Source organism: Pseudomonas sp. I2 (genome assembly GCF_040984075.1).
Lineage (GTDB): Bacteria > Pseudomonadota > Gammaproteobacteria > Pseudomonadales > Pseudomonadaceae > Aquipseudomonas > Aquipseudomonas guariconensis_B.
Map to the genome: position 1 here is coordinate 56,799 of NZ_JBCGFQ010000003.1, position 111,993 is coordinate 168,791.

At 65.7% G+C, this 111,993-nt stretch carries 106 protein-coding genes (2 of these 106 running past the window's edge); 47 read left to right on the forward strand and 59 right to left on the reverse strand.

Annotated elements, in window-relative coordinates:
• The 4 genes from ilvA to ptsP all read left to right on the forward strand — a co-directional run.
• On the forward strand, positions 1–683 hold the final stretch of the coding sequence (gene ilvA, locus WCE05_RS02380) for a threonine ammonia-lyase, biosynthetic (RefSeq protein ID WP_225787603.1). Its footprint begins 832 nt before the window's first position; the window shows 683 of its 1,515 coding nt (coding positions 833–1,515); the start codon falls outside the window, past its left edge; it ends in the stop codon at positions 681–683.
• Between the two features lie 38 nt (positions 684–721).
• The gene (locus WCE05_RS02385) at positions 722–1,147 is read left to right on the forward strand and encodes a DUF2269 domain-containing protein (RefSeq protein WP_253079844.1); all 426 of its coding nucleotides are present in this window, start codon (positions 722–724) and stop codon (positions 1,145–1,147) included.
• 202 nt (positions 1,148–1,349) lie between these two features.
• Positions 1,350–1,829, forward strand: a complete 480-nt coding sequence (locus WCE05_RS02390; protein ID WP_225787601.1) for an RNA pyrophosphohydrolase — start codon at positions 1,350–1,352, stop codon at positions 1,827–1,829.
• Between the two features lie 22 nt (positions 1,830–1,851).
• On the forward strand, positions 1,852–4,131 hold the full coding sequence (gene ptsP / locus WCE05_RS02395) for a phosphoenolpyruvate--protein phosphotransferase (RefSeq protein ID WP_225787600.1): 2,280 nt from the start codon (positions 1,852–1,854) through the stop codon (positions 4,129–4,131).
• A 103-nt stretch (positions 4,132–4,234) separates the two neighbouring features.
• Here ptsP and WCE05_RS02400 read toward each other — a convergent pair whose 3' ends face one another.
• Positions 4,235–4,981 (reverse strand): NRDE family protein, encoded by a 747-nt coding sequence (locus WCE05_RS02400; RefSeq protein ID WP_368815386.1) that lies wholly within the window; start codon positions 4,979–4,981, stop codon positions 4,235–4,237.
• 132 nt (positions 4,982–5,113) lie between these two features.
• On the opposite strand from WCE05_RS02400, the gene WCE05_RS02405 reads away from it, so the two are divergent.
• Genes WCE05_RS02405 through WCE05_RS02415 form a run of 3 tightly spaced genes read left to right on the forward strand, consistent with a single transcriptional unit; the run spans position 5,114 to position 7,756 of the window.
• Positions 5,114–5,896: a sulfite exporter TauE/SafE family protein gene (locus WCE05_RS02405; RefSeq protein ID WP_225787598.1), complete on the forward strand. Its 783-nt coding sequence runs from the start codon at positions 5,114–5,116 to the stop codon at positions 5,894–5,896.
• Positions 5,897–5,925: 29 nt separating this feature from the next.
• Positions 5,926–6,735 carry a prolipoprotein diacylglyceryl transferase gene (lgt, locus tag WCE05_RS02410; protein WP_225787597.1) on the forward strand — a complete coding sequence of 270 codons (810 nt, stop codon included), beginning with the start codon at positions 5,926–5,928 and terminating at the stop codon, positions 6,733–6,735.
• A 49-nt stretch (positions 6,736–6,784) separates the two neighbouring features.
• Positions 6,785–7,756, forward strand: coding sequence for a thymidylate synthase (locus WCE05_RS02415; protein ID WP_225787596.1), 972 nt, complete (start codon positions 6,785–6,787; stop codon positions 7,754–7,756).
• A gap of 92 nt (positions 7,757–7,848) precedes the next feature.
• Here WCE05_RS02415 and cadR read toward each other — a convergent pair whose 3' ends face one another.
• On the reverse strand, positions 7,849–8,292 hold the full coding sequence (gene cadR, locus WCE05_RS02420) for a Cd(II)/Pb(II)-responsive transcriptional regulator (RefSeq protein ID WP_225787595.1): 444 nt from the start codon (positions 8,290–8,292) through the stop codon (positions 7,849–7,851).
• An 81-nt stretch (positions 8,293–8,373) separates the two neighbouring features.
• Between cadR and WCE05_RS02425 the strand changes: the two genes are divergently transcribed.
• From WCE05_RS02425 to WCE05_RS02445, 5 genes are all read left to right on the forward strand, one after another.
• Positions 8,374–10,614, forward strand: a complete 2,241-nt coding sequence (locus WCE05_RS02425) for a heavy metal translocating P-type ATPase (protein WP_225787594.1) — start codon at positions 8,374–8,376, stop codon at positions 10,612–10,614.
• A 108-nt stretch (positions 10,615–10,722) separates the two neighbouring features.
• The gene (locus tag WCE05_RS02430; RefSeq protein ID WP_368815387.1) at positions 10,723–11,592 is read left to right on the forward strand and encodes a LysR family transcriptional regulator; all 870 of its coding nucleotides are present in this window, start codon (positions 10,723–10,725) and stop codon (positions 11,590–11,592) included.
• Positions 11,593–11,763: 171 nt separating this feature from the next.
• Entirely contained in the window at positions 11,764–12,828 is a 1,065-nt protein-coding gene (locus WCE05_RS02435) for a putative 2-aminoethylphosphonate ABC transporter ATP-binding protein (RefSeq protein WP_253079846.1), read from the forward strand.
• 1 nt (position 12,829) lies between these two features.
• Positions 12,830–14,554, forward strand: coding sequence for a putative 2-aminoethylphosphonate ABC transporter permease subunit (locus WCE05_RS02440; protein ID WP_225787591.1), 1,725 nt, complete (start codon positions 12,830–12,832; stop codon positions 14,552–14,554).
• 30 nt (positions 14,555–14,584) lie between these two features.
• Positions 14,585–15,610, forward strand: coding sequence for a putative 2-aminoethylphosphonate ABC transporter substrate-binding protein (locus WCE05_RS02445; RefSeq protein WP_225787590.1), 1,026 nt, complete (start codon positions 14,585–14,587; stop codon positions 15,608–15,610).
• A 71-nt stretch (positions 15,611–15,681) separates the two neighbouring features.
• Here the strand turns inward: WCE05_RS02445 and WCE05_RS02450 are convergent, their stop codons facing one another.
• Together WCE05_RS02450 and WCE05_RS02455 are read right to left on the reverse strand one after the other, a co-directional pair.
• Complete coding sequence (locus tag WCE05_RS02450; RefSeq protein ID WP_225787589.1) at positions 15,682–17,046, reverse strand: GTPase/DUF3482 domain-containing protein; 1,365 nt, start codon at positions 17,044–17,046, stop codon at positions 15,682–15,684.
• Positions 17,039–18,430 (reverse strand): DUF2868 domain-containing protein, encoded by a 1,392-nt coding sequence (locus tag WCE05_RS02455; RefSeq protein ID WP_225787588.1) that lies wholly within the window; start codon positions 18,428–18,430, stop codon positions 17,039–17,041. The genes WCE05_RS02450 and WCE05_RS02455 overlap by 8 nt, the downstream gene beginning before the upstream one ends.
• Positions 18,431–18,483: 53 nt before the next feature.
• Between WCE05_RS02455 and WCE05_RS02460 the strand changes: the two genes are divergently transcribed.
• Positions 18,484–19,002 (forward strand): dihydrofolate reductase, encoded by a 519-nt coding sequence (locus tag WCE05_RS02460; RefSeq protein WP_225787587.1) that lies wholly within the window; start codon positions 18,484–18,486, stop codon positions 19,000–19,002.
• Positions 19,003–19,034: 32 nt separating this feature from the next.
• On the opposite strand, the gene WCE05_RS02465 is transcribed toward WCE05_RS02460, so the two are convergent.
• The gene (locus tag WCE05_RS02465) at positions 19,035–20,426 is read right to left on the reverse strand and encodes an L-cystine transporter (protein WP_253100295.1); all 1,392 of its coding nucleotides are present in this window, start codon (positions 20,424–20,426) and stop codon (positions 19,035–19,037) included.
• 244 nt (positions 20,427–20,670) lie between these two features.
• Between WCE05_RS02465 and WCE05_RS02470 the strand changes: the two genes are divergently transcribed.
• Positions 20,671–21,723, forward strand: coding sequence for a haloacid dehalogenase-like hydrolase (locus WCE05_RS02470; protein WP_225787585.1), 1,053 nt, complete (start codon positions 20,671–20,673; stop codon positions 21,721–21,723).
• 224 nt (positions 21,724–21,947) lie between these two features.
• Here the strand turns inward: WCE05_RS02470 and ilvD are convergent, their stop codons facing one another.
• Positions 21,948–23,789: a dihydroxy-acid dehydratase gene (gene ilvD, locus WCE05_RS02475; RefSeq protein ID WP_225787581.1), complete on the reverse strand. Its 1,842-nt coding sequence runs from the start codon at positions 23,787–23,789 to the stop codon at positions 21,948–21,950.
• Positions 23,790–24,298: 509 nt separating this feature from the next.
• On the opposite strand from ilvD, the gene mgtE reads away from it, so the two are divergent.
• A complete protein-coding gene (mgtE, locus tag WCE05_RS02480) occupies positions 24,299–25,354 on the forward strand; it encodes a magnesium transporter (RefSeq protein WP_368815388.1) in 1,056 nt (351 codons plus the stop codon).
• Positions 25,355–25,390: 36 nt separating this feature from the next.
• Here mgtE and WCE05_RS02485 read toward each other — a convergent pair whose 3' ends face one another.
• Together WCE05_RS02485 and WCE05_RS02490 are read right to left on the reverse strand one after the other, a co-directional pair.
• Entirely contained in the window at positions 25,391–26,587 is a 1,197-nt protein-coding gene (locus tag WCE05_RS02485) for a class I SAM-dependent rRNA methyltransferase (RefSeq protein WP_225787579.1), read from the reverse strand.
• Between the two features lie 152 nt (positions 26,588–26,739).
• Positions 26,740–27,279 carry a type 1 glutamine amidotransferase domain-containing protein gene (locus WCE05_RS02490; RefSeq protein ID WP_368815389.1) on the reverse strand — a complete coding sequence of 180 codons (540 nt, stop codon included), beginning with the start codon at positions 27,277–27,279 and terminating at the stop codon, positions 26,740–26,742.
• Between the two features lie 192 nt (positions 27,280–27,471).
• On the opposite strand from WCE05_RS02490, the gene WCE05_RS02495 reads away from it, so the two are divergent.
• Both WCE05_RS02495 and mutM read left to right on the forward strand, forming a co-directional pair.
• Positions 27,472–28,290, forward strand: coding sequence for an HDOD domain-containing protein (locus WCE05_RS02495; protein WP_225787716.1), 819 nt, complete (start codon positions 27,472–27,474; stop codon positions 28,288–28,290).
• 3 nt (positions 28,291–28,293) lie between these two features.
• Positions 28,294–29,106 (forward strand): bifunctional DNA-formamidopyrimidine glycosylase/DNA-(apurinic or apyrimidinic site) lyase, encoded by an 813-nt coding sequence (mutM, locus tag WCE05_RS02500; protein WP_225787577.1) that lies wholly within the window; start codon positions 28,294–28,296, stop codon positions 29,104–29,106.
• Between the two features lie 15 nt (positions 29,107–29,121).
• Here the strand turns inward: mutM and ggt are convergent, their stop codons facing one another.
• The 6 genes from ggt to WCE05_RS02530 form a co-directional block, all read right to left on the reverse strand.
• Positions 29,122–30,804, reverse strand: a complete 1,683-nt coding sequence (gene ggt / locus WCE05_RS02505) for a gamma-glutamyltransferase (protein ID WP_368815390.1) — start codon at positions 30,802–30,804, stop codon at positions 29,122–29,124.
• Positions 30,804–31,055 carry a YfhL family 4Fe-4S dicluster ferredoxin gene (locus tag WCE05_RS02510; RefSeq protein WP_225787575.1) on the reverse strand — a complete coding sequence of 84 codons (252 nt, stop codon included), beginning with the start codon at positions 31,053–31,055 and terminating at the stop codon, positions 30,804–30,806. Before WCE05_RS02510 ends, ggt begins: the two co-directional genes overlap by 1 nt.
• 109 nt (positions 31,056–31,164) lie before the next feature.
• A complete protein-coding gene (coaD, locus tag WCE05_RS02515; RefSeq protein WP_225787574.1) occupies positions 31,165–31,644 on the reverse strand; it encodes a pantetheine-phosphate adenylyltransferase in 480 nt (159 codons plus the stop codon).
• A gap of 111 nt (positions 31,645–31,755) precedes the next feature.
• Positions 31,756–33,354 (reverse strand): GMC family oxidoreductase N-terminal domain-containing protein, encoded by a 1,599-nt coding sequence (locus tag WCE05_RS02520; RefSeq protein ID WP_368815391.1) that lies wholly within the window; start codon positions 33,352–33,354, stop codon positions 31,756–31,758.
• Between the two features lie 19 nt (positions 33,355–33,373).
• Positions 33,374–33,859 (reverse strand): twin-arginine translocation pathway signal protein, encoded by a 486-nt coding sequence (locus WCE05_RS02525; protein ID WP_225787572.1) that lies wholly within the window; start codon positions 33,857–33,859, stop codon positions 33,374–33,376.
• 14 nt (positions 33,860–33,873) lie between these two features.
• Complete coding sequence (locus WCE05_RS02530; RefSeq protein WP_368815392.1) at positions 33,874–35,304, reverse strand: coniferyl aldehyde dehydrogenase; 1,431 nt, start codon at positions 35,302–35,304, stop codon at positions 33,874–33,876.
• Between the two features lie 155 nt (positions 35,305–35,459).
• Between WCE05_RS02530 and WCE05_RS02535 the strand changes: the two genes are divergently transcribed.
• Positions 35,460–36,125 carry a TetR/AcrR family transcriptional regulator gene (locus tag WCE05_RS02535; RefSeq protein WP_225787570.1) on the forward strand — a complete coding sequence of 222 codons (666 nt, stop codon included), beginning with the start codon at positions 35,460–35,462 and terminating at the stop codon, positions 36,123–36,125.
• 37 nt (positions 36,126–36,162) lie between these two features.
• Positions 36,163–37,017, forward strand: a complete 855-nt coding sequence (locus WCE05_RS02540) for a sulfurtransferase (protein WP_253090976.1) — start codon at positions 36,163–36,165, stop codon at positions 37,015–37,017.
• Between the two features lie 68 nt (positions 37,018–37,085).
• On the opposite strand, the gene WCE05_RS02545 is transcribed toward WCE05_RS02540, so the two are convergent.
• The 4 genes from WCE05_RS02545 to WCE05_RS02560 form a co-directional block, all read right to left on the reverse strand.
• Positions 37,086–38,078 carry a hydrolase gene (locus tag WCE05_RS02545; RefSeq protein ID WP_253100287.1) on the reverse strand — a complete coding sequence of 331 codons (993 nt, stop codon included), beginning with the start codon at positions 38,076–38,078 and terminating at the stop codon, positions 37,086–37,088.
• A gap of 92 nt (positions 38,079–38,170) precedes the next feature.
• A complete protein-coding gene (gene rsmD, locus WCE05_RS02550) occupies positions 38,171–38,773 on the reverse strand; it encodes a 16S rRNA (guanine(966)-N(2))-methyltransferase RsmD (RefSeq protein ID WP_225787567.1) in 603 nt (200 codons plus the stop codon).
• On the reverse strand, positions 38,773–40,269 hold the full coding sequence (locus tag WCE05_RS02555) for a pitrilysin family protein (RefSeq protein WP_225787566.1): 1,497 nt from the start codon (positions 40,267–40,269) through the stop codon (positions 38,773–38,775). The genes rsmD and WCE05_RS02555 overlap by 1 nt, the downstream gene beginning before the upstream one ends.
• Entirely contained in the window at positions 40,262–41,617 is a 1,356-nt protein-coding gene (locus WCE05_RS02560) for a pitrilysin family protein (protein ID WP_225787565.1), read from the reverse strand. Before WCE05_RS02560 ends, WCE05_RS02555 begins: the two co-directional genes overlap by 8 nt.
• A 232-nt stretch (positions 41,618–41,849) precedes the next feature.
• Here WCE05_RS02560 and ftsY point away from each other — a divergent pair, with 232 nt between their 5' ends.
• The 4 genes from ftsY to rpoH all read left to right on the forward strand — a co-directional run bounded on the left by ftsY (position 41,850) and on the right by rpoH (position 46,063).
• Positions 41,850–43,406: a signal recognition particle-docking protein FtsY gene (gene ftsY / locus WCE05_RS02565; protein WP_368815393.1), complete on the forward strand. Its 1,557-nt coding sequence runs from the start codon at positions 41,850–41,852 to the stop codon at positions 43,404–43,406.
• On the forward strand, positions 43,403–44,074 hold the full coding sequence (gene ftsE / locus WCE05_RS02570) for a cell division ATP-binding protein FtsE (protein ID WP_225787563.1): 672 nt from the start codon (positions 43,403–43,405) through the stop codon (positions 44,072–44,074). Before ftsY ends, ftsE begins: the two co-directional genes overlap by 4 nt.
• The gene (ftsX, locus tag WCE05_RS02575; protein ID WP_225787562.1) at positions 44,071–45,096 is read left to right on the forward strand and encodes a permease-like cell division protein FtsX; all 1,026 of its coding nucleotides are present in this window, start codon (positions 44,071–44,073) and stop codon (positions 45,094–45,096) included. Before ftsE ends, ftsX begins: the two co-directional genes overlap by 4 nt.
• 112 nt (positions 45,097–45,208) lie before the next feature.
• A complete protein-coding gene (gene rpoH / locus WCE05_RS02580; protein ID WP_225787561.1) occupies positions 45,209–46,063 on the forward strand; it encodes an RNA polymerase sigma factor RpoH in 855 nt (284 codons plus the stop codon).
• A gap of 213 nt (positions 46,064–46,276) precedes the next feature.
• Here the strand turns inward: rpoH and mtgA are convergent, their stop codons facing one another.
• Positions 46,277–46,987 (reverse strand): monofunctional biosynthetic peptidoglycan transglycosylase, encoded by a 711-nt coding sequence (mtgA, locus tag WCE05_RS02585; RefSeq protein ID WP_368815394.1) that lies wholly within the window; start codon positions 46,985–46,987, stop codon positions 46,277–46,279.
• Between the two features lie 66 nt (positions 46,988–47,053).
• On the opposite strand from mtgA, the gene WCE05_RS02590 reads away from it, so the two are divergent.
• The 4 genes from WCE05_RS02590 (at position 47,054) to trmB (ending at position 49,307) form a co-directional block, all read left to right on the forward strand.
• Complete coding sequence (locus tag WCE05_RS02590) at positions 47,054–47,425, forward strand: DUF423 domain-containing protein (protein WP_368815395.1); 372 nt, start codon at positions 47,054–47,056, stop codon at positions 47,423–47,425.
• Positions 47,426–47,528: 103 nt separating this feature from the next.
• Complete coding sequence (gene thiS / locus WCE05_RS02595; RefSeq protein WP_225787558.1) at positions 47,529–47,729, forward strand: sulfur carrier protein ThiS; 201 nt, start codon at positions 47,529–47,531, stop codon at positions 47,727–47,729.
• Positions 47,730–47,780: 51 nt separating this feature from the next.
• Positions 47,781–48,575 (forward strand): thiazole synthase, encoded by a 795-nt coding sequence (locus WCE05_RS02600; RefSeq protein WP_253100168.1) that lies wholly within the window; start codon positions 47,781–47,783, stop codon positions 48,573–48,575.
• A gap of 9 nt (positions 48,576–48,584) precedes the next feature.
• On the forward strand, positions 48,585–49,307 hold the full coding sequence (gene trmB, locus WCE05_RS02605; RefSeq protein WP_225787556.1) for a tRNA (guanosine(46)-N7)-methyltransferase TrmB: 723 nt from the start codon (positions 48,585–48,587) through the stop codon (positions 49,305–49,307).
• 607 nt (positions 49,308–49,914) lie between these two features.
• On the opposite strand, the gene WCE05_RS02610 is transcribed toward trmB, so the two are convergent.
• The 9 genes from WCE05_RS02610 to WCE05_RS02650 all read right to left on the reverse strand — a co-directional run bounded on the left by WCE05_RS02610 (position 49,915) and on the right by WCE05_RS02650 (position 56,548).
• On the reverse strand, positions 49,915–50,241 hold the full coding sequence (locus WCE05_RS02610) for a DUF3392 domain-containing protein (RefSeq protein WP_003257821.1): 327 nt from the start codon (positions 50,239–50,241) through the stop codon (positions 49,915–49,917).
• Between the two features lie 9 nt (positions 50,242–50,250).
• Entirely contained in the window at positions 50,251–51,465 is a 1,215-nt protein-coding gene (hemW, locus tag WCE05_RS02615) for a radical SAM family heme chaperone HemW (RefSeq protein WP_253100165.1), read from the reverse strand.
• On the reverse strand, positions 51,462–52,058 hold the full coding sequence (gene rdgB / locus WCE05_RS02620) for an RdgB/HAM1 family non-canonical purine NTP pyrophosphatase (protein WP_225787554.1): 597 nt from the start codon (positions 52,056–52,058) through the stop codon (positions 51,462–51,464). The genes hemW and rdgB overlap by 4 nt, the downstream gene beginning before the upstream one ends.
• On the reverse strand, positions 52,055–52,489 hold the full coding sequence (locus WCE05_RS02625) for a DUF4426 domain-containing protein (protein WP_225787553.1): 435 nt from the start codon (positions 52,487–52,489) through the stop codon (positions 52,055–52,057). The genes rdgB and WCE05_RS02625 overlap by 4 nt, the downstream gene beginning before the upstream one ends.
• Before the next feature lie 56 nt (positions 52,490–52,545).
• Positions 52,546–53,166 (reverse strand): methionine biosynthesis protein MetW, encoded by a 621-nt coding sequence (gene metW / locus WCE05_RS02630; protein WP_225787552.1) that lies wholly within the window; start codon positions 53,164–53,166, stop codon positions 52,546–52,548.
• Between the two features lie 7 nt (positions 53,167–53,173).
• Complete coding sequence (locus WCE05_RS02635) at positions 53,174–54,313, reverse strand: homoserine O-acetyltransferase (protein ID WP_225787551.1); 1,140 nt, start codon at positions 54,311–54,313, stop codon at positions 53,174–53,176.
• Positions 54,314–54,403: 90 nt separating this feature from the next.
• A complete protein-coding gene (locus WCE05_RS02640; RefSeq protein ID WP_225787550.1) occupies positions 54,404–54,994 on the reverse strand; it encodes a YggT family protein in 591 nt (196 codons plus the stop codon).
• Positions 54,995–55,004: 10 nt separating this feature from the next.
• Positions 55,005–55,823, reverse strand: coding sequence for a pyrroline-5-carboxylate reductase (gene proC, locus WCE05_RS02645; RefSeq protein WP_368815396.1), 819 nt, complete (start codon positions 55,821–55,823; stop codon positions 55,005–55,007).
• A 38-nt stretch (positions 55,824–55,861) separates the two neighbouring features.
• A complete protein-coding gene (locus WCE05_RS02650; protein WP_225787548.1) occupies positions 55,862–56,548 on the reverse strand; it encodes a YggS family pyridoxal phosphate-dependent enzyme in 687 nt (228 codons plus the stop codon).
• 65 nt (positions 56,549–56,613) lie between these two features.
• Between WCE05_RS02650 and WCE05_RS02655 the strand changes: the two genes are divergently transcribed.
• The gene (locus WCE05_RS02655) at positions 56,614–57,603 is read left to right on the forward strand and encodes a type IV pilus twitching motility protein PilT (protein ID WP_368815397.1); all 990 of its coding nucleotides are present in this window, start codon (positions 56,614–56,616) and stop codon (positions 57,601–57,603) included.
• A 112-nt stretch (positions 57,604–57,715) separates the two neighbouring features.
• Here the strand turns inward: WCE05_RS02655 and WCE05_RS02660 are convergent, their stop codons facing one another.
• The gene (locus WCE05_RS02660; protein ID WP_225787546.1) at positions 57,716–58,357 is read right to left on the reverse strand and encodes a C40 family peptidase; all 642 of its coding nucleotides are present in this window, start codon (positions 58,355–58,357) and stop codon (positions 57,716–57,718) included.
• A 169-nt stretch (positions 58,358–58,526) separates the two neighbouring features.
• On the opposite strand from WCE05_RS02660, the gene WCE05_RS02665 reads away from it, so the two are divergent.
• Positions 58,527–58,946 (forward strand): TM2 domain-containing protein, encoded by a 420-nt coding sequence (locus WCE05_RS02665; RefSeq protein WP_225787545.1) that lies wholly within the window; start codon positions 58,527–58,529, stop codon positions 58,944–58,946.
• 112 nt (positions 58,947–59,058) lie between these two features.
• Here the strand turns inward: WCE05_RS02665 and WCE05_RS02670 are convergent, their stop codons facing one another.
• The 3 genes from WCE05_RS02670 to WCE05_RS02680 all read right to left on the reverse strand — a co-directional run bounded on the left by WCE05_RS02670 (position 59,059) and on the right by WCE05_RS02680 (position 63,836).
• Positions 59,059–59,760, reverse strand: a complete 702-nt coding sequence (locus WCE05_RS02670) for an SPOR domain-containing protein (protein ID WP_225787544.1) — start codon at positions 59,758–59,760, stop codon at positions 59,059–59,061.
• Between the two features lies 1 nt (position 59,761).
• Positions 59,762–61,498: an arginine--tRNA ligase gene (gene argS / locus WCE05_RS02675; protein ID WP_253079860.1), complete on the reverse strand. Its 1,737-nt coding sequence runs from the start codon at positions 61,496–61,498 to the stop codon at positions 59,762–59,764.
• A gap of 118 nt (positions 61,499–61,616) precedes the next feature.
• On the reverse strand, positions 61,617–63,836 hold the full coding sequence (locus WCE05_RS02680) for a primosomal protein N' (RefSeq protein ID WP_368815398.1): 2,220 nt from the start codon (positions 63,834–63,836) through the stop codon (positions 61,617–61,619).
• Between the two features lie 169 nt (positions 63,837–64,005).
• Here WCE05_RS02680 and rpmE point away from each other — a divergent pair, with 169 nt between their 5' ends.
• The 3 genes from rpmE (at position 64,006) to WCE05_RS02695 (ending at position 66,491) form a co-directional block, all read left to right on the forward strand.
• Positions 64,006–64,221: a 50S ribosomal protein L31 gene (gene rpmE, locus WCE05_RS02685; protein WP_225787541.1), complete on the forward strand. Its 216-nt coding sequence runs from the start codon at positions 64,006–64,008 to the stop codon at positions 64,219–64,221.
• Between the two features lie 2 nt (positions 64,222–64,223).
• Entirely contained in the window at positions 64,224–65,045 is an 822-nt protein-coding gene (locus tag WCE05_RS02690) for a thermonuclease family protein (RefSeq protein WP_225787540.1), read from the forward strand.
• Positions 65,046–65,222: 177 nt separating this feature from the next.
• Entirely contained in the window at positions 65,223–66,491 is a 1,269-nt protein-coding gene (locus tag WCE05_RS02695) for a malic enzyme-like NAD(P)-binding protein (RefSeq protein WP_225787539.1), read from the forward strand.
• A 135-nt stretch (positions 66,492–66,626) separates the two neighbouring features.
• Here the strand turns inward: WCE05_RS02695 and WCE05_RS02700 are convergent, their stop codons facing one another.
• Entirely contained in the window at positions 66,627–69,080 is a 2,454-nt protein-coding gene (locus WCE05_RS02700; RefSeq protein WP_368815399.1) for a penicillin-binding protein 1A, read from the reverse strand.
• Between the two features lie 162 nt (positions 69,081–69,242).
• Between WCE05_RS02700 and pilM the strand changes: the two genes are divergently transcribed.
• The 11 genes from pilM to WCE05_RS02755 all read left to right on the forward strand — a co-directional run bounded on the left by pilM (position 69,243) and on the right by WCE05_RS02755 (position 84,284).
• On the forward strand, positions 69,243–70,166 hold the full coding sequence (gene pilM / locus WCE05_RS02705; protein WP_368815400.1) for a type IV pilus biogenesis protein PilM: 924 nt from the start codon (positions 69,243–69,245) through the stop codon (positions 70,164–70,166).
• A complete protein-coding gene (locus tag WCE05_RS02710; protein WP_225787536.1) occupies positions 70,166–70,702 on the forward strand; it encodes a PilN domain-containing protein in 537 nt (178 codons plus the stop codon). Before pilM ends, WCE05_RS02710 begins: the two co-directional genes overlap by 1 nt.
• The gene (locus WCE05_RS02715; RefSeq protein ID WP_225787535.1) at positions 70,699–71,715 is read left to right on the forward strand and encodes a pilus assembly protein PilP; all 1,017 of its coding nucleotides are present in this window, start codon (positions 70,699–70,701) and stop codon (positions 71,713–71,715) included. Before WCE05_RS02710 ends, WCE05_RS02715 begins: the two co-directional genes overlap by 4 nt.
• A complete protein-coding gene (locus WCE05_RS02720; protein ID WP_225787534.1) occupies positions 71,633–72,907 on the forward strand; it encodes a type IV pilus secretin PilQ in 1,275 nt (424 codons plus the stop codon). Before WCE05_RS02715 ends, WCE05_RS02720 begins: the two co-directional genes overlap by 83 nt.
• Before the next feature lie 4 nt (positions 72,908–72,911).
• Positions 72,912–73,430: a shikimate kinase AroK gene (aroK, locus tag WCE05_RS02725; RefSeq protein ID WP_225787533.1), complete on the forward strand. Its 519-nt coding sequence runs from the start codon at positions 72,912–72,914 to the stop codon at positions 73,428–73,430.
• 97 nt (positions 73,431–73,527) lie between these two features.
• On the forward strand, positions 73,528–74,625 hold the full coding sequence (gene aroB, locus WCE05_RS02730) for a 3-dehydroquinate synthase (protein ID WP_225787532.1): 1,098 nt from the start codon (positions 73,528–73,530) through the stop codon (positions 74,623–74,625).
• Positions 74,626–74,640: 15 nt separating this feature from the next.
• Positions 74,641–76,233 carry an SPOR domain-containing protein gene (locus tag WCE05_RS02735; RefSeq protein WP_368815401.1) on the forward strand — a complete coding sequence of 531 codons (1,593 nt, stop codon included), beginning with the start codon at positions 74,641–74,643 and terminating at the stop codon, positions 76,231–76,233.
• A gap of 373 nt (positions 76,234–76,606) precedes the next feature.
• A complete protein-coding gene (gene gltB, locus WCE05_RS02740; RefSeq protein WP_225787530.1) occupies positions 76,607–81,052 on the forward strand; it encodes a glutamate synthase large subunit in 4,446 nt (1,481 codons plus the stop codon).
• 123 nt (positions 81,053–81,175) lie between these two features.
• Entirely contained in the window at positions 81,176–82,594 is a 1,419-nt protein-coding gene (locus tag WCE05_RS02745; RefSeq protein WP_225787529.1) for an FAD-dependent oxidoreductase, read from the forward strand.
• 173 nt (positions 82,595–82,767) lie between these two features.
• Positions 82,768–83,832 carry a uroporphyrinogen decarboxylase gene (hemE, locus tag WCE05_RS02750; protein ID WP_225787528.1) on the forward strand — a complete coding sequence of 355 codons (1,065 nt, stop codon included), beginning with the start codon at positions 82,768–82,770 and terminating at the stop codon, positions 83,830–83,832.
• A 104-nt stretch (positions 83,833–83,936) separates the two neighbouring features.
• On the forward strand, positions 83,937–84,284 hold the full coding sequence (locus tag WCE05_RS02755) for a YgiW/YdeI family stress tolerance OB fold protein (protein WP_225787527.1): 348 nt from the start codon (positions 83,937–83,939) through the stop codon (positions 84,282–84,284).
• 141 nt (positions 84,285–84,425) lie between these two features.
• Here the strand turns inward: WCE05_RS02755 and WCE05_RS02760 are convergent, their stop codons facing one another.
• Positions 84,426–85,676: an MFS transporter gene (locus WCE05_RS02760; protein ID WP_368815402.1), complete on the reverse strand. Its 1,251-nt coding sequence runs from the start codon at positions 85,674–85,676 to the stop codon at positions 84,426–84,428.
• Between the two features lie 124 nt (positions 85,677–85,800).
• Here WCE05_RS02760 and WCE05_RS02765 point away from each other — a divergent pair, with 124 nt between their 5' ends.
• Positions 85,801–86,694 (forward strand): LysR family transcriptional regulator, encoded by an 894-nt coding sequence (locus tag WCE05_RS02765; protein WP_225787525.1) that lies wholly within the window; start codon positions 85,801–85,803, stop codon positions 86,692–86,694.
• A gap of 31 nt (positions 86,695–86,725) precedes the next feature.
• On the opposite strand, the gene WCE05_RS02770 is transcribed toward WCE05_RS02765, so the two are convergent.
• From WCE05_RS02770 to WCE05_RS02870, 21 genes are all read right to left on the reverse strand, one after another.
• Entirely contained in the window at positions 86,726–87,172 is a 447-nt protein-coding gene (locus tag WCE05_RS02770) for an excinuclease (RefSeq protein WP_368815403.1), read from the reverse strand.
• Between the two features lie 15 nt (positions 87,173–87,187).
• Positions 87,188–87,622 (reverse strand): hypothetical protein, encoded by a 435-nt coding sequence (locus tag WCE05_RS02775; RefSeq protein ID WP_225787523.1) that lies wholly within the window; start codon positions 87,620–87,622, stop codon positions 87,188–87,190.
• Between the two features lie 26 nt (positions 87,623–87,648).
• The gene (locus WCE05_RS02780) at positions 87,649–88,875 is read right to left on the reverse strand and encodes a beta-ketoacyl-ACP synthase (protein ID WP_368815404.1); all 1,227 of its coding nucleotides are present in this window, start codon (positions 88,873–88,875) and stop codon (positions 87,649–87,651) included.
• On the reverse strand, positions 88,875–89,603 hold the full coding sequence (gene fabG, locus WCE05_RS02785) for a 3-oxoacyl-ACP reductase FabG (RefSeq protein WP_225787521.1): 729 nt from the start codon (positions 89,601–89,603) through the stop codon (positions 88,875–88,877). The genes WCE05_RS02780 and fabG overlap by 1 nt, the downstream gene beginning before the upstream one ends.
• Positions 89,596–90,066 (reverse strand): hotdog family protein, encoded by a 471-nt coding sequence (locus WCE05_RS02790; RefSeq protein ID WP_225787520.1) that lies wholly within the window; start codon positions 90,064–90,066, stop codon positions 89,596–89,598. Before WCE05_RS02790 ends, fabG begins: the two co-directional genes overlap by 8 nt.
• Positions 90,063–91,256: a beta-ketoacyl-[acyl-carrier-protein] synthase family protein gene (locus tag WCE05_RS02795; RefSeq protein ID WP_225787519.1), complete on the reverse strand. Its 1,194-nt coding sequence runs from the start codon at positions 91,254–91,256 to the stop codon at positions 90,063–90,065. Before WCE05_RS02795 ends, WCE05_RS02790 begins: the two co-directional genes overlap by 4 nt.
• Complete coding sequence (locus WCE05_RS02800) at positions 91,253–91,738, reverse strand: hypothetical protein (RefSeq protein WP_253090987.1); 486 nt, start codon at positions 91,736–91,738, stop codon at positions 91,253–91,255. Before WCE05_RS02800 ends, WCE05_RS02795 begins: the two co-directional genes overlap by 4 nt.
• The gene (locus WCE05_RS02805) at positions 91,735–92,466 is read right to left on the reverse strand and encodes a class I SAM-dependent methyltransferase (RefSeq protein ID WP_253090988.1); all 732 of its coding nucleotides are present in this window, start codon (positions 92,464–92,466) and stop codon (positions 91,735–91,737) included. Before WCE05_RS02805 ends, WCE05_RS02800 begins: the two co-directional genes overlap by 4 nt.
• On the reverse strand, positions 92,463–93,710 hold the full coding sequence (locus WCE05_RS02810) for an NAD(P)/FAD-dependent oxidoreductase (protein WP_368815405.1): 1,248 nt from the start codon (positions 93,708–93,710) through the stop codon (positions 92,463–92,465). The genes WCE05_RS02805 and WCE05_RS02810 overlap by 4 nt, the downstream gene beginning before the upstream one ends.
• Before the next feature lie 120 nt (positions 93,711–93,830).
• The gene (locus tag WCE05_RS02815; RefSeq protein ID WP_368815427.1) at positions 93,831–96,152 is read right to left on the reverse strand and encodes an MMPL family transporter; all 2,322 of its coding nucleotides are present in this window, start codon (positions 96,150–96,152) and stop codon (positions 93,831–93,833) included.
• On the reverse strand, positions 96,142–96,744 hold the full coding sequence (locus WCE05_RS02820) for an outer membrane lipoprotein carrier protein LolA (RefSeq protein WP_368815406.1): 603 nt from the start codon (positions 96,742–96,744) through the stop codon (positions 96,142–96,144). The genes WCE05_RS02815 and WCE05_RS02820 overlap by 11 nt, the downstream gene beginning before the upstream one ends.
• Positions 96,741–97,166, reverse strand: a complete 426-nt coding sequence (locus WCE05_RS02825) for a thioesterase family protein (RefSeq protein WP_225787514.1) — start codon at positions 97,164–97,166, stop codon at positions 96,741–96,743. The genes WCE05_RS02820 and WCE05_RS02825 overlap by 4 nt, the downstream gene beginning before the upstream one ends.
• Positions 97,159–98,703 (reverse strand): histidine ammonia-lyase, encoded by a 1,545-nt coding sequence (gene hutH, locus WCE05_RS02830; protein WP_368815407.1) that lies wholly within the window; start codon positions 98,701–98,703, stop codon positions 97,159–97,161. Before hutH ends, WCE05_RS02825 begins: the two co-directional genes overlap by 8 nt.
• Entirely contained in the window at positions 98,684–99,622 is a 939-nt protein-coding gene (locus WCE05_RS02835; protein ID WP_225787512.1) for a glycosyl transferase, read from the reverse strand. The genes hutH and WCE05_RS02835 overlap by 20 nt, the downstream gene beginning before the upstream one ends.
• Positions 99,619–100,353, reverse strand: a complete 735-nt coding sequence (locus WCE05_RS02840) for a glycosyltransferase family 2 protein (protein WP_225787511.1) — start codon at positions 100,351–100,353, stop codon at positions 99,619–99,621. Before WCE05_RS02840 ends, WCE05_RS02835 begins: the two co-directional genes overlap by 4 nt.
• Entirely contained in the window at positions 100,346–102,025 is a 1,680-nt protein-coding gene (locus tag WCE05_RS02845; RefSeq protein ID WP_253100159.1) for an AMP-binding protein, read from the reverse strand. The genes WCE05_RS02840 and WCE05_RS02845 overlap by 8 nt, the downstream gene beginning before the upstream one ends.
• A complete protein-coding gene (locus WCE05_RS02850) occupies positions 102,022–102,567 on the reverse strand; it encodes a hypothetical protein (RefSeq protein ID WP_368815408.1) in 546 nt (181 codons plus the stop codon). Before WCE05_RS02850 ends, WCE05_RS02845 begins: the two co-directional genes overlap by 4 nt.
• A complete protein-coding gene (locus tag WCE05_RS02855) occupies positions 102,564–102,818 on the reverse strand; it encodes an acyl carrier protein (RefSeq protein WP_225787508.1) in 255 nt (84 codons plus the stop codon). The genes WCE05_RS02850 and WCE05_RS02855 overlap by 4 nt, the downstream gene beginning before the upstream one ends.
• A 9-nt stretch (positions 102,819–102,827) precedes the next feature.
• Complete coding sequence (locus tag WCE05_RS02860) at positions 102,828–103,100, reverse strand: phosphopantetheine-binding protein (RefSeq protein ID WP_225787507.1); 273 nt, start codon at positions 103,098–103,100, stop codon at positions 102,828–102,830.
• Positions 103,069–103,887, reverse strand: a complete 819-nt coding sequence (locus tag WCE05_RS02865) for a lysophospholipid acyltransferase family protein (protein ID WP_368815409.1) — start codon at positions 103,885–103,887, stop codon at positions 103,069–103,071. The genes WCE05_RS02860 and WCE05_RS02865 overlap by 32 nt, the downstream gene beginning before the upstream one ends.
• Positions 103,863–104,579, reverse strand: a complete 717-nt coding sequence (locus tag WCE05_RS02870) for a beta-ketoacyl synthase chain length factor (protein WP_368815410.1) — start codon at positions 104,577–104,579, stop codon at positions 103,863–103,865. The genes WCE05_RS02865 and WCE05_RS02870 overlap by 25 nt, the downstream gene beginning before the upstream one ends.
• A gap of 316 nt (positions 104,580–104,895) precedes the next feature.
• On the opposite strand from WCE05_RS02870, the gene WCE05_RS02875 reads away from it, so the two are divergent.
• The 3 genes from WCE05_RS02875 to WCE05_RS02885 all read left to right on the forward strand — a co-directional run bounded on the left by WCE05_RS02875 (position 104,896) and on the right by WCE05_RS02885 (position 106,390).
• Complete coding sequence (locus tag WCE05_RS02875; RefSeq protein WP_225787504.1) at positions 104,896–105,669, forward strand: ParA family protein; 774 nt, start codon at positions 104,896–104,898, stop codon at positions 105,667–105,669.
• A gap of 66 nt (positions 105,670–105,735) precedes the next feature.
• Positions 105,736–106,044, forward strand: a complete 309-nt coding sequence (locus tag WCE05_RS02880; RefSeq protein ID WP_368815411.1) for a type II toxin-antitoxin system HigB family toxin — start codon at positions 105,736–105,738, stop codon at positions 106,042–106,044.
• Positions 106,034–106,390 (forward strand): type II toxin-antitoxin system HigA family antitoxin, encoded by a 357-nt coding sequence (locus WCE05_RS02885; protein ID WP_368815412.1) that lies wholly within the window; start codon positions 106,034–106,036, stop codon positions 106,388–106,390. Before WCE05_RS02880 ends, WCE05_RS02885 begins: the two co-directional genes overlap by 11 nt.
• A 42-nt stretch (positions 106,391–106,432) precedes the next feature.
• On the opposite strand, the gene trxC is transcribed toward WCE05_RS02885, so the two are convergent.
• The 4 genes from trxC to WCE05_RS02905 form a co-directional block, all read right to left on the reverse strand.
• A complete protein-coding gene (gene trxC / locus WCE05_RS02890) occupies positions 106,433–106,867 on the reverse strand; it encodes a thioredoxin TrxC (RefSeq protein WP_368815413.1) in 435 nt (144 codons plus the stop codon).
• Positions 106,868–106,950: 83 nt separating this feature from the next.
• Entirely contained in the window at positions 106,951–108,411 is a 1,461-nt protein-coding gene (gene selO / locus WCE05_RS02895; protein ID WP_368815414.1) for a protein adenylyltransferase SelO, read from the reverse strand.
• A gap of 78 nt (positions 108,412–108,489) precedes the next feature.
• Positions 108,490–111,798 (reverse strand): mechanosensitive channel MscK, encoded by a 3,309-nt coding sequence (mscK, locus tag WCE05_RS02900; protein ID WP_253079868.1) that lies wholly within the window; start codon positions 111,796–111,798, stop codon positions 108,490–108,492.
• A gap of 35 nt (positions 111,799–111,833) precedes the next feature.
• Positions 111,834–111,993, reverse strand: the 3' portion of a protein-coding gene (locus WCE05_RS02905) for a potassium/proton antiporter (RefSeq protein ID WP_225787500.1). Its footprint extends 1,583 nt past the window's final position; the window shows 160 of its 1,743 coding nt (coding positions 1,584–1,743); its start codon lies beyond the right edge, outside the window — the gene reads right to left on this strand; it ends in the stop codon at positions 111,834–111,836.

Genomic DNA, 111,993 nt, shown 5'->3' on the forward strand with positions numbered 1-111,993 from the left:
CCGGCGCCTTGGGCGTGGCCGGCATCAAGCGCTACGTCGAGCTCCACGGCGTGACGGGGCAGACCCTGGTGGCCATCGACTCGGGGGCCAACGTCAACTTCGACCGCCTGCGCCACGTGGCCGAGCGCGCCGAGCTGGGCGAAAAGCGCGAAGCGATCATCGCCGTGACCATCCCCGAGCGCCCGGGCAGCTTCAAGGCCTTCTGCGAGGCCATCGGCAAGCGCCAGATCACCGAGTTCAACTACCGCTACCACGCCGACAAGGAGGCGCATATCTTCGTCGGCGTGCAGACCCACCCGGAAACCGACCCGCGGGCGGCGCTGGTGCAGCACCTGATCGATCAGGGTTTCCCCGTCACCGACCTGACCGACAACGAACTGGCCAAGCTGCACATCCGCCATATGGTCGGCGGCCACTCCGCCAGCGTCAGCGACGAAATCGTGCTGCGCTTCGAGTTCCCCGAGCGGCCGGGTGCGCTGTTCAACTTCCTCAACAAGCTGGGCGGGCGCTGGAACATCTCCATGTTCCACTACCGCAACCACGGCGCGGCCGATGGCCGTGTGGTCGCGGGCCTGCAGGTGCCGGACGACGAACGCCACCTGGTACCGGCGGCCCTGGCCAAGATCGGCTATCCATACTGGGACGAGACCGACAACCCGGCTTATACGCTGTTCCTGGGTTGAGTAGCTAAGCTTGGCGTAACGCTCAAGGACGTGAAGACATGGAATACCTGACCACGCTCAAGACCCTGCATATTCTCAGCACCGTGCTGCTGCTCCTCGGTGGCCTGGGGCTGGCCGTCTGGACCTGGCGTGCGCGCCGGCGCGGCGATGTCGAGGCCTATGGCAAGTTGCTGCGCCGGCCGTTGTTGTTCGTCTGGTTGGTGATGGGGGTGTGCCTGGTGAGCATGCCGTTCACCGGCTGGTGGCTGGTGCACCTGATCGGCTGGCCCCTGGGGCAGACCTGGGTGTTGGCGTCCAGCGTCATCTACACCCTCGGAGCCTTCAGCGCCTGGTGGTTGTTGGTGCGGCTGAACCGGCTGCGCAAGGCTGAGCCTACCGGGTTGCGCTTCACCTTGGCGCTGGCGGTGTTCAGCGGGGTGTGCTTCCTCTCCATCGCCGGGCTGATGGGCGCCAAGCCGGTCTAGATCCTTGGGGCTGCCAGGCCGCCCCAAGGCCATGCTTGATGATCCGATGCCCCAGACACATTCCGGCCACCTGTTCGGCATCCCGGGGATGCCCGTGCAACACCGACCTTCCACCTCGCCGCACATAAGCTCGGCGGGCGCGTTGCTGCGCTCGTGAGCTTTGTGGAACAATGCGTTGACATGCGTTTGCGAGGTTGCTGCCGTGATCGACCCGGATGGTTTTCGCCCCAATGTCGGGATCATTCTCACGAATGATGCCGGGCAGGTGCTATGGGCTCGGCGGATCAACCAGGATGCCTGGCAATTTCCCCAGGGTGGCATCAACCCTGACGAGACGCCGGAAGACGCCCTGTACCGCGAGCTGAACGAAGAAGTTGGCCTGGAACGCGAGGATGTGGAAATACTTGCCTGCACCCGTGGCTGGTTGCGTTATCGTTTACCCCAGCGCCTGGTGCGCACCCACAGCCAGCCGCTGTGCATCGGCCAGAAACAGAAGTGGTTCCTGCTGCGCCTGGTGACCAACGAGCAGCGGGTGCGCATGGACCTGACCGGCAAACCGGAGTTCGACGGCTGGCGCTGGGTCAGCTATTGGTATCCGCTGGGCCAGGTGGTGACCTTCAAGCGCGAGGTGTACCGGCGCGCCCTGAAAGAGCTAGCCCCGCGCCTGCTGACGCGCGACTGAAGACGGAGTCCGACCCCGAGCCATGCTCAATACGCTGCGCAAGATCGTCCAGGAAGTGAACTCCGCCAAAGATCTCAAGACGGCGCTGGGGATCATTGTCTTGCGCGTCAAGGAAGCCATGGGCAGCCAGGTCTGCTCGGTGTACCTGCTCGACCCGGACACCAACCGTTTCGTGCTGATGGCCACCGAGGGCCTGAACAAGCGCTCCATCGGCAAGGTCAGCATGGCCCCCAACGAGGGCCTGGTCGGCCTGGTCGGGACCCGGGAAGAGCCGTTGAACCTGGAGAATGCCGCCGCCCACCCCCGTTACCGCTACTTCGCCGAGACCGGCGAGGAGCGCTTCGCCTCCTTCCTGGGTGCGCCGATCATCCACCACCGCCGTGTGGTCGGGGTGCTGGTCATCCAGCAAAAGGAGCGCCGCCAGTTCGACGAGGGCGAGGAAGCCTTCCTGGTCACCATGAGCGCCCAGCTCGCTGGCGTCATCGCCCATGCCGAGGCCACAGGCTCGATCCGTGGCCTCGGTCGCCAGGGCAAGGGCATCCAGGAGGCGCGCTTCGTCGGCGTGCCGGGCTCGCCGGGCGCGGCCGTCGGGCGGGCCCTGGTCATGCTGCCGCCGGCCGACCTGGAGGTGGTCCCGGACAAGACCGTCGATGACATCGACACCGAACTCAAGCTGTTCAACAACGCCCTCGAGGGTGTGCGTGCCGACATGCGCAAGCTGTCGGCCAAGCTCGCCACCCAGTTGCGCCCGGAAGAACGGGCGCTGTTCGACGTCTACCTGATGATGCTCGACGATGCCGCCCTGGGTGGCGAGGTGATCGAGGTCATCAAGACTGGCCAGTGGGCCCAAGGCGCCCTGCGCCAGGTGGTTGGCGAGCACGTCAACCGCTTCGAGCTGATGGACGACGACTACCTGCGCGAGCGCGCCTCGGACGTCAAGGACCTGGGCCGGCGCCTGCTAGCCTATCTTCAGGAAGCCCGCTCGCTGTCGCTGGTGTACCCGGACAATACCATCCTGGTCAGCGAGGAGCTGACCCCGGCCATGCTCGGCGAGGTGCCGGAAGGCAAGCTGGTGGGCCTGGTCTCGGTGCTCGGCTCGGGCAACTCCCACGTGGCGATCCTGGCCAGGGCCATGGGTATCCCCACGGTCATGGGCGTGGTCGACCTGCCGTATTCGAAGGTCGACGGCATCGAGATGATCGTCGACGGCTACAAGGGCGAGGTGTTCACCAACCCGGGCGAGGTATTGCGCAAGCAGTACAGCGACGTGGTCGAGGAGGAGCGCCAGCTGGCCCAGGGCCTGGACGCCTTGCGCGAGTTGCCGTGCGTCACCCCGGATGGCCATCGCATGCCGCTGTGGGTCAACACCGGCCTGCTCGCTGACGTGGCCCGCGCCCAGCAGCGTGGCGCCGAGGGCGTCGGCTTGTACCGCACCGAAGTGCCGTTCATGATCAACCAGCGCTTCCCCAGCGAAAAGGAGCAGTTGGCGATCTACCGCGAGCAACTGGCGGCGTTCCACCCGTTGCCGGTGACCATGCGCACCCTCGACATCGGCGGCGACAAGGCGCTTTCGTACTTCCCGATCAAGGAAGAGAACCCGTTCCTGGGCTGGCGTGGTATCCGCGTCACCCTCGATCACCCGGAGATATTCCTGGTCCAGACCCGCGCCATGCTCAAGGCCAGCGAGGGGCTGAACAACCTGCGCATCCTGCTGCCGATGATTTCCGGCATCCACGAACTGGAAGAAGCCCTGCACCTGATCCACCGTGCCTGGGGCGAGGTGCGCGACGAGGGCACCGACGTGCCGATGCCGCCGGTCGGGGTGATGGTCGAGATCCCCGCCGCGGTCTACCAGACCCGGGAACTGGCGCGGCAGGTGGACTTCCTCTCGGTCGGTTCCAACGACCTGACCCAGTACCTGCTGGCCGTCGACCGCAACAACCCACGGGTCGCCGACCTGTACGACTACCTTCATCCGGCGGTGCTGCAGGCCCTGTTGACGGTGGTCCGCGAGGCCCACGGCGAAGGCAAGCCGGTGAGCATCTGTGGCGAGATGGCCGGCGACCCGGCGGCGGCCGTGTTGTTGATGGCGATGGGGTTCGACAGCCTGTCGATGAACGCCACCAACCTGCCCAAGGTCAAGTGGATGCTGCGCCAGATCAACATGAGCAAGGCCAAGGAGCTGCTGACCGAAGCCTTGGCCCATGACAACCCGCAGGTCATCCACAGTTCATTGCAACTGGCGCTGAAGAACCTGGGGCTGGCGCGAATGATCGGGCCTGGGGCCAACAAGACGCTGTAGGCATCTTGGGGCATGGGCAAGCCCCAATGCCTGTCAGTCAAGGTTTTTGGGGTCGCTTCGCGCCCCCAAATGGCAGCAGAAAAGCTAACTGACCGACATCGGCTCAGACCAGCAGCTCCACTTCCCCCAGGTGCCCGCCAAAGGGCCCGAAGCTGCGTTCGATGATCCGTCTTTTCCCCTGGTCATCGACGATCAACACGGTACTGGCCCGCGTCCCATAGTTCTGGCTGGCGATGAACACGCTCGACAACAGCTTCTCCGTGGCCAGGCCCACCCCGGTTTCCGGCAATTCCGTCTCCGCTGCAGGCTCAGCATCGGCCAGCAATGCCAGCAGCCGCTGCGGCTCGGGCGACCCGAGCAAGCCCTCCAGCCCGCTGCGTGTCTTGAGCAGCTTGGGCCACGGCGTATCCAGCCCGGCATTGGACAGCCCGTACACCCCAGGGCCCAACAAGCGCGGCGCGGCCTCGCGGGCATTCAGGTAACCCAGGCGTTCGCCATCGCCCACCAGCAGGTTGAAGCCGGAATACTGGGTGCTGCGGCTGGCCACCTGATCGAGATACGCCTCCATGCCCGAGTCGCCGCGCAGGTAGCCCGCCACCAGCTCGCCCCGTGAACGAGGCCCCGGGGGCGAACTGGGGTCACGAATGTTGGTCAGGGCGGCGAAGCGCCCGCCGGGCCCGACGCCGAGCCAGGTCCCGCCGGCCTCCAGATCGCGTCCGGCATGTACGCCCGGGGCGTCCTCCCAGGCGGCCAGGGCCTGGGTCGGCCGGGCATAGAACTCGTCACGGTTGGCCGCGACGATCAGCGGCAGGGCATGCCCTGGCCGCCAGGCGAATACGATCAGGCACATGGCATGGCCTCGTTGTTTTCCGACACTCTACCCATTGCGCCTGCCTCTATCCATCATCTGACACAGACTTCACTAGAGCCCTGGGGTCGGCTTCCGTTACCATGCCGGATTGTTTTCCTGGGGGGGCGACGAATGGAGTTCGTACTCTATCTGCTATTGGGCGCATGCGCCGGCGTGCTGGCCGGGCTGTTCGGCGTGGGTGGCGGCATCATCATCGTGCCGGTGCTGGTGTTCAGCTTCACCTTGCAGGGCTTCGACCCCGCCGTGCTGACCCACCTGGCGGTCGGTACCTCGCTGGCGACCATCGTCTTCACCTCGATCAACGCCGTGCTGGAGCACCAGCGCAAGGGCGCGGTGCGCTGGCCGATCTTCGCCTGGATGACCCTGGGCATCCTCATCGGTGCCGGCATCGGTGCCAAGACCGCCTCGTTGATCCAGGGCCCCATGCTGCAGAAGATCATCGGCGTGTTCGCCTTGGTCATCGCCGCGCAGATGGCCCTCGACCTCAAGCCCAAGGCCAGCCGCGGTATCCCCGGCAAGCCGATGCTGGCCGCCGCCGGTGGGGTGATCGGCTGGGCCTCGGCGATCTTCGGCATCGGTGGCGGCTCGCTGACCGTGCCGTTCCTGACCTGGCGCAGCCTGCCGATGCAGCAGGCGGTGGCCACGTCCTCGGCCTGCGGCCTGCCGATCGCCCTGGCCAGTGCCCTGGGCTTCATGTGGCTCGGCTGGCACGAGGCGCACCTGCCGGCCCACAGCCTGGGCTACGTCTACCTGCCGGCGCTGGTCGGCATCGCCGTGACCAGCATGTTCTTCGCCCGCTTCGGCGCGCGCCTGGCGCACAGGCTGTCGCCGCGGCTGCTCAAGCGCCTGTTCGCCGCGCTGCTGTTCTGCGTTGGCCTGAGCTTCTTGATCTAGCTTCCTGATTCGAACCGAGAGGACCCTACATGCTGCCTTACCCGCAGATCGACCCCGTGGCCATCGCCATCGGGCCGCTGAAAATCCACTGGTACGGCTTGATGTACCTGATCGGCATCGGCGGTGCCTGGCTGCTCGCCTCGCGCCGGCTGAAGCGCTTCGACCCCACCTGGAACCGCGAGAAGCTCTCCGACCTGGTGTTCTGGTTGTCGATGGGGGTGATCGTCGGCGGGCGCCTGGGCTACGTGCTGTTCTACGACTTGCACGCCTACCTGGCCAACCCGACGCTGATCCTCGAAGTGTGGAAGGGCGGCATGTCGTTCCACGGTGGCTTCATCGGCGTGATGTTGGCGGCGCTGTGGTTCGGCAAGCGCCACAACAAGTCGTTCTTCGAGCTGATGGACTTCGTCGCCCCGCTGGTGCCGATCGGCCTGGGGGCCGGGCGCATCGGCAACTTCATCAACGCCGAGCTGTGGGGCAAGCCGACCGACGTGCCCTGGGCGATGATCTTCCCGCCGTTCAGCGACCCCGCCCAATTGCCGCGCCACCCGTCGCAGCTGTACCAGTTCGCCCTGGAAGGTGTGGCACTATTCCTGATTCTCTGGGCGTTCTCGCGCAAGCCGCGTCCCACCATGGCGGTGTCGGGCATGTTCGCCCTGTTCTACGGCATCTTCCGCTTCATCGTCGAGTTCGTCCGGGTACCGGATGCCCAGCTCGGCTACATCGCCTTCGGCTGGCTGACCATGGGCCAGTTGCTCTGCGTGCCGATGATCCTTGGTGGCATCGGCCTGATCTGGTGGGCCTATCACCGTACACCCACGGCCAAGGCCGCCGCTTGAATCCATGCGGCAGGGGCGATCCCCCTGCCGTCCTTGCTACAGGTAAGCCATGAAACAGTATCTAGATCTGGTCCGTGACGTCATCGAGAACGGCACCTTGCAGGAGAACCGCACCGGCATCCGCACCATCAGCCTGCCGGGCGCCATGCTGCGCTTCGACCTGCAGAAGGGCTTTCCGGCCATCACCACGCGCAAGCTGGCGTTCAAGTCGGCGATCGGCGAGATGGTCGGTTTCTTGCGCGGCGTGAAGAACGCCGGGCAGTTCCGTGAGCTGGGCTGCAAGGTCTGGGACCAGAATGCCAACGAGAATGCCCAGTGGCTGGCCAACCCGTTCCGCCAGGGGCATGACGACCTGGGCGAGATCTACGGCGTGCAATGGCGCCAGTGGCCGGGCTACAAGCGCATTCCGCTGAGCAATCCGGCGGCCATCGCGATGGCCGAGGGGCAGGGCTTTCGCAAGATCGCCCAGGACGAGGAAGACGGCCAGGCGTTCGTCATCCTGTACAAGGCCATCGACCAGGTGCGCCAGTGCCTGGACACCATCGCCAACGACCCGGGCAGCCGGCGCATCCTGTTCCATGGCTGGAACTGCGCCCAGCTCGACGAGATGGCCCTGCCGCCGTGCCACCTGCTGTACCAGTTCCACCCGAATGTCGAGACGAAGGAGATTTCCCTGACCCTCTACATCCGTTCCAACGACCTGGGCCTGGGCACGCCGTTCAACCTCACCGAGGGTGCGGCATTGCTGTCGCTGTTCGGCCGCCTGACCGGCTACACGCCGCGCTGGTTCACCTACTTCATCGGCGATGCCCATGTGTACGAGAACCACCTGGAGATGCTCAACGAGCAGCTCAAGCGCGAGCCGCTGGCGGCGCCGAAGCTGGTGATCAGCGATCGCGTGCCGGCGTTCGCCGAGACGGGCAAGTACGAACCTGAGTGGCTGGAGAAGATCGAGCCAAGCGATTTCAGCCTCGAGGGGTATGAGCACCATGCGCCGATGACGGCGCCGATGGCGGTCTGACGGATCGCATTGGGGCTGCAAGGCAGCCCCAACTGGCGGCAGAAAGTCTCGACTGACCGGCGTGCCCCGCGCCTACATTCGCAGGCCAGGGCTCAATGCCCGTGACTGCGCCCCACGTGCGAATGCTCCGCCTCCGGTACCGTCACCGCGCCGTTCGTCTCCAGCCGCTGCAGGATCGCGCACTCCGACCCCTGCGCATTGCAGCGTTGACGCAATTCCACCAGTTGCGCCTGCAGCGCCATCAAGCCATCGATCCGTGCCTGCACATGCTCGATATGCTCGTCGATCAGCGCATTGACGCTGCCGCACGCGCCTTCGGGGCTGTCGCGCAGGCTCAGCAGGCTGCGGATTTCGTCCAGGGTCATGTCCAGGGTGCGGCAATTGCGAATGAACGTCAGGCGCTCCACGTGGGCCTGGGTGTAGAGCCGGTAGTTCCCTTCGGTGCGAGCCGGTGCCGGCAGCAGTTGCTCGCGCTCGTAGTAACGGATGGTCTCGACGGGGCAGTCGGTGGCCTTGGCCAGTTCTCCGATCTTCATGGCAATCTCCACGGGTGGGCTTGACCCTATAGTGGCTACAGGGTGTTCACTTGGCAACAGGCTCACCTAAGGATTGAAACCATGAACCAGCCTGTCAGCCACGAACACAAGCATGACCACGGCCAGGAAAGCCATTGCCATGACCATCCTGCGCACAGCTGCTGCGCCGCTGCGCCAGCGCCTGCCCTGGTGCAACTGAGCGAATCGGCCAGCGACAGCGCGCGGCTCAGCCGCTTTCGCATCGAGGCCATGGACTGCCCCACCGAGCAGGGCCTGATCCAGGACACGCTGGGCAAGCTGGCCGGTATCGAGCAACTGGAATTCAACCTGATCAACCGGGTGCTTGGCGTGCGCCATACCCTGGACGGTACCGCTGCGATCGAGCGTGCCATCGACAGCCTGGGCATGCATGCCGAGCCCTTGGCCGACGAGGACGATGGCACCAGCACCGCTCCCCACGCCAGCAAGACCCGGTGGTGGCCGCTGGCCCTGTCCGGCCTGGCGGCGATCATGGCCGAGGTCGTGCATTTCGGCGCATTGGCACCTGAGTGGGTCGTGGCTGCATTGGCGCTGGCGGCGATCCTTGGCTGCGGCCTGGGTACCTACAAGAAGGGCTGGATCGCCCTGAAGAACCGCAACCTCAACATCAATGCGCTGATGAGCATTGCCGTGACGGGTGCGGTGCTGATCGGCCAATGGCCGGAGGCGGCCATGGTGATGGTGCTGTTCACCGTCGCCGAACTGATCGAGGCCCGCTCCCTGGACCGGGCGCGCAATGCCATCAGCGGGCTGATGCAGCTCAGCCCGGACATGGCCACGGTGCGGCAGGCCGATGGCCAGTGGCGTGAGGTCGAGGTGCGCGCGGTGCCCATCGGCGCCCTGGTGCGGGTGCGCCCAGGCGAGCGCATCGGCCTGGACGGCGAGGTGGTCATGGGGCAGTCCAGTGTCGACCAGGCGCCGATCACCGGTGAAAGCCTGCCGGTGGAGAAGGCCCCCGGCGACAAGCTGTTCGCCGGCACCATCAACCAGGCCGGTGCCCTGGAGTACCGTGTCACTGCCGCTGCCGGGCAATCGACCTTGGCGCGGATCATCAAGGCGGTGGAACAGGCCCAGGGCGCCCGGGCGCCGACCCAGCGCTTCGTCGACCGCTTCTCGCGCATCTACACCCCGGCAGTGTTCGCCGTCGCCCTGGCCGTGGCGATCGTCCCGCCGTTGTTCATGGCCGGTGCCTGGTTCGACTGGATCTACCGCGCCCTGGTGCTGCTGGTGGTGGCCTGCCCCTGTGCATTGGTGATCTCCACCCCGGTGACCATCGTCAGCGGCCTGGCTGCCGCGGCGCGCAAAGGCATCCTCATCAAGGGCGGGGTGTACCTGGAGGGTGGGCGCAAGCTGGACTTCCTGGCCCTGGACAAGACCGGCACCCTCACCCACGGCAAGCCGGTGCAGACTGACAGCAACGTGCTCGATCCGCTGTTCGAAGGCCGCGCCCAGGCGCTGGCCGCTAGCCTCGCCGCCCGTTCCGACCATCCGGTGTCGGGGGCCATTGCCCAGTATGCGAGGGCGCAAGGCCTGGCCTTCGACGACGTCGGTGAGTTCGCCGCCCTCGCCGGGCGCGGCGTGCGCGGTGAGGTGGACGGTGAGCTGTATCACCTGGGCAACCACCGCCTGGTCGAGGAACTGGGCCTGTGCTCGCCGCAGTTGGAAGCCGAGCTGGACCAGTTGGAGCGCCAGGGCAAGAGCGTGGTCCTGCTGATTGGCCGCACGGGGCCTCTGGCGCTGTTCGCCGTGGCCGACACGGTCAAGGACAGCAGCCGCCAGGCCATCGCCGAGCTGCATGAGCTGGGTATCAGGACTGTCATGCTGACCGGCGACAATCCGCACACGGCCCAGGCCATCGCCGGCCAAGTCGGCATCGACCGCGCTGAAGGCAACCTGCTGCCGGCAGACAAGCTCACGGCCATCGAGGACCTGTACGCCGAGGGACACCGGGTCGGCATGGTGGGCGACGGTATCAACGACGCACCGGCCCTGGCCCGCGCCGAGATCGGTTTCGCCATGGCCGCCGCCGGTACCGACACGGCCATCGAGACCGCCGACGTGGCCTTGATGGACGACGACTTGCGGAAAATCCCGGCGTTCGTCAGGCTGTCGCGCCAAAGCGCGGCGATACTCACCCAGAACATCGTCCTGGCCCTGGGCATCAAGGCGATTTTCCTGGCGATCACCTTTGCCGGCATGGCCACCATGTGGATGGCGGTGTTCGCCGACATGGGCGTGAGCTTGCTGGTGGTGTTCAACGGCTTGCGCCTGTTGCGCAAGTAGCGGCTGCAGCTTCAAGTTGACCGAGGTGACAGTGAGTTGGATGAATGTGCACGGCCCTGCTTTTACTTGCAGCTTGCCGCTTGAAGCTTGCCGCTGCGGCCCCAAACCATGCTGAGCGCCGAACTCAAGGCTTTCTATATGGTGGCCCGGCTGGGCAGTATCACCCTGGCGGCGAAGAAGCTCGGGCTCAGCCAGCCCACGGTGACCACGCAGATCCGCAACCTGGAGAACCAGTATGCGGTGGAGCTGTTCTACCGTGGCGGGCGGCGGTTGGTGCTGAGCGACGAAGGCGCGCGCCTGCTGCCGATGGTCAAGGCGCTGCTGCAGCAGGAGGCCGATATCGAGTTCGAGTTGCGCAACAGCGGCCAGGCCCAGGGCAGTTTGCGCATCGCCGCCACTGCGCCGTACTACGTCCTCGACCTGGTGAAGATCTTTCGCGAGCGCCTGCCCCAGGTCGAGGTGGCGGTGGAGATCGGCAATTCCCAGCAAGTGCTGGAAATGCTCGAGGACTACCGGGTCGACATCGCCGCCTCGTCGCAACTGGTGGAAGACACCCGGCTGGTGCGTCGGGTGCTGGGCAGCGACCCACTGGTGGTGGCGGTGCACCGCAACCATCCCCTGGCCCATCGCCAGGTGGTTGCCATCGACGCCCTGGCCGGGCATTGCCTGTTGATGCGCGAGCAGGGCTCGACCACACGCAAGCTGACCGAGCGGATGCTTTCGCAAGCCAAGGTGCAGATGGGCGCGCTGCTGGAGATCGGTAGCCGCGAGTCGATCCGCGAGGCGGTGCTGCGCAATATCGGCATCAGCATCATTGCCCGCCACGAGGTGCCGCATAACCCGGAGCTGCGGGTGCTGGAGCTGGAGGATGCGCCGGTGATGCACGAGTACCTGTATTGCCTGAAAGAGCGGCGCCAGGCGCGATTGCCGGCGGCATTCCTGGGGGTGGCGCAGGAGGTGGCGGGGTCGCAGTTCTGATCGTTCTATCGGTGGCGTCTGTCCAAGCGGCTGGCGCTGCCTTGCAGCCCATCGCCGGCAGGGCCAATCCAAAATCCATGAATATCACTATCGGCAGCTTTTGCCTCTCAGCCACATAACCTTCGTATTGCCTCCCTAGCATGGCCTCCATCTCTTCGATGAGGCCCTGTCATGAACAACGCCATCGCAACCCCGGGCGCACAAATGAAAGTGCGCGGTATCCACAAGCGTTTCGGTGCCTTCACGGCGCTGAACGATGTTTCCCTGGACATCGCCGCCGGCGAGCTGGTCTGCCTGCTCGGCCCCTCGGGCTGCGGCAAGACCACCCTGCTGCGCTGCATCGCCGGCCTGGAGCGCCAGGACCGTGGCGAGCTGTACATCGGCGAGCGCAACATCTCCGACCTGCCGCCCCAGGCCCGCGATTATGGCATCCTGTTCCAGTCCTACGCGCTGTTCCCCAACCTCACCGTCGAGGCCAACATCGCCTACGGCCTGACCGGCAGCAGCCGCGACGAGGCCCGCCAGCGCGTGGCCGAGATGCTCGAGCTGGTCGGCCTGTCGGGCAGCGAAAAGAAATACCCCGGCCAGCTCTCCGGCGGCCAGCAACAGCGTGTGGCCCTGGCCCGCGCCCTGGCGCCATCGCCGTCGCTGCTGCTGCTCGACGAGCCGATGTCGGCCCTCGATGCGCGGGTCCGTGAGCACCTGTGCACCGAGCTGCGCCAACTGCAGCGGCAGTTGGGCATCACCACCCTGATGGTCACCCACAACCAGGACGAAGCCATGCTCATGGCCGACCGCATCGCCGTGATGAACAACGGCCAGGTCGAGCAGTACGCCACGCCCCAGGAAATCTACGACCAGCCGGCCACGCCATTCGTTGCCGAGTTCGTCGGCCAGGGCAACTGGTTGCCGTTCCAGCGCAGCAGTGACAGCCATGCCCAGGTCGGTGGCATGAGCATGCGCCTGGCGTCCGGAGCGGTGCGCGCCAGCAGTGGCCGGCTGTTCTGCCGTCCGGAGGCGATCACGGTCAACCCGCCGGTGCATGAGGAAAACCTGTTCCCGGCCATGGTCCGCGAGATCACCTTCCTCGGTAACCGTTGCCGCATGAGCTTCGAGCTCAAGGCCCTGCCGGGTCATGCCCTGCTCGCCGAGCTGGCGCCGGAAGCCATGCCGCGCCTGGGTTCCCAGGATATCTGGGTGGCCCTGCCGCCGCGCAGCCTGCAGGTCTTTGCCTGAGATGGCCGCGCCAATGTCCGTATCGATAGCCCAGGCCAGGGCCGTGCCACGCAGTGGTGTCGCCCTGGGGGACCGTCTCTTCGTCGTCGGCGGCAAGAGCCTGCTGCTGGTTTTGCTCATCCTCGCCGTGCTGATGCCCTTGCTGGCGATCTTCTGGCGCGGTTTTAGTGGCGACGCCGGCCAGGGTGGCGGCCTGCTGGCTGCCCGCGAGCTGTTCGCCAGCGCGAATTTCCACTGGTTGCTGGGCAACAGCCTGAGCGTGGCCTTCAGCGTCGCGGCCATCGTCGTGCCCCTGGCCTACCTGTTCGCCTATGCCTTGCAGCGTACCCTGATCCCAGCCAAGGGCCTGTGGCGGGGCATTTCCCTGCTGCCGCTGCTGGCGCCGTCGATGCTGCCGGCGATCGCCCTGGTGTACCTGTTCGGCAACCAGGGCCTGTTGCGCGGTTTGCTCAGCGACAACATCTATGGCTTCTGGGGCATCGTCCTCGGCGAGGCCATCTACACCTTCCCGCATGCCCTGATGATCCTGCTCTCGGCACTGTCGCTGGCCGATGCCCGTCTGTTCGATGCCGCGTCGAGCATGGGCGCCGGCCCCTGGCGGGCGTTTCGCAGCATCACCTGGCCGGCCACGCGCCAGGCGGTGTTCGCTGCCTTCTGTCTGGTGTTCACCTTGACCATCACCGACTTCGGCGTGCCGGTCGTGGTGGGGGGCGACTACCAGGTTCTGGCGCTGGAAGCTTACAAGGCCGTGGTCGGCCAGCAGCAGTTCGGCCGTGGCGCGCTGATCGGCATGGTCCTGTTGGTGCCGGCACTGCTGAGCTTCGCCGTCGACGCCTGGCTGCGCCGCCGTCAGGGCGAGGCCATGAGCGGCCGCGCCCAGGTGTTCCAGCCCAAGCCGTCGCGTCGCCGCGATGCCTGCTTCCTGGCCATCGTGCTGCTGGTCTGCGCAGTGCTGCTGCTGGTCGTCGGTATGGCGGTGTACTCCTCGCTGGTCAAGTTCTGGCCCTACAACCTGTCGCTGTCGCTCAAACACTACATGTTCGAGGACACCGCCGGCGGCGGCTGGCTGGCCTACCGCAACAGCGTGACCATGGCCCTGGGCACGGCGCTGGTTGGCAGCATCGTGATCTTCACCTGCGCCTACCTGATGGAGAAGACCCAGGGCCAGCGCTTGCTCAACCAGGCCTTGCGCCTGCTGAGCTTCATCCCCATGGCGGTACCGGGGTTGGTCCTGGGCCTGGGCTACGTGTTCTTCTTCAACCTCAGCGGCAACCCGTTGCACGTGTTCTACGGTGGCATGACCTTGCTGGTGGTATGCACCATCGCCCACTACCTGACCACCGCGCAGATGACCGCGACCACCGCCCTGCGCCAGCTCGACGGCGAGTTCGAGGCTGCCGCGCTGTCGCTCAAGGCGCCGCTGTACCGGCACTTCCTGCGGGTCACCGTGCCGATCTGCCTGCCGGCGCTGCTGGACATCGTCCGCTACCTGTTCGTCTCGGCGATGACCACGGTATCGGCGGCGATCTTCCTGTACAGCCCCGACACCATCCTCGCCGCCGTCGCCGTGCTGAACATGGACGACGCCGGCAACGTGGGCGGCGCCGCCGCCATGTCGACCCTGATCCTGTTGACCAGCGCGGCCGCCTCGCTGCTGCTGGCCGGTGCTTCCCGCGGCCTGTTGCGCCGCTCCCAGGCCTGGCGCCAGCGCGCCGCCGACCACTGACCGACTGCCAACCCTGTAAGGAACCGCACCATGTTCAAGCCCCTGGTACTTGCCGCTGCCGTATCCGCCGTGTTCAGCCTGCAGGCTTCGGCCGCCGAGACCCAACTGACCGTCTATACCGCCCTGGAAGCCGAGCAGCTCAAGAGCTACAAGCAGGCCTTCGAGAAGGCCAACCCGGACATCGAGATCAAGTGGGTGCGCGACTCCACCGGCATCATCACCGCCAAGCTGCTGGCCGAGAAGGATCGCCCGCAGGCCGACGCGGTGTGGGGCCTGGCCGCCTCCAGCCTGGCCATCCTCGACCAGAACGGCATGCTCGAAGCCTATGCGCCGAAGGACCTGGCGAAGATCGGCGAACACTACCGCGATGCGGCCAATCCGCCAGCTTGGGTCGGCATGGACGTGTGGGCCGCGACCATCTGCTTCAACACCATCGAGGCCGAGAAGCAGGGCCTGAGCAAGCCGGTGAGCTGGCAGGACCTGACCAAGCCTGAATACAAGGGCAAGATCGTCATGCCCAACCCGGCCTCGTCCGGTACTGGCTTCCTGGATGTCAGCGCCTGGTTGCAGACCTTCGGCGAGCCCCAGGGCTGGGCCTACATGGACGCTTTGCACCAGAACATCGGCCAGTACGTCCACTCCGGTTCCAAACCGTGCAAGCTGGCGGCTGCGGGTGAGTTCCCGATCGGCATCTCCTTCGAATACCCGGCCGTGCAGCTCAAGCGCCAGGGCGCACCGCTGGACATCGTCCTGCCCAAGGAGGGCCTGGGCTGGGAGATCGAGGCGACCGCGGTGATCAAGGGCACGCCCAAGGCCGAGGCCGCCAGGCGCCTGGCCGACTTCTCCGCGAGCCCCGCTGCCATGGAGTTGTACAAGGAAAACTTCGCCGTGCTCGCCGCGCCGGGTATCGCCAAGCCGCAGACCGAATTGCCGGCGGACTACGAGCAGCGCCTGATCAAGAACGACTTCAACTGGGCCTCGCAGAACCGTGACCAGATCCTGGCCGAGTGGCGCAAGCGCTATGACGGCAAGTCGGAGAAGGTTGCCCAGCAGTAAGTGTCTTCAGTTGTCATCTGGGGCTGCAAAGCAGCCCCAATACCGCTTGGCTGACTGGCCTGGGGGCTTGTTTAGAGTTCTGCCACCAAGGCTTCGAGCTGCTCCTGACGTTCTGCCTGGTTGATCCGCGCCCCGGCATTGAGCGACGACCATTGCGGATGCGCCCGCGCCCGTTTCAGCGCCTCGGGCAGCTTGCCTTCGCGCCAGGTCTTCTCATCCAGCTCGCCCAGGCGCACCCTGTCCTGTGCGGCATGCCCGCGATTATCCAATGCTGCCATCAACTGCTGTTGGCGCAACGCCAGCAAACGCAGTACCGCGTCGTCCACGGTCAGCTCGCGCTGGCCCTTCAGCTTGCCCATCAACCTGGCGCCATAGTTGCGCGCGGTTTGTAGCGCACCACCGGCGATGGCGCCTGCCAGCGCCGCAGCGCCGAGGGTCAGCCCGCCCACCAGCAGATCGACCCCCGCCCCGGCAGCGGCACCGGCCGCGACCCCGCTACCCAGGCGCACGCCAAGCAGTTTCAGTGTCTCGGGGTTGAACAGGTCGTCGCCCCAGCGCCCGTCCAGCAGCGGCAGGTCGCCAGCGTTGGCGTCGTCGTGGCGGAAGGCGTACAGCTTGAGCAGCGCCTCGACGCAACGTTGCTCGCGCTGGCGCACCTCCTGGCGCAAGGCTTCGATGGCCTTGGCTTCGGCGGCTGGCTCGGCCTCGACGCTGCGTCGGCAGGCGGCGCAGTCGAGCAGCAGCTCGGCGATCAGGCGCTTGCCGCTTTGCTGGCGGGCCTGGCGCTGGGCCTGCTGGTCGTCGATCAGCCGCTGCAGGGCAGGGCGGGCGTCTTCGAGCAGCAGGGCGAGGCTTTCGTACAAGCGCCGCTCGCCATCTTCCGGCGGGGCCACGCTGTCGAACCGCACCAGTGCATGCAGGCCCAGGCGGGCCAGGGCCTCGCGCCATTGCGGCTCGCGGTGCTGGCTGCTGGCGACGAAGTTGAGCACCGGCAGCAACGGCTTGCCGCAGCCGGCCAGCACTTCCAGTTCGTCACGGTACTTGGCCAGCACCGGTTCGCGGGCGTCGATCACATAGAGCCCGGCATCGCTGGACAGCAACTGGCGCAGCACCTTGGCCTCCTGCTCGAAACGCTGGCGCGCCTCGCTGCCCTGGAGAAAGCGCTCCAGCCGGGCCGGGCCATCCAGGCGTTCGCCGGGGCGTTCCAGACGTTCCAGGTAGTCGAGCAGGGCGATGGCATCCTCCAGGCCCGGCGTATCGTACAGTTCCAGCAAGGGCTCGCCGTCCACCGACAGGCGTGCCCCTTCCACGTGGCGGGTGGTGCTGGGGCGATGGGAGACCTCGCCGAAGCCGACATCGCGGGTCAGGGTGCGCAGCAGGGAGGTCTTGCCGACGTTGGTGTGGCCGACCACGGCCAGTTTCAGCGGCTCAGTCATGGCCATGCTCCAGCCAGGTCAGCGGCGAGGTGTCGGCGTGCGGCAGGCCGAGGCGGTCCAGGGCGTCGTGCCAGTCGCCCAGGCGGGCGGCATCCAGCGCCTGGCCCGGCAATGCCTGGAGCAGCCAGATGCGGGTGGCACCGGCGTTGCGCGCCAGTTCGGCGAGCAGCGCCAGGCTGCCGCGGTCCGGCGAACGGCGGGGGTCGCAGGCGATGGCCAGGCGCGCCGGGGGGAAGCGGCTCAATTGCTCCAGCAGCTTGTGGCGCGACTCGCGGCTGTCCAGTACACCGGCATCCATCACCGCCTTCGGCAGGGCCGGAGGCCAGGGGCGCTGGTCGTCCAGCTCCAGGCCCACCAGCAACGCCCCGCCGTGCTGTGCATCCACCTGGCCGGATTCGAAATGCGGCAGGGTAGCCGGGGCGGCATCTTGCACGCCAAGCCGTTCGCTGCTGGGCATCAGGGCGTCGCGCAGTTGGCTGTAGCCGGGCAGGCTCAGGTCCAGGGCCAGGCGCGCTCGGCCCTGGCGCCAGCGCCACAGGCACATGGCCGCCAGCAACAGGCGCGGCAGCAGGCCGTAGACCAGCACCACGCCGAGCAGCCAGCTGGCCCAGGCCTGGCGCGCCAGGTCGAGGGCGGGAAGGGTATCGCCGCTGGCGCGGATCATGGCTTCGTCAGGCACGGCGAAACCGAGCAGCGAGGGCAGGGCGCCGAGGGCCTGGGTCAGGGTGATGAAGGGTTCGGCAGCGAGCAGGGTGGTCTCCCAGACGAAGCCATAGCGGCGGGCGGCCAGCAGCGCCAGGAGCATGCCCAGCGCCGCGGCCATCGCCAGCGACCACAGGCCATGCACCAGCAGGCCGAGCAGCCAGCGGTTCAGGCGCTGGCGCTGCAGCATCACCAGCAATGCCGGGGCCAGGTGCGCAGCCTTGGCGTCGCGGGCGAAGCGTTCGCTCAGCCATAGCCACAGGCGTCCGAGGCTGGCGCCGTGTTCGCCGCTCAAGGCGAAGCCGATTGCCCAGCCCAGCAGCATCAGCAGGTTCAGCCCGAGCAGGCTGCCCAGGGCCCAGAACACGTTCACCGAGCGCTGGCCGTCGCCTAGGGCGGCGAGGCCCAGGCCGGCGCCGCTGAGCACGGCCAGTACCAGCAGGGCCAGCAGCGCCAGGCGCGCGCCCTGCTTCCAGTGGTGCAGGGCGGCGGTCATGCCGTCGCGTTCGGCCAGCCACAGGGCGCGGGTCTCGATACGCGCCGCCAGTTCGCCGCCCTGCTGTCGGGCGCGGCGGTTGGCCTCCTGGTCCTCGAGGGGGCCGGCGTGCTCCTCGCGCAGGCGCACCGCTTCGGTGAGCCAGCGTTTGTCGAATGGGGTCGGTGCAGTCACAAGGTCTTCCATTGCACAAGTCAGGGCAAAGCATAACCCAGGCGACGAGTGCTATCCTCGCCCCCATGAATACATCACTTCCCCTCAGCCTGATCGCGGCCCTCGCCGAGAACCGCGTGATCGGCATCGACAACTCCATGCCCTGGCACCTGCCAGGGGATTTCAAGTACTTCAAGGCCACTACCTTGGGCAAGCCGATCATCATGGGGCGCAAGACCTGGGATTCGCTGGGCCGGCCATTGCCGGGCCGCCTGAACCTCGTGGTCAGCCGCCAGCCGGGCCTTGCGCTTGCGGGGGCCGAGGTCTTCGCTTCGCTGGAGCAGGCGCTGGTGCGTGCCGAGCAGTGGGCCCGGGAGCAGGGTGTCGACGAGCTGATGCTGATCGGTGGGGCGCAGTTGTATGGGCAGGCGCTGGAGAAAGGGCTGGTCAGCCGTATGTACCTGACCCGCGTGGAGCTGTCGCCGGAGGGGGATGCCTGGTTCCCGGAGTTCGACCAGGCGCAGTGGGCGTTGACGTCGAGTGTGCCGCAGGCGGGCGAGGGTGAGGGGCCTGCGTATCGCTTCGAGGTCTGGGACAAGGTTTGAGACTGTTGGGGCCGCGCAGCGGCCCCAGGCGCTCAGGAGTGGCTCAGCTCGGCATGCTGGTCATCGGCCAGCACCTCTTTGTCGGTCTCTTTCAGCAACTGGCTGGTCACCACGCCCGCGGTCATCGAGCCGTTGACGTTCAGCGCGGTGCGGCCCATGTCGATCAGTGGCTCGACCGAGATCAGCAACGCCACCAGTTCCACCGGCAGGCCCATGGCCGGCAGCACGATCAGCGCGGCGAAGGTCGCACCACCGCCCACGCCGGCGACGCCCGCCGAGCTCAGGGTGACGATGGCCACCAGGGTAGCGATCCACAGCGGGTCGAAGGTGTCGATGCCCACCGCCGGGGCCACCATCACCGCCAGCATGGCCGGATACAGGCCGGCGCAGCCGTTCTGGCCGATGGTCGCGCCGAACGAGGCGCTGAAGCTGGCGATGGACTGCGGCACGCCCAGGCGGCGGGTCTGCGCCTCGATGTTCAGCGGGATGCTGGCGGCGCTGGAGCGGCTGGTGAAGGCGAAAGTCAGCACCGGCCAGACCTTGCGCAGGAAGCGCAGCGGGCTGACGCCGGAGATCGCCAGGATCACCCCGTGAACCACGAACATCAGCCCCAGGCCGAGGTACGACACCACCACGAAGCTGCCCAGCTTGAGGATGTCCTCCAGGTTGGAGCTGGCCACCACCTTGGCCATCAGCGCGAGCACGCCGTAGGGGGTGAGTTTCATCACCAGGCGTACCAGGCGCATCACCCAGGCCTGCAAGGTGTCGATGGCCGCCAGGGCGCGCCCGCCCTTGTCGCTGTCGTCCTTGATCAACTGCAGCGCGGCCAGGCCCAGGAACACGGCGAAGATCACCACGCTGATGATCGAGGTCGGCTTGGCCCGCGCAAGGTCGCCGACAGGGTTGCTGGGGATGAACGACAGCAGCAGTTGTGGCACGTTGAGGTCGGCGACCTTGCCCGCGTAGTCGCTCTGGATCGCCTGCAGGCGCGCGGTTTCCTGGGCTCCGGCCACCAGCCCTTCGGCGCTCAGGCCGAACAGGTTGGTCAGGGCGATGCCGATCAGCGCGGCGATGGCGGTGGTCAGCAGCAGGATACCGATGCTCAGCACGCTGATCCGCCCGAGGGACGAGGCGTTGTGCAGGCGCGCCACGGCACTGAGGATCGAGGCGAACACCAGCGGTATGACGATCATCTGCAGCAGGCCCACGTAGCCGTTGCCGACCAGGTCGAGCCAGCCGATGGTGGCCTTGAGCACCGGGTGGCCGGCGCCATAGAACGTGTGCAGGGCCAGGCCGAACAGCACGCCCAGGCCAAGGCCCAGCAGGACTTTCTTCGCCAGGCTCCAGTCGGTACGGCGGGTTTGCGCCAGGCCCAGCAGCAAAGCCAGGAACACCAGCAGGTTGAGTGACAGCGGCAGGTTCATTGAAGCTCCAGGATAAAGCAGAAAGGGCGTCGCCTCTGGTGAGCGATTGCGAACATAAATGCTAACAGTCTGAAAACAAACGAATTTATATCCAAATGGAATTTGGATAGTCGTAAATGGAATAACACCTTGTCGTTCCTGGCAATGAACACGGCGTTTGCAGCTGCGTGGAGGTCGTTGTCAGGGGGGCGATGGCAGGGTTGTTTGGCTAGCGTTCCAAGGCCACTTTTCAGGAGATTCGCACATGATCGCTCCGAAAGTCCTCGCCGGCGGCCTGGCCTTGGCGCTCAGCTTCACTACCTGGGCCGTCGAGCTCAAGCATTGGCCGCAGGATGCCGCCAGGCAGCTCGACCAGATGATCGCGGCCAATGCCAACCAGGGCAACTACGCCGTCTTCGACATGGACAACACCAGCTATCGCTTCGACCTGGAAGAAGCCTTGCTGCCCTTCATGGAGAACAAAGGGCTGATCAGCCGCGACACGCTCGACCCCTCCCTGAAGCTGATCCCGTTCAAGGACACTGCCGAGCACAAGGAAAGCCTGTTCAGCTATTACTACCGTTTGTGCGAGATCGATGACATGGTCTGCTACCCCTGGGTGGCCCAGGTGTTCTCCGGCTTCAGCCTCAAGGCGCTGAAGGCCCAGGTCGATGAACTGATGGCGTCCGGCAAGCCCGTCCCCGCCACCTATTACGACGGTGAGCAGGTCAAGCGCATGGAGGTGCCGCCGCCCAAGGTGTTCACTGGGCAGACCGAGCTGTTCAACAAGCTGATGGAGAATGGCATCGACGTCTATGTGATCTCCGCTGCGTCGGAGGAGCTGGTACGCATGGTCGCCTCCGACCCCAGGTACGGCTACAACGTGAAGCCCGAGAACGTCATCGGCGTCAGCCTGCTGCTCAAGGACCCCGCCACCGGTCAGTTGACCACCGCGCGCAAGCAGATCAGCGAAGGCCGCTACGATCCCAAGGCCAACCAGGATCTGGAGCTGACCCCTTACCTATGGACCCCGGCCACCTGGATGGCTGGCAAGCAGGCGGCCATCCTCACCTACATCGACGAGTGGAAGAAGCCGGTGCTGGTGGGAGGCGATACGCCGACCAGCGATGGCTACATGCAGTTTCATGGTGTCGACGTGGGCAAGGGTGGCATCCACCTGTGGATAAACCGCAAGGCCAAGTACATGGCGCAGATGAACGGGATGATCGCCAAGCAGGCCGCGGCCCAGGCGAAGGAAGGAGTGCCGGTGACGGCGGACAAGAACTGGGTGATAGTGACGCCGGAGCAGATCCAGTGATCGGGTTGCCTGACCAGGCCTGTTAGTGGGGCGCGTGGCGTTGGGGCTGCTTTGCAGCCCATCGCCGGCAAGCCCCCACAGGGATCGCGCTGTTCTTGAGGTCGGCGCCGAACCTGTGGGAGCGCACCTGCCCGCGAATAGGGCGGTACAGACACTACAGAAAGGATTTATCCACAAATAGAAAACCGGCGCACAGGGCGCCGGTTCTTTATGTGCCGCGAGCCTTACAGCCCTTCGAGCATCGCCTTGTTGCGTACTGCGCCCTTGTCGGCGCTGGTGGCCAGCAGGGCGTAGGCCTTCAGGGCGGTGCTGACCTTGCGTGGGCGGGCTTCGGCCGGTTTCCAGCCTTTCTTGTCCTGCTCCACACGGCGAGCGGCCAGTTCCTCGTCGCTGACCAGCAGGTTGATCGAGCGGTTGGGGATGTCGATGAGGATCTTGTCGCCATCGCGCACCAGGCCGATGGCACCGCCTGCGGCGGCTTCCGGCGAGGCGTGGCCGATCGACAGGCCCGAGGTGCCGCCGGAGAAGCGGCCATCGGTGAGCAGGGCGCAAGCCTTGCCCAGGCCCTTGGACTTCAGGTACGAGGTCGGGTAGAGCATCTCCTGCATGCCTGGGCCGCCTTTCGGGCCTTCGTAGCGGATGATGACCACGTCGCCGGCTTTCACTTCGTCGGCGAGGATGCCGCGCACGGCGCTGTCCTGGCTCTCGAAGATCTTCGCGCTGCCCTCGAACACCAGGATCGACTCGTCGACACCGGCGGTCTTCACCACGCAGCCATCCTGCGCGATGTTGCCGTACAGCACGGCCAGGCCACCCTCTTGCGAGTAGGCGTGCTCGACGCTACGGATGCAGCCTTCGGCGCGGTCCAGGTCCAGGCTCGGCCAGCGGGTCGACTGGCTGAAGGCGGTCTGGGTCGGGATACCGGCGGGGCCGGCCTTGAAGAAGGTGTGCACCGCCTCGTCATCGGTCTGGGTGATGTCCCACTTGGCGATGGCTTCCTCCATGCTGCGGCTGTGCACGGTCGGCAGGTCGGTGTGCAGCAGGCCGCCACGGGCCAGCGAACCGAGGATGCTGAAGATGCCGCCAGCGCGGTGGACGTCCTCCATGTGGTACTTCTGGATGTTCGGCGCCACCTTGCACAGCTGTGGCACTTTGCGCGACAGGCGATCGATGTCGCGCAGGTCGAAGTCCACCTCGGCTTCCTGGGCCGCAGCCAGCAGGTGCAGGATGGTGTTGGTCGAACCGCCCATGGCGATGTCGAGCATCATGGCGTTCTCGAACGCCTTGAAGTTGGCGATACTGCGCGGCAGGACCGAGGTGTCGTTCTCGCCGTAGTAGCGCTTGCACAGCTCGACGATGGTGCGCCCGGCGCTGAGGAACAGTTGTTCGCGGTCGGCGTGGGTGGCCAGGGTCGAACCGTTGCCTGGCAGGGCCAGGCCAAGGGCTTCGGTCAGGCAGTTCATCGAGTTGGCGGTGAACATGCCGGAGCACGAACCACAGGTCGGGCACGCGCTGCGCTCGTACTCCGCGACCTTCTCGTCGCTGGCAGACGAGTCGGCGGCGATGACCATGGCGTCGACCAGGTCCAGGCCGTGGTTGGCCAGCTTGGTCTTGCCGGCTTCCATCGGGCCGCCGGAGACGAAGATCACCGGAATGTTCAGGCGCAGGGCGGCCATCAGCATGCCGGGGGTGATCTTGTCGCAGTTGGAGATGCACACGATGGCGTCGGCGCAGTGGGCGTTGACCATGTATTCCACGGCGTCAGCGATGATCTCGCGGCTCGGCAGCGAATAGAGCATGCCGTCGTGGCCCATGGCGATGCCGTCGTCGACCGCGATGGTGTTGAATTCCTTGGCCACGCCACCGGCGCGCTCGATCTCGCGGGCCACCAGTTGGCCCAGGTCCTTCAGGTGCACATGCCCTGGGACGAACTGGGTGAACGAGTTGGCGATGGCGATGATCGGTTTCTTGAAGTCTTCGTCCTTCATCCCGGTGGCGCGCCAGAGGGCACGGGCACCGGCCATGTTGCGGCCCTGGGTGGAAGTCTTGGAACGGTAAGCAGGCATGAAGCACTCCTGGCGGCTGAATCAGGTCACAAAAAGGGGAGTGAGCTTCTCTTGTCCTTTGCGCCGAGGCCGGTTGCCACTGGCACGGATGAGGTCGAAGACAGCGCGGGATCGCCGCGTGCTCGACCAGAGCTCATAAACCCGCCGGGGATGTCTGGCGATGAATAGGCCGATTCTACACCGCTGGCGCGGCGAGGGAATGGCGATGTGGATGGCCGGCGGCCATCTGGGACGGGGTTCGGCGATGATTTCATCTGACAGACGCTCTGTAGGAGGCTTCCCAAATGTAGCCAGAAGGCCTTTTCGCCACTGACGCGCCGGTGCGCCTGGCCTATCATCCCCGCGCCGCATGTGCGGCTTCACGAGACACGACCTCAATGGACCTTCCCAGTTTCAGTTCGTCACGAACCTGCAACCTGGCACTGAGTGCGCCGTCGCCAGGGCTACCGAAGGCTTGAGCCGGCAAGGCTGAGGTCTGCGGGCGCCTGGGTCGGCGCCTGGAGAACCTTATGCACTGCACATCCGATACCCTCGCTTCGCCATTCGACCCGCGCCAGGCCGCCCAGGCCCGTCGCGATGGCCTCCTGCAACAGGGCCGCTATCTCGAGGGCACCGCCGGCGCCCTGATGACCGGCGAATACTCGAGTCTCGACCGCGGCCTGAGCGCCAGCCAGGCCATCGACATGCTGCGCCGAGAGGCCGCCGATGCCGAGACCATCTACCAGGCCTACGTCCTCGACGGGCAACGCAACCTGCTGGGTACCCTGTCCCTGCGCGAGCTGATCCTGGCCGCACCTGACCAGCCGATCGAGCGGATCATGGTGCGCGATGTCATTTGCGTCGGCACGTCCACTGGCCAGGAAGAGGTGGCCCGCCTGGTCCGCGAACACGACCTGCTGGCCGTGCCGGTGCTCGACGAGGCTGGCCGGCTGGTGGGCATCGTCACCTGCGACGATGCCATCGACGTGGTGGTCGAGGAGGCCACCGAGGATTTCCACAAGGGCGCGCTGATCACCAACCACGTCGGCAACCTCAAGGAGGCCACCATTGGCCTGCTGTACCGCAAGCGTGTGCTGTGGCTGGTGCTGCTGGTGTTCGGCAACCTGTTCTCCGGGGCGGGCATCGCCGCGTTCGAGGAGACCATCGCCGCGCATATCGCCCTGGTGTTCTTCCTGCCCCTGCTGGTGGACAGTGGCGGCAATGCCGGCGCCCAGTCGGCGACGCTGATGGTCCGTGGCCTGGCCACGGGCGAGGTGGTGTTACGCGACTGGCTGCGCATGCTGACCCGCGAATGCGCGGTGGCGCTGGCCCTGGGCGGCACCATGGCGATCGCCGCGGCGTCGCTGGGCATGCTGCGGGGCGGGCCGGAGATCGCCGTGATCGTCGCCAGCAGCATGTTGGTGATCGTGCTCATCGGCAGCCTGATCGGCATGAGCCTGCCGTTCATGCTCAGCCGCCTGAAGCTCGATCCGGCCACTGCCAGTGGGCCGCTGGTGACCTCGATCGCCGATGCGGCGGGGGTACTGGTGTACTTCGGGATCGCTTCGCAGGTGCTGGGTCTGTGATGCGACCTGGGGCCGCGAGGCGGCCCCAGGTGACGGTCAGCTGTTGGGCAGCAGCCGGCAGGTGATGCTCTTGATGTAGCGGGTTTCGGCGATCGCCGGGTGCACCGGGTGGTCCGGCCCCTGGCCGCCGCGCTCAAGCAGTTGCAGGTTGCGGTCCAGGTGACGGGCGCTGGTCAGCAGGATGCTGTGCAGGTCGTCTTCCGGCAGGTGCATCGAGCACGAGGCACTGACCAGGATGCCGTCCTTGGTGAGCATGCGCATGGCCTGCTCGTTCAGGCGACGGTAGGCTGCCTCGCCGTTCTTCAGGTCTTTCTTGCGTTTGATGAAGGCGGGCGGGTCGGCGATGATCACATCGAAACGTTCCTCGGCGGCCTTCAGTTCGCGCAGGGCCTCGAACACGTCACCTTCGATGCAGGTCAGCTTTTCGCCGATGCCATTGAGCGTGGCATTGCGCTCCACGCCGTCGAGTGCGAAAGCGGAGGCATCGACGCAGAACACTTCGCTGGCACCGAACGCGCCGGCCTGTACGCCCCAGCCACCGATGTAGCTGAACAGGTCCAGTACACGCTTGCCCTTGACGTAGGGCGCCAGGCGCGCGCGGTTCATGCGGTGGTCGTAGAACCAGCCGGTCTTCTGGCCGTCGCGCACCGGGGCTTCGAACTTCACGCCGTTCTCTTCCAGCGGCACCCAGTCGGGCACTTCGCCGTAGACGGTTTCGACGTAACGCCCCAGGCCTTCGGCATCGCGGGCGGCGGAGTCGTTCTTGAACAGGATGCCGCTGGGCTTGAGCACCTGGACCAGGGCGGCGATCACCTCGTCCTTGTGCTGCTCCATGGTGGCCGAGGCCAGTTGTACCACGAGGATGTCGAAGAAGCGGTCGACCACCAGGCCTGGCAGCAGGTCCGAGTCGCCGTAGACCAGGCGGTAGCAAGGCTTGTCGAACAGGCGCTCGCGCAAGGACAGGGCGACGTTCAGGCGGTGCACCAGCAGCGACTTGTCCAGCGGCAGCTTGGCATCGCGCGACAGCAGGCGGGCGCAGATCAGGTTGTTGGGGCTCACCGCCACCACGCCCAGGGGTTTGCCGTTGGCGGCCTCGAGGATCGCCTGCTGGCCGGCACGCAGGCCTTGCAGCGGGGTCGCGGCGACGTCGACTTCATTGCTGTAGACCCACAGGTGGCCGGCGCGCAGGCGGCGGTCGGCATTGGCTTTGAGGCGAAGGCTGGGCAGGGACATGACGTCGCTCCGGGAAAAAGAGCGGGATTATAGCGCGTTGGACATAGGGCCGGGGCGGTTGACGATAAAGCGTGGATCGGGTTCCGGGGGGGCTGGTCCGGCCTGTTTACGGCGGTTCGGCGCCCCGAACCGCCGCGAATGGGCTGTCGGTTTCACCTCGCCAGCGCCCTGACCAACTGCTCGTTGAAGGCCGGGATGTCGTCCGGCTTGCGGCTGGTGATCAGGTTACCGTCCACCACCACTTCCTCGTCGACCCAGTTGCCGCCCGCGTTGCGGATATCGTCCTGCAGGGTCTTGTAGCTGGTCAGCTGGCGTCCCTGGGCCAGTCCGCTGGACACCAGCAGCCAGGCGCCGTGGCAGATGACCGCCAGGGGCTTGCTGGCCGAGTCATGGCTCTTGACCAGTTTTTGCGCGGCCGGAATCACTCGAATGGTGTCGGAATTTTGCACGCCGCCAGGTAGCACCAGGGCGTCGTACAGGTCGAGGCTGGCACTTTCGAAGGTGGCGTCGACCGGGAACGTGTCTGCCGGTTTGTCATGGTTCCAGCCACGCACGGTGCCTTCCTTGTCGCTCAGGATATCCACCACCGCACCGTGCCGCTCCAGGGTTTCGCGGGGGCCGGTGAGCTCCACCTGCTCGAAACCGTCGGTGACCAGGAAGGCCACGCGCTTGCCGTTCAGTTCTGCGCTCATGGGGTTGTGCTCCTTTTCTGGATGGGCCTGAGAAGGAGGCTGGCGGGGCTGTGGCAAAGTTCCTGGAAAAGGTGCCAGTGGTTGGTACGCCGATGGGATCCAGGGTTAGAATTCGCCGTCCTTTCCGAGTGTGTGTCCATGCCCCAGGAACTCAGCCCCGAACAGATCCAGCAAGCCTTGCAAGGCATCACCATCCCGCCGCAACCGCAGATCATGGTCGACCTGCAGTTCGAGCAATACATGCCCGACCCGGACCTGGAGACCATCGCCAAGCTGATCGCCCAGGACCCCGGCCTGTCCGGTGCCTTGCTCAAGCTGGTGAACTCGCCGCACTTCGGCCTTGCCAACAAGATCGGCTCGATCCAGCGTGCGGTGAACCTGCTGGGCAGCCGTTCGATCATCAACCTGATCAACGCCCAGTCGATCAAGGGCGAGATGAGCGACGAGACCATCGTCACCCTCAACCGCTTCTGGGACACCGCCCAGGACGTGGCCATGACTTGTCTGACCCTGGCCAAGCGCACCGGGCTCCAGGCGGTGGACGAGGCCTACACCCTGGGCCTGTTCCACGACTGCGGCGTGCCGCTGATGCTCAAGCGTTTCCCCGACTACATGCAGGTGCTGGAGGAGGCCTATGCCAATGCCGGCGAGGACCGGCGCGTGGTGGATACCGAGAACCGTGCCTTCAACACCAATCATTCGGTGGTCGGCTACTTCACTGCCAAGTCCTGGCGCCTGCCGGAGCACCTGAGCGCGGCCATCGCCAACCACCACAATGCCCTGGCGGTGTTCCGCGACGAGTCGTCGCGCAATACCCAGACCCAACTGAAGAACCTGCTGGCGGTGCTGAAGATGGCCGAGCACATCTGTGCCTCCTACCGGGTGCTGGGCAACCAGGGCGTTGACCATGAGTGGAACGTGGTCGGCCCGCTGGTGCTGGACTACATCGGCCTTTCGGAGTACGACTTCGAGAACCTCAAACAGACCATTCGCGAACTGGGTGGGCACTGATCCATGCCGGAATTGCCAGAAGTCGAGACTACGCGGCGCGGTATCGCGCCTTACCTGGAAGGCCAGCGGGTCAGCCGCGTGGTGGTCCGTGACGGGCGCCTGCGCTGGCCGATCCCGGAGGACCTGGACGTGCGCCTGTCGGGGCAGCGCATCGTCACGGTGCAGCGGCGTGCCAAGTACCTGCTGCTCAATGCCGAGGTCGGCACCCTGATCAGCCACTTGGGCATGTCGGGCAACCTGCGCCTGGTGGAGCTGGGCTTGCCTGCTGCCAGGCACGAGCATGTGGATATCGAGCTGGAGTCGGGCCTGGCCCTGCGCTACACCGACCCGCGCCGTTTCGGCGCCATGCTCTGGAGCCTCGATCCGCTCAACCACGAACTGCTGGTGCGCCTGGGGCCGGAGCCGCTGACCGACCTGTTCGACGGCGAGCGCCTGTTCCAGCTTTCCCGGGGGCGGGCCATGGCGGTCAAGCCGTTCATCATGGACAACGCCGTGGTGGTGGGGGTGGGCAACATCTACGCCACCGAAGCGCTGTTCGCCGCGGGCATCGACCCGCGCCGCGAGGCTGGCGGCATTTCCCGAGCCCGCTACCTGAAGCTGGCGATCGAGATCAAGCGGGTGCTGGCGGCGGCCATCGAACAGGGCGGCACCACGCTGCGCGATTTCGTGGGGGGCGATGGGAAACCGGGGTATTTCCAGCAGGAACTGTTCGTCTATGGCCGGGGCGGCCAGCCGTGCAAGGTCTGTGGCACCACCCTGCGTGAAGTGAAGCTGGGGCAGCGGGCGAGCGTCTACTGCCCGCGTTGCCAGCGCTGACATCCCTCTCGCAGGCTATTCGAATACCACGGCTTCGCCGACCCCACGCGGATCGCTCGCGGCCTCCAGTGTGCCGGCAGCCTTGTCCCAGTACAGCACCTGCTGGTTGCCATAGGTGCGCCCCAGGTCTTTCAGGCGGTAGCCGCGTGCCTGCAACTGCTCCTTCTGCGACTGGCTGAAGGTCCCTGGTTCGTGTTCGAGCACATCCGGCAGGTACTGGTGATGGTAGCGGGGCATGGCCGGCCACTCGGCCACCGGGCGACCTTCGAGATAACCCAGCATCGACAGCAGCACCATGCTCGGGATGCGGCTGCCGCCCGGCGTGCCGAAGCTGGCGAACTGCTCCGGGCTTTCGATGAAGCTCGGGCTCATGCTCGACAACGGCCGCTTGCCCGCCGCCACCGCATTGGCCTGGCTGCCGGCCAGGCCATAGCTGTTGCTGCCGCCAGGGTCGGCGGCGAAGTCGTCCATCTCGTTGTTCAACACCACACCCGTGCCCGGCACGCTGAAGGCTGCGCCAAACGGCAGGTTGACCGAGAGCGTGGCCGACACGGCATTGCCCTGGGCATCGATCACCGCGAAATGCGTGGTGTGGTCGCCTTCGCGCCAGGCGCTGGCCGGTGGCAGGGTACTGCTGGGCGTGGCCTGGTGGACATCGATGCTGTCGGCCAGACCTGTCAGGTAGCCACGGGCCAACAGGCGGTCGATGGGGTTGGCGACGTAGTCCGGGTCGCCGAGCGAGCCACGGTCGCGGTACGCGCGGCGCAGCGTTTCGACCACGTAGTGGCTGCGCTGGACCGGCTCGGCCTGCTGCCACGGCAGGCGCTGGAGCATGGCCAGGCTCTGGGCCACGGCCACGCCGCCGGCCGAGGGGGGCGGGCTGCTGATCAGCTCGCGGCGCTCGGCCAGTGCGAAGCGCAGCGGTTCGCGCCAGGCGGTGTGGTAGCTGGCGAGGTCGTCGAGGGTCCAGATCCCGCCTGCCTGGCGTACACCATCGACCAGTTGCCGCGCCAGGGGACCACGGTAGAAGCCATCGCGACCGTGATCGGCCAGGCGTTGCAGGGTGTCGGCCAGCTCCGGCTGACGGATCACCGTGCCAAGGGCTGGCACCTGGCTGTCGCTCAGGAACAGCCGCGCGCTTTCCGGGTCGTCGCGCAGGGCAGACAGGCGCATGGTCGCGCGGTCGCGATAGATGCGATCGACGGCGAACCCCTGGTTCGCCAGGCGGATGGCCGGGGCCAGGCTGTCCTTGAGGGGGAGTTGGCCGTGGGCCTGCGCGAGGTCGGCCAGGGCCTGGGGCAGGCCGGGGATGGCGGCGGCCAGCGGTCCGTTGATCGACAGGCTGGGCAGGGGCTTGCCGTCTTTCAGGTACATGCCTGGCGTCGCTGCGCCAGGGGCGCGCTCGCGGGCGTCGAGAAAGGCATAGCGTGGTGTGTCGCCGGCTTCGCGGAGCAGGAAGAAACCACCGCCGCCGAGCCCGGAGCCATAGGGCTCGACCACCGCTAGCGCGGCGCTGATGGCAATGGCCGCGTCGAAGGCGTTACCACCTTGCGCGAGGATCTGCCGGGCAGCTGCGGTAGCCTCGCCATGGGGGCTGGCGATGGCGGCGCGACCGGGCCCGTCGGCCAGGGCGGCGCTGGCCAGCAGCGCCAGGAGCGTGCCGAGGCATACGCTGCGAAACGCGGCGACGAGCGGCATTAGGCCTTGCCGGTGATCCGGCGGTACTTGGCCATCAGTTCGTCGTGGGTCTCCGGGTGGGCTTCATCCAGGGGGATGCAGTCGACCGGGCAGACCTGCTGGCACTGGGGCTCGTCATAGTGGCCCACGCACTGGGTGCACAGGTTCGGGTCGATCACGTAGATCTCTTCGCCCTGGGAGATGGCGGCGTTCGGGCACTCGGGTTCGCAGACGTCGCAGTTGATGCAATCGTCGGTGATGATCAGGGACATGAGGACTCCGGCCGGGGCTCGAGGCCCGGGCATGTTTCAAACCAATGGGCACAATTGTGCCGCATTCGCGCCCGCAGTGCACGCGGGCGCGACGTTCAGGCAGGGGGCATCACTTCCTGAAGCGTTCGCTCAGGGCGTCGGCCACCACCGGATGAACGAACTTGCTGATGTCGCCACCCAGCGCGGCGATCTCCCGGACCAGGGTCGAAGAGATGAAGGAGTAACGCTCCGACGGCGTCAGGAACAGGCTCTCGACATCCGGTGCCAGTTGGCGGTTCATGTTGGCCAGCTGGAACTCGTACTCGAAGTCCGATACCGCGCGCAGGCCGCGCAGCAGCACATTGGCGCCCTGTTCCTTGGCGAACGCCGCCAGCAGGGTGGAGAAGCCGATGACTTCGACATTGGGCAGGTGCTTGGTGACCTCGCGGGCCAGCGCGACCCGTTGCTCCAGGGGGAACAGCGGATTCTTCTTCGGGCTGGCTGCCACGGCGATGATCACGTGGTCGAACAGGCGCGACGCACGTTCGACCAGATCGCCATGGCCTTTGGTAATGGGGTCGAAAGTACCCGGGTACAACACTCGGTTCATCGCGTCATCCTGGCTGGAGTGCGTTGGGGAGTCGGATGGTAGCGCAGGGACTGCGCCCGGCCAAGTCACGCGGCCGAATGATGGCACTATAGACAGTGCGGATAATCGTTGTCATGCGCCACGCGCCAGGCGGGTAGCCAGCGCCTCGCCGAGCCGGGCGCTGATGGCGTAGACCGACAGTTGCGGGTTGGCACCGATGCTGGTGGGGAACAGCGAACCGTCGTGGATCGACAGGTTCTGCAACTGGTGATGCCGACCCAGGCTGTCGCACACCGCTTGACGCGGGTCCTCGCCCAGCGCGCAGCCGCCCATGACATGGGCGCTGCCCAGGCGGGTGTGAAAGGGTTCCAGGCGCAGGCGCTCGATCAGTGCCTGGGCCTGGCGCAGGTCGTCGACGTAGCGTGCATCCCCATGTACCGGCATCACCTGGGCGGCGCTGGCGGCGAACTGGATCTGCGCCATGCTGTGGTAGGCCCGGCGCAGGCCGTCGCGCAGGTAGTCGGTGAGCGGGTAGTCGAGCACGGGCGAGCCGTCGCTGCGCAGCTCCACCTGGCCGCCCTGGCTCTGCGGGTGGAAACCGTCGCGCAGCAAGGCCAGCATCATGTGGGTATGCGGCAGCTCGGCCATGCGCTGGGCATTCTCCAGGCCATGCCCGCCCAACAGGGTACTGGCCAGGGCCGGGTGCAGCGGCGGCACCTCCAGCTTGTAGCCAATCGGGCCGTCGACACCCTCCAGCCACTGGAAATGATCGCTGTAGATGGACTGGGGCGCGCCGTAGAAAGGGTCGATCCGTTCGGCGAACCGCGCCACGCTGAAGTTGACCAGGTGCAGGAAGGTGCGCTTGCCCAGGCGCTGGTAAGGGTCTGGCGCTGCCGAGCGCAGCAGCAGGGCAGGGCTGTTGATGCCGCCGCCGGCCAGCACGTAGTGGCGAGCGCGGACCCGTACCTGGCGCCCGTTGGGATGTACGCCTTGGCTGTCCAGGGCCTGGCAGAGCAGTTCGCCAATGCGCTCGCCGTCGTGCAGGAAGCGCTCGGCCCGCGCCAGGTAGAGCAGTTCGCCGCCGTTGTCGAGGGTGGCCGGGATGCTGGTCACCAGCATCGACTGCTTGGCGTTGACCGGGCAGCCCATGCCGCAGTAGCCGAGGTTCCAGCAGCCGCGCACGTTGCGTGGGATCACCGCCCAGTGGTAGCCGAGGGCTTCGCAGCCGCGCCGCAGTACCTCGTTGTTGGCGTTCGGCGGGACGGCCCAGGGGCTGATGCCCAGGCGTCGCTCCAGGCGTTCGAACCAGGGTTGCAGGTCTTCGCTGCCCAGGCCTTTCACCCCGTGCTCCCTGGCCCAGTGGCCGAGGGTCTGTGGCGGCGTGCGGAAGCTCGAGGTCCAGTTGACTAGCGTCGTCCCCCCCACGGCTCGACCCTGGAGGATGGTGATGGCGCCGTCCTTGCTCATGCGCCCCAGCCCTTCCTGGTAGAGGCTGGCGTAGGCCTCGTTCTCCAGCAGGTGGAAGTCGCTGCTGGTCTTGAGCGGGCCTTCCTCGATCAGCAGGACCTTGAAGCCGGCGGCACTGAGTATTTCCGCAGTGGTGGCGCCACCTGCGCCGCTGCCGATCACGGCGACGTCGGCTTGCAGGGTCAGGTCTTGCTCCAGGCGCGAGGCATCATGGGTGATCCAGCCTTGTTCCAGGCCTTGGCGAAACGGGTCGGCTACGGGCATCGGGGAGGCTCTTGTGCGATCAGATGTTCGGAGGGCCGGGGTAACCACAGGCCGCCCAGGCTTCGGGGCGCTCGTACCAGGCCATGAGCAGCAGTTGCAGCAGCGAGGCGTGGCCCATGCGCAGCAGGTTCAGCGAGCTGTCCTGCCAGCGCGCGAGAAAGGCGCTGACCTGTGCGGGGCTGGCGTTCTCCCAGCGGCCCCAGACACCGGTCAAGGGCCCGCGGGTCAGCGGCAGGTTGAGCACGTCGAACAGTTGCCGGGTGAGCTTGAGCATCGCCGGCGACAGCGCCGCCAGCTTGTGGTCCAGGCTGTGCAGGACCAGCGTCGGCGACGCTTGGGTGCCGGCCAGCACCACGGGAATCAGGGCATGCAGCAGCGGCAGGTCGTCGTCGCGCAGCGTGCTGAAGCCCGGCGCGCTGGCCTGTGGCGAACAACCGACCAGGCTGGCGCCGGCCAGGAAGACGCTGGCGCCGAGGCTGAACTGGAGCAGGTCGCGGCGGTGCATGGGGGGCGCCTCGCTCAGCGGATGAACAGCTTGTAGACCAGGCGTTGCAAGGCCTTGCCGTAAGGCGGGTAGATCAATCGGGCGGCGTTGAAGCGCTGCTTGGCCAGCACCGCCTTGGCCTTGCTGAAGGTCAGGAAACCCTCGTGCCCGTGGTAGTGCCCCATGCCGGATGGGCCGATGCCACCGAAGGGCAGGTCGTCCTGGGCCACATGCAGCAGGGTGTCGTTGAGGCAGACGCCGCCGGAATGGCTATGGCGCATGACATGGTCCTGCTCGGCGCGGTCGTAGCCGAAGTAATAGAGCGCCAAGGGGCGCGGACGGTCGTTGATGTAGGCCAGGGCGTCGTCGAGGCTGTCGTAGGGCACCAGCGGTAGCAAGGGGCCGAAGATCTCCTCCTGCATCACCTGCATGTCATCGTTCACATCCAGCAGCACATGGGGCGGCAGGCGCCGGCCCTGGCGAGGTTCGTCAGGGTAGAGGTCGAGCGCTTGGGCACCTTTGTCGCGGGCATCCTCCAGCAGTCGCTCCAGGCGCTGCAATTGCCGCGGGTTGACGATGGCGCTGTAGTCCGGGTTGTCGCCGATGCGTGGGTACAAGCGGCGCACGGCACGCCGGTAGGCATCGGCGAAGGCTCCCAGGCGTTGGCGTGGGACCAGTACATAGTCGGGGGCGACGCAGGTCTGGCCGGCGTTGAGGGTCTTGCCGAAGGCGATGCGCTCGGCGGCGGTGTCCAGCGGCACGCTGGCCGAGACGATGGCCGGCGACTTGCCGCCCAGCTCCAGGGTCACGGGGGTCAGGTTCTGTGCGGCGGCGAGCATCACGTGGCGGCCGACGGCAGTGGAGCCGGTGAACAGCAGGTGGTCGAACGGCAGGCGGGAGAAGGCCTGGCCGACTTGCATGTCGCCGAGCACGACACTGACCAGGTCGCCGGGGAACACTCGCTCCAGCAATGCCTTGAGCGCTTGCCCGGTGGCCGGCGTGGCTTCGCTGAGCTTGAGCATCACCCGGTTGCCGGCGGCCAGGGCGCAGGTCAACGGGCCGATGGCCAGGAACAGCGGGTAGTTCCACGGCACGATGATGCCCACCACCCCCAGCGGCTGGTACAGCACCCGGGCGCTGGCCGGCTGGAAGGCCAGGCCGATCCTGCGCCGCGAAGGTCGCATCCAGCGTTGCAGGTGGCGTTCGGCATGGCGCAGGCCCTGTACCGACGGCAGCAACTCGGCCAGCAGGGTTTCGTCGGCGCTGCGGCCTGCGAAGTCCTGGTCGATGGCTTCGACCAGCTGTTGCTGCCCTGCCAGCAAGGCCTCGCGCAGGCTTTTCAGCCATTGCCGGCGTTGGGCCACCTCGGGCATGGGGTGGCTGGCGAACGCCTGGCGCTGGGCGGCGAACGTCGCAGCCAGGTCGGGGTCGGAATACACAGGAGGCAAGGCGATCGGCGAAGTCATGGCGGCTCCACGAAAGGGGGCTGTTATGACTAGAGCCTATACTCTAATTTGCGCGCTGGCGCGAGTTTTTTGCGCCCTGGCACAGAACGGTGCATCCCTTGGCAGATACACCTTAAGATGGGCGATCATTGAAGTACGCAGACTTGGAGCTGAGCATGGCCCCGCGCATGAAGACCCGTGAGCGCATCGTGCAGAACAGCCTGGAGCTGTTCAACCAGCAGGGCGAACGCAGCGTCAGTACCAACCACATCGCCGCGCACATGGAAATCTCGCCTGGCAACCTGTACTACCACTTCCCTAACAAGCAGGCGATCATCGCCGTGCTCTTCAGCCAGTACGAAGCGCTGGTGGACAGCTTCCTGCGGCCTCCCCAGGGGCGCACCGCGACGGTCGAGGACAAGCGCTTCTACCTCAAGGCCCTGCTGGCGGCGATGTGGAACTATCGCTTCCTGCACCGCGACCTGGAGCACCTGCTCGACAGCGACCCGGAACTCGCCGCCCGTTACCGGCGTTTCTCCCAGCGTTGCCTGCAGCAGGGCCAGGCGATCTACCGGGGCTTCGTCGAGGCCGGGATCCTGGCCATGGATGCGGCGCAGATCGAATCGCTGACCATCAACGCCTGGATCGTCCTGACCTCGTGGGTTCGTTTTCTCAGCACCACGCGCGAACATTCCGCGCACCTGGGTGAAGAAGCCTTCAAGCGCGGCGTCTACCAGGTACTGGTGCTGGAACTGGGGTTCGTCACCGCCAGTTCGCGGGCTGCCGTGGATACGCTCTGCGAGGAGTTCCACGTACCGTTCAACCAGGCCCTGGAGCAGTGACTCCAGGGCCTTTCGTGCCATCGATCAGGAGATTGTCATGCCCCTTGCGCAATTGATCACCCCGCAGCAGTTGGCCGACCGCCTGGAGTCGCCGGGGTTGGTGATCCTCGACTGTCGTTTTGCCCTGGAGGATGTGGATTACGGCCAACGCAGCTATGCCGAGGGGCATATCGCGGGGGCGCACTTCGCCGACCTGGAGCGGGACCTGAGCGGGCCGGTGGTCAAGGGCCGCACCGGGCGCCACCCGCTGCCGGATCCGCGACGGCTGGTCGAGCGCCTGCGCGAATGGGGCATGGACAACGACAGCCAGGTGGTGCTGTACGACGATGGCCCCGGCGCGTTTGCCGCCCGCGCCTGGTGGCTGCTGGCCTGGCTGGGCAAGCGCGATGACGTTTTCATCCTCGATGGTGGCCTCAAGGCCTGGCATGCCGCCCATCTGCCGCTGAGCCTCGATCCACCGGTCAAGCGCGAGGGCAGTTTCACCGGTGAGCCGGACATGAAGCTGCTGATCGACGCCGAGCGTCTGGCCAAGCGCCTGGGGCAACCGGAGTTGACCCTCATCGATGCCCGCGCGCTGCCGCGTTTTCGTGGCGATGTCGAGCCGATCGACCCGGTGGCCGGGCATATTCCGGGGGCCCAGTGCTTGGCGTTCACCGACAACCTGGGGCCGGATGGCCACTTCCTGCCGGCCGCGCAGCTCAAGCAGCGTTTCGACGAGGCACTGGCAGGGCGGGCACCGGAACAGCTAGTAGCCTATTGCGGCTCGGGGGTGACCGCTTGCCATAACCTGTTCGCCCTGGCGCTGGCGGGGTACCCGCTGGGGCGGTTGTATGCCGGGTCGTGGAGCGAGTGGATCAATGATCCACAGCATGGCGTGGCGAAAGGGGACTGAGCTTTCGAGGTCTTCGTCATCTGTGAAAGCAGGTAGTTCTTGGCAGGCAGTGGGGTGTCAGGGCTGTTCTAGGCGCCCTCCGCCAACCACTGCGCAATCCTCCGCTCCAGGTAATACCCCGGATTGCGCAGGCTGCCATCGACGAACCCCACATGCCCGCCTCGCTCATGTAGCTCCAGATGCGTCTGTGCCGCCAACTCGCTGGCTGCGGGCAGGCTGTGGCCGGACACGAACGGGTCGTCGGTGGAATGGATGATCAGTGTCGGCGTCCGGTTCTCGCCTAGGTAGTAGCGGCTCGACGAGCGCCGGTAGTAGTCATGGGCATCGCTGAAACCATTCAACGGTGCGGTGACCTTGCCGTCGAAATCCCAGAACGTGCGCAGGTTGCGTAACGGCCCCAGGCGCTCGAGCGCCGCCAACCCTTCGTGATGGCCGCTCTCGCGAAAGTGCCGCTGCTTCTGCTGCACATAGGCAAGCATCTCGCGCATGAAATGCGCCTGGTAGACCTTGGAAAAACCCTGGCCGATGCGATCGGCGCACTGATCCAGGCGAAACGGCACCGACACCGCCACCGCGGCCTCCAGTTGGCTGGTCGTACCGCTCTCGCCCAGGTACTTGAGCAGCACATTGCCGCCCAGCGAATAACCGACCGCATACAGCGGCGCCAGCGGGCGCTGGGCGCGCAGGTGGCGAATGGTCTCGGCCAGGTCTTCGCTGGCGCCGGAGTGGTAGCTGCGCGGCAGCAGGTTCGGCTCGCCGGAGCAACCGCGCCAGTTGACGGCGACGCTGGCCCAGCCACGGGCCTGCAGCGCCTGCTGCAGGCCTTTGACGTAGGGGGAGGCGGACGAGCCAGTCAGGCCGTGCAGCACCAGCACCAGCGGGGCGGCGGGCTGGTGTGGGCCATGCCAGTCCAGGTCGAGGAAGTCGCCATCGGCCAGCCACAGGCGCTCGCGGGTGCGCTGCAGGTCGGGGAGCTTGCGCCACAGCGGCCCCCACAGGGTCTGCAGGTGGGGGTTGGACAGGCCGGTGGCCGGACGGAAAGTGGCGTTGAGGCTAGGCATGCTGGGTGACCCCTGTTGTGCCTGCCTAGCTTGACATGAATCGTCGCCACTGTACCTGCGCTATTGGTCGCAGCCGTGCCTGCCGCTGGACGTCAGCCGCGCTGCCAGAGCGCGTAGTGCACCTGGCCGGTCTTCTTTTCCCGGTGCAGGCGCCAGTTGCCAGGCATCGGCAGGGTAGAGGGCGCAGCTTCGCTCTCGGTGTAGATCCAGGCCTGTTCACGCAGCCACTGGCCGTCTTCGAGCAGGTTGCAGGTGTTGGCCAGCAAGTCCTGATGGAAAGGCGGGTCGAGGAATACCACGTCGAACCGCTGCTTGGCCGGCCCTTGCAGGTAGCGCAGCGCGTCGGTCTGCAGGATCTGGCCGCGGGGGCAGCGCAAGACCTCCAGGTTGTGCTTGAGGTTGGCGATCGCTGCCGGGTTGCTGTCCAGGGCCACAGCGTCCTCGGCTCCACGCGACAGGGCCTCCAGGACCAGCGCCCCGCTGCCGGTGAAGGCATCCAGCACCTGGGCGCCCTCGATATACGGTGCCAGCCAGTTGAACAGGGTTTCGCGGACCCGGTCGGGGGTCGGGCGCAGGCCGTCTCCTTCGGGTACCGTCAGGCGGCGGCTGCGCCACTCGCCGGCGATGATGCGCAGGTGGCCCGGGCCCTTGCTGGGCCCTTGGCCCGGGTGGGCGGGTCTGGATGGCTTGGCCATTAGTGCTCCGGTACGCCGAGCGGTTGCTCGGCGGGTTTGTCAGTGGGCGGTGGCAGCGGTTTCTGCGGCACCTTCGGGCCGGCCGTGACGATCACCAGCTTGTCTGCCGACAGGTGCTTGTTCATGGCCGCCTTGACCTGCTCGACAGTCAGGTCCTGGGATTGCTGCATGAAGTCCTCGAGCCAGGTCAGCGGCAGGTTGTAGAAGCCTATCGCCCCCAGTTGACCGACGATACTGGCGTTGCTGGCATTGGACAGCGGGAAGCTGCCGGCCAGTTCGCGCTTGGCGTCGTCCAGCTCTTGCTGGGTCGGGCCATGTTCCAGGTAGTCGGCGAGGATATCCTGGACCAGCTTGAGGGTGCCTTCGCTCAATTCGGCGCGGGTCTGCAGGTTGATCATGAATGGCCCGCGCACCTGCATCGGGCTGAACACCGAATAGACGCCATAGGTCAGGCCACGTTTCTCGCGGACCTCGCTCATCAGGCGGGTGCCGAAGGCGCCGCCGCCAAGGATCTGGTTGCCCAAGGAGAGGGCGGCCCAGTCCGGGTTCTGGCGGTCGATGCCGAGCTCGGCCAGCATCAAGTGGGTCTGCTTGGAGGGGAAGTCGATGTGGGTCAGGCCCGCCTTGGGCTCGACAGGCTCGGCCGGCTTGGGCAGGGCCGGGCCCTTGGGCAGGGCAGTGGAAACCTGGGCGGCGATGGCCTCTGCTTCGTCGCGGCTGAGGTCGCCGACCAGGGCGATCACCGCGTTGCCGGCCGCATAGGCCTTGGCGTGGAAGGCGCGCAACTGCTCCAGGGTGATTCCGGGGATGCTCTCGGCGGTGCCGTCGCTCGGATGGGCGTAGGGATGATCGCCGTACAGCTTGGCGAACAGCGCCTTGCCGGCGATCTTGCCGGGGTTCTGCTTCTCGTACTCGAAGCCTGCCAGCAGTTGGTTCTTGATGCGCGTGAGGGCATCGTCCGGGAAGGTCGGTTTGCCCACCACCTCGGCGAACAGCTTCAGCGCCGGCTCGCGCTTGTCGGCGGCACTTAGGCTGCGCAGGGTGGCCACCGCCATGTCGCGGTAGGCGCCGTTGCCGAAGTCCGCCCCCAGGCCTTCGAAGCCTTCGGCGATGGCGGTCACGTCCTTGCCGGCCACGCCTTCGTTGAGCATGGCGTTGGTCAGGGTGGCCAGGCCTGGCGTGTCGCCGTCCTGGCTGCTGCCGGCGGCGAAGGTCACGCGCAGGTCGAACATCGGCAGCTCGCGGGCTTCGACGAACAGCACGCGGGCGCCTTCGGCGGTATTCCAGCTCTGGATGTTCAGCTGGCGCCGGCTGGGCGCCTTGCCGTCCAGCTCGGCCAGGGACTGCAGGGTGTTGGCCGGACGGGCGGCGGTGCTGTCGGCCTGCGCCACGTTGTCCGACTGGGCTGGGCGGGCCAAGGCCATGGCCAGGGCCACCACCAGCACGATGATGCCGAGGCCGAACAGGGTGTAGCGGGTTGCGCTGCGGTCACTCATGGGCGGACTCCTCGGGCAGTACATGGGCAACGCTCAGGCGTTCGCGGGTGAAGTAGGTGCGGGCGGCGTCCTGGATGTCCTGCGGGGTCACGCGCTTGAGCTCGTCGAGTTCGCTGTCGATCAGCTTCCAGGACAGGCCCACGGTTTCCAGTTGGCCGATGGTGGTGGCCTGGCTGCTGATGGAGTCACGGTCGTAGACCAGGCCGGCGATCACCTGGGCGCGCACGCGCTCGAGCTCCTCGGCGCTGGGCGGCGTGGTCTTGAGTTCGTCGAGCAATTGCCAGATGCCTTTCTCGACGTCGGCGAGGGTCTTTTGCTTCTGTACGTTCGGAGTGGCCGAGACCAGGAACAGGCTGTCGCCACGGGTGAAGGCGTTGTAGCTGGACGAGGCGCCGGCCACCAGCTCCTGGCCGCGCTCCAGGCGGGCTGGCATGCGGGCGCTGTAGCCGCCGTCGAGCAGGGCGGAGATCAGGCGCAGGGCATGGACGCTGCGTGGGTCCTTGGCGGTGGCCAGGCCTGGTACGTTGAAGCCGTAGATCAGGCTTGGCAACTGGGTGCGCACATGCAGGGTCAGCTGGCGCAGGCCGGGTTCGGCCAGCTCCAGCGGCAGCTTGGCCGGCGGCACGGCGCGCTTGGGAATGGCGCCGAAATACTTGTTGGCGAGGCCCTTGACCTCGTCGACGCTGACATCGCCGACCACCACCAGGGTGGCGTTGTTCGGCGCGTACCAGGATTCGTACCAGTGGCGCAGTTCCTCGACCTTCATGCGCTCGAGGTCGGCCATCCAGCCGATGGTCGGGGTATGGTAGCCGCTGGCCGGGTAGGCCATGGCGCGGAACAGCTCGAAGGCCTTGGCATTGGGCTGGTCGTCGGTGCGCAGGCGGCGCTCTTCCTTGATCACCTCGATCTCGCGGCTGAACTCGTCGGCCGGCAGGCGCAGGCTGGCCAGGCGGTCGGCCTCCAGCTCCAGGGCCACCGGCAGGCGGTCGCGGGCGAGGACCTGGTAGTAGGCGGTGTAGTCGTCGCTGGTGAAGGCGTTCTCTTGCGCGCCGAGGTCGCGCAGGATGCGCGAGGCCTCGCCAGGGCCGACCTTGGCGCTGCCCTTGAACATCATGTGCTCCAGGGCGTGGGACAACCCGGTCTGGCCCGGGGTCTCGTAGCTGGAGCCGACCTTGTACCAGATCTGCGAAACCACCACCGGGGCGCGATGGTCTTCGCGCACGACCACCTTCAGGCCGTTGTCGAGGATGAACTCGTGGGTGGGCTGCGGATCGGCGGCGAGGGCCGCGAGCGGCAGGCAGAGCGCGCTGAGCAACAGGCCAGCGGCGCGGCGGGCTAGAGCATTCATACGTTGGTTAACCTGTACGGCGGCCCGCTTGGCTTAGCGTCGGCGGGCCAGGAGGTGCTAGGATACTGATCCGGTTGCCTGGCGACCATGCCTGTCGCCGTTCTGGCCCACAGGCCACTTCGACAAAACGTTGCGCATGAACCAGCCGGATCCAAGAGAGTCTGTTCTGCGTTACCAAGAATTTCCGATGCGCCGTTGATGGCCCATCGCTACCCTGAGATAGCCGTCTTCCATGTTTGGTTCCAACGACGACAAAAAAGCGCCGGCCGAGGCTGGCGAGAAGAAAGGCCTGTTCAGCTGGTTTCGCAAGAAGCCGCAGCAAGCTGTCGCCGAACAGCCGCAATCCCCTGAGCCTCAGGCTGCCGAGCCGGTAGCGCCGCAGGCGCCTGTCGAGCAGCCTGCTCCGGTCGCCGAGGCGCCGGTCGTGGCTCCAGCCCCAGTCGAGTCCGCACCTGCCGCCGCGCCGCAGCCCCCTGCTGGCGCGCCGGTGCTGCCTGTCGCCGAGGATCAAGCCCTGGCGGCCCCTGTGGGAGCGGGCTTGCCCGCGAACGAGGCCACGCCGTCGCCAGCGCTGGCGGGCAGCGCCTCCCAGCCTGCCAGCACCCTGACCCTGCCAGTCGCCGAGGAGCCTGTGGCCCTGGTCCCAGACCTGGAGCCCAGGACCCCCCCTGTCATTCCCGAGCGCCCGGCCCCTGAGCCGGTGCTGGCTGAGGTTCGAACCGAGCGCCCCGAACCCGTACCGGTCGCTGCGCCGGCGCCTGTCGAGCCTGTGCCCGCGCCGGACGCTGCGCCGACGCCCGTCGAGCCTGCCCCCGAGCCGGTCGCTGCTGCGCTCGCTGTCGCCGCCGAACCTTCCAAGGTCGGTTTCTTCGCCCGCCTCAAGCAGGGCCTGTCCAAGACCAGCGCCAGCATCGGCGAGGGCATGGCCAGCCTGTTCCTTGGCAAGAAGGTCATCGACGATGACCTGCTCGACGAGATCGAGACACGCCTGCTCACCGCCGATGTCGGCGTGGAGGCCACCTCGACCATCGTCCAGAACCTGACCCAGAAAGTGGCTCGCAAGCAGCTGGCCGACGCCGATGCGCTGTACAAGTCGCTGCAGGAGGAGCTGGCCGCCCTGCTGCGCCCTGTGGAACAGCCACTGACGATCCAGTCGCAGGGCAAGCCGTACGTGATCCTCGTGGTCGGTGTGAACGGCGCGGGCAAGACCACCACCATCGGCAAGCTGGCCAAGAAACTGCAGCTCGAAGGCAAGAAGGTCATGCTGGCCGCTGGCGACACCTTCCGCGCCGCGGCCGTGGAGCAACTGCAGGTGTGGGGCGAGCGTAACCAGATCCCGGTGATCGCCCAGCACACCGGTGCCGACTCGGCTTCGGTGATCTTCGACGCCGTGCAGGCCGCCAAGGCCCGTGGCATCGACGTGCTGATCGCCGATACCGCCGGTCGCCTGCACACCAAGGACAACCTGATGGAAGAGCTGAAGAAAGTGCGCCGGGTCATCGGCAAGCTCGATGCCGAGGCACCCCACGAGGTCCTGCTGGTGCTGGACGCCGGCACCGGCCAGAACGCCATCAGCCAGGCCAAGTACTTCAACCAGAGCGTCGAACTGACCGGCCTTGCCCTGACCAAGCTGGACGGCACCGCCAAGGGCGGAGTGATCTTCGCCCTGGCCAAGCAGTTCGCCCTGCCGATCCGCTTCATCGGCGTCGGCGAAGGCATCGACGACCTGCGTACCTTCGAGGCCGAGCCATTCGTCAAGGCTCTGTTCGCCGAGCGGGAGCATCCATGATCCGATTCGAACAGGTTGCCAAGCGCTACCCCAACGGCCATGTCGGCCTGCACGAACTGAGCTTCCGGGCGCGCCGGGGCGAGTTCCTGTTCGTCACCGGCCACTCCGGTGCCGGCAAGAGCACGCTGCTGCGCCTGCTGCTGGCCATGGAGCGTCCGACCAACGGCAAGCTGCTGTTGGCCGGGCAGGACCTGGGCCAGATCAGCAACGCCCAGATCCCGTTCCTGCGTCGGCAGATCGGCGTGGTGTTCCAGAACCACCAGTTGCTGTTCGACCGCACGGTGTTCAACAACGTCGCGTTGCCGCTGCAGATCCTAGGCCTGTCCAAGCCCGAGATCGCCAAACGGGTGGACTCGGCCCTGGAGCGAGTGGCCCTGGCCGACAAGGGCGAGCTGTTCCCGGCCGACCTGTCCACCGGCCAGCAACAGCGGGTCGGCATCGCCCGCGCCATCGTCCACCAGCCGGCCCTGCTGCTGGCCGACGAGCCGACCGGCAACCTTGATCCGCGCCTGGCCGCGGAGATCATGGGGGTGTTCGAGGACATCAACCGCCTGGGCACCACGGTATTGATCGCCAGCCATGACCTGGCGCTGATCGCGCGCATGCGGCACCGCATGCTGACCCTGCAGCGCGGTCGACTGATCGGCGATGGGGAGGCCGGGCAATGAGCACTACACGTACGCCGAAGGTTTCCGAGCGCGTCGCGCCCAAGGCCGCCGACCCGCAGCCGGCGAAAAAACGCGCAGGTCACGACGACGACGGCCCAGATTTCCGTACCCTGCTGCACGCCTGGCTGGAAAGCCACCGGGCCAGTCTGGCCGACAGCCTGCGGCGCCTGGGCAAGCAGCCGATCGGCAGCTTCTTCACCTGCCTGGTGATGGCGGTGGCGCTGAGCATGCCCATGGGGCTGTCGCTGCTGCTGAAGAACGTCGAGAAGCTCGGCGGTTCTTGGCAACGTGCCGCGCAGATCTCCCTGTTCCTCAAGCTCGACGCCGGTGGCAAGGAAGGCGAGGCCTTGCGCGACGAGATCAAGGGCATGCCTGGCGTGGCCGATGCCCAGTATGTCAGCCGCGAACAGGCGCTGGAGGAGTTCCAGCAGCAGTCCGGCCTGGGCGAAGCCCTGCGCGAGCTGCCGGAGAACCCGTTGCCCGGCGTGGTGGTGGTGACCCCGACCGAGGTCGACAAGCCGGCCCTGGAAGCCCTGCGTCAGCGTCTGTCGGAGCTGCCGCAGGTCGAGGTGGCGCAGTTGGACCTGGTGTGGGTGGAGCGCCTGGCGGCGATCCTCAAGCTGGGTGACCGTTTCGTCTTCGGCCTGGCCGTGCTTCTGGTTTCGGCCCTGCTGTTGGTAATTGGTAACACAATTCGCCTGCACATCGAGAACCGCCGTACCGAGATCGAAGTGATCAAGCTGGTGGGCGGGACCGACAGCTACGTGCGCCGCCCCTTCCTCTATATGGGGGCCCTGTACGGCCTGGGCGCGGGGTTGCTGGCCTGGGGGATCCTGGCGTTCTCCCTGGACTGGCTGAACGATGCGGTCATAGGGCTCTCCGGGCTGTACGGCAGCGACTTCGCCCTGGGCGGCGTGCCGGGTTCCGATGGTCTGTCGCTCTTGATCGGGGCCGTGCTGTTGGGGTATATCGGTGCATGGATCGCGGTCGCCCGCCACTTGAACGAGTTGGCACCTCGATAATGTTTTCTGGCCAGCATTGACTTTTTTCTCAGTCTGGGAACTTGTTTCTTGGTTTCCGGTCAATGTTGGCAGTGCCCAAAAGGCACGAGTTCAGTGAGTCGGAGGTTCTTGAATGACCACTTCGTTGCAACCTGCTTATGCCCTGGTTCCCGGTGCAAACCTGGAAGCCTATGTGCACACGGTCAACAGCATCCCCCTGCTGACGGCCGAGCAGGAGCGTGAACTGGCCGAGCGTCTCTACTACGAGCAGGATCTTGAGGCCGCTCGGCAAATGGTGATGGCCCACCTGCGTTTCGTCGTACACATCGCCCGTAGCTATGCAGGCTACGGCTTGGCCCAGGCCGACCTGATCCAGGAAGGCAACGTCGGCCTGATGAAGGCGGTAAAGCGTTTCAACCCGGAAATGGGCGTGCGTCTGGTGTCCTTCGCGGTGCACTGGATCAAGGCCGAGATCCACGAGTTCATCCTGCGCAACTGGCGCATCGTCAAGGTGGCCACCACCAAGGCCCAGCGCAAGCTGTTCTTCAACCTGCGTAGCCAGAAGAAGCGCCTGGCCTGGCTGAACAATGACGAAGTCCATCGCGTGGCCGAAAGCCTTGGCGTCGAGCCTCGCGAAGTGCGCGAGATGGAAAGCCGCCTGAGCGGCCAGGACATGGCCTTCGACCCAGCTGCCGAAGCCGATGACGACAGTGCCTTCCAGTCGCCAGCGCATTACCTGGAAGACCACCGCTACGACCCGGCCCTGCAACTGGAGGATGCCGACTGGAGCGACAACTCCACCAGCAACCTGCACGATGCCCTGCAAGGCCTGGACGAGCGCAGCCGCGACATTCTCTATCAGCGCTGGCTGGCCGAGGAAAAAGCCACCCTGCACGAGCTGGCGGAGAAATACAGCGTGTCGGCGGAGCGTATTCGCCAGTTGGAGAAGAACGCGATGAACAAGGTCAAGGCGTTGATCGCGGTCTGATCGACGGCTGGGCTGGATCGATAGAGCCGCTTGTCTTATGGGCAGGCGGTTTTTTTATGCCTGGCGTTTCAAGGTGCCTGAACTGGCCCTATCGCTGGCAAGCCAGCTCCCACAGGGTCCGAGTCGATCACGCATGATATGGATTGCAGGGTCATGTGTGGGGCTTGCCAGCGATAGGGCCAGGCAGGGCAGGGGCAGGGTGGTGCAGGAGTATCAAGGCCTGCGCGATGCCTCCAGCTGCATCAGGTAGCTGGCCCCGCCCAACTGGCTCATTTGCCGGCGGATCCAGCCGGCCCGGCTGGCCACGTAGGCGCTGGGCCGGCTGGCGCTCCATTTGATCGGGCTGGGCAGTACGGCCGCCAACTGGCTGGCCTGCTGGCGGGAAAGGCGGTTGGCATCGATACCGAAGTGATAGCGTGCGGCCGCCTGGGCGCCGAACACGCCTGGCCCCCATTCGGCACTGTTCAGGTAGATCTCGAGGATCCGCTCCTTCGACCAGAACAGCTCGATCAGCCCGGTGAACCAGGCCTCCAGCCCCTTGCGCAGCCAACTGCGACCGGACCACAGGAACAGGTTCTTGGCCACCTGTTGGGTGAGGGTGCTGGCGCCGCGCAGGTTGCCGCCGCGTTCGTTATGGGCGAGGGCCGCCTGGATGGCCGGGATGTCGAAGCCCCAGTGGCTGGCGAACTTCTGGTCTTCGCCGGCGATGACCGCGACCTTCAGTTCGTCGGAGATCCGCGCCCAGGGCGTCCAGTCACGCTGCAGGTCGATCGGCTCGCCGGCCATCCACGACTGGACCTTGCGCTCGACCATCAGTGCCGTGCCCGGAGGCGGTACCCAGCGCAGCGCCAGGACCAGCACGATGCTGCCGGCGGCGAACCAGAGCAGGGCGCGGACGAGGCGGCGGATGAGGGATGACAGCATGGCGATGGCTTGGCCGGAACCTGTGGAGCGGGCCATTATACAGACCCCACCCGAGGAGTCGTCCCCATGCTTCGCAGCTTCCTGATGCTCGCCGCGTTCTTTGGATTCACTGGTGTCGCCCTGGGGGCTTTCGCCGCCCACGGCCTGAAGAACCGGCTCACAGCCGATTACCTGGCGATCTTCCACACCGGCGTGACCTATCAACTGGTCCACGCCCTGGCCCTGCTCGGCGTCGCCGTGCTGTCGGCGCACTTGCCCGGGCGCCTGGTGGGCTGGGCCGGCGGTCTGTTCGCCGTGGGCATCGTGCTGTTCTCCGGTAGCCTCTATGTGCTGACCACCAGCGGCCTGGGCAAGCTTGGCATCATCACCCCCATCGGTGGCCTGTGCTTTCTCGCCGGCTGGCTGTGCCTGGGGCTGGCGGCGTGGCGGTTGAGCTGACCAAGTGGTCCACAATCGCGACTAATGGCCGCTCGTGCCCTTGGGTTCGAGCGCTGATCGGGGCTAGAATGCGGGCCCCCAAAGAACAATGGTGGCCGTGCGCATGCGCATTCAATTGAACGGTGAACCTTACGAATTGCCCGATGGCGAGAGCGTCGCGGCCCTGCTGAACCGCCTGGAACTGGCCGGTCGCCGGGTAGCGGTGGAGCTCAACCTGGATATCGTGCCGCGCAGCCAGCACGACAGCACGCTGCTCAACGACGGCGACCAGGTCGAAGTGGTCCATGCCATCGGTGGCGGTTGATCCGTCGGCGATTCACCTGCAAGCCCCGTAACCTTTTCCAGAGGAACAACGATGAGCAACGTTCGTAGCGACAAGCCCTTCACCCTGGCCGGGCGCACTTTCCAGTCGCGCCTGCTGGTCGGTACCGGCAAGTACCGTGACATGGAAGAGACCCGCCTGGCCATCGAGGCCTCGGGTGCCGAGATCGTCACCGTCGCCGTGCGCCGTACCAACATCGGCCAGAATCCGGGCGAGCCGAACCTGCTCGACGTGCTGCCACCGGACCGCTACACCATCCTGCCGAACACCGCCGGCTGCTACGACGCCACCGAAGCGGTGCGTACCTGCCGCCTGGCCCGCGAGCTGCTGGATGGCCACAACCTGGTCAAGCTGGAAGTCCTGGCCGACCAGAAAACCCTGTTCCCCAACGTGATCGAAACCCTCAAGGCTGCCGAAGTGCTGGTCAAGGACGGTTTCGACGTGATGGTCTACACCAGCGACGACCCGATCATCGCCCGCCAACTGGCCGAGGCCGGCTGCATCGCAGTGATGCCGCTGGCTGGCCTGATCGGCACCGGCCTGGGGATCTGCAACCCCTACAACCTGCAGATCATCCTTGAGGAGTCCAAGGTCCCGGTACTGGTCGATGCCGGCGTGGGCACCGCCTCCGACGCCACCATCGCCATGGAGATGGGCTGCGAGGCCGTGCTGATGAACTCGGCCATCGCCCATGCCCAGCAGCCGGTGCTGATGGCCGAGGCCATGAAGCATGCCATCGTCGCTGGTCGCATGGCCTACCTGGCCGGGCGCATGCCGAAGAAACTCTATGCCAGCGCCTCGTCGCCGCTGGAAGGTCTGATCAAGTAAGAGCCCCTGATGACTGAATCGCAAGAAACGCCGATCACCACCGACGGCGAAGCGCGCCCCCACCGCCGTATCAAGAGCTTCGTGATGCGTGCCGGGCGCATGACCGAAGGCCAGCAACGCGGTCTGGAACAGGGCGGCCCCCTGTTCATCCTGCCCCTGGCCGACAGCCCGGTGGACTACGACCAGGTGTTTGGCCGTTCGGCGCCGCGCACCCTGGAGATCGGCTTCGGCATGGGCCATTCCCTGCTGGAAATGGCCGCTGCCGCGCCTGAACAGGACTTCATCGGTGTCGAGGTGCACCGTCCAGGTGTCGGCGCGCTGCTCAACGGCGTGCTGACCCAGGGCCTGAAGAACCTGCGGGTGTACGATTGCGACGCCATCGAAGTGCTCAACCGCTGCGTGGCCGACAACAGCCTCGACCGGCTGATGCTGTTCTTCCCCGACCCCTGGCACAAGGCGCGCCATCACAAGCGCCGCATCGTCCAGCCGGAATTCGCCGAGCTGGTGCGGCGCAAGCTCAAGGTCGGGGGCGTGTTCCACATGGCCACCGACTGGGAGCCCTATGCCGAGCACATGCTGGAGGTGATGAGCGCCGCGCCGGGGTATCGCAACCAGGCCGCCGACGGTACCTATGTGCCGCGCCCGCAAGAGCGCCCGATCACCAAGTTCGAACGCCGTGGCGAGCGGCTGGGGCATGGGGTGTGGGATCTGAAGTTCGAGAAGCTGGGTTGAGTGGCTTGGGCTGACGCCACACTGCCTGCGTAATGCAATAAAAAAACCGCCTTTGAAAGGGCGGTTTTTTTTGCAATGACGGATTGAGAGGCCGTCAATGCGGATGCTTCACTGGAAATCAATCACAGCGTCGATGATAGAAAGCATCGAGTGGGGCGTCAATTGAGTTGACATATCCAGCAGTAGTTAATTGCCTTCAGGCAAAGCAGTTCCGCGTATTATCGGCCCTGCTCTCATGTGAGTGGATCCAATGAAAGGGCTGGGTAGGCGAAGGATTTTGCTGTCTAGCCCCTTCGACACGGCCTGAGAACCGTGCCGGTGATTTTCTTCGAAGGGCCATCAACCTGGCCACTTCACTGGAAATCAATCACATGGATTCCGAAAGCATCGACGTACCGGCTAGATGCTGGAAGATTGGCCCAGCCAACACGGAGGCCAAGGCATATGAAGCGTTTGCTTGATACGCTGAGCCGCGTGTGGAAGCTCATTCGGGTCCTGACTGTGCTCAAGACCGCGCGGGATTTCATGCGTGATCACTTCGACGATTCCCTCTAGGGGATAGTCGGCGTGGAGAGGCCGCCCTGGTATTCCAGGGCGGCTTTTAGGATCACCCCCGCCGATCGGCCACCACGCCGATCAACACCAGCACCACCAGCAGCACCGGCGCCAGGGCATAGTTGTTGAACTGGCTCAGCCCCTTCACCACCCAAGGCGTTGCATAGATCAGCGCCGCACCGCTGCCGATCATCACCAGCAGGGCCATGAATGGCACGCGCAAGGCGCCAGCCAGGCCGCCCAGGCGCTGTTCCACCCAGCCCTTGATATCGGTGCCGAACAGCACCAGCAGGCAGCCTACCAGGGCCAGGGAGATCTCCGAGAGGTTGCTGCGGCTCCAGCGAGAAACGGTCGCGAGCAGGTCAAGTACCAGGTCCATGGGTCATCCTCAGGTCAAGAAATACTGCAACAGGTCATTGAGGAACAGCTGGCCTCGCGGCGTTGCCGCCAGTCGATCCGGTTCGACCTGCAAAAGGCCCTTTCGTTCGGCCTCGCGGCGCGCCTCGGCGAGTTGCTCCAGCGGCAGGCCGGTGCGCAGGGTGAAAAGCTCGGCTTCCACGCCTTGGGTCAGGCGCAGGGCGTTCATCAGGAACTCGAAGGGCAGCTCGTCGGCTGGCAGCAGCTTCTCGCCGGCCTTGAACGGCTTGGCCGGGTTCAGGTAGTCCTTGGGCAGGCGAGTCTTCCAGGTGCGCAGGATGCGCCCATCCGGGAACGACAGCTTGCCATGGGCCCCCGCGCCGATGCCGATGAAGTCGCCGAAGCGCCAGTAGTTGAGGTTGTGCTGTGCGGCGCGGTCCGGCTGGGCATAGGCCGATACTTCGTACTGCTGGTAGCCCTGGGCGGCCATCAGGGCCTGGCCCGCCTCCTGGATATCCCAGAGGATGTCGTCTTCGGGCAGCTCCGGTGGCTGGCTCCAGAACACCGTGTTGGGCTCCAGGGTCAACTGGTACCACGACAGGTGGGTCGGCCCCAGGTCGATGGCTTGGCGCAAGTCGCCCAGGGCGTCGTCCAGCGACTGGTCGGGCAGGCCGTGCATCAGGTCCATGTTGAAGTTGTCGAAGCCCGCAGCGCGCGCCATGCCGGCGGCACGCACGGCCTCGTCACCGTTGTGGATGCGCCCGAGCTTTTCCAGTTTCGCCGGCTGGAAACTCTGCACGCCGATGGACAGCCGGTTGATCCCGGTCTGCCGGTATGCCTTGAACTTGTCCTGCTCGAACGTCCCGGGGTTGGCTTCCAGGGTGATCTCGATGTCAGGCGCGAACGGCGTGCGCTGCTCCACGCCGCGCAGCAGGCGACCCAGCGCATGTGCGCTGAACAGGCTCGGCGTGCCACCCCCGAAGAAGATCGAACGGATCGGGCGCCCCTGCACGGCGGGCAGTTCCTGGTCGAGGTCGGCGAGCAGGGCGTCGACGTAGGCTTCTTCCGGCAGGTCGGGGCCTGCCTGGTGAGAGTTGAAGTCGCAATAGGGACACTTGCGCACGCACCAGGGGATATGGATGTACAACGCCAATGGCGGGAGTTCCGGCAGTGCCAGGTGTGGCGCTGGCAGGCCGGAACCAGCCGCCCCGGGGTGGAGCAGCTGGATGGACGGCTTGTCGGTCATGCCAGGCCCAGGCGCTGACGCAGCAGGGCCATGGCGCGGGCGCGGTGGCTGAGCTGGTTCTTGTCGACGGGGGCCAGGTCGGCGCTGGAGCAATTGCGCTCCGGTACCCAGAACAACGGGTCGTAGCCGAAGCCGTGCTCGCCACTGGCTTCGAACAGGATGCGGCCATGCCACAGGCCTTCGCAGAGGATCGGCAGTGGATCCTCGGCATGGCGCACCAGGGCCAGGACACAGACGAACTGTGCCCCGCGCTGTTCGGCCGGCACGTCCTTCAGGGCCTCGAGCAGCTTGGCATTGTTCGCCGCGTCGCCCTTGCCATCGGCATAGCGCGCCGAATAGATGCCCGGCGCGCCGCCAAGGTGATCCACCGCCAGCCCCGAATCATCGGCCAGGGCCGGCAGGCCGGAGATGCGCGAGGCGTTGCGCGCCTTGAGGATGGCGTTCTCGACGAACGACAGGCCGGTCTCCTCCGGCTCCACCTGGCTGAACTCGCCGATCGAGCGCAGGTGCACGGAGGTACCGAGCATGGCCTGGAGTTCCTTGAGTTTGCCGGCGTTATGGCTGGCCAATACGAGTTGCTGGAAATTCATCATTCGCCTGGGAACACTTCCTGGTTGAAGCTGAGTTTGTGACTGACGCCGCCGGTTTCGACATTCACGTCGAAGGTCAGGGTTTCCGACTGGTCGATCTTGAACTGGGCGATGTAGTACACCGCGCCCTGGTCGGTGATCTGCTTGAACGACAGCGCGCTGCTGCGCCCCGTGAGGTCTCGCACCGTGCCGCTGACCACCGCCATGCCCGGCTTGCCGCCCTTGAGCACGGTGATGTTGAGCACGCCCTGGTTCTTGCTTCGGGTCAGGCCCGTGGCAGCGGCCACCTCGGGTTGCAGCATGCTCGAGGTGAAGGCGCTGTAGTGGACCGTCACGTCGCCGAAGACTTCCTTGCGCTCGGGCTTGGCGGCATCGGCAGCCAGGACCGGCAGCGCCAGGCACAGGCTGATCAGGAAAAGAGCTAGACGACGCATGGTGCGGTTCCTCCAGATTGATGGGGCAGCGCGAAGCCGGCCCCGCGATCGTGTGCTCAGACCGCGACCTGATGTTCCTGCAGGCCCGGGCTGCTGACCCGATAGATGCCGATCTCCCCTAGAAGATTAGGCCAAAGCCGGCCGGCCCACCCGTTGCGGTGCAGATGGTCGACCGCCAGCCGGTCGAGGACCTTGGCCTGGCGCTCGTGGCACAACTGCTCGAAGTCGGCGAAGGTGCAGAAGTGGATGTTCGGGGTGTTGTACCAGGTATACGGCATGAAGTCCGAGACCGGCATGCGGCCTTTGGTCGCCAGGTACCAGCGGCAGCGCCAGTGGCCGAAGTTGGGGAAGGTGATGATGCACTCGCGGCCCACCCGCAGCATCTCGTCGAGAATGCGGTCGGGGTACTCCACGGCTTGCAGGGCCTGGGTCATGACCACCACGTCGAAGCTGTTGCTGGCGAAGTTGCCCAGGCCCTTGTCCAGGTCCTGCTCGATCACGTTGACGCCCTTGGCCACGCAGGCGGCGATGTTGTCGGGGTCGATCTCCAGGCCATAGCCGGTGACGTGCTTGCGCTCGCGCAACGAGGCCAGCAGCTCGCCATTGCCGCAGCCAAGGTCCAGTACCCGGCTGCCGGCGGGGATCCAGTCGTGGATGATTTCCAGGTCGGCTCTCATGCTGTCCTCAGATGGCGATGCGGTTCATGTAGTTCGAGAAACCCTGCATGTAGCGAGGTGTGGGGATCAGGAAGGCATCGTGCCCGTAAGGTGCATCGATCTCCAGGTAGCAGACGTTCTTGCGCGCCGCCATCAGGGCGTCGACGATCTCCCGCGAGCGGGCCGGGGAGAAGCGCCAGTCGGTGGTGAACGACATGATGCAGTAGTCCGCCGTGACGTGGGCCAGGGTGGCGGCCAGGTCGCCGCCATGGGCTGCGGCCGGGTCGTAGTAGTCCAGGGCCTTGGTCATCAGCAGGTAGGTGTTGGCGTCGAAGCGGCCGGAGAACTCCTCGCCCTGGTAGCGCAGGTAGCTCTCGACCTGGAACTCGACGCTGTGAAAGTCGTAGTTGAGCTTGTCGCTCTTGAGCTCGCGGCCGAATTTCTCACCCATGGAGTCGTCGGACAGGTAGGTGATATGCCCGACCATGCGTGCCAGCATCAGGCCGCGCTTGGGGATCACGCCCTGGTCCTGGAACGAGCCGCCATGGAACTCCGGGTCGGTGAGGATGGCCTGGCGTGCCACTTCGTTGAAGGCGATGTTCTGCGCCGAGAGCTTGGGCGCCGAGGCGATGTCCACGCAATGGCGAACGCGGTCCGGGTAGCTGATGGTCCACTGCAGCGCCTGCATGCCGCCCAGGCTGCCACCGACCACCGCTGCCCATTGCCCGATGCCCAGGCGATCGGCCAGGCGCGCCTGGCTGTGTACCCAGTCTTCCACGGTCAGTACCGGGAAGTCGGCGCCGTAGGGTTTGCCGGTGGCCGGGTTGATGCTGCTGGGGCCAGTGCTGCCGTTGCAGCCGCCGAGGTTGTTCAGGCTGACCACGAAGAAGCGGTTGGTGTCGATCGGCTTGCCCGGGCCAATGCAGCTGTCCCACCAGCCCGGCTTGCGGTCGGTAGGCGCATGGTAGCCGGCGGCATGGTGATGGCCGGACAGCGCATGGCAGATCAGCACGGCGTTGCTGGCGGTGCTGTTGAGGGTGCCATAGGTTTCGTAGATCAGTTCGTAGGTGGCCAGGGAGCGGCCACAGGCCAGGGCCAGCGGTTCATCGAACCGGGCAATCTGCGGTGTTACCAGACCGACGGAATCTTCGGGAAGGACAGTGGACATCGACCCTGCTCACGCTTGACGGAGGCGTAAGTCTAAAGAGGGCCACCCCCAGCGGCAAGCGAAGGCTTGCCACCGGGGGCGTCGGTCGAATCAGATCATCCGCCACAGCTCCTGGGGCATGCCGGCGTAGGCTGCCAGAGGGGGCATGACGAACGACTGGATCACCTGGATGGCAATGAAGGCGAAGATCGGCGAGATGTCCATGCCGCCTAGGCTGGGGATGAGCCGGCGGAACGGCGCCAGTACCGGTTCGCTGATCTGGTAGGCCAGTTGCGCCGCCGGATTGTGGCTGTTGGGTGCGACCCAGGAGACGATCACCATGACGATCATCGCGACCCAGAAGATCTTCAGGAACAGCGAGGTGACGCCGATGATGGCCCACATCAGCAGGTGCAGCACGTCGCCGAAGGTGCCGTAGCTGACCATCAGCACGAACGCCATCAGCAGCGCCTGGATCACCACCGACAGCAGCAGGGACGAGGTGTCCAGGCCGCCGATGCTGGGAATGATGCGACGGATCGGCTTGAGCAGCGGCTGGGTGGCGCGTACCGCGAACTGGCTCAGGGGGTTGTAGAAGTCGGCCTTGACCATCTGCAGCACGAAGCGCAGCAGGACGATCACCAGGTACAGGCTGACCAGGGTTTGCACCACGAAGATCGCGGCGCCGGACAGTGCATTCATCGACAGCTCCTTATTTGCCCAATTGTTCGGCCAGCTCGGCGGAACGCTTCGCCGCGGCCTCCAGCGCCTGCTCGACGATGGCCTCGAAACCGTTGCCCTGGAACGACGTGATCGCCGCCTCGGTGGTGCCGGCCGGCGAGGTTACCCGGCGCCGCAGCTCGGCGGCGTCCACGTCGCTGGACACGGCCATGCGCGCGGCACCCAGGGCGGTCTGCAGGGTCAGTTGGGACGCGATTTCGCGCGGCAGGCCGAGTTTTTCGCCGGCGGCGGTCATGGCCTCGATCAGCAGGAAGAAGTAGGCCGGGCCACTGCCGGATACGGCGGTGACGGCGTCCAGTTGCTGCTCCTGTTCCAGCCACAGGGCGGTGCCCACGGCGCGCAGCAGTTGCTCGGCCTGCTGGCGCTGCTCGGCCGATACCTCGCCGGTGGCGTACAGGCCGCTGACGCCCTGGCGCAGCAGCGCCGGCGTATTGGGCATGCAACGCACCACCGGGCGGGCGCCGAGCCAGGCTTGCAGGCTGGCGCAGGTGATACCGGCGGCGATGGAAACGATCAGCTGGCCCGCCTCGAGGTGCGGCTGCAGGGCCTGGCACACGGCTTTCATGACCTGCGGCTTGACCGCCAGGACGATCACGTCGGCGCCGGCGATGGCCTGGGCGTTGTCTTCGAAGGTTGCGATGCCGTGTTCGGCCTGGAGCCGTGCGCGGGTCTCGGCGCCTGGGTCGCTGGCGCGGATCTGCGCGGCGTCCAGGCCCTGGGCACGCAGACCGCCGATCAGGCTGGCGGCCATGTTGCCGGCGCCGATAAAGGCAATACGTGTCTTGCTCATGTCAGGTCCTTGAGGGAAAGAGTGAGTAAAGCATGGATTCAGGCGTGCCCGTAGTCGCGGGCACCGAACAGGGCGGTACCGATACGGACCCAGGTCGCTCCCTGGGCGATCGCGGCTTCCAGGTCGTGGCTCATGCCCATGGACAGGGTGTCGAGCTCCAGCCCGAGGCTGTCTTGCAAGTGGCGCAGGGTGGCGAAGGCGGCCTCTTGCGCGGCGCGTTCCTCGGTAGGCTCGGGGATCGCCATCAGCCCGCGCAGGCGCAGGCCGGGCAGGGTGGCGACGGCCTTGGCCAGGGCAGGCAACTCGTCCGGGGCGCAGCCGGACTTGCTGTCTTCGCCGCTGACGTTCACCTGCAGGCAGATGTTCAGTGGCGCCAAGCCGGCGGGGCGCTGTTCGGACAGGCGTTGGGCGATCTTCAGGCGGTCCACGGAATGTACCCAGTCGAAATGCTCGGCGATTGCACGGGTCTTGTTCGACTGGATGGGGCCGATGAAGTGCCAGGTCAAGGGCAGGTCGCGCAAGGCTTCCTGTTTGGCCAGGGCTTCCTGGAGATAGTTCTCGCCCACGTCGACCACGCCGGCGGCATGGGCTTGGCGGATGGCGCTGGCCGGCTTGGTCTTGCTCACCGCCAGCAGCTGGATGCTGGCCGGGTCGCGTCCGGCGGCCTTGGCCGCGCTGGCGATGCGGGCGGCGAGGGCGGAAAGGTTGTCTGCTATGGTGGACATGGATCGGTGCCGACGGCTCAGTGGTCTGCGGCATTCTACCTGCTTGATGGCCTTTGGGGAGTCTCATGGACGTGACCGACCTGTTGGCCCGGGCCGTGGCTGCGGGGGCTTCCGACCTGCACCTGGCCGCGGGCGAAGTACCGATGCTGCGCCTGGATGGTGAATTACAACGCCTGGAGCTGCCACGCCTGGCGCCGCAAGCCCTCACCGAGGGCATGGCGCCCTTGCTCGAAGAGTCGCAGCGGCGCGAGTGGGCGGCTGGCGACGAACTGGACCTGGCGCTCACGCTGCCGGAGCTGGGGCGCTTTCGCCTGAACCTGTTCCGGCAGGGCAATGGGCCGGGGGCGAGCGTCCGCTTGCTGCCGGCCGGCATCCCGAGCGTCGATGCGCTGGGGCTGAATGAAGTATTTCAATCTGTTGCGCAATTGCATGACGGGCTGGTACTGATCGGTGGGCCGACCGGCAGTGGCAAGTCATGCACCGTGGCGGCCCTGGTCGACCAGCTCAATCGCCAGCGGGCGCTGCATATCATCACCCTGGAAGACCCCATCGAAGTCATCCACAGCGGGCAGCGCAGCCTGGTCAACCAGCGGGAGATCGGCCGACATTGCCGCAGCTTCGCCCACGGCCTGCGCAGCGCCCTGCGCCAGGACCCGGACGTGATCGTGATCGGTGAGTTGCGTGACCTGGAGACTATCCGCCTGGCCCTGCGCGCGGCGGAAACCGGGCACCTAGTGTTGGCGACGGTGCATACCCGCTCGGCGGTGAACAGCATCGATCGGCTGGTGGAGGTGTTCGCTGCCGAGGAGAAGCCGCTGGTGCGGGCGATGCTGGCGGAGTCGCTGCGCATGGTGGTGGCGCAGGTGCTGGTCAAGCGTATTGGCGGTGGCCGGGTGGCGGCGCGGGAGGTGCTGGTGGCCACGCCGGCGGTGCGCAACCTGGTGCGCGAGGGGCGGGTGACGCAGCTGTATTCGATGATGCAGGCCGGGGCGGCGGCGGGGATGCGGACGATGGAGGCGGCGATGCAGGGGTTGAGGGACCAGGGCTTGGTTTGAGCGCTCTAGTGCCTGTGCCACGACAAGCCTGTGCAGCCTGCAAGTCACATCATTTTGGCTCGACTCTTTGGGGCGCGAAGCGGCCCCAAAGGACGCCGATGCCGGGGGCAGCTCAGCGCTTGGCCAGGCTCAATACCTGGCTTTCCTGTTCCTTCGGCAGCACCCGCTTGGCGACCACGTAGTGCTTCTGCCAGTACGGCTTGTTCAGGTTGTCGATGCTCACCCGCTTGCCGCGCCGGGGCGCATGGATGAAGCGGTCGTTGCCCAGGTAGATGGCGACGTGGTTGACCCGGCGGCTCTTGATGTTGAAGAAGATCAGGTCACCCGGCTTGAGGTCACTGCGGGCTACCTTGATACCATGCCCGTGGGCCATGGCATTGGAAGTGCGCGGCAGGTCGACGTCGGCCACGTCGTTGAAGGCATACTTGACCAGCCCGCTGCAATCGAAGCCCTTGCTCGGGCTGCTGCCGCCCCAGCGATAGGGCGTACCGAGGACATTCACGGCGCGGCTGAGCACGTCGCTGCTCTGCTTGGCCGACATCGCGGCGATCGGCAGGTTGCCGGGGGCCTTGGCGGCATTGCTCGGGCGGGCACGCAGGGTGCTGTGCTTGACCGGCGCGCGTTTCACCGTGCTGCTGGCATTGGTGGTATAGCCGGTGAACCCGTTGGGAAGGCGTTGCTCACGGTTGGTGGCGTGGGCGGCCAATGGCAATAAAAGGCAGAGGGTCAGCCATGTCTTGAAGAAAGGCGGCATAGTTGAAGCTCTTTTGTATTATCTAGGTATGTGTTGGCGCGCAACTTTATAACAGCTTTTTGATCAAATTCTGATCCGTTGGTCGATGCGCCGCTGCCATACGTCGGCTTCTCGCGAAAAAGTCACATTTTTCCTTAGAAAATTTTCCGCTAACCCCTGGGAGCTATGAATGAACAGTTATCAACAGGGCGTGCCGTTCCACGACACCCACAGCAAGGTCCTCGGCTATCTGCTATGGATCTTCGGCTTCACCGGCTCGCACCGCTTCTACTACGGCAAGCCGATCACCGGGACGATCTGGTTCTTCACCTTGGGCCTGCTCGGCATCGGTTGGCTGATCGACCTGTTCCTGATCCCGTCGATGGACCGTGAGGCCGACATGCGCTTCCAGTCCGGGCGGGTGGACTACAACCTGGCCTGGATCCTCCTGACCTTCCTTGGCATATTCGGTGCGCATCGCCTGTACCAGGGCAAATGGATCAGTGCCCTGATCTACCTGTTCACAGGCGGTCTGTTCCTGCTGGGCGTGCTGTACGACTTCTGGACCCTCAACAGCCAGATCTCCCAAGTCAACGCCGAACGCCGCTAGGAAAGCCGCAGGTTGCCATGGCCGTGCTCGGCTCATATGAGCGCCGCCTGCTTTTGCTTGCCGCTTGCAGTTAAAAAAGGCCTTGTAGCTGAGAGCGACAAGGCCTTGGTCTTCATTGCTGGCGGGTCTGCCTGCGCTGCAAGAGCAGGTTGCTGAAACCCGCACCTGCCAGCTGCTTCTGCGCCACGGTCAGCTGTTCGCGGTTGCTGAACGGGCCGACCAGCACGCGGTACCAGGTTTCCTCTTTCACCGTCCCCGACTCCACCTTGACCGACTGGCCGAGCAGGATGATCTGCGCACGGACCTTGTCGGCGTCGGCCTGCTTGCGGAACGAGCCGGCCTGGAGGAAGAACTGGGTGGTCGCCGCCGGCTTGATGACCGGTGGCGCCGGCGGTGGCGTCTGCCCCATCAGCGCAGCCTGGGCCCTGGCCGTGTCGATCTTCGCCGCTTCCTCAGGCGTCACCGGCTTGACCGGCTGGGCCGGTACTGGCGGCGTTTTCTCCGGCACGGCCTCGGGTGGCACGATGACCTCGGACTCCGGCAGCAGCGTGTAGAAATCGTATTTCGGCTTGACCGGCTGCTGCGGTGCCGGCGCGGTGGCCTTGGCGCTTTCGGCGACCTTGGCTGGCTTCTGCTGTTCGGGCTTGGTGCGCTTGATGTCTTCGCTACCCGGTTCGAGCTTCATCAGAAAAACGATGAAGGCGCCGACAGTCAGGCCGACCGCCAGCCATATCCAGCCAGGGATCGGCTGCTTGGCCGGGGGCTGGTAGCGGCTGGCGCCACGCTTGGGGGCGGGTTTCTTCTTGGCAGCCAACTTACATGCGCTCCAGGGTTTCCAGGCCGAGCAGTTCCAGGCCCTGCTTGAGGGTGCGACCGGTCAGGGCCGCCAGGCGCAGGCGGCTCTGCTGTTGCTCGGCGGTTTCCGCCGTGAGGATCGGGCAGTTCTCGTAGAAGCTGGAGAACAGGCCGGCGATGTCGTACAGGTAGCTGCACAGCACGTGCGGCGTGCCCTTGTCGGCCACGCTGTTGAGCACTTCGCCGAACTGCGCCAGGCGCGCGGCCAGGTCCTGCTCATGGGCCGCCTGCAGCACGATCTTGCCGTCGACCTCGTCGAAGCCCTTGCCCAGCTTGCGGAACACGCTGGCCACGCGGGTGTAGGCATACAGCAGGTAGGGCGCGGTGTTGCCGTCGAAGTTGAGCATCAGCTCGAAGTTGAAGCTGTAGTCGCTGGTCCGGTGCTTGGACAGGTCGGCGTACTTCACCGCGCCGATGCCGACCACTTCGCCGATACGGCGCAGCTCGTCCTCGGACAGGCTCGGGTTCTTCTCCTTGACCAGCGCGTAGGCGCGCTCCTTGGCTTCGGTGAGCAGGTCGATCAGCTTCACGGTGCCGCCGTCGCGGGTCTTGAACGGCCGGCCATCGGCGCCATTCATGGTGCCGAAGCCCATGTGTTCCATCTGCATCGGGTGGCCAACGAAGCCGGCGCGGCGCGCCACCTCGAACACCTGGTTGAAGTGCAGGGCCTGGCGCTGGTCGACGAAGTACAAGGCTCGGTCGGCCTTGAGCACGTTGCTGCGGTAGCGCACCGCGGCCAGGTCGGTGGTGGCGTAGAGGTAGCCGCCGTCGGCCTTCTGCACGATCACCGGCAGCGGCTCGCCCTCGGTGTTCTTGAATTCGTCGAGGAACACGCACTGGGCGCCCTGGTTCTCGACCAGCAGGCCTTTGGCCCTGAGGTCGGCGACCACGTTGGCCAGGTCATCGTTGTAGGCGCTCTCGCCCATCACGTCGGCCATGCTCAGCTTGACGTTGAGCAGGTCGTAGGTCTTCTGGCAGTGGGACAGGGAAATGTCCTTGAAGCGTGTCCACAGCGCCATGCAGTCCGGGTCGCCGGCCTGCAGCTTGACCACCAGGCCACGGGCGCGGGTAGCGAACGCCTCGGACTCGTCGAAGCGCTTCTTCGCGGCGCGATAGAAGTTCTCCAGGTCCGACAGCTCGTCGCTGGTGATCGGGTTCTCTTCCAGGTAGGCCAGCAGCATGCCGAACTGGGTGCCCCAGTCGCCCACGTGGTTCTGGCGGATCACCTGGTCGCCGAGGAACTCCAGGACGCGGGCGACGCTGTCGCCGATGATGGTCGAACGCAGGTGGCCGACGTGCATCTCCTTGGCCAGGTTGGGTGCCGACATGTCGATCACCACCTTCTCGGCGGGGCCGGCCTTGCGCACGCCCAGGTGGTCATCGGCCAGGGCTGCGTCCAGGCGGCTGGCCAGGCCGTCGATGTTCTGGAAGAAGTTGAGGAAGCCCGGGCCGGCGATCTCGACCTTGCTGATGTCGTCGCTGGTCGGCAGGGCGGCGATGATCTTGTCGGCCAAGTCGCGCGGCTTCATGCCGGCGGGTTTGGCCAGCATCATGGCGATGTTGCTGGCGAAATCGCCGTGGGTCTTGTCCCGGGCGTTTTCCACCTGGATCGCCGGCGTCAGCCCTTCAGGCAGCACACCGTCGGCGACGAGTTGGGTGAGGGCTTGCTGGATCAGCTGGCGAATGGTGTCTTTCATGGGGGTCTCTTTTCGACCGCAAGCGCGGTAGGGCGCTTCGATGCGCAGGTGGAAAAACTGAACATTATCCGTTCCCGGAGCCGGGTTGCCAACCTTTCGGCTTCTTGCAGCTTGCCGCTCAATAAAGATCCACCGGGTCCACATCCAGCGACCAGCGCACCTGGCGTCCCGACGGCATCTGCTCCAATGCCAGCAACCAGGCGCTGATCAGCCGATGCAATGCTCCCCGGGCATTGGCCTGCAACAGCAACTGTGCCCGGAAGCGCCCGGCGCGGCGCTCCATGGGCGCGGGGACCGGGCCGAGCAGCTCGATGCCCTGCAGGCCCTGTTCGGCCAGAAAGCGTTCGGCGGCGCTGCAGGCCTCGTCGAGGAAACCCTCGGCCTGGCCCGGCTTGTGCGCCTCGGCGCGCAGCAGGGCGAGGTGGGCGAAGGGGGGCAGGCCGGCGGCGCGGCGCTCGCTCAGGGCCTGCTCGGCGAAGGCGAAGTAGCCTTGTTCTGTCAGTTGCACCAACAGCGGGTGTTCGGCCAGGTGGGTCTGGATGATCACTTTGCCGGGGTCTTCGGCGCGCCCGGCGCGGCCAGCCACCTGGACGATCAACTGGGCCATGCGCTCGCTGGCGCGGAAGTCGCCGGAGAACAGGCCGCCATCGGCATCGAGAATGGCGACCAGCGTCACCCGGGGGAAATGATGCCCCTTGGCGAGCATCTGGGTGCCGACCAGGATGCTCGGTTGCCCGCGCTGGATGGTGGTGAACAGGTTGTGCATGGCGTCCTTGCGCGCGGTGCTGTCGCGGTCGACGCGCAGCACCGGGTAGTCCGGGAAGAGGACCTTCAGGCGCTCCTCGGCACGCTCGGTCCCCGCACCTACCGGGCGCAAGTCCACATGGGCGCATTGCGGGCACTGCTGTGGCAGGCGCTCGTCATGGCCGCAATGATGGCAGCGCAGCACGCCGGAACGCTGGTGCACGGTCATCCGCGCATCGCAGCGCGGGCATTCGCTGAGCCAGCCGCAGTCATGGCACAGCAGGGTCGGGGCGAAGCCGCGGCGGTTGAGGAACACCAGCACCTGCTGGCCCGCCGCCAGGGTCTGGCCGATGGCCTGTTGCAGCGGGCCGCTGATGCCGCTATCCAGCGGTCGGCTGCGCACGTCCAGGCGCAGCAGCCGTGGCGGTTGTGCGCCGCCGGCGCGTTGGGTCATGCGCAGCAGGCCATAGCGGCCGCTGTGGGCATTGTGCAGGCTCTCCAGCGAGGGCGTGGCGGAGCCGAGGAGGATGGGGATGTTCTCCTGGTGGGCGCGCACCACGGCCAGGTCGCGAGCATGGTAACGCAGGCCTTCCTGCTGTTTATAGGAGCCGTCATGTTCTTCGTCGATGATGATCAGCCCCGGATGCTTCATCGGCGTGAACAGCGCCGAGCGCGTGCCGATGATGATGTCGGCCTCGCCATCGCGGGCCGCCAGCCAGGCATCGAGGCGCTCGCGGTCGCCCACTGCCGAGTGCAGCAGGGCGATGCGGGCGTTGAAGCGCTGCTCGAAACGCGCCAGGGTCTGCGGCCCGAGATTGATCTCGGGGATCAGGATCAGCGCCTGCTTGCCTGCTTCGAGGGCCTCGCGGATCAATTGCAGGTAGACCTCGGTCTTGCCACTGCCCGTCACCCCGGCCAGGAGGAAGGCGTGGAAACTGCCGAAGCCCGAGCGCACGGCGTCGAACGCGGCTTGCTGTTCGTCGTTCAGCGGCAGTTCCGGCTGGGCCAGCCAATGTTCGTGGCGGGAAAGCGGCAGGTGGCGGCGTACTTCCACCTGGACCAGCTCCTTGGCCAGCAGCAGGTCGAGGCTGTCCTTGTTCAGGCCGAGCTTGCCCAGCAGGCTGTGGGCCACGCCATGGGGGTGCTGGGACAGGGTCTTGAGGGCATCGCGTTGGCGTGGCGCACGGGCGATGCGCGGGTCTTCCAGGCGGGCACCGGGGGCGACATGCCAGAAGCGCTCCTGGCGCATCTGCGCCGGCTCTCCCTGGCGCAGCAGGGTCGGCAGTGCCCAGTTCAGGGTGTCGCCGAGGCTGTGCTGGTAGTACTGGGCGGTCCACAGGCACAGCTTGAACAGTGCCGGTGGCAGTGGCGAGACCGGGTCGAGCAGGGCCGTGGCCGGCTTGAGCTTATCGGCCGGCACCTCGCTCTTGTCGCAGACTTCCACCAGTACGCCGATCATTTCGCGGCGGCCGAACGGCACGCGGATGCGCATGCCTGGCGTGAGTGCCTGGCGGGCCATGCTCGCCGGCGCCCGGTAGTCGAACAGGCGACGCAGGGGCGAGGGCAGGGCAAGGCGCAGGATGACGTCGGACACGCGGAAGGTCTCTGGAGGGTATTTCGGAAATCACGCGAGACTAGCAGACGACGGTCGGTGCTCGCGACAACTTGCGTTGGCGCAATGCTCTGGTATTATTCGCCGCCTATTTCCGTGCGGTATTCAACAATTGGTGTTGGGTGGCGGCACGCAGCTCGAGGAAGTGACGATGAAACCAGAAATTCACCCGAATTACGAAGTAGTTGCGGTCACCTGCAGCTGCGGTAACAAGTTCGAGACCCGTTCGACCCTGGCCAAGCCGCTGGCGATCGACGTCTGCTCCCAGTGCCACCCGTTCTACACTGGCAAGCAGAAGGTCCTGGACACCGGTGGTCGCGTACAGAAGTTCGCCGATCGCTTCGGTATGTTCGGTACCAAGAAGTAATCATGCGCATGGCGAATCCTTCGGGTTTCGCGCTGCTGTGGAAAAAGGCGCCCCTCGTGGGCGCCTTTTTCATGGGCGCGATCTGGCATGTTCCGGCGCTGGCCTTCTGCCCACTGCCCGACAAGGTACAGCAGGTAGCGGTGCGCCAGGTGGTGGATGGCGACACCCTGCGCCTGAGCGACGGGCGCAGCGTACGCCTGATCGGCATCAATGCGCCCGAGATCGGCCGCAAGGGCCGTACCAGCGAACCCTATGCCGAGGCTGCACGGCGCCGCCTGCAGGCGCTGGTCAAGGCCAGCGACGGCCGTGTCGGGCTGCTGCCGGGTGTCGAAGCGAAAGACAAGTACGGGCGCACCCTGGCGCACATCTATGGGCGCGATGGCGACAATTTCGAGGCACGGCTGCTCAGCGAAGGGCTGGGCTACCGGGTTGCGGTCGCTCCCAACGTCAAGCTCGCCGGCTGCCAGCAGCAGGCCGAACAGGCTGCCCGCACCGTGCGGGCGGGGCTCTGGCGGCAGTCGCCGGTCATCCGCGCCAGCGACGTGCGCCAATCAGGGTTTGCCGTCATCGGCGGCAAGATCCGCGGTATCGAGCGCAATCGTGGCGGGATCTGGCTGGAGCTGGACGATGCCGTGGTGCTCCAGGTTCCCGCTCGTCTACAACGCAACTTCCCCTCAGGCTTCTTCGATAACCTCAAGGGACGCCAGGTCGAGGCGCGCGGCTGGGTCGTGGATCGCTCCCGCAAGGGCGGGTTGAAGCCGGGGCAGCGACGCTGGGTATTGCCATTGACCGATCCGAGCATGTTGGAGCGCATTTCAGGCTAAAAAATTGTAGACATTACGCTGATGAATTGTACACACTGAGGCCGTATGCCCCGCGGGTTATAGCGTAAAGTCGTAGGCTGAAGGCCTTGACAGAAGTGACCGGGCAGTCTTGTGGCCCCCCGGCTCTTTGCGTATCCTCGGCGGTCCGTCAGAACAGTAAATAGCGGAATGCCCACCATGTCAGACCTGAAAACCGCCGCTCTCGAATACCACGCTCAGCCTCGTCCGGGGAAACTGAGCGTCGAGCTCACCAAACCCACCGCAACCGCCCGCGACCTGGCCCTGGCCTACAGCCCGGGCGTCGCCGAACCGGTGCGCGAGATCGGCCGTGATCCGGAACTGGCCTACCAATACACCGGCAAGGGCAACCTGGTCGCCGTGATTTCCGATGGCACCGCCATCCTGGGCCTGGGCGACCTCGGCCCGCTGGCCTCCAAGCCGGTCATGGAAGGCAAGGGCGTTCTGTTCAAGCGTTTCGCCGGCATCGATGTGTTCGACATCGAAGTCGACTCGGAAAGCCCACAGGCCTTCATCGATACCGTCAAGCGCATCTCCATCACCTTCGGCGGCATCAACCTTGAAGACATCAAGGCGCCGGAGTGCTTCGAGATCGAGCGTACCCTGATCGAGCAGTGCGACATTCCCGTGTTCCACGATGACCAGCACGGCACCGCGATCGTTACCGCGGCCGGCATGATCAACGCCCTGGAAATCGCCGGCAAGAAGCTCGAAGACGCCAAGATCGTCTGCCTGGGTGCCGGTGCTGCCGCCATCTCCTGCATGAAGCTGCTGGTGAGCATGGGCGCCAAGGTCGAGAACATCTTCATGATCGACCGCAGCGGCGTGATCCACGCTGGTCGCGACGACCTGAACCAGTACAAGGCGCAGTTCGCTCACGCCACCGACAAGCGCACCCTGGCCGATGCCCTGGAAGGTGCGGACGTGTTCGTCGGCCTGTCCGGCCCGAACCTGCTGAGCCCCGAAGGCCTGAAGTCCATGGCGCCGAACCCGATCGTGTTCGCTTGCTCGAACCCGGACCCGGAAATCAAGCCGGAGCTGGCCCACGAGACCCGCAGCGACGTGATCATGGCCACCGGTCGTTCCGACTACCCGAACCAGGTCAACAACGTGCTGGGCTTCCCGTTCATCTTCCGTGGCGCCCTGGACGTACGTGCCAAGCGCATCAACGAAGAGATGAAGATCGCTGCCGCCATCGCCCTGAAGGACCTGGCCAAGCTGCCGGTACCGAAGGAAGTCTGCGACGCCTATGGCGTGCAGGCGCTGGAGTTCGGCCGTGAGTACATCATTCCGAAGCCGATGGACCCACGCCTGATCACCGTCGTTTCCGACGCCGTGGCCAAGGCGGCCATCGAGTCTGGCGTGGCGACCCTGCCGTATCCGCAGCACTACCCGCTGCAGAGCGTGGACGAAGTCTTCAACGGCTAACGGCACGCAAAAAAGAACCGGCTCATATGAGCCGGTTTTTTTTTGCTTCGAGCTTCGATCTGCAAGAGGTGTTGCGCAGGCTTCGATACCTTGCTCGGCATCTGGCTCAGCGCAAGACAGCTTGCAGCGTGTAGCTCAGAAGAGATCCATAGGCGCCGTCTCGTCGGCTGGCAGTGGGCTGCCGGGTACGACGCCATTGCCCAGTTCGTCCATCGAAGGCGGCGAGTCCTCGGCCTTGAACAGTTCGAAGTAGGCATTCGGTGTGCTCGGCGTAGCCGCCCGGCCGCTGATCGGGTCGACCCGCAGGCTGAGGATGCCTTCCGGCTCGGCCGGGGCATGTTCTGGCTTGTCCTTGAGCGCGGCGCCCATGAAGTTCATCCAGATCGGCAGCGCAGCGGTGCCGCCGTACTCGCGGCGACCCAAGGTTTCCGGTTGGTCGAAACCGACCCATACGGTGGTGACGTAGTCGGCGTTGTACCCGGAGAACCAGGCATCCTTGGACTCGTTGGTGGTGCCGGTCTTGCCCGCCAGGTCGCTGCGGCCCAGGGCCAGGGCGCGGCGGCCGGTGCCGCGCTTGATCACGTCCTGGAGCATGCTGGTGAGGATGTAGCTGGTGCGCCCGTCGATGATGCGCTCGGCCACCGCCGGCAGCTGGGGTGGCGGCGCCACCTGGCCAAGGGCCGACGGTGCCTCGCCGGGCAATGCCTCGGTGCTGATCGGCTGCTCCGGCGCGGCGAGGCCGGCCTGGTCCTCGTTGGCCTGCGGTACCCGTGCCGGGTTGGCGGTGAACAGGGTCTCGCCGTTGCGGCTCTCGATGCGCTCGATCAGGTACGGATTGATCTTGTAGCCGCCATTGGCGAAGGCGCTCCAGCCGGTAGCGATCTCCATCGGCGTCAGCGTCGCGGTGCCCAGGGCCAGCGATAGGTTGCGGGGCAGGTCCTGCTTGTTGAAGCCGAACTTGGCGATGTAGTCGATGGTGCGGTCCACGCCCATGGCTTGCAGCAGGCGGATCGACACCAGGTTGCGCGACTTGTACAGCGCCTCGCGCATGCGGATCGGGCCGAGGAAGGTATTGGTGTCGTTCTTCGGGCGCCAGACCTTGTCCAGGTACTCGTCGACGAACACGATCGGCGCATCGTTGACCAGGCTGGCGGCGGTGTAGCCATTGTCCAGCGCGGCGCTGTAGACGAATGGCTTGAAGCTCGAGCCTGGCTGGCGCTTGGCCTGCATCGCACGGTTGTAGTTGCTCTGCTCGAACGAGAAACCACCCACCAGGGCGCGAATGGCGCCGCTGTACGGGTCCAGGGTGACCAGCGCGCTCTGCGCACCAGGTACCTGGCTGAACTTGAGCGTGCCGTCGTCCAGGCGCTGCACGCGGATCTGGTCGCCGATCTGGGCCACGTCCGCGGGCGATTGCGGCGAGCGCCCCTGGGCATTGCTGTTGAGGAAGGGGCGGGCCCACTTCATGGTTTCCCAGGCCACGTCCTGTTCCTCGCCGTTGCGGGTCAGCACCTTCAGGCCGGCCTTGTCGACCTGGGTGACGATGGCCGGCTCCAGGCCGCCAAGCGTGCGCTGCTTGGCCAGCTCCTGCAGCCAGGCGGCGCGGGTCTTGCCCGGGAAGCGCGACTCGGGGCCCCGGTAGCCGTGGCGCTCGTCGTAGTCGGACAGGCCATCGAGTACGGCCCTGTTGGCCATCTCCTGCATGTCGCTCGGCACCGTGGTGGTGACGCGGAAACCTTCGGTGTAGGCGTCGCTGCCATAGCGCCCGACCATTTCGGCACGGGCCATCTCGGCGATGTAGGGGGCGTTCACTTCCGGTGTCGGCACGTGGTAGCTGGCGTTCAGGGGCTCGGCCAGGGCTGCCTGGTAGCTGGCTTCGTCGATCTTGCCGAGCTTGTACATTCGGCCGAGGATCCAGTCGCGTCGCTCCTTGGCACGCACCGGGTTGGCCAGCGGGTTGAAGCGCGATGGCGCCTTGGGCAGGCCGGCGATCATGGCCATCTGGGCCAGGCTCACGTCCCGGATCGACTTGCCGTAGTACACCTGTGCGGCGGCCTCGATGCCGTAGGCGCGGTTGCCCAGGTAGATCTTGTTGACGTACAGCTCGAGGATCTCGTCCTTGGTCAGTTCGCGCTCGATCTGCAAGGCCAGGAGGATCTCGTTGGTCTTGCGCGAGAAGCTGCGCTCGCTGGTGAGGAAGAAGTTCTTCGCCACCTGCATGGTGATGGTGCTGCCGCCGGTCTGGATATGGCCGGACTTCACCAGCTGGGTCGCGGCACGCATCAGGCTGCTCGGGTCGACCCCGTAGTGATTGAGGAAATTGTCGTCCTCGGCTGACAGAAGTGCCTGGATGAACTGCGGGGGAATATCCGCGAAACGGATCGGCGAACGCCGCATTTCGCCGAACTCGGCGATCAGCTTGCCGTCGCTGCTGTACACCCTCAGGGGGATCTGCAACTGGATGCTTCTAAGGGACTCGACCGAGGGCAGGCTGGGGCTAAGATACAGAAACGCACCGCTCACACCGAGTACGAGCGCACAGATGACTGCGACGAAAGACCACCAGAAGAACTTCAGCAGGCGTATCAAGGCTTTTGGGTGTCCAGGTTGGGAGTGGATTGCACGCGGGTCCGGCGGACAGGGAAAAAACGCTGGCCATTATAAGCATTTTTAGCCTCGCCGGGGCGACCGGCCGGCCCTGGCGGCCGGATCCGACGGCGCGATATCGCTACGATTTCTCAGGAAATAGCCATGCTTGGACGCTTCGGCAGGGATGCCGGTTCACTGCTGGGGGTAGAAATTGCCTCCGACTCCGTACGAATCCTTCAATTGCACCGGCGTCGTGGGCGTCGGGTTGTGGCCGCTTGGGCCCTGGAGCCCTTCGACACGCCCTGGCGCGGTGACGCCTCCCAGGACCCGCAACCCGTGATGGATGCATTGCGCCGGGCGCGCTTGCGCAGCGGCAGCCGACAGTGCCGGGCGGCCATCGCGTTGCCAGGCTCGGAGGTGATCTGCAAGGTCTGCCACTTGTCGGCGACCTTGTCCGCGGGGGAGATGGAGGCGCAGTTGCTCACGGATGCCGACCGCCTGTTTCCCTTTCCACTACAGGACCTGGCCCTGGATTTCCAGATCCTGGGGCCTGCGTCGGGGCAGCCTGGCCATGTGGACGTGCTGGTGGGCGCGTGCCGTCAAGGCCTGCTCGAACCGCTGGAGCAGTTGCTCGAGGATGCGGGCTTGCACGCCGAGGCGGCGGAAGTCGACAGCATTGCCCTAGGGCGCCTGTTGCCCTCGGCCAGCAGCGCGTCGACGGGGTTGCTGCGGCTCGAGGCAGACAGTGCGACCCTGCATGCCTGGCCGCAGGGCGGCTTGCCGCAACGGCTGGCGCTGCGGTTCGCGCGTTCGGACTCGTGGGAGCGAAGGCTCGAGGGCATTGGCCAACTGCTGCACCATAACCTGCCTACGATCGGGGTCGAGCACCTTTGGATTGCGGCAAGCGCTCCTGCGGATGAGGGCTGGGCCGAGGCGCTGAAGGTGCGCCTGGGCATCCCCTGCGAACCCTTGGTGCCCTGCATCGACCTGGCAGCGGGAACTGACGAGGCCGCTACCCAGGCGCTGTTGCGTGACTTCTCGCCCATGGCGCTGGCGTGTGGCCTGGCGTTGGGAGGGGCGCACTGATGGTACGTCTGAATCTTTTGCCCTGGCGGGAGCGGCAACGTCGCGCGGCGGTGCGGCGATTCCAGCTCGCACTGGTGGTCAGCCTGCTGCTCGCCTTCTGTGGTGTGATGCTGCTCGATCATCTGGCCCGCCAGCGCTTGCAGCAGCAGGCACTGGCCAATGCTGGTCGACAGACGGCCGTGGAAAGCCTGGAGACGCAGTTGCAGCGAATCGCAGCCCTGCAGGAGGCGCGTGACGACATACAGGCGCAGTATGCGGCCTTGGCCGAGCTGCGGGCAGGCCAGGGGCTGGTTGTGGCGATGTTCGCGGAGTTCGAGCGGGCAATGCCCGGCGGCTTGCACCTGACTGAACTGACGCTGCAGGGTGGTCGCTTGCAGGTCGTTGGCGTGGCAGCGTCTCCCGCGGTGCTGGCCCAGCTCATGCGCGACCTGGAGCGTGCGCCTGTGTTGCAGGGCCTGGAGCTGAAGCAACTGCGCCATTTACCGCAAGGCGATGAGTTCCAGTTGGTGGCGCGTCTGTTGGCGTCCTGGTCATGATCGTGGCATCGGCGCGTGGCTGGCTGGAAGCTATCGGAACGTCCCGGGTGGCCATGGGGGCGACCCTGGTTGCGGTTTCGCTGCTGGTGATCGCCTTGGGCTGGTTGGTCCGCTTGCAGGGCTCGGATCAGGCCTACCGGCTTGGCCAGGCACGGGCACACGAACTGGATGGCATGTGGCAGGAGCGGGCGCTCCAGGCTCGCGAGCTGGCATCCGCGGAGGTGGCGCTGGCCGATGCCGAACACCAGTTGCGGGAGGCCCGCTGGCGCCTTTCGGCGGGTGTCGGCATGAGCGACCTGCTCGATGAGCTGGCGAGCTCCGGGCATGCCCATGGGCTGATCTTCGAGCAGCTCGAAGTGCTGGATGAAGTCGCGCAGGCCGGCTATCGGCAGGTGCCTTTGAAGCTCCAGGTGGTAGGGAACTATGCGGCCTTGCGTGCCTGGCTGGAGGAGTGGCTGGGCCAGGTGCGCCTGCTGCGTGTATCAGGCCTGCGGCTTGCCAGGGTGGATGAGCCGTCGGGGTTGCTGCGCCTGGACCTGGACGTGAATGCCTACCATCCAGGCCAGGTATTGCCGCCGCCGGCATCGCTGGCGGACGAGCCGGCCCGCCCAGCCGTGCAGGGCGCGCAGGCAGACCTGTTCCTGCCTTGGTCATCGCGCATGGCCTCGGGCGGCCTGGCGAGGATACCGCTGGCGCAGCTGGAGATGGTCGGCAGCCTGTCGCGGGCTGGCCAGCACCAGGCCTTGCTGTGGTCAGCCGGGCGGCTTTACCGGGTGGCGCCCGGCGACCGGTTGGGGCGGGGCGACGGCGTCGTGGTACGGGTCGACCGGCAGCAGGTCGAAGTGCGCGAGCGCCTGTTCCTCGGCGGGGCGTGGCACGAGCGGTCGACCTACCTAGCATTGAGGAAGCCTGTGGGCAAAGAGGTCAGGGATGAGCGTGAAACGGCTGTCGACGTGGGCAATGGCAGTGATGCTGCCGATTCAGGTGGCATCGGCGACGATCTACCGGGGTGAACCCCTGTCGTTGAATTTCCAGGATGTGGAAGTGCGTTCGGTGCTGCAGGTGCTGGCCGACTACGCAGGCATCAACCTGGTTGCCAGCGATGCGGTACAGGGCAACATCACCCTGCGCCTCGAGGATGTGCCCTGGGACCAGGCCCTGGACCTGGTACTGCGCAGCAAGGGGCTGGCCCGGCGCGAAGAGGGCAACGTGCTGCTGGTGGCACCGGCAGCCGAACTGGCGGAGCACTCCCGGGAGGCCCGCCTTGGCCAGGCGCTGGATGCGCAACTGCAGCCCATGCGCCGGGAGTTGTTGCCCATCCATCATGCCAAGGCCTCGGAGCTGGCCGAGCTGCTGCTGGCCACGCTCGCCGACGATGGCATCCTCACCGGGCGCGGCAGCCTGAGCGTCGATGCCCGCACCAACACCTTGGTCGTTCACCAGCCCGCCGACCGCCTCGCCGAACTGCGACAGCTGGTGGCTCAACTGGACGTGCCGGTGCGCCAAGTCCTGATCGAGGCTCGCATCGTCGAAGCCAATGTCGACTACGAGAAAAGCCTGGGCGTACGCTGGGGAGCCCCGCTCAAGGGCGAGAACGCCCGCCTGGGCAGCGACCTGTTCGTCGACCTGGGCGTGGAACGGGCGACCTCGGCCATTGGCCTGGGCCTGCTACGTGGTGGCACGTTGCTGGACCTCGAACTCAGCGCCATGGAAAAGAGCGGCAACGGCGAAATCATCTCCCAGCCCAAGGTGGTGACGGCGGACAAGGAAACCGCGCGGATCCTCAAGGGCACCGAGGTGCCCTACCAGGAAACCAGCAAGAGCGGCGCCACCTCCGTTTCGTTTCGCGAGGCATCGCTGTCGCTGGAGGTGACCCCGCAGATCACCCCGGACGGCAAGGTCATCATGACCGTGCGGGTGACCAAGGACGAGCCTGACTACGTCAATGCACTGAACGACGTGCCGCCGATCCGCAAGAACGAGGTCAATGCCAAGGTCCGGGTGACCGATGGCGAAACGATCGTGATCGGCGGGGTGTACTCGACCACGCAAAACAATGTGGTCGACAAGGTGCCATTTTTGGGCGATCTGCCGTATGTTGGACGGCTGTTTCGACGCGATGCATTACAAGAGAAAAAATCCGAGCTGCTGGTCTTCCTGACTCCGCGTATCATGAGTGACCAGGCGATTGCTGTGAGTCGTTGATTCTGTGCGAAATTTGATACTTGTGGGGCCCATGGGCGCTGGTAAGAGCACCATCGGGCGCCTGTTGGCCAAAGAGCTGCGCCTGCTGTTCAAGGATTCCGACAAGGAAATCGAGCTGCGAACCGGCGCCAACATCCCGTGGATCTTCGACAAGGAAGGCGAGCCGGGCTTTCGTGACCGCGAGCAGGCGATGATCGCCGAGCTCAGTGCGCTTGACGGCGTGGTCCTGGCGACCGGCGGTGGCGCCGTGATGCGCGAGGCCAACCGCAAGGCATTGCGTGAAGGCGGCCGGGTCATCTACCTGCACGCCTCGGTGGAGCAGCAGGTGGGGCGCACCGCCCGTGACCGTAACCGGCCGCTGCTGCGTACCGCCAACCCGGAGGCGACCCTGCGTACCCTGCTGGAGACACGCGACCCGCTTTACCGGGAGATCGCCGACCTGGTGGTGGAAACCGACGAACGGCCACCGCGCATGGTGGTGCTCGACATCCTCGAGCGCCTGCAGAAGTTGCCGCCCCGGTAAGCCGGGACTATTCTCGGCGACCAACGCCGAGGCGGGTTTCAACGTGACCGCGCGGGTCGCCTGGGCGATGCCGCGCCCTAGTACATTGTGGGGATACATGCAGACACTAAAGGTCGACCTGGGCGAACGTAGCTACCCGATCTACATTGGCGAAGGCCTGCTGGACCAGCCCGAACTGCTGGCGCCGCACATTGCTGGGCGGCAGGTTGCCATCGTCTCCAACGAAACCGTCGCGCCCCTGTATCTCGAGCGCCTGAGCCGCACGCTGGGCGCCTATTCGGTGCTGCCGGTGGTGCTGCCCGACGGCGAGGCCTACAAGAACTGGGAAACCCTGCAACTGATCTTCGACGCCCTGCTCAGCGCACGGCACGACCGCCGCACCACCGTGGTGGCCTTGGGCGGCGGTGTGATCGGCGATATGGCCGGCTTCGCCGCAGCCTGCTACCAGCGCGGCGTGGATTTCATCCAGGTGCCGACCACCCTGTTGTCCCAGGTGGACTCCTCGGTCGGCGGCAAGACCGGCATCAACCACCCGCTCGGCAAGAACATGGTCGGGGCCTTCTACCAGCCCAACGCGGTCCTGATCGACACCACCAGCCTCAAGACCCTGCCCGAGCGCGAGCTGTCGGCGGGCCTGGCGGAAGTCATCAAGTATGGCCTGATCTGCGACAAGCCTTTCCTCAGCTGGCTCGAAGAGAATATGGAGGCCCTGCGCCGCCTGGAGTCCGCCGCCCTGACCGAGGCCATCCGCCGCTCCTGCGCGGCCAAGGCCGCGGTGGTCGGTGCCGACGAGCGGGAGTCGGGGGTGCGTGCGACCCTGAACCTTGGCCATACCTTCGGCCATGCCATCGAGACCCACATGGGCTACGGCGTCTGGCTGCATGGCGAGGCCGTGGCGGCAGGTACCGTCATGGCCCTGGAGATGTCCATGCGCCTGGGCTGGATCGACCAGCCGGCGCGCGATCGCGGAATTCGCCTGCTGCAGGCGGCAGGCTTGCCGGTGGTGCCACCACAGGAAATGACCCCGGCGCATTTCATGGAGCACATGGCGGTCGACAAGAAGGTGCTCGACGGTCGCCTGCGCCTGGTGCTGCTGCGCCAGTTGGGGGAAGCCGTGGTCACCGACGACTATCCGAAAGAGATCCTTCAGGCCACGTTGGCGGCGGATTACCGCGCGATCGTGGCCCAGCTTTGAGGTTGTGACAGCGCGATGACCAGTTTGCATGCCGATGAGGCGTTTCTCGACCACTACCAGTTGAACCATGACCCGTTCGCACCGCGCGTGCCCGGTTTCAAGTTCTTCCCCGCCCAACGCAAGCCGGTGCTGGGCCAGTTGCATCACCTGGCGCGCTACAGCCAGCTGATGCTGGTGGTCACCGGCCCCCTGGGCAGTGGCAAGACCCTGCTGCGCCAGGCCCTGGTGGCCAGCACCAACAAACAGTCGGTGCAGAGCGTGGTGGTGTCCGCCCGTGGCGCGGGCGATGCTGCCAGCGTGCTCGGCCAGGTAGCTCAGGCGCTCGACGTGGCCCATGCCGAGGTCCAGGCGATCCTCGCCCAGGTGGTGCAACTGGCGCTGACCGGCCAGGAAGTCTATCTGCTGGTGGACGATGCGGAACAACTCGACGACTCGGCACTCCAAGCCTTGCTGGAACTGGCGGCAGGTGTCCCGGAAGGGCGTCCGCACGTGTTCCTGTTCGGCGAGCCGTCACTGATCGCTGGGTTGGAGGGGCTCGATGTCGGTGGGGAGCGTTTCCACGTCATCGAGCTTGCCCCCTACAGTGAAGAAGAGACCCGCGAATACCTGGAGCAGCGCCTGGAAGGCGCGGGCCGGGGCATCGAGGTGTTCACCCGCGAACAGATCGTCGATATCCATGAAAACTCCGACGGCTGGCCTGGCACCATCAACCAGGTTGCCCGCGATACCTTGATCGAAGCCATGATCGCCAGCCGCAGTACGGCCAAGCGACCATCCATGGGGTTCAATATGCCTAAGAAACACGTGCTCGCGCTGTCTGCTGTCGTCGTGGTCGCCGTGGCCGCCGCGGTGCTGATGCCCAAGAAGGGAGACAAGGCACCTGCCGAGGAACCTGTGGCCCAGGCCCAGTTGCCGCTGGGAGAGGGCCAGCCCGGCAATGGCGGCCCGGCGATCGAATTCTCCGGTTCCTCCCAGCCCACGCCGTTGCCGCTGGTCGGCCAGTCGCAACCGGTGATGCGCGAGCCGCTGGCCCAGGCGGCAGGCATGGGGGATGGCGAAGAAGGCGGCCCGGCCGGCAACACCGCATTGCAGCCTGGCAACCCGCCGACCGTGACCACCACCGCGCCGCCTCAGGGCGTACCGGCCGGCCCGGCGCCGACCCAGGCACTGCCGACCACCAGCGCGCCCACCCAGCCGGTCGCGGTTGCACCTGCGCAGAAGCCTGTCGCCACCCAGCCGGCCAAGCCGGTTGCGCCTGCCAAGCCGGCCCCGGCACCGACCCAGGTCGCCAGCGCCAAGCCGGCCGCCGGTGGTGTCGGTAACAGTAGCTGGTACGCTGGCCAGAAACCGGGCAACTACGTGGTACAGATCCTCGGTACCAGCTCCGAAGCGTCGGCCCAGGCCTTCGTCAAGGCCCAGGGTGGCGACTATCGCTACTTCCGCAAAACCCTGCAGGGCAAGCCACTCTACGTGGTCACCTATGGCAATTTCGCCAACCGCGATGCAGCGGTTGCGGCAATCAAGAACTTGCCAGCCAAGGCCCAGGCTGGTAAACCTTGGCCTCGAACCGTCGGCAGCGTCCAACAAGAGCTCGCCGCGGCCCGCTGATACCTGCCGGGCGGCATCACCCCGCCGCCCAGTTGCTGAGCGACTCCTGAACTTCGTCTAGCCTGCTGTGCTCTCGCGCGGCAGGCTTTTCTGTCCCGAACTGCCGGCCACAAGCCTCACTTGCAGTCAGGGCTGAAACGCTTCAGACTCGAGCCAAGCCGCTATCACGGCGCATGGTGCAAAAACATTCAAAAATGCGACATGAATTTTCAATGAAACGTCTTGAAAATTTGTGAGCTTCGCTGTCGCTGTGCAACAATGGTTTCCCATTGCCCACCGCAAAAAGCTGGCATTCGATCGGCGTGGATGGTAAGTGGTTGTACTAAAAAGAGATTTGCCTTGGTTGAGAGGCGAACCTGGTGAGAAAGTGTCTATGAAAACAGGTCTGTACCATCCCGAAGAATTCAAGGACAACTGTGGTTTCGGACTGATTGCCCATATGACGGGCGAGGCGAGCCACCATCTTCTGCAAACCGCCATGCAGGCGCTGACCTGCATGACCCACCGCGGCGGGATCAACGCCGACGGCAAGACCGGCGACGGTTGCGGCCTGCTCATGCAGAAGCCCGACCAGTTCCTGCGTGCCGTTGCCCAGGAACATTTCGCCACCGAACTGCCCGGGCAGTACGCCGTCGGCATGGTGTTCTTCAACCAGGACCCGGTGAAGGCCGAAGCGGCCCGCGCCAACATGGATCGTGAGATTCTCGCGGCCGGCCTGAAGTTGGTTGGCTGGCGCAAGGTGCCGATCGACACTCGCGTGCTCGGCCGCCTGGCCCTGGAGCGCCTGCCGCAGATCGAACAGGTGTTCATCGGTGGCGAAGGCCTGAGCGACCAGGAGTTCGCCATCAAGCTGTTCAGTGCCCGTCGTCGTTCGTCCGTGGCCAACGCCCACGACGCCGACCACTACATCTGCAGCTTCTCGCACAAGACCATCATCTACAAAGGCCTGATGATGCCGGCGGACCTCGCCGCCTTCTATCCCGACCTGGGTGACGAGCGCCTGAAGACCGCGATCTGCGTGTTCCACCAGCGCTTCTCCACCAACACCCTGCCGAAGTGGCCGCTGGCGCAGCCGTTCCGCTTCCTCGCCCACAACGGCGAGATCAACACCATCACCGGCAACCGCAACTGGGCCATGGCCCGTCGCACCAAGTTCGCCAACGACCTGATTCCCGACCTCGAGGCACTCGGCCCACTGGTCAACCGCGTCGGCTCCGACTCTTCGAGCATGGACAACATGCTCGAGCTGATGGTCACCGGCGGCATCGACCTGTTCCGGGGCGTGCGCATGCTGGTGCCGCCGGCCTGGCAGAACGTCGAGACCATGGACGCCGACCTGCGTGCGTTCTACGAATACAACTCCATGCACATGGAGCCCTGGGACGGCCCGGCCGGCATCGTCATGACCGAAGGCCGCCACGCAGTCTGCCTGCTCGACCGCAACGGCCTGCGCCCGGCACGCTGGGTCACCACCCGCAATGGCTACATCACCCTGGCCTCGGAAATCGGCGTGTGGGACTACAAGCCCGAGGACGTCCTGGCCAAGGGCCGTGTCGGCCCGGGCCAGATCTTCGCCGTGGACACCGAGACCGGCCAGATCCTCGATACCGACGCCATCGACAACCGTCTCAAGTCGCGCCACCCCTACAAGCGCTGGCTGCGCCAGCACGCCTTGCGCATCCAGGCGACCCTGAGCGACGACCAGGGCGTGGCCAGCTACGACGCCGACCAGCTCAAGCAGTACATGAAAATGTTCCAGGTCACCTTCGAAGAGCGTGACCAGGTCCTGCGTCCGCTTGGCGAGCAGGGCCAGGAAGCGGTCGGCTCCATGGGCGACGACACGCCGATGGCCGTGCTGTCCCAGCGCGTGCGTTCGCCGTACGACTTCTTCCGCCAGCAGTTCGCCCAGGTGACCAACCCACCGATCGACCCGCTGCGTGAAGCGATCGTCATGTCCCTGGAGATCTGCCTGGGCGCCGAGCGCAACATCTTCCAGGAGTCCCCCGAGCACGCCTCGCGGGTGATCCTCAGCTCGCCGGTCATCTCGCCCGCCAAGTGGCGCTCGCTGATGAACCTGGAGCGCGAAGGCTTCGAGCGCCAGCTGATCGACCTCAACTATGAAGAGAGCGTCGGCCTGGAAGCGGCCATCCGCAACATCGCCGACCAGGCCGAAGAGGCCGTGCGTGCCGGCAAGACCCAACTGGTGCTGAGCGACCGCTACATCGCCCCGGGCAAGCTGCCGGTGCATGCCTCCCTGGCCGTCGGTGCGGTGCACCATCGCCTGACCGAGCAGGGCCTGCGCTGCGACAGCAACATCCTGGTGGAAACCGCCACCGCCCGCGACCCGCACCACTTCGCCGTGCTGCTGGGCTTCGGTGCCTCGGCTGTCTACCCGTACCTGTCCTACGAAGTGCTGGCCGACCTGATCCGCACCGGCGAGGTGCTGGGCGACCTGGACGAAGTGTTCAAGTACTACCGCAAGGGCATCTCCAAGGGCCTGTTGAAGATCCTGTCGAAGATGGGCATCTCGACCATCGCCTCCTACCGCGGCGCCCAGCTGTTCGAAGCCGTGGGCCTGGCCGAGGAAGTGGTCGACCTCAGCTTCAAGGGTGTGTCCAGCCGCATCAAGGGCGCGCGTTTCGTCGACCTGGAAAACGACCAGAAGCTGCTCGCCGCCGAAGCCTGGAGCGCGCGCAAGCCGATCCAGCAGGGTGGCCTGCTCAAGTTCGTCCACGGCGGCGAGTACCACGCCTACAATCCGGACGTGGTCAACACCCTGCAGGCCGCCGTGCAGAAGGGCGACTACGCCAAGTTCAAGGAATACACCACGCTGGTCGACCAGCGTCCGGTGTCGATGATCCGCGACCTGTTGAACGTGAAGGTGGCCGAGCAGCCGCTGGCGCTGGAGCAGGTCGAGCCGCTGGAGGACATCCTCAAGCGCTTCGACTCCGCCGGTATTTCCCTCGGCGCCCTGTCGCCGGAAGCCCATGAGGCCCTGGCCGAGGCGATGAACCGCCTGGGTGCCCGCTCCAACTCCGGTGAGGGCGGCGAGGACCCGGCGCGCTACGGCACCATCAAGAGCTCGAAGATCAAGCAGGTGGCCACCGGCCGCTTCGGCGTCACCCCGGAATACCTGGTCAACGCCGAAGTGCTGCAGATCAAGGTGGCCCAGGGCGCCAAGCCTGGCGAGGGCGGCCAGCTGCCAGGCGGCAAGGTCAACGGCCTGATCGCTCGCCTGCGCTATGCGGTGCCGGGCGTGACCCTGATCTCGCCACCGCCGCACCATGACATCTACTCGATCGAAGACCTGGCCCAGCTGATCTACGACCTCAAGCAGGTCAACCCGCAGGCGCTGGTGTCGGTCAAGCTGGTGGCCGAGGCCGGCGTCGGCACTATCGCCGCTGGCGTGGCCAAGGCCTATGCCGACCTGATCACCATTTCCGGCTACGACGGCGGTACCGGCGCTTCGCCGCTGACCTCGATCAAGTACGCCGGCGCGCCCTGGGAGCTGGGCCTGGCCGAGACTCACCAGACCCTGCGCGGCAACGACCTGCGCGGCAAGGTGCGGGTACAGACCGACGGCGGCCTGAAGACCGGCCTGGACGTGATCAAGGCCGCGATCCTCGGCGCCGAAAGCTTCGGCTTCGGCACCGCGCCGATGATCGCCCTGGGCTGCAAGTACCTGCGCATCTGCCACCTGAACAACTGCGCCACCGGCGTGGCCACCCAGAACGACAAGCTGCGCAAGGATCACTACATCGGTACCGTCGACATGGTGGTGAACTTCTTCACCTTCATCGCCGAGGAGACCCGCGAGTGGCTGGCCAAGCTGGGCGTGCGCAGCCTCGGCGAGCTGATCGGCCGCACCGACCTGCTCGAAGTGCTGCCGGGCGACACCGAGCGCCAGCAGTACCTGGACCTGTCGCCGCTGTTGGGCAGCTCGCACATCCCGGCCGACAAGCCGCAGTTCTGCGAAGTCGACAAGAACCCGCCGTTCGACAAGGGCGAACTGGCCGAGAAGATGGTCGAGATGGCCCTGCCGGCGATCCGCGACCTGTCCGGTGGCGAGTTCGAGCTCGACATCTGCAACTGCGACCGCTCCATCGGCGCGCGCATCTCCGGCGAGATCGCCCGCCTGCACGGCAACCAGGGCATGGCCGGGGCGCCGATCACCTTCCGCTTCAAGGGCACCGCGGGGCAGAGCTTCGGCGTGTGGAACGCCGGTGGCCTGAACCTGCACCTGGAAGGCGACGCCAACGACTATGTCGGCAAAGGCATGACCGGCGGCAAGCTGACCATCGTGCCGCCTGCCGGCAGCCCGTTCGAAACCCAGCACAGCGCCATCGTCGGCAACACCTGCCTGTACGGTGCCACCGGCGGCAAGCTGTTCGCTGCCGGTACCGCGGGCGAGCGCTTCGCTGTGCGTAACTCCGGCGCCCACGCTGTGGTCGAGGGCACCGGCGATCACTGTTGTGAATACATGACCGGCGGCTTTGTCTGCGTCCTGGGCAAGACCGGTTACAACTTCGGTTCTGGCATGACTGGCGGCTTTGCCTACGTGCTCGACATGGACAATACCTTCGTCGACAAGCTCAACCACGAGCTGGTGGAAATCCAGCGTATCAGTGGCGAAGCGATGGAGGCCTACCGCAGCCACCTGGCGCGGGTCCTTGCCGAATACGTGGAAGAGACCGGCAGCGAGTGGGGGCGTGAGCTCTCGGAGAACCTGGACGACTACGTGCGGCGCTTCTGGCTGGTCAAGCCGAAGGCGGCCAACCTGAAGCAACTGCTGTCCAGCACCCGTGCCAACCCGCAGTAACAACAGCTGCAAGTGGCAAGCCTCACGCTGCACGCAAAAGCAGTACGAGGTTTGCCCGGCTTAAGTGATCGTCTTGCGGCTTGCAGCGTGTAGCTTGCGGCTGCTGTTAAGAGGTTTTGAAAAATGGCTGAACGTCTGAACAACGACTTCCAGTTCATCGAGGTGGGGCGCAAGGACCCGAAGAAGAAGCTGCTGCGCCAGCGCAAGAAGGAGTTCGTCGAGATCTACGAACCCTTCAAGCCGCAGCAGTCCGTGGAGCAGGCGCACCGCTGCCTGGGCTGCGGTAACCCGTACTGCGAATGGAAGTGCCCGGTGCACAACTTCATCCCCAACTGGTTGAAGCTGGTTTCCGAAGGCAACATCCTGGCCGCTGCGGAGCTGTCGCACCAGACCAACACCCTGCCGGAAGTGTGTGGCCGGGTCTGCCCGCAGGACCGCCTGTGCGAGGGTGCCTGCACCCTGAACGACGGTTTCGGCGCGGTGACCATCGGTTCGGTGGAGAAGTACATCACCGACACCGCCTTCGCCATGGGCTGGCGCCCGGACATGTCCAAGGTCAAGCCAACCGGCAAGCGTGTCGCGATCATCGGCGCGGGCCCGGCGGGCCTGGGCTGTGCCGACGTGCTGGTGCGCGCCGGGGTGACCCCGGTGGTGTTCGACCGTAACCCGGAGATCGGCGGCCTGCTGACCTTCGGCATCCCCGAGTTCAAGCTGGAGAAGACCGTGCTGGCCAACCGCCGCGAAGTCTTCGGCGGCATGGGCATCGAGTTCCGCCTGAACACCGAGGTGGGCAAGGACGTCACCATGGAGCAACTGCTCGCCGAGTACGATGCAGTGTTCATGGGCATGGGTACCTACACCTACATGAAGGGCGGTTTCCCGGGCGAGGACCTGCCGGGCGTGCACGACGCGCTGGACTTCTTGATCGCCAACGTCAACCGCAACCTGGGCTTCGAGAAGTCGCCGGAAGATTTCGTCGACATGCAGGGCAAGAAGGTGGTGGTACTCGGCGGTGGCGACACCGCGATGGACTGCAACCGCACCTCGATCCGCCAGGGCGCCAAGTCGGTCACCTGCGCCTATCGCCGTGACGAGGCCAACATGCCGGGCTCGCGCCGCGAGGTGAAGAACGCCAAGGAAGAGGGCGTGAAGTTCCTCTACAACCGCCAGCCCATCGCCATCGTCGGCGAGGACAAGGTCGAAGGCGTCAAGGTGGTCGAGACCCGCCTGGGTGAGCCGGACGCCCGTGGCCGCCGCAGCCCCGAGCCGATCCCCGGCTCCGAGGAGATCCTGCCGGCCGATGCCGTGGTCATCGCCTTCGGCTTCCGCCCGAGCCCGGCGCCGTGGTTCGAGCAGTTCGGCATCCAGACCGACAACCAGGGCCGCGTGGTGGCGCCGGAGAAGGGCAAGTTCAAGCACCAGACCAGCAACCCGAAGGTGTTCGCCGGTGGCGACATGGTGCGCGGGTCGGACCTGGTGGTGACGGCGATCTTCGAAGGGCGTACCGCCGCTGAAGGTATCCTGGACTACCTCGAAGTCTGATCGATCCTAGGGGCCGCAACGCGGCCCCTAGGATTGTTCAACCCAGATTGGCCGTGCTCTTGTATACAAAAATGCTTGATCCACGGCATCCAATAGACAAAACGCATGGTCCTGGCCGTGCCTTTTGTGCTGGCCTCTGAGAAAATGCCCGCACTTTTTTGCTGGATGCCGACATGACTGCCCTGAAGAACGATCGTTTCCTGCGTGCACTGCTCAAGCAACCCGTAGATGTCACCCCCGTCTGGATGATGCGCCAGGCCGGCCGCTACCTCCCGGAATACCGCGCCAGCCGCGCCAAGGCCGGGGACTTCATGAGCCTGTGCATGAACCCGCAGTTCGCCTGCGAGGTCACCTTGCAGCCGCTGGACCGCTACCCGCTGGATGCGGCGATCCTCTTCTCGGACATCCTCACCATCCCCGACGCCATGGGCCAGGGCCTGTACTTCGAAACCGGCGAAGGCCCGCGCTTCAAGAAGGTCATCAGTACGCCGGCCGACATCGAGGCGCTGCCGATCCCTGATCCGCAGAAGGACCTGGGCTACGTCATGGATGCGGTCAGCACCATCCGCCGCGAGCTGAATGGCCGCGTGCCGCTGATCGGCTTCTCCGGCAGCCCCTGGACCCTGGCCACCTACATGGTCGAAGGCGGTTCTTCCAAGGACTTCCGCAAGACCAAGGCGATGCTCTACGACAACCCCGAGGCCCTGCACCTGCTGCTGGACAAGCTGGCCCAGTCGGTCACCAGCTACCTCAACGGCCAGATCCAGGCCGGTGCCCAGGCCGTGCAGATCTTCGACACCTGGGGTGGCAACCTGTCGGCGGCGGCCTACCAAGCATTTTCCCTGGCCTACATGCGCAAGATCGTCAGTGGCCTGATCCGTGAGCACGAAGGCCGCAAGGTGCCGGTGATCCTGTTCACCAAGAACGGCGGCCTGTGGCTGGAAAGCATCGCCGAAGCTGGTGCCGATGCCTTGGGCCTGGACTGGACCTGCGAGATCGGCGATGCCCGTCGCCGGGTCGGCGACAAGGTCGCCCTGCAGGGCAACATGGACCCGACCGTGCTGTACGCCAGGCCCGAAGCGATCCGCAAGGAAGTGGCGCGGATCCTGGAAAGCTACGGCCACGGCAGCGGCCATGTATTCAACCTAGGCCATGGCATCACGCCAGAGGTCGATCCGGAGCACGCCGGCGTGTTCATCAACGCCGTGCACGAGTTGTCGGCGCGCTATCACGCATGACTTGGGCCGGGGCCGCACAGCGGCCCCGAGCTGTCGCATTAAGTTTCAATTCAGTGATCGTCGCTAATCTGGTCCCATCGAAACCGAAACAGGACCCGATTCCCATGAAAACCCGTTACCTTGCCCTGATCCTCGCCCCGCTGCTGAGCACCACCGCCCTGGCCGCCGGTTACACCGGCCCGGGTGCCCAGCCGGTGACCACCGTCGCCGCCGCCAACGATGCCGCTGACGACACCCCGGTGGTGCTGCAGGGGTTCGTGACCAAGAAGATCAACAACGACGACAAGTACGAGTTCAAGGACAGCACCGGCACCATCACCGTTGAGATCGACGACGAAGACCTGCCGTCGACGCCGTTCGACGAGAAGACCAAGGTCAAGCTGACGGGCGAGGTGGAAAAGCATCTGATGAGCCGCGAGGTGGATGTGGATATCGTCGAGATCGTCAACTGATCGCGCAAAAGGGGCCACTTCGCGCCCCATTCGCGGGCAAGCCCGCTCCCACACGGCCTTGCGAATCACATCATTTGTGATCGACGCGGACCCTGTGGGAGCGGGCTTGCCCGCGAATGGGCTGCGAAGCAGCCCCCTTGCTCAGGCCGTCTTGGCCGGCAAGCGACTCAGGTACAACGCCACCAGTAGCGCCACCGCCAGCAAGCTGCCGATGAACAGCCCGATCCCGTTCCACCCGGCCTGGTGCCAGAACACCCCGCCCGCCGTCCCGGCAACGCTCGACCCGGCGTAATAGCAGAACAGGTACAGCGAAGATGCCTGCCCCTTGGCCTTCAAGGCCCGGCGGCCAATCCAGCTGCTGGCCACCGAATGGGCGCCGAAGAAGCCGAAGGTGAACACCAGCATGCCGAGGATCACCATCGCCAGCGGGCTGGCCAGGGTCATCAGCAGCCCACCCGCCATCACCACGATACTGGCCCAGAAGACCTTGCGCCGGCCTAGCCGGTCGGCCAGGGCGCCCACCTGGGCGGAACTGTAGATACCCGACAGGTAGACCACCGAAAGCAGGCCGACCAGCGCCTGGTTCATGTGGTAAGGCTCGGCGAGCAGGCGATAGCCGATGTAGTTGAACAGGGTGACGAAGGCCCCCATCAGCAAGAACGCCTCGAGGAACAGCCAGGGCAGGCCGGCATCGCGCAGGTGCACGACGAAGCCATTCAGCAGGCTGCGCGGGTTCAGCGCCTGGGGGCGGAAGTTGCGTGACTCGGGCAGCACCTTCCAGAACACCAGCGCCGCCACCAGGGCCAGGCCGCCGATGGTCAGCATCGCCGTGTGCCAGCTGACGAAGTCGATCAACACGCCGGTGATCAACCGCCCGCTCATGCCGCCGATGGCATTGCCGCCGATGTACAGCCCCATGGCCAGGCCGATGTGTTGCGGGTGGATCTCTTCGCTCAGGTAGGTCATCGCCACCGCCGCCAGGCCGCTCAGGGCCAGCCCCACCAGCGCGCGGGTCGCCAGCACCCCTTCCCAGGTCGGCATCACCGCGCTGGCCAGGGTCGCCAGGGCGGCGCAGAGCAGGGCGCAGACCATCACCGGCTTGCGCCCGATACGGTCGGAGATCGGCCCGGTGACCAGCAGGCCGAAGGCCAGCGTGGCGGTGGACACCGATAGCACCAGGCTGCTCTGCGCCGCATTGATGGCGAATTCCTGCGACAACAGCGGCATCATCGGTTGCACGCAGTAGAGCAGGGCGAAGGTGGCGAAACCGCCGCTGAACAGGGCCAACACGGTCTTCATGAAGGCCGGGGTGCCTTTCTCGATCCAGGTGTCGTCCAGCGCGGGCGTGGCGGGTTCAGGTTCGGCGGGGAGCGGGGCTACGGCTGTTTTCACGATCGGGGTACCTCGGGCGCGCAGGCCGGTATTGCGATGGAAAAAGCATATAGCTGGCTAATGATTAGATCCAATATATTATTCGACCTATTTAAGACGTTTTGCGACTTGTCTGGAGCCGATCATGGAGCTGCGCCATCTACGCTATTTCATCGCCGTGGCCGAGGAGTTGCATTTCGGCCGGGCCGCCCAGCAACTGGGCATCTCGCAGCCGCCGCTGAGCCAGCAGATCCTGGCGTTGGAGCAGGAGCTGGGCGCGCGGTTGTTCGAGCGTACCAACCGTCGGGTCGAGCTGAGCGAAGCGGGGCGGCTGTTCCTCGAGGAGGCCCGCCAGGTCCTGGCCCAGGTGGAAAGGGCCGCCGACGTGGCGCGGCGCGCGCAACTGGGTGAGCTGGGCGAGATGAAGATCGGCTTCACCTCCTCGGCGCCCTTCACCTCGAAGATCCCCAAGGCCATCCATGCCTTCCGCCAGCGCTTTGCGGCGGTGCACCTGAACCTCAAGGAAATGAGCAGCCGCGACGTGGCGGATGCGGTATTCGACGAGTCCATCGAGGTCGGGCTGATGCGCCCCATGCCCTTGCCAGATGGCTTGGTGGCCACCGAGCTGTTTCGCGAGCCGCTGGTGGCGGTGCTCAACGCCTCGCATCCGCTGGCTGTGAGCCGCGAGCAGGGAGTGTACATGGCCGACCTGGCGCCTGAACCGTTCGTGTTTTTCCCGCGCAGCTATGGCAGCGGGCTGCATGCGCAGTTGCTGAGCCTGGCGCGGCAGGCCGGCTTCAGCCCGCATTTCGCCCAGGAGGCGGGCGAGGCGATGACCATCATCGGCCTGGTATCGGCGGGGCTGGGGGTGTCGGTGTTGCCGGCGTCGTTCCAGCGTATGCGCATCGAAGGGGTGGTGTATCGGCTGCTGCTGGACGAGGAGGCAACGACGGCGGTGTGGCTGGTGCAGCGCAGTGGCGCGGGCTCAGCGATGGCCAAGGCCTTTGCCGAATTGCTCACCGGCACAGGCTTTCAGTAGCCAGCGTGCCGGTGATCGACGCGGGTCTGGGTCAGTCGACGCGAGCCAGGTCGCCCTTGAGGGCAACGCCAGCGATCACGGCACCGGCATGGCACTCATAGGTCGCAGGGTCCTTGCGCTCGTTCTTCTTGTAGTAGCTGGCGATATTGGTCACGGCGTTGGCATTGGCCTTGCGCGCGGCGTCCTGCAAGGTCAGCAGCGCTGACTGCAATGCCCCCTCACAGGCCGCCTCGTCGCTCTTGTTGAACGCGTTGGTCTTTTTGTTGGTGACTGCATTGGGGCTGATCACCTTGACCTTTCCACGTGGCTGCACGCCGGCCAGGTAGAACTTCACCGAACCATCGAGCTTCTTCTCGGCCAGCATTTGCTGCACGACCTTCTCGAACGGCAGGTATAGCGCCGTGTCACGGGCCTGGCTGAGGCCGGGCAGGGCACAGAGCAACAGGGCGGTGGTGGCGGTCCAGGTCTTCAGACGCATGGGATCGTTCCTCGATCAGTTGTGGAGGGTTGCAGTGCCCTGCTGTTGCAGGATGTTCTGGGTGGCCAGAAGGTTCAGCTCGCGCAGGATGCTGCGGTCGAGGTTGTAGACCCAGCGGTTGTAGTTGCGGTGGATCTTGCCGTTCTTGTAGCCCAGCTCGCGGCTGTCGCGGTAGGCGATGCGGAACTGGCTGGTGCTGTAGTGGATATCCACCGCGGCGAAGAAGGTGTTGCGTACGGTGATGTCGGCCTGGATCAGGTTGGGGCCAACGTTGCGTGCGGTCCAGCCTCGATCGGCGATGGCCTTGAGGATCGCCAACTGCACCTGTGCCTGGCTGTAGCCGTGATTGGCGGCCAGTTGTTCCGCCGGGTTCATCACAGGCTTCGAGGTGCAGCCGGTCAGCGCGGTCAACGCCAGGCCCAGGGCCGCGGCGCGGATCAGTGAAGACATTCCTTGCTCTCCAGTAGGGTGGTATTTCAGGGCCAGCGGCGGAAGATCAACGAGGTGTTGACCCCGCCGAAGGCGAAGTTGTTGTTCATGACGTACTCGCGGCTCATGGCGCGGAACTCTCCTTGCAGGTAGTCCAGCTCGCCGCAGCGTGGGTCGATGTGATCGAGGTTGAGGGTGTGCACGTAGCGGTCGCTGTTCATCATCTCGATGCTGAACCACGATTCCAGCGCGCCGCAGGCCCCCAAGGTGTGGCCGAGGAAGCTCTTCTGCGAACTGATCGGCATGCGCGGGCCGAACAGGCTGCTGGTGGCCAGGGTCTCGGCGATGTCACCTTGTTCGGTAGCGGTGCCATGGCCGTTGACGTAGCCGATGGCCTCGGGGGCAAGGCCTGCGTCCTCCAACGCCAGCTCCATGGCCCGGCGCATGGTGGCTTGTTCCGGACGGGTAGTGTGCTGACCGTCGGCATTGCTGCCGAAGCCGACGATTTCGGCGTGGATGCGTGCCCCGCGGGCCAAGGCGTGTTCGAGCTCTTCGAGCACCAGCATGCCGCCGCCCTCGCCGATCACCAGGCCGTCGCGGCCACTGTCATAGGGGCGGGGGCTCAGGTGCGGGGTGTCGTTCTTCAGGCTGGTGGCATACAAGGCGTCGAAGACCATGGCCTCGGTGGGGCACAGCTCCTCGGCTCCGCCCGCGAGCATCATCGGCAAGCGACCGTACTTGATCGCTTCGTAGGCATAGCCAATACCCTGGCTGCCGCTGGTGCAGGCGCTGGAGGTCGGGATCAGGCGCCCGGTCAGGCCAAAGAAGATGCTGATGTTGGCCGCAGTGGTGTGCGGCATCATGCGCACATAGGAGTTGGCGTTGAGCCCGTCGGCCACCGAGTTCAGCAGCATGTTGCCGAAGGCCTTGATTTCGTCGGTGCTGCCGGTCGAAGAACCACAGGCCACCCCCATGCGCCCGTCGCGGATGCTCGGGTCGTCGAGCAGGCCGGCATCGGCCAGGGCGCGCTCGGCGGCAGCCACCGCCAGGCGCGAGACGCGGCCCATGCTACGCAATTGCTTGCGGGTCCAGTGGCCAGGCACGTTGAAATCATCGATGGGCCCGGCCAGGCGAGTGTTGAGCTCCTCGAAGCGATCCCACTCGTCCATGCGCCGGATACCGCTGCGCTGGTTGGCGAAATGCCCGGCGATGGTTGCCCAGTCGTTGCCCAGGGCGGTAAGGCCGGCCATGCCGGTGACCACGACGCGGCGCATCAGCACAACCCCCCGTTGACCGCCAATACCTGGCGGGTGATGTAGGCCGCCTCCGGCGACATCAGGAAGTTCACCGCACTTGCTACTTCTTCTGGCGTACCCATGCGCCCGGCCGGGATCATCTTCAGCAGTTCTTCGACCGGTACGTGTTCGTCGAGCATCGCCGTGTCTATCAGCCCGGGAGCGACGCAATTGACGGTGATGCGGCGTTTGCCCAACTCTATCGCCAGGGCCTTGGCGGCGCCGATCAGGCCGGCCTTGGAGGCGCTGTAGTTGACCTGGCCGCGGTTGCCGATCAGCCCCGAGACCGAGGTGATGCAAACGATACGGCCCGGTGCTCGGCGGCGGATCATCGGCATCGTCAGCGGCTGCAGGACGTTGTAGAAACCATCCAGGTTGGTGCGCATGACCTGGTCCCAGTCCTCGTCGGTCAGCGCGGGGAAGGCGCCGTCACGGGTCAGCCCGGCGTTGCATACCACCCCGTAGTAAGCGCCGTGGGTGTCCACGTCGCTTTCCAGGATGGCCCGGCAGGCGGCGCGGTCGGCGACGTCGAACTGCAACACCCGCGCCTGTTGGCCCAGCCCCCGGACTTCGCTGGCGACGGCCTCTGCCTCGGTACGACCGCTGCGGCAGTGCAGAACCAGGTCGAAGCCTGCGCGGGCCAGGCGCAGGGCGATGGCTCGGCCGATGCCCCGGCTCGAACCGGTGACCAGGATGGTATCAGTCATGGGGTGACTCCTCTGGGCCTGCTTCAGCCAGGTAACTGGCCGCTTGCGGCGGGCGATAGACATTCAGGCGGGCCGTGGCGTAGATGCCGGGGGCGCGCAGGTGGCATTCGAACACACCCATGCCGTTCTCGTCTTCCAGTGAGCGCAAGGCGTGGATGTGCAGCTCGGTGCCTGCCGGGAAGTGCTCGACGTCACATTCGTACTTGCGGGTACCGAGCAGGAAACCCAGCGCCACTGGCTGGCCTTGGCGGCGTGCACGGCAACCGGCATAGGCGGCAACGCTCTGTGCCATCAACTCGATGCCGAGCCAGGCTGGCAGGCTGCCGTCGGCACGGTTGAACAGGCCGCCGGGGCGAACGGTGGCGCGGGTGTGTATCTGCTCTTCATCGCAGTTGTCGACCTGGTCGATCAAGATCATGTCGCCGGCGTGAGGCAGCAGCTCGGCCAATGGCCAGGGGATCATGGGACGTCTCCGAGAATCAGGCTGACGTTGTTGCCGCCGAAGGCGAACGAATTGCTCATCAATCGACGTGGGCTTCGCGTGCTCAGGCACTGGCCTGCCCTGGTCAGCGACAGGGCCGGCAATTGCGGATCGGCCTGGCCATCCCAGACATGCGGCGCCAGCAGGCCCATCGGGTTGTGCTCGCTCAGGCTCAACCAACAGAATGCCGCCTCCAGTGCGCCCGCGGCGCCAAGGGTGTGGCCTGTCATGGGCTTGCTCGAGGAACATGGCAGTGCGGAACCGAACAGCTCATGCACTGCCAGGCTTTCCATGGCGTCGTTATGGGGGGTGGCGGTGCCATGCAGGTTCAGGTAGTCGATTTGCCCTGGCACGAGGCCGGCATTGTCCAAGGCTTTGCGCATGGTCTGCAAGGCACCTTTGCCGGTTGGGTCCGGCGCCGAGATGTGATGTGCATCGGAGCCGGCACCCGTGCCGAGCAGGGCGATGGACGGGCCTGCGGGGTTACGTTCGCGAGTCATCAGGAACAGCGCCGCGCCTTCACCGATGTTGATGCCGTTGCGGTTCACCGAGAACGGATTGCAGCGATGGTCGCTGAGCGCTTCCAAGGCGCTGAAGCCGTTGAGGGTCAGGCCGCAGAGGCTGTCGACACCGCCGCACAGAACCGCGTCGCAAAGGCCCAGGTCGAGCAGCCGGCGCGCACTCGACAGGGCACGCCCACTGGACGTGCAGGCCGTGGAAATCACGTAGGCCGGGCCGCTTAGTTGTAGCCAGTCGGCAAGGAAGTTCGCGGGGGCGCTGAGTTCCTGTTGGTCGTAGCGGTAGCGCTCGGGAAAGTGCTGGGTCTTGAGGTACTCGGCAATGCCATCGCTGGCCTCGGCGATGCCCGAGGTGCTGGTGCCCAGAATCACCGCAACCCGACCGGCGCCATGGCGGTCGATGGCCTGGCGGATGGCCGGCTCGATCTGCAGGGCGGCGCTGTACAGCAGTTGGTTGTTGCGGCTGTGCTGCCCTGGCAGGGGGACTGCCGGGAGCTCGCCTGTCACCGCGCCGACCGGTGGGCTGCGCTCGGCGATCCAGCCCTCTTGGGGCTGCATGCCGGAGCAATCTCCCGCGAACAGATGGGCGGCGACTTCGGCTTGGCCACGGCCTAGGGCACAGACCAGGCCCAAGGCATTGAGGTAGGCGGTCATGGCGTATTCTCGCTGGGCAGTGGGCTGATTAGATAGCGCAGGCCTTGGCCGAGGTTCAAGTCGAAGGTGTCGGCCGCCCGATAGGTGACCTGCCAACGGTCGCCCAACCAGCGCAACTCGCCCTGCTGATGTGCTTGCGGATAGAGCTGTGGCAATTGCCCGGACGGTGTCAGGGCGAACAGCACGGCAGCGAACAGTTCGCGGGCTTGCGGGTTGGGTGGCAACAGGCCGTCGGCCTGCCAGTGTTCACCTTCGAGCAGTTGGCGGGCCAGGGGGATGCCTAGCAGGTCGAGCAGCGACCAGCGCAATCGGCCTTCCTCGCGCTGGATCACCAGCAGCCAGTCCTGGCGCTGCCCGGCCTGCTCGCGCTCGACGTGCAATTGCCGCGGCAGATCCAGCTGCGGTAGCTGCGTAGGCAGCGGCGGGCGTGCGGCACAGGCGCCGAGCAGCAGGCACAGGATGATTGCCAGCAGGTACTTCACGGATGCTCCAGGGGCTTGCGTGCCACTACGTTGACCAGGGTCTCTTCTCGTTGGCCAACGGGCGGCGGCTTGCGCAGGCCGAGGCGTTCGAGCAGGCCGAAGTCTTTGGCCCGGCTCCACCACAGGTAGGGGTACGAGATGTTGTGCGAGGCGAATTCGAACCCTTGATCGCGCAGCATCCGCAGGTATTGCTCGGCGCTCTTCTGCACGTGCATGGGGTGACGGAACAACCAGCGAATCACCCAGGTGTCGATGTACGCCTCGGTAGATTCGGCGAATAGCAGGTAACCGCCGGGCTTGAGCACCCGGTAGAACTCGGCCAGGGCTTGTTCCTGTTCCACCAGGTGGTGGAAGGTCTGGTGGCAGAACAGGATGTCGATGCTGGCATCGGCGAACTGCAATCGAGCGCAGTCGCTGCCACGCAGTTCCACGTCGAGTCCCAGGCGTTCTGCCTCCGCCGCGCTGAGCTCGAGGCTGTGCGGGTCGGCATCGGTGCCGAGCAGCCGCGACGGCGCGAACACCTGCTGCAGGTGCTTGAACGATTTGCCCTGGCCACAGCCGGCGTCGAGCAGTACCGGTGCCTGCGGCGGCTCGTCGTCGAACAGGCGGCGCAGGTCGTTGATGGCCACTCGCAGCACATGATGCTGCCAGGTGTGGCTGCGCAGGAACCAGAAGCCGAAGCGGGTCTCTTCGACGTAGGTGTCGCTGAGGAACGGTTGCTGGCTCATGCCGGCGCCCTCGCGCACAGTTCGGCCAAGGTCTGCAGGCGGCGCCTGGGCTCGACGACGAACGGATTGCGCAGGTCCCAGGCATAGCCGGCGAGGATCGAACTGATCATGGCGCGGATCTCAGGTGAGCTGCCGGGGTGGTGGATCACGTCCTGGAAGCTGCCGTCGTACCAGCCTTCGACATAGGCGCGGAAGGTATCGATGCCACGCTTGAGCGGTTCGGCGAAGTCCCGCTGCCAGTCCACCGCCTCGCCTTGCAGCTGGCGGTGCAGTAGGCCGGCGGCCATGCTGGCCGAACGCATGGCAATGGTCACGCCCGAGGAAAACACCGGGTCGAGGAACTCGGCGGCATTGCCCAGCAGCGCGAAGCCCTTGCCGTGCAGGGCCTTGACGTTGGCCGAGTAGCCGCCGATGGCGCGCGCCGGGGTGTCCCAGACGGCGTTGGCCAGCACCTTGGACAGGCTGGGGGCCTGGGCCACGAAGTGCTTGAGGCAGGCGTCCAGGTCGCCGGGCGCGTCGGCGAAGCGCTCGGTAGCGGCAACGACCCCTAGCGAGGTGCGGCCATCGCTGAACGGGATGGTCCAGAACCAGATGTCGCGGTGTTCGGGGTGGGTGGTGATGAGGATCTTGTCGCGGTCGAAGCCTGGGTGGTCGATGCGGTCCTCGATATGGGTGAACACGGCCTGGCGCACTGGGAAGTTCGACGGCGCCTCCAGGTCGAGCAGCCGTGGCAGCACACGGCCATAGCCGCTCGCGTCGAGCACGAAGCTGGCATGCACGGGGTACTCGCTGCCGTCGGCACGGCGTACCTGCAGGTACGGTCGTTCCCCATCCATATCGGCGCTGACGATTTCATGCTCGTAGCGGATTTCCACGCCTTGCGCTTCGGCCTGGTCGGCCAGCAGTTGGTCGAAGCGTGCCCGCTGTACCTGGAAGGTGGTCGGCCGGCCTTTGCTGAAGGTCTGGCCAAAGTCGAAGTCGGTGTACGCCTCACCCCAGGCGAAGGCAGCGCCGTTTTTCAGTTGGAAACCTGCCGCCTGGAGGGCATCGAGCATGCCGGCCTCCTCGACGAAGTCGATGCAGTGCGACAACAGGCTTTCGCCGATCGAGAAGCGCGGAAACCGCTGGCGCTCGAGGACCAGCACGTCGTGCCCCCGACGTTTGAGCAGGGTGGCGGCGATAGCACCGGATGGGCCGGCGCCAATCACCACCACGGGGTGATGTTGCAGTTCAGGGTTCGGCATGAGGCCTCCTTGCCGGTGGAGCAGTTGTCAGGCTGGCGATTGAGGGCAACCCGAGACGCGTGCCGAGCGTGCTGGCCGGCGCATGCATCGCCAGGGCCGGTGCCCATGACAGAAGGCGGGTCATGGCGACGTGTGCCCTCCATCGCGAGGGGCAGCCCAGGGGGCCAACAGGAAGCTGAAGACCAGGCCCAGGCTTACTGCCAGGCCGAAGTTGCTCACTGCTGGCGTGCTCGACAAGGCCAGCAGGCCGAACGACAGCCAGGTGGTGAGTGCCGCCAGCAGGATACCCAGCAGACTCACGGCATCGCCGCCGATGCGCTCATGCATCAGGATCGCGTAGTCGACGCTGATCGCCGTTACCAGCAGCAGGCCGAACAGGCTGAACAGGGTCAGTGGCTGACCGAGCCAGCCGAGGCTGGCCAGGCTGCACAGGGCTGCCAGAAGTGGCAGGGCCACGATGCGCAGGGCGCCGCGAAGGCCGAAGGGCAGGGCCAGTAGCACCAGGATCAGGGCGCAGGACAGCAGCTTGAGTTCGGCGGCGCTGACCTGGGTGGCCGCGAATACCTGGTTCAGCTCACCCAGCCGGTCTATCAGTTGCACCCCGGCCAGTTCAGCGGTGTGCAGGCGCAGCAGGGCGGCATCGCCCAGGCCCTGCAAGCTGACGATGGCGGCCACGCCCGTACCGTCCTGGCCCAGCCATAACGGCCGCCAGGCTTCGCCCAGGGGGCCGGCGAGCACTTGGTCGATGGTCTGCACGGGTAGCTGCAACAATTGTGCTTGCTCGGCGACCAGGGCCGCTTCTGGCACGCCCAGGGCCACGAGCGGTTGCCAGTGCGCGCCGAGGGCTCTCAGGGCCTGGCGTGCCTGCGCTTGTTCAGCGGGGCTGGCGACGATCTGGCTGAGGCTCATGTAGCCCTTGAGCTCGCCCTGCGCCACCCATTCGTCGAGCTTGCTGGACAGCGCCTCCAAACGATCGAGCAACGCTTGCTGGTCGGCGCCGCGCACCAGATAGAACTGGCTGGTCGGCTGGTAGCCTGTGATGCGTGCCACTGCCTGGGCTTCTTCGAGCAACTGGGGTGGGCTGCCGACCCATTGACGGATATCGTTGCGGCTGTTCAGGTGCCACAGGCCGGTGGCACAGAACAGGGCTAGCAGGACCAGCAGCGCACTGCTTGGCACCCTGCGCAGCAGGCGTTCGCGCCAATCGGTGAGCGTTTCGGCGATGCGCAGTGGCCACTGCGCCGGCTGCAGCTCGACCTTCCCCAGCAGGGCAGGCAGCAGGCACACCGCGCTCAGGTAGGCGCCGACCAGGCCTGCGGCGGAGAAGGCGGCGATCTGGGTCAGTGCCGGGAAGGGCGTGAAAGCCAAGGCCAGGTAGCCGATGCAACTGGTCGCCAGGCTCAGGCTCATGCCCGGCAGGGCCAGGCGTACGGCTGGCCAACTGCGCCAAGGCGTCAGGCTCCAGCTCTTGGACAAGTAGTGCAGGGGATAATCCACCGCCACGCCGATCAGGCTGGAGCCCAGCACCAGGGTCATGACGTGCATCTGGCCGAACAGCATCACGCAGACCACCGAGCCGAACAGCATGCCCACCAGGACCGGGACAAACGCCAGCAACACCCGCCAGCGCTTGAACGCCAGCAGCAACAGCAGCAGGATGCCGAGGGTGGCGCCACCACCGACCCAGGTGATCTCGCGGCTGGCCTGTCGTTGGCCAGCGGCGGCATGCAGCAGGCCGCTGGCTGCCAGGAGATGGGCGCCCTGCTGGTCGGCCTGGGTGCGGCTGCTGGCGAGCAGGTCGGCCACCTGCAAGGGCAGGTGCATGTCGAAGGCATCGGCGTAGGTACGTGCGCGCAGCAGTACCCAATGCTTGCCCTCGGCCTTGGCGATCAGGGCGCCACTGGCGGTGTCCAGCTCGACGTTGGCAGGTTTGGGCTGGCTGGCCTGGATACGTCCGGTCAGGCCCAGCCAGTCGTCTTGGCTGGACACCAGGCTGAAGCCGGCGAAGGGGTCGAACAGGTTGTGCACACGCTGCTCGACGAATGCGTCGGGATCCTTGCGCAGTTGCTGGCGATCCGTGGCCGAAAGCATGGCCAGGCGCCCTTGCAGCAGTTGTTCGCGTACGGCGGCGAGGTCGGTCTGCAGGCTCCACTGCACCTTTTCGAACAGCCCGCTGGCCTGCCATTGTCCAGCCAGACGCTCGGTCATGGCGAGCGCCTGCTGGCGGTCGGGGTGACCGACCAGCACCAGCAATTCGCGGTTCAGCGGCTCTTGCATGCGCTGTTCGGCGCGCTTGACCAGCGGGTCTTGGCTCGCGCCGGGGACCAGGGTCATCAGATCGGCCGACAGCGGTGCCCCCCGGTGCCATTGCCAGCCGACGACGGCGAGCATGACCAGCAACAAGGCCAGGAACAGGCGGGGCAACAGGCGTTCAGTCGGCAAAATCACGGCGCTCCGGGTCGTCCAGGGTGGCCGCGCCGCTGCTTTGGGGCATGCGCAGAACGGTCCTGTCGCCTTGGGTTTCGTTCAGTTCGATGCGCTCAACGAAGCGCCCACCGGTGATGTCGATATGCTTGAAGACCTGCTTGAGCAGTAGCGAACGAGGTGTCAGGCGCAGTTGCCAGTGCTGCGCGTCGCCCGACAGGCTCAGTTCGAAGTCACGTTGCAGGCCGCTGCTGTCGCCTTGCAGCACGGCGAAGAACAGGCGGTTTTGTTCGGCGGCGGCGCTGCGGCTGGGCAAGGCTTGCCAGCCCTCGGGGGTACGCCGGGCGATGCCGCTGGCGTCGATACGGTAGTCCTGGCGCAAGGGCGCTTGCAGCAGCCACAGCAGGCCATGGTCGCGGGCGAGGACGAAGCGGCCTTCGCTCAACAGCGGTTGCGGCAGGGCACGCAGGTGTTTTTCCTGGATGAATGGCCCCTTGACCACCGCCGTGTCGCCCAGGTGTTTCTGCAGATCGTCCAAGCCGAAGGCCTGGGCCAAGGCGCTGGCGGCCAGTAGGGCGAGCGTGGCGAGCAGGTGCGCGAGGCGCTTCATGACAATACCTTCTGCACCGCGTCGAGCATGACCTGCGGTGACGCCAGTTGCATTTCCCCGCTGTCGATATGCACCGCGACCTGCACCGTACTGGCGCGGGTCATGCGCTCGCCTGTGGCGGCATCGCTGATCAGGTAGTGGATCTTCAAGCGGTTTTCCCACTCCACCAGGCTGGCCCGCACCTTCAGGTGCTGGCCGAAGGTGGCGCCACGGATGTAGCGCAGCTGCAGGTCGATCACCGGCCAGGCATAGCCGCTGGCCTGCATCTGCAGGTAGTTGTGCTCGAGACGATCGAGCAGTGCGCAACGGGCTATCTCCAGGTACTTGACGTAGTGGCCGTGCCAGACGATATGCATGCTGTCGACGTCGAAGAAGGGGACGACGATCTCGCTGTCGACATGGAAGACGCCGGGGCTACGCATGCAACCTCCAGTGGCGCTCGCCGATACGTTCGAGGCACAGGCGCAGGTCGCTTTCCAGGGCTCGGTCTTCGATGACCGGGGCGAAGTCTTCCAGCAGGGCCTCATGCATGCGTGCCAGGGCCGGCGGCAATGGCCGCGCAGCGGCTTGGCGGGCACGCAGCCAGACACCTTGGTTGGCTGCCAGCAGGGTCGCGGCGGCGACTTGCTCGGTCAGTTCCAATACGCGCAGGGCGTCGCGCGCGGCAATGGTGCCCATGCTCACCTTGTCCTGGTTGTGGCATTCGGTGGAGCGGGAGAAGACGCTGGCCGGCATGGTCTGCTTGAGGGCTTCGGCCGTCCAGGCGCTGGCGCCGATCTGCACGGCCTTGAAACCGTGGTTGATCATCGCCCGGTCGGCTTCGGCGCCGGAGAGGTTGCTCGGCAGGCCGTGGTTGTAGCGCACGTCTACCAGCAGCGCGAGCTGGCGGTCGAGCAGGTCGGCGACATTGGCGACCAGGGTCTTCAGGCTGTCCATGGCGAAGGCGATATGGCCGCCATAGAAGTGCCCGCCGTGCAGCACGCGCTCGGCTTCGCCATCGATGATCGGATTGTCGTTGGCGCTGTTCAACTCGGTCTCGATGAAGCCTCGCAGCCAGCCCAGGCTATCGGCCAACACCCCTAGTACATGGGGAGCGCAGCGCAGCGAGTAACGGTCTTGCAAGCGGTGCAGCGGCGGCAGCGGGGCGTCGAGGGCGAGATCCTGGCGTAGCCAGGCGGCGACCTGGGCCTGGCCAGGGTGCGGTTTGGCGGCGAACAGGCGCTCGTCGAAGTGCTCGGGGTTGCCCTGCAGACCTATGACGTTGAGTGCGGTGATGCGCGTGGCCAGGTGCAGCAGGTAGTCGGCGCGGGCATAGGCCAGGCAGGCCAGGCCCGTCATCACCGCGGTGCCGTTCATCAGTGCCAGGGCTTCCTTGGGCCGCAGCACCAGCGGTTGCCAGCCCAATTCACGGTGTACGTCCGCGCTGCCACGGCGCTCGCCCTGGTAGAGCACCTCGCGTTCGCCGGACAGTGCGGCGGCGACGTACGACAGCGGGGTCAGGTCGCCGCTGGCGCCCACCGAGCCCTCTTCCGGGATCAGCGGCAGGATATCGTGTTCGAGAAACGCCCGCAGGCGCTCCAGCAATGCCAGGCGCACGCCCGACACGCCATGACTGAGCGAGCGTAGTCGGGCGGCGAGCACCGCGCGAGTGGCGATGGGGCCGAGCAGCTTGCCCAGGCCACAGCCATGGAAGGTGTACAGGTGTCGGGGCAGCGCTTCCACGTGCTCCAGCGGTACGGCCACCACGCAAGAGTCGCCATAGCCGGTGGTCACGCCATAGATCACCCCTTCCTTGTCGAGCAAGGTGTCGAGAAAGCGTGCGCCGCGGTCGATGCGCTCGCGATAGGCAGGGTCGTCCTGCAGGCGCGCCGGGGCCCGGCGCTCGGCCAGGGCCAGGACATCCTCGATCGCGAGCGGCGACTCGCCGAAGGTTACAGGCTCATGCGGATGCATCGTCATCGGTCTTCCAGAAGGGGTAGAAATTGAACCATTGCAGGGGGGCCTGGCAGCAGTAATGGCCGAGGCGATCGGCGTAGCGCACGGCCCATTCGGCGATCACCTGCTCGCGTTGGCCACGCCGCCAGTGCAGGCGCTCGACGAACGGTTCGAGGACGACCCGGTAGCGGCCCTCGTGCTTGAGACAGAACAGCAAGTTGAGCGGGCAGCCCAGCAGCCCGGCCAGTAACCACGGGCCCTGCGGAAAGGCGGCCGGATGGCCGAGGAAGTCCACCTCGACCGTGCGCGTGCCGTGCAGGGGGATGCGGTCACCGGCGATGGCCAACCACTCGCCGCGCTCCAGGCGTTCGGATAACTGCAGCATCACTGCCGGATCCAGCTCGCTGACCTGGATCAGCCGCAGGTTGCTGGCCCCGGCCTCGCCCAGCAGGCGGTTGAAGCGCTCGGCATGGCGAGTATGGACCAGTACGTTCATGGTGACCTGTTCGCCGATCTCGGCCAGGGCGCGGCACACCTCGAGGTTACCCAGGTGTGCGCCCACCAGCAGTTGGCCGCGTTCGCCATGCAGTCGCTGGCGCAGTTGGGCCGGGTCCTCGATCTCGATGTCTTCCAGGCGCAGCCTGCCGTTCCACACGTCGAGCTTGTCCAGCAGGGCCTCGGCGAATGCCATGAATTGACGGAACACCCGCCATTGGCTGGGAGCCGGTACCTGCCCGCCGCTCCACTGGTTGAGCCGCTGCTGGTATTGCCAGGCGCTGCGCCGGGCGCGACGGCCGAACAGGAAGAAATAGGCGACAACCACATGGATCAGCGGGCTGAGCATGCGGCGGCCAAGCAAGCGCACCAAGGTCGCAGTCAGCTTCATCAACCAGAAGCTGCCGCGCTCCTGCTGCTCGGCCCAGTGCTGTGGTTGCCCGCTCATGCGCGATACCTGCGCCAGAGGATCAGCGGCGCGCGTAGGAGCATGCCGAAGAACAGCTTGGCGTGCATCTTCGAGATCAGCGCGTTGTCGTGGAACAGGCGAAAGTGCGACAGGCCGTCCTGCGGGTAGTGGACCCGTGTCGGCAGCCAGCGCATTGGCTGGTTACGCCATGACAGGCGCACCAGGATCTCCGGGTCGAAGTCCATGCGCCGGCCGAGGTTGACGCTGTCGATCAAGGCCAGTGTCACGGGTAATGGGTAGATACGCAAACCACACATGGCGTCGGGGATGCGCAGCGACAGGCTGTTGATCCACACCCACACGTGGGTGAGGTAGCGGGCGTACAGGCGGCCCTTGGGTACGCTGGCATCGTATTGTGGATAACCGCACACCAGCGCTTGTGGATAAGCCTGCGACTGTTCCAGGAAGCGGCTGACGTCGGCCAGGTCATGCTGCCCATCGGCGTCCACCTGCAAGGCATGGCTGAAGCCCAGGCGTGCGGCTTCGCGCAGGCCGGCCATGACGGCGCCGCCCTTGCCTTGGTTGACCGGCAGGTTGACCAGGTGCACATCGTCTTGCTTGGCCAGTTGCCGCAGTACCTGGGCACAGGGCGCATGGCTGGCGTCGTCGACCAGCACGCAAGGCAGGCCGGCGCGTAGCAGGTTGTCGACCACCGACGGCACTGCTTGCTCATGGTTGTACACCGGGATCACAGCGCAGGCCCTATGCACGGGAAGCCTCCAGCAGAATGCGGCCACTGGCGCAGGCTTGTCCGGCGCAGCTGTAGGCGAAATACAGTTTGCCGCGCTCGGTATCGAAGCGCAGGGTCAGTGCCAACTCGTCGCCAGGGCGGACCAGTTGCTGGAATTTGAGCACCTCCATGCCGACGAAGCGGCCATCGATGCCGAGTAGTTCGCGGGCCTGGGCGATAGCCCAGTCGATCTGCACCACTCCCGGTAGCACCGGTGCCTGCGGGAAGTGCCCGGTGAAGCAGGCCAAATCCACGGGTACGGCAAGGCGCAGGTGCCATGTGTCACCTTCCTGGCGCTGTTCCAGGCATTCTGCGGCCATGCTGCGAGGGGCCTGCAAAAGGGCCTGGAGTTGAGCCTGTGGGAGTTTGCCCTGGGCATTGAGGGGCAACTGCCGGAGCAGGCGCCAGCGGCGTGGCAGCGCCAGGGCCTCGCAATGGGCGGCCAGGTGTTGGCGCAAGCCTTCCACCAGGGTGCGGCGACCTTGGTTGCGCAGGGTATGCAGGCCGTTGGCAGAGAGCACCAGGAGCGCCCCAAGGTAGGCGCGACCTTCCTCGATCATGCCCAGGCGCGCCTCGGCAACCCAGGCGTGAGTGCACAGCGCCTGTTCGAGCATGGGCAGGGAGATGCGCTTTTCTTCCAGCTTGACGATGCGATCCAGGCGACCGAGCAGGCGAAAGCGGCCGTCGCTGGTGAACTCGACGGCGTCGGCGCTCTGCTCGACATGCCCAGCAGGCAGGTACGGTGATGCGATGCGCAAGGCGCCCTGTTCATCCTGGCTCAAGCGCACGTCGGCGAACGGTTGCCACAGGGCTTCACCTTGCCGCCAGGCGATACCGCCGGTTTCGGAGCTGCCGAGAATTTCCGTTGGCCATTGGCCCAGGCGCTGGTGCAAGCGCTCGGCGGCATCGGCAGGCAATTCGCCACCGGAGGAAAAGACCTTGCGTACCAGGCTCAGGGCCGGCCAGTCGAGGTTGTCACCCATGCGCTTGAGCAGGGCGGGGCTGGCCACCCAGGCGAACGCCGGGTGCTCGCGGCTGGCGCGCTGCAGGTCTTCGGGGAAGGGCAGTTGGCGCCTGTCGAAACCGCGCCCGGCACAGAGCGGCCATAACACGCGAAACAGCAGGCCATAGATGTGCTGGGTGGCGACGCTACCGATGATCCAGGCGTCACCCAGGGCCCCGCCCCAGAGCTGTTCCAGGGCCGTTACCTCGTTGGCCAGTTGGCGCAGTCGCTTGTCGATGCGCTTGGGTTCGCCACTGGAGCCGGAGGTGCACAGGCTGATGCGGCACTGATCCAGGTCGAGGTCCGCCGGTGGCAATGGGGCGGCCTGCAGGGCCTCTGGGGCCAGGTCACCTGGTTGGTCGCTGAGCCAGAGATCGACGTGGGCGCTCCAGCGTTCGCGGGTGCCCGGTTGCAGGTCGGCGGGCAACAATACCTCGACCCCGGCACGCCAGGCGCCGAGCAGGGCGACAGCCAGCTGTGCGGCATCCTCCAGATGCACTGCCAGGCGCTGCACGCCACGTTGGCGCAGGCCGCCGGCCAGGCAAAGGGCCTGTTGGCACAGGGCGGCATGGTCCAGGGCCGGAGCCTGGGTCACCTGGCGTGGCGCATCCAGCGGGCGCAGCAGGTGCTCAAGGTCGATCCAGTTCATGGGCGTCCTCGCACGCGTTGTCTTATCAGCCATTCGACGGCGAACAGCAGGCCCATGGCGGCATACGCGACCAGGCCATTGTAGAGGGTCCACCAGCTCAGCGGCCCCCACAGGGCGAGGGCGGTGGCGATCAGGCCATTGGCCAGGAAGAACAGGCACCAGACCTGGGTCACGCGGCGCGTGTAGCGCACCGCGTGCGGAGGGAGATACGGGTCGCGCAGGCGCGCCAGGCGTTCGATGACCGGCATGCCGCGCAGCAGGCTGGCGCCGAACAGGGCGAGCATGAATGTGCTGATCAGCACCGGATACCAGCGCAAGAGATGCGGGCTGTCGGAAAGGCCCAGCAGGGCACAGAAGGCCAGGGCCGTCACTGCCATCCCGAGACTGCCGGGACGGTGTGGCGCGCTCAGGGCGCGGGCCAGCCACAAGGCACCGAGCAGCAGGCCGAACTGCCACGGGGCGAAGTGCGTCATGCCGAAATGCACTGCAAAGGGATACAGCACACCGGCCGCCAGCAAGCCGAGGCCGATCAGGCGCTTCATGCCGGAGGGTTGACCAGGCGGAACACCGCTTCGACCACATCGTTGACGGTGCGTACCGACTTGAAGTCGTCGGCGGTGATTTTCTTGCCGGTCTGGCGCTTGATGTGGTCGATCAGGTCGACGGCGTCGATGCTGTCGATCTCCAGGTCCTGGTACAGGTTGGCGTCCAGGCTGATGCGAGACGGTTCCAGTTCGAACAGTTCTACCAGGGCGTCGCGCAGGATGTTGAAGATGTCTTCGCGGGTTTGCATGGGGCGGTCTCAGGCGGCCTTACGGGCAGTGACGAACGCGGCCAGGGCGGCAACGTTGCTGAAATGGTTGCGGGTGTCCTTGGCGTCGGCATCGATCTTGATGCCATAGCGCTTCTGGATCGCCAGGCCGAGTTCCAGCGCATCCACCGAGTCCAGGCCCAGGCCTTCGCCGAAGAGGGTCTGCTGGTCGTCGATGTCCTGCACGCTGATGTCCTCCAGGCCCAGGGCGTCGATGATCAGTTGCTTGAGGTCACGGTGCAGGTCTTGCTGTGGATCGCTCATCGGCGGCGAGCTCCTTGATGTAGTACTGGTGCAGGTAGTCGTTGAGTTTGCGCGATGCTTGGGGCGCGGGTCCCTGGACGGCGAAGGCCTGGGGGTCGATATCGCTGCCGACCTTGAGGGTGAAATGGACGCGGCGGCTGGGAATGCGGTACCAGGGTTCGTTCTTGGTCAGGGTGGTGGGGCTGACCTCGATGGTCACCGGGGTGATGATCTTCGCACCCCGTAGAGCGATGGCGGCGGCGCCGCGATGAAAGGTTGGCGTTTGGCCGGGTGGTGTGCGCGTGCCTTCGGGAAAGATGATCAGCGGCTGGCCGTGGCGCAGGGATTGCACGGCGGTGTCGAGCATGTCCAGGCTGCCGTCATTGCCGATGTACTGGGCTTCGCTCACCGGGCCGCGGGTGAAGGGGTTCTCGAACAGGCTGTGCTTGACCACGCAGTTGGCTTGGCGCACAAGGCCGATGAGAAACACGACATCGATCAGCGACGGGTGGTTGGCGACGATCATCTGGCCGGGACGCCCCAAACGTTCGGCGCCGTCTATCTCATAGGTCAGCACGCCCGCAGCGTGCATGAAACGGATGAAGCGCCAGAACAACCAGCCAATGGTATGACGGGCGCGCTGACGGTGGCGCGTTGCACTACCGGGCAGGCAGGCGAGCAGCGGGAACACCAGCAACCGCAGGCACAGGCCGCCCAGCCCGAACAGAAAGAAGCTCGCGGCCGTCGCCAGCAGGCGCCAGTAGTAGGCATCGCGTGGCCGTCTCACGGCTGCCGTTGCCAGTTCCATGTACGACGCTTCCATGTATGAGTGAAGGAGCCCGTGCCGTTGAGCGAGGCACGAAGCCAGTTCAGGGCATGGGGCAGTTCCGTGGCCTCGGGGGCCGGTGTCTGGCCCTGGGCCAGTTGCCAATGCGTACCAGGCGTGAGCAGCAGACCCAGGGCATAGGCGAAGGGCACGTCGTCTATCCATGGCCTGTAAGCCTCCGGCGGCAGCTCCTCGGTAACGATCAACAGCACCGCCGGGGCCCCCTCGGCCAGCAGCGCGGAGGCCTCCAGCACACCGTGCTCGAAGCCATCGCCGGCCGCGGCCAGGGCGGTCATCTCGCTGGTTTCGCCGCGCAGGATCGACCATAGGCCAATCACTGCGTTGTGCACCGACAGGCTGAACTGGGTCGGCGACAGCGGCTGGCGCTCGGCCAGCTCGCTGAGAATCGAGAATGTCCGAGGGGTTTCACCATGGCGCGAGACGAACACCAGCGGCAATGTTTCGTGCCCTTCGGCCAATGGCCAGCCAACTGCGAACGCCATGCGCGCCAGGCGGCTGAGCCGGCGGCGTTGCATGGCGGGCAAGAACGACACGTCAGGTGCCGGCCCGTCGCTGTGCGGGGCCTGGTGACCGAGCGCCCACGCCTGCCAGTCGGCAGGCGTCTGCAAGCCCGGAGCCCAGGCGCGCCATTGGCTGATATCGAAGGTGATCACGGTGCTTTCTACTTCCCGCCCTGCGGGAATTCCTTGCCGAGGGAATGACTCGGAACAACGACCTGACAGGGTTGGCGCATTCGCCGAGTGGCGCGCATTATCCCGGTGCCGGAGTCATGGATCAATGCATATGGTTTCAATCAGACATTGCCTTCAGTCGTACGTGGCATCGTCTGATGAGTTGTGTGCGCTTTTTCCGATAATCGGTCTGACTGAGGTTGTCGGTCAGGGCCAGGGGCAACTTGAATGAAGAATGCTGGCCATTGCCGTTGTGCCGCCACATACTCGGGCATTCGTTGATACACGGAGGTCTTCCATGCGGCGCGTGGTGTTCAATCAGAAAGGTGGCGTGGGCAAGTCGAGCATCGCCTGCAACCTGGCGGCGGTCAGCGCCAGCGAAGGCTACCGGACCCTGCTGATCGACCTGGATGCCCAGGCCAACTCGACCCAGTACCTCACCGGGCTGACCGGCGAGGACATCCCCATGGGCATCGCCGACTTCTTCAAGCAGAGCCTGTCCAGCGGGCCGTTCGCCAAGAAGAACCGGGTCGATATCTACGAAACGCCGTTCGACAACCTGCACGTGGTCACGGCGACCCCGGAGCTGGCCGACCTGCAGCCCAAGCTCGAGGCCAAGCACAAGATCAACAAGCTGCGCAAACTGCTCGACGAGCTGGACGACGACTACGAGCGGATCTACATCGATACGCCGCCAGCCTTGAACTTCTATGCGGTTTCTGCACTGATCGCCGCCGATCGCGTGCTCATCCCCTTCGATTGCGACAGTTTCTCGCGCCAGGCGCTGTACGGCCTGCTGGCCGAGATCGAGGAACTCAAGGACGACCACAACGAAGACTTGCTGGTCGAGGGCATCGTGGTCAACCAGTTCCAGTCGCGGGCCAGCCTGCCCCAGCAGATGCTCGACGAGCTGCTGGCCGAAGGCCTGCCGGTGTTGCCGGTATACCTGGGCAGCTCGGTGAAGATGCGCGAGTCCCACCATGCCAGCCTGCCGTTGATCCACCTGGAGCCGCGGCACAAGCTGACCCAGCAGTTCGTGGAGTTGCATGACTTGCTTGAGCGGCTCGAGTGAACAGGGCGTCGCTTGCGGCAAACGTAGATATCCATTAGGATCTCCCAAAAAGGGAGAACTGCTTGGATGCGCGTCATTGCCAAAAGTACCTTGGTGAAGTTCTGGGAATTACCGGGGCACGAGGACGCCAAGGCACCGTTGGAGAGCTGGCACGATATGGTGCTCAAGGCCATCTGGCGAACGCCTCGGGATGTAAAGAGTCAGATTGGTAATGCCAGCATATGTGGCAACAACCGCGTGGTCTTCAACATCGGAGGCAATAAATACCGGCTTGTGGTCGAGATGCAGTATCGAGCCGGTATAGCCTGGGTCAAGTTCGTCGGTACGCATAAGCGCTATGACGAGATAGACGTGGAGACGATCAGTGAATATTAAGCCGATCCGCAATGATGACGATCTTCGAGCAGCATTCCAGCGGCTTGAAAGCATTTTCCAGGCTGAGGCAGGTACGCCTGAGGCTGACGAAATGGAAGTGCTTGTGACACTGATTGAAGTCTATGAAAACAAGCACTATCCAATTCACCCTGCCGATCCGATCGCGGCAATCAAGTTCTGCATGGATCAGCAAGGCCTGACCCCGCGAGACCTAGAGCGCTACATAGGTCCGAGCGGGCGTGTATCCGAGGTCCTGAACGGAAAGCGCGGATTGAGCCTTTCCATGATCAAGCGGCTTCATGATGGCCTTCGTATACCCTATGAGTCCCTACTGGCCGGTGCTTGATATATGACTAGTGGCCTGTGTGGTGAACTCGAGTACAGGCCACTAGACCCCCTGGCCGCGCAACCACTCCAGCAGTGACTGGAGTGGAAAAGCGCCGGCCTGGCGTGCCACTTCGCGGCCGTTCTTGAACAGGATCAAGCTGGGGATCGAGCGAATGCCCAGTTGCCCGGCCAGGTTGCGGTTGGCTTCGCTGTCGAGCTTGGCCAGGCGGCAGCGGCCACCGAGCTGGCGCGCGGCCTGCTCGAATGTCGGGGCGAAGGATTTGCACGGGCCGCACCAGTCGGCCCAGACGTCCAGCAGCAGTGGCAGGTCGCCCTTGATCTGGCTGGCGTAGCTGCGCTCGGTGAGGTCGAAGGGCTTGTTCAGCAGCACATCCTGCTTGCAGCGGCCGCACCTGGGGTTGTCGCCCAGGCGGGCGGCGGACAGGCGGTTGAGGCCGTTGCAGTGGGGGCAGGGGATCAGTAGCGGGTCGGACATGGGAGCTCCTTATCGGTACGAGGTGGACTTTCAGCCGTCGTCTTGGGGGCGCTTTGCGCCCCATCGCCGGCAAGGCAGCCCTGCTATGACGAACAACTGATCTCCAGATGCTTGCCCCACTCCGGCGGCCGCTCGGCATAGGCGTGCATCCCGGGCTGTTCCTCGAACGGTTTGCACAATACCTGGTGCAACCGCCGCACTTCACTGTAGTCGCCCGCCTCGGCGGCCTCGATGGCCTTCTGCGCCAGGTAGTTGCGCAGCACGTACAGCGGGTTGACGGCATGCATGCGCTCGCGTCGCCCTTCGGCGTGGGCGGCCTCGCGCTGGCAGCGGGTCAGGTAGTCCTTGCCCCAGGCATCGAAGCCGGCCAGGTCGACGAAGTCGTCGCGTACCACCTTCAGGGCCTCGGCCACGGGCTGTTCGCCGAGCCGGCGGAAGAACAGGTTGTAGTCCACGCCGCCGCTCTGCATGCGCTGCAGCAGGCGCTCGACCAGCGCCATGTCATCGTCCTCGGCGGTGGTGAAGCCCAGGCGTCGGCGCATCAGGTCCAGATAATGGGCCTGGTACAGTGGCAGGAACAGCCCCAGCGCCTCTTTGAGCGGTTCTACTTCGATCACCGTGGTCAGCGCCTGGGCCAGGGCGCTGAGGTTCCAGTGGGCGATCGGTACCTGGTTGGCGTAGCTGTAGCGGCCCCGGTCGTCGGAGTGGTTGCAGATGAAGTTGGCGTCGAAGTCGTCGAGGAACGCGTAGGGGCCGAAGTCGAAGGTGATGCCGAGGATCGACATGTTGTCGGTGTTCATCACCCCATGGCAGAAGCCGTAGGCCTGCCAGCGGGCGATCAGCTCGGCATTGCGTTCGACGATGGTGCGGAACATGGCCAGGTAGGGCTGCTCGGCTTCGCGGCACTCGGGGTAGTGCTGCTCCAGGACATGGTCGATGAGCAGGCGCTGCTGCTCGGGCTGACGGGTGTAGTAGAAGTACTCGAAATGGCCGAAGCGCACGTGGCTCTGGGCCAGGCGCAGGAGCATGGCGGCGCTTTCGCGGGTCTCGCGCCACACGGGCGTGCTCGAGCCGACTACGCACAGCGCCCGGCTGGTGGGGATGCCGAGGGCCTGCAGGGCCTCGGAAGCGAGGAACTCGCGGATCGACGAGCGCAGTACGGCGCGGCCGTCACCCATACGTGAATACGGGGTCTGGCCGGCGCCCTTGAGGTGCAGGTCCCAGTGCTCGCCGGCCTCGTTGACCACCTCGCCCAGCAACAGGCCTCGGCCGTCCCCCAGGCGCGGGTTGTAGGAGCCGAACTGGTGCCCGGAGTAGACCATCGCCCGAGGGTCGGCTTCTTCCCACAGCTTGTGGCCGCTGAACAGCTCGGCGAACACTGGCAGCTCGGCCTGGGCCGGGTCGAGGTCGAGCAGGGCCATGGCCGACTCGCTCGCCACCACCAGGCGTGGCTCGGCGATCGGCTCGGGCAAAACCTGGGTGGAGAAGGCATCGCCCAGGCGGGCGAAGCGGTTGTCGAACGTCAGTTGATCGAGGGCTTTCACGGGCCGGCTCCTGGAAAATCGCGAGCGAGGGCGCGGCCCTCGCGAGGATACGGGACAGGATAAAGTATTCGAGTGCACTCAGGCCGGCGCAGTGCCATCCGATTTTGGTTGTTCCACAGGGATCAACTGTTGCTTGCCGTCCCTGGGGTCCATGAGGAACACCTCGACCTGGCGCACCGAGATCTTGATGCCGTGGGCCTTGAACTCGCGGTCGATGTAGCGGTTGATCTCGTCCAGCGTCGGGTTACGGTCGCCCAGGTCGCGCACATGCATGCGCAGCTCGTGGTCCAGCGAGCTTTCGCCGAAGTTGAGGAAGTACACGATCGGCTCCGGGTCCTTGAGCACCCGCGGGTTCTCGTGGGCGCCCTTGAGCAGCAGCTCGCGCACCAGCTCCAGGTCCGAGCCGTAGTCGATGCCCAGCTTCAACGTCACCCGGGTGACCGTGTCGGTCAGCGACCAGTTGATCAGTTGGCCGGTGATGAAGGTCTTGTTGGGGACGATGATGTCCTTGCGGTCGAAGTCGGTGATGGTGGTGGCGCGGATGCGGATCTTGCTCACCGTGCCGGACAGGTTGCCGATGGTGATGGTGTCGCCGATGCGCACCGGGCGCTCGAACAGGATCATGATGCCGGAGATGAAGTTGGCGAAAATCTCCTGCATGCCGAAGCCCAGGCCCACCGATAGCGCGGCCACCAGCCATTGCAGCTTGTCCCAACTGACCCCGAGGGTCGACAGGGTGCTGACGAAGCCGACCCCGGCGATCACGTAGGACAGCAGCGTGGTGGTGGCATAGGCGCTGCCCTGGGCCAGGTTCAGGCGCGACAGCACCAGCACTTCCAGCAGTCCAGGCAGGTTGCCGGCCAGGGCGAAGGTGATGCCGACGATCAACAGTGCGCCGAGCAGGTCGCCGAGGCTGATCGGCACCATGCTGGCGGCGGCGCCGGTGCCGCTGCTGTACTCGTACAGGGTGACGTTGTTGAGGTACGAGAAGACCGTGATCAGGTCCGACCAGACCCAGTACAGGCCGCCGATGAAGCCGCCGAGCAGGGCCAGGCGGATCAGGCGCAGGGACTGCTGGTTGACCTGCTCGATGTCCAGGGCCGGTTCCTCGGTGATCACTTCGCCATCCAGGCCTTCCTTGGCCGCCTGGCGCTTGCTCAGGGCGCGCTGGTAGGCCAGGCGTCGCGCCGCCACGGAAAGGCCACGGACGAAGGCGGCCTCGATCACCAGCCAGAACAGCAGCAGGTAGAGGGTGTAGATCAGCCGGTCCGTGAGCTTGAGGGCGGTGTAGTAGTAGCCGAAGCACACCGCCACGAACAGGGCGATCGGCAGGGCGGTGAAGGCCACCCCAACTGCCTTGCGGAACAGCGAGGTGTCACGGTGTGCCGGGCTGCTCAGCAGCAGGCGGCTGAGCAGCCAGGCCATCAGCGCATAGCAGGTGAGCACCACGCCGATGCCGAGGACATCGTCGGCCAGGGCCGAGGGCTGGTGTTCGGCCACTGCCACCACGCCGACCAGCGCCAGCACCACGGTGCCCAGGCGGCGCACCCAGCCACGGAGGAACTCGACCTGCGGCTTGTGCCAGCGGAAGTGGATCTCGGCCACGCCACCGGGGGCGAGGATGCGGTAGGCGGTGTAGAACACCAACCAGGCCTGGGCGATCTGCCAGAGTGCGGCGCCGAGGTTGGCGTTCTGCCCGCGGGCATCGATCTGCAAGGCGTAGCTGCCCAGGGTGAGGGCCAGGCTGACCGGCAGGGCCAGGAGGACGTTGATCAGGATCGCCTGGGGCGTGTGCCACTGGCTGTCGCGCTTGAAGTGGCCGATGTCCTGGTGAACCTTGCCCAGGCGCTGGTACAGGTACTTGCGACGCCACAGCAGGGCGCCGATCACCAGCAGCAGGGGCAGGAACAGCAGTGGTTGCTGGACCAGGCCATCGGTCAGTTCCTTGATGCCTGAGCCCCAAGGCAGGCTGATCACCTGCTCGGCGAGCCGTTGCGGCACGTAGCGCAGCCACTCCCAGTCCAGCGGCTTGTTGCTGGGGATCCAGAACATCTGCTCTTCCAGGGTGGTGCGCAGGTTCTGGGCGGTGCTGAGCAACTGCTTCTGGTTCAGTTGCAGGGTGATGGACTCGTTGAGCAGTGCCGAGAGCTCGCGGTTCAGGCGCTCGAGCAGGTCGCTGCGAGTGAGCGCCACTTCCAGCAGGGCCTTGCGCAGCTGGGGCGTGACGTTTTCCTGGGGCTGGTTGGCCAGCAGCCGGTCGACGTAGGTGGACGGGCTGCTCATCTGTTCGCGCTGCTGGTTGACCTCGAACTGGTACAGGCGGATGTCGGCGATCTGGTCGGCCAGGTCGCGGTCGACTGTCAGGTGTGGCAGGGCTTGTTTCTGCTTGTAGAGGATCTTCGACAGCAGCAGGCTGCCCTTGAGCACGTTGATCTGCTCGTCCAGGGCTTGGTCGGCCTGGGTCAGGGTGTCGAGCTGCTGCTTGGTCCGCAGGTTCTGCTGGGTCAGTTCGTTGAGGCGGTCGGTGCTCTTGAGCAGGTAGTCGGAGAGCTTGAGGTTGGCTGAGCTCTCGTTGGCCAGCAGGGTGCTGCCACCCGCTTTCTGCGCCTCGATCGACTGCTGGGTGACGGTTTGCTGGGACTGGGCCAGGCGCTTGTCGTTGATCAGCGTCTGCAGCTCCTGGATCTCCTGCTCCAGTCGCGTGGCACGCTCGATCAGCAGGTCGTGGCGGGCATTGCCCAGGTCCTGCAGCAAGCTGTTGCCGGCCAGTTCCTGGCGGCGCAGCTGGGTCAGGGCGGTGATCGAGGCCAGCTCGGCATTGAGCTGGTTGCGCTGATCGGTGGACAGCGGCTTGCCGTTGTCCTTGCCGGACTTGAGGCTGTTGTTGATCTGCTGGGCACGGGTCTGGTTGTTGCTGATCTCGGCCTGGGCCCGCTCGGGACGGGTCTGGGAGTTGATGATCAGGCTGTTGGCCTCGGACAGCGCCTTCTGCAGCTCACCCTGCTGGGTGCTGCGCTCGTTGAGCATCTGCTCCAGCTGCGGCACGGTGAGGTTGGCGTAGCGCTGGGCCACCGGCACGCTCTTGCTGTCCTTGAGCTTGGCCAGCTCGCGCTGGCTTTCACGGGTCTGTTCCGGGGCATCGGCCAACTGCTGCTTGAGCGCGGCGAGTTTCTTTTCGCTGTCTTCCTTGCTGACGAGCAGGGCCAGGGTCTGCTCGAGCACTTGTTGCAGAGCCTTCTGCTCGGCTTCGGGCAGCTTGCGCTCGGCGATCTTGTCGAGGCTGTTCTGGATGTTGGCGGTGGTCGGGGCCTCGGCCGCCGTGGCGGCGAACGAGAGGGACAGGCACAGCCCGAGCAGGGCTGCGCGAATGTACACGCGCAGGGACATAGGCAGAATTCTTGCGAAACGGGGCAGATCGGAGTTTAGAGGAACAACCCGGGGCCGGGTCGAGTACCTTCCGGGAATTTGACGCCCACCTTGAGGATCTTGTTCCCTTCCATCAGCGCGACGGTCCACAACGTGCTGTGCCATTCGATCTGATCGCCTACTACTGGAGCGCCTCCGACCTTTTGTCGGATGAAC

Bases quoted from the DNA above. Each gene is read 5' to 3' on its own strand.
- WCE05_RS02450 (WP_225787589.1), bottom strand. From the start codon at position 17,046: ATGACTGAGCCGCTGAAACTGGCCGTGGTCGGCCACACCAACGTCGGC.
- WCE05_RS02735 (WP_368815401.1), top strand. From the start codon at position 74,641: ATGACCAGTTTGCATGCCGATGAGGCGTTTCTCGACCACTACCAGTTG.
- WCE05_RS02635 (WP_225787551.1), bottom strand. From the start codon at position 54,313: ATGTCCACTGTCCTTCCCGAAGATTCCGTCGGTCTGGTAACACCGCAG.
- WCE05_RS02780 (WP_368815404.1), bottom strand. From the start codon at position 88,875: ATGCGCCGCGTCGTGGTCACCGGCATGGCCGGCCTTACCGCCCTGGGC.
- WCE05_RS02650 (WP_225787548.1), bottom strand. From the start codon at position 56,548: ATGTCCACCATAGCAGACAACCTTTCCGCCCTCGCCGCCCGCATCGCC.
- mutM (WP_225787577.1), top strand. From the start codon at position 28,294: ATGCCGGAATTGCCAGAAGTCGAGACTACGCGGCGCGGTATCGCGCCT.
- WCE05_RS02530 (WP_368815392.1), bottom strand. From the start codon at position 35,304: ATGACTTCGCCGATCGCCTTGCCTCCTGTGTATTCCGACCCCGACCTG.
- pilM (WP_368815400.1), top strand. From the start codon at position 69,243: ATGCTTGGACGCTTCGGCAGGGATGCCGGTTCACTGCTGGGGGTAGAA.
- WCE05_RS02795 (WP_225787519.1), bottom strand. From the start codon at position 91,256: ATGACCGCCTACCTCAATGCCTTGGGCCTGGTCTGTGCCCTAGGCCGT.
- WCE05_RS02720 (WP_225787534.1), top strand. From the start codon at position 71,633: ATGAGCGTGAAACGGCTGTCGACGTGGGCAATGGCAGTGATGCTGCCG.
- WCE05_RS02600 (WP_253100168.1), top strand. From the start codon at position 47,781: ATGAGCAACGTTCGTAGCGACAAGCCCTTCACCCTGGCCGGGCGCACT.
- WCE05_RS02770 (WP_368815403.1), bottom strand. From the start codon at position 87,172: ATGCGTCTGAAGACCTGGACCGCCACCACCGCCCTGTTGCTCTGTGCC.
- hemE (WP_225787528.1), top strand. From the start codon at position 82,768: ATGACTGCCCTGAAGAACGATCGTTTCCTGCGTGCACTGCTCAAGCAA.
- WCE05_RS02435 (WP_253079846.1), top strand. From the start codon at position 11,764: ATGAACAACGCCATCGCAACCCCGGGCGCACAAATGAAAGTGCGCGGT.
- WCE05_RS02415 (WP_225787596.1), top strand. From the start codon at position 6,785: ATGAAACAGTATCTAGATCTGGTCCGTGACGTCATCGAGAACGGCACC.
- ilvD (WP_225787581.1), bottom strand. From the start codon at position 23,789: ATGCCTGCTTACCGTTCCAAGACTTCCACCCAGGGCCGCAACATGGCC.
- WCE05_RS02855 (WP_225787508.1), bottom strand. From the start codon at position 102,818: ATGCAAACCCGCGAAGACATCTTCAACATCCTGCGCGACGCCCTGGTA.
- WCE05_RS02385 (WP_253079844.1), top strand. From the start codon at position 722: ATGGAATACCTGACCACGCTCAAGACCCTGCATATTCTCAGCACCGTG.
- WCE05_RS02715 (WP_225787535.1), top strand. From the start codon at position 70,699: ATGATCGTGGCATCGGCGCGTGGCTGGCTGGAAGCTATCGGAACGTCC.
- WCE05_RS02400 (WP_368815386.1), bottom strand. From the start codon at position 4,981: ATGTGCCTGATCGTATTCGCCTGGCGGCCAGGGCATGCCCTGCCGCTG.
- rsmD (WP_225787567.1), bottom strand. From the start codon at position 38,773: ATGGCCAAGCCATCCAGACCCGCCCACCCGGGCCAAGGGCCCAGCAAG.
- lgt (WP_225787597.1), top strand. From the start codon at position 5,926: ATGCTGCCTTACCCGCAGATCGACCCCGTGGCCATCGCCATCGGGCCG.
- ptsP (WP_225787600.1), top strand. From the start codon at position 1,852: ATGCTCAATACGCTGCGCAAGATCGTCCAGGAAGTGAACTCCGCCAAA.
- proC (WP_368815396.1), bottom strand. From the start codon at position 55,823: ATGAGCAAGACACGTATTGCCTTTATCGGCGCCGGCAACATGGCCGCC.
- WCE05_RS02775 (WP_225787523.1), bottom strand. From the start codon at position 87,622: ATGTCTTCACTGATCCGCGCCGCGGCCCTGGGCCTGGCGTTGACCGCG.
- metW (WP_225787552.1), bottom strand. From the start codon at position 53,166: ATGAGAGCCGACCTGGAAATCATCCACGACTGGATCCCCGCCGGCAGC.
- WCE05_RS02540 (WP_253090976.1), top strand. From the start codon at position 36,163: ATGCCCCTTGCGCAATTGATCACCCCGCAGCAGTTGGCCGACCGCCTG.
- WCE05_RS02465 (WP_253100295.1), bottom strand. From the start codon at position 20,426: ATGAACCTGCCGCTGTCACTCAACCTGCTGGTGTTCCTGGCTTTGCTG.
- WCE05_RS02745 (WP_225787529.1), top strand. From the start codon at position 81,176: ATGGCTGAACGTCTGAACAACGACTTCCAGTTCATCGAGGTGGGGCGC.
- WCE05_RS02445 (WP_225787590.1), top strand. From the start codon at position 14,585: ATGTTCAAGCCCCTGGTACTTGCCGCTGCCGTATCCGCCGTGTTCAGC.
- WCE05_RS02640 (WP_225787550.1), bottom strand. From the start codon at position 54,994: ATGAATGCACTGTCCGGCGCCGCGATCTTCGTGGTGCAAACCCTGGTC.
- gltB (WP_225787530.1), top strand. From the start codon at position 76,607: ATGAAAACAGGTCTGTACCATCCCGAAGAATTCAAGGACAACTGTGGT.
- rpmE (WP_225787541.1), top strand. From the start codon at position 64,006: ATGAAACCAGAAATTCACCCGAATTACGAAGTAGTTGCGGTCACCTGC.
- mtgA (WP_368815394.1), bottom strand. From the start codon at position 46,987: ATGCTGTCATCCCTCATCCGCCGCCTCGTCCGCGCCCTGCTCTGGTTC.
- WCE05_RS02860 (WP_225787507.1), bottom strand. From the start codon at position 103,100: ATGAGCGATCCACAGCAAGACCTGCACCGTGACCTCAAGCAACTGATC.
- trmB (WP_225787556.1), top strand. From the start codon at position 48,585: ATGACTGAATCGCAAGAAACGCCGATCACCACCGACGGCGAAGCGCGC.
- fabG (WP_225787521.1), bottom strand. From the start codon at position 89,603: ATGACTGATACCATCCTGGTCACCGGTTCGAGCCGGGGCATCGGCCGA.
- WCE05_RS02490 (WP_368815389.1), bottom strand. From the start codon at position 27,279: ATGAGCGCAGAACTGAACGGCAAGCGCGTGGCCTTCCTGGTCACCGAC.
- WCE05_RS02535 (WP_225787570.1), top strand. From the start codon at position 35,460: ATGGCCCCGCGCATGAAGACCCGTGAGCGCATCGTGCAGAACAGCCTG.
- cadR (WP_225787595.1), bottom strand. From the start codon at position 8,292: ATGAAGATCGGAGAACTGGCCAAGGCCACCGACTGCCCCGTCGAGACC.
- hutH (WP_368815407.1), bottom strand. From the start codon at position 98,703: ATGACGATGCATCCGCATGAGCCTGTAACCTTCGGCGAGTCGCCGCTC.
- WCE05_RS02835 (WP_225787512.1), bottom strand. From the start codon at position 99,622: ATGAGCGGGCAACCACAGCACTGGGCCGAGCAGCAGGAGCGCGGCAGC.
- WCE05_RS02655 (WP_368815397.1), top strand. From the start codon at position 56,614: ATGGACGTGACCGACCTGTTGGCCCGGGCCGTGGCTGCGGGGGCTTCC.
- WCE05_RS02660 (WP_225787546.1), bottom strand. From the start codon at position 58,357: ATGCCGCCTTTCTTCAAGACATGGCTGACCCTCTGCCTTTTATTGCCA.
- WCE05_RS02425 (WP_225787594.1), top strand. From the start codon at position 8,374: ATGAACCAGCCTGTCAGCCACGAACACAAGCATGACCACGGCCAGGAA.
- ftsX (WP_225787562.1), top strand. From the start codon at position 44,071: ATGAGCACTACACGTACGCCGAAGGTTTCCGAGCGCGTCGCGCCCAAG.
- WCE05_RS02810 (WP_368815405.1), bottom strand. From the start codon at position 93,710: ATGCCGAACCCTGAACTGCAACATCACCCCGTGGTGGTGATTGGCGCC.
- WCE05_RS02405 (WP_225787598.1), top strand. From the start codon at position 5,114: ATGGAGTTCGTACTCTATCTGCTATTGGGCGCATGCGCCGGCGTGCTG.
- WCE05_RS02865 (WP_368815409.1), bottom strand. From the start codon at position 103,887: ATGGAACTGGCAACGGCAGCCGTGAGACGGCCACGCGATGCCTACTAC.
- WCE05_RS02545 (WP_253100287.1), bottom strand. From the start codon at position 38,078: ATGCCTAGCCTCAACGCCACTTTCCGTCCGGCCACCGGCCTGTCCAAC.
- WCE05_RS02665 (WP_225787545.1), top strand. From the start codon at position 58,527: ATGAACAGTTATCAACAGGGCGTGCCGTTCCACGACACCCACAGCAAG.
- WCE05_RS02470 (WP_225787585.1), top strand. From the start codon at position 20,671: ATGATCGCTCCGAAAGTCCTCGCCGGCGGCCTGGCCTTGGCGCTCAGC.
- WCE05_RS02560 (WP_225787565.1), bottom strand. From the start codon at position 41,617: ATGAATGCTCTAGCCCGCCGCGCCGCTGGCCTGTTGCTCAGCGCGCTC.
- WCE05_RS02555 (WP_225787566.1), bottom strand. From the start codon at position 40,269: ATGAGTGACCGCAGCGCAACCCGCTACACCCTGTTCGGCCTCGGCATC.
- WCE05_RS02460 (WP_225787587.1), top strand. From the start codon at position 18,484: ATGAATACATCACTTCCCCTCAGCCTGATCGCGGCCCTCGCCGAGAAC.
- WCE05_RS02805 (WP_253090988.1), bottom strand. From the start codon at position 92,466: ATGAGCCAGCAACCGTTCCTCAGCGACACCTACGTCGAAGAGACCCGC.
- mscK (WP_253079868.1), bottom strand. From the start codon at position 111,798: ATGTCCCTGCGCGTGTACATTCGCGCAGCCCTGCTCGGGCTGTGCCTG.
- WCE05_RS02520 (WP_368815391.1), bottom strand. From the start codon at position 33,354: ATGCCCGTAGCCGACCCGTTTCGCCAAGGCCTGGAACAAGGCTGGATC.
- mgtE (WP_368815388.1), top strand. From the start codon at position 24,299: ATGCACTGCACATCCGATACCCTCGCTTCGCCATTCGACCCGCGCCAG.
- WCE05_RS02845 (WP_253100159.1), bottom strand. From the start codon at position 102,025: ATGAACTGGATCGACCTTGAGCACCTGCTGCGCCCGCTGGATGCGCCA.
- WCE05_RS02765 (WP_225787525.1), top strand. From the start codon at position 85,801: ATGGAGCTGCGCCATCTACGCTATTTCATCGCCGTGGCCGAGGAGTTG.
- WCE05_RS02610 (WP_003257821.1), bottom strand. From the start codon at position 50,241: ATGGACCTGGTACTTGACCTGCTCGCGACCGTTTCTCGCTGGAGCCGC.
- ftsE (WP_225787563.1), top strand. From the start codon at position 43,403: ATGATCCGATTCGAACAGGTTGCCAAGCGCTACCCCAACGGCCATGTC.
- WCE05_RS02455 (WP_225787588.1), bottom strand. From the start codon at position 18,430: ATGGAAGACCTTGTGACTGCACCGACCCCATTCGACAAACGCTGGCTC.
- WCE05_RS02485 (WP_225787579.1), bottom strand. From the start codon at position 26,587: ATGTCCCTGCCCAGCCTTCGCCTCAAAGCCAATGCCGACCGCCGCCTG.
- ggt (WP_368815390.1), bottom strand. From the start codon at position 30,804: ATGCCGCTCGTCGCCGCGTTTCGCAGCGTATGCCTCGGCACGCTCCTG.
- coaD (WP_225787574.1), bottom strand. From the start codon at position 31,644: ATGAACCGAGTGTTGTACCCGGGTACTTTCGACCCCATTACCAAAGGC.
- WCE05_RS02590 (WP_368815395.1), top strand. From the start codon at position 47,054: ATGCTTCGCAGCTTCCTGATGCTCGCCGCGTTCTTTGGATTCACTGGT.
- WCE05_RS02880 (WP_368815411.1), top strand. From the start codon at position 105,736: ATGCGCGTCATTGCCAAAAGTACCTTGGTGAAGTTCTGGGAATTACCG.
- aroB (WP_225787532.1), top strand. From the start codon at position 73,528: ATGCAGACACTAAAGGTCGACCTGGGCGAACGTAGCTACCCGATCTAC.
- rdgB (WP_225787554.1), bottom strand. From the start codon at position 52,058: ATGATGAATTTCCAGCAACTCGTATTGGCCAGCCATAACGCCGGCAAA.
- trxC (WP_368815413.1), bottom strand. From the start codon at position 106,867: ATGTCCGACCCGCTACTGATCCCCTGCCCCCACTGCAACGGCCTCAAC.
- argS (WP_253079860.1), bottom strand. From the start codon at position 61,498: ATGAAAGACACCATTCGCCAGCTGATCCAGCAAGCCCTCACCCAACTC.
- thiS (WP_225787558.1), top strand. From the start codon at position 47,529: ATGCGCATTCAATTGAACGGTGAACCTTACGAATTGCCCGATGGCGAG.
- hemW (WP_253100165.1), bottom strand. From the start codon at position 51,465: ATGACCGACAAGCCGTCCATCCAGCTGCTCCACCCCGGGGCGGCTGGT.
- WCE05_RS02755 (WP_225787527.1), top strand. From the start codon at position 83,937: ATGAAAACCCGTTACCTTGCCCTGATCCTCGCCCCGCTGCTGAGCACC.
- WCE05_RS02790 (WP_225787520.1), bottom strand. From the start codon at position 90,066: ATGATCCCCTGGCCATTGGCCGAGCTGCTGCCTCACGCCGGCGACATG.
- WCE05_RS02875 (WP_225787504.1), top strand. From the start codon at position 104,896: ATGCGGCGCGTGGTGTTCAATCAGAAAGGTGGCGTGGGCAAGTCGAGC.
- WCE05_RS02525 (WP_225787572.1), bottom strand. From the start codon at position 33,859: ATGCACCGCCGCGACCTGCTCCAGTTCAGCCTCGGCGCCAGCGTCTTC.
- WCE05_RS02850 (WP_368815408.1), bottom strand. From the start codon at position 102,567: ATGAAGCGCCTGATCGGCCTCGGCTTGCTGGCGGCCGGTGTGCTGTAT.
- WCE05_RS02710 (WP_225787536.1), top strand. From the start codon at position 70,166: ATGGTACGTCTGAATCTTTTGCCCTGGCGGGAGCGGCAACGTCGCGCG.
- rpoH (WP_225787561.1), top strand. From the start codon at position 45,209: ATGACCACTTCGTTGCAACCTGCTTATGCCCTGGTTCCCGGTGCAAAC.
- WCE05_RS02825 (WP_225787514.1), bottom strand. From the start codon at position 97,166: ATGCGTAGCCCCGGCGTCTTCCATGTCGACAGCGAGATCGTCGTCCCC.
- ftsY (WP_368815393.1), top strand. From the start codon at position 41,850: ATGTTTGGTTCCAACGACGACAAAAAAGCGCCGGCCGAGGCTGGCGAG.
- WCE05_RS02820 (WP_368815406.1), bottom strand. From the start codon at position 96,744: ATGAAGCGCCTCGCGCACCTGCTCGCCACGCTCGCCCTACTGGCCGCC.
- WCE05_RS02695 (WP_225787539.1), top strand. From the start codon at position 65,223: ATGTCAGACCTGAAAACCGCCGCTCTCGAATACCACGCTCAGCCTCGT.
- WCE05_RS02440 (WP_225787591.1), top strand. From the start codon at position 12,830: ATGGCCGCGCCAATGTCCGTATCGATAGCCCAGGCCAGGGCCGTGCCA.
- WCE05_RS02625 (WP_225787553.1), bottom strand. From the start codon at position 52,489: ATGCGTCGTCTAGCTCTTTTCCTGATCAGCCTGTGCCTGGCGCTGCCG.
- WCE05_RS02690 (WP_225787540.1), top strand. From the start codon at position 64,224: ATGCGCATGGCGAATCCTTCGGGTTTCGCGCTGCTGTGGAAAAAGGCG.
- WCE05_RS02430 (WP_368815387.1), top strand. From the start codon at position 10,723: ATGCTGAGCGCCGAACTCAAGGCTTTCTATATGGTGGCCCGGCTGGGC.
- WCE05_RS02510 (WP_225787575.1), bottom strand. From the start codon at position 31,055: ATGTCCCTGATCATCACCGACGATTGCATCAACTGCGACGTCTGCGAA.